Consider the following 115,343-nt stretch of genomic DNA (forward strand, 5'->3'; position numbering starts at 1 on the left):
GACCTCTAGCAGCTCCGCTTCCTTGTGCTTGAGGAGCTCGTCCACCTGGGCGACGTACTTCGCGGTGGCGTCGTCGAGTTCCTTCTCAGCACGGCGGACCTCGTCCTCGCCGGACTCCTTGTCCTTGACGAGCTTGTCGAGGGCGTCCTTGGCCTTGCGGCGCACGGCGCGGATCGAGATCTTCGAGTCCTCGGCCTTGGTCCGGGCGACCTTGATGTACTCGCGGCGGCGTTCCTCGGTCAGTTCCGGGAAGTGGACGCGGATGATGCTGCCGTCGTTGCCGGGGTTGACGCCGAGGTCGGAGTCGCGGATGGCCTGCTCGATGTTGCGCAGGGCCGTCTTGTCGAACGGCGTCACGACCGCCATGCGGGGCTCGGGCACGGAGAACGAGGCCAGCTGGTTGATCGGCGTCAGCGCGCCGTAGTAGTCGGCCACGATCTTGTTGAACATCGCCGGGTGCGCACGCCCGGTGCGGATCGCGGCGAAGTCCTCCTTGGCGACCACGACGGCCTTCTCCATCTTCTCCTCGGCTTCGAGGAGGGTCTCTTCGATCACCACTTGCTCCTGCGTGTCTTGAGTAAGGCCCGGCTGCGGTTCCTGGTCGGGGCGGCGGCCGGCTGCGTCGCGTCTTCTTGCACGGTTCCCGACCGGCGGGACATTGTCCATCCCCCGGTCAGGGGCCGTAGGTGTTGCCTGTCAGTCGCGGCCGTCCTGGTCACCCACAAGGGTGCCGATCTTCTCACCCTTGACGGCGCGCGCGATATTGCCCTCCGCCAGAAGCTCGAAGACGAGGATCGGAAGCTTGTTGTCGCGGCACAGAGTGACGGCGGTGGCGTCGGCGACCTTGAGGTCGCGGGTGATGACGTCGCCGTAGCCGAGCGCGTCGAACTTGACCGCGTCCGGGTTGGTCTTGGGGTCGGAGTCGTAGACGCCGTCCACGCCGTTCTTGCCCATGAGCAGGGCCTCGGCGTCGATCTCCAGGGCGCGCTGGGCGGCGGTGGTGTCGGTGGAGAAGTAGGGCATGCCCATACCGGCGCCGAAGATGACGACGCGGCCCTTCTCCAGGTGCCGCACGGCGCGCAGCGGGATGTACGGCTCGGCGACCTGGCCCATGGTGATGGCGGTCTGCACGCGGCTGTCGATGCCCTCCTTCTCCAGGAAGTCCTGGAGGGCGAGGCAGTTCATGACGGTGCCGAGCATGCCCATGTAGTCGGAGCGGGCCCGGTCCATGCCGCGCTGCTGGAGTTCGGCGCCGCGGAAGAAGTTGCCGCCGCCGATGACGACGGCGACCTCGGCGCCGTCGCGTACGACGGCCGCGATCTCACGGGCGATCTTGTGGACCACGTCGGGGTCGACGCCCAGGCCGCCACCGCCGGAGAAGGCTTCTCCTGACAGCTTCAGCAGAAACCGGCCGCGTACCTTGCCGTCGTCGCTCTTCTGGGGCTTGGTGGTCATCGAGATCCCGCCTCTTTCACGTGGTGCACATACCAAGAAGGCCATTGCCGCCGGGGTGTCGTTCGCATCCCATGCTCGGCAATGGCCTCCTTGTCAGTTCTGCTGTCGTCCGTCACGCGCGTGTGGGTGACGGCGTGCCCGGACGACCTGCCCTCGACCCTATCGGGAGTGGGCGTCCGTCGCGGTACGGACTCAGATGCCGACCTTGATGCGCGAGAAGCGCTGAAGGGTGACACCGGCCTCGTCCAGGACCTTCTGGACCGACTTCTTGTTGTCGAGCGCGTACGGCTGACCGAGCAGCGTCGCGTCCTTGAAGAAGCCGTTCACACGACCGTCGACGATCTTGGCGATCGCGGCCTCGGGCTTGCCCTCGGCGCGGGTGGTCTCCTCGGCGATGCGACGCTCGGACTCGACGACCTCGGCCGGCACGTCCTCCTTGGCCAGGTACTTCGGCGCGAAGGCGGCGATGTGCTGGGCGATGCCCTTGGCGACCTCGGCGTTCTCCTTGTCCAGCTCGACGAGGACACCGATCTGCGGGGGCAGGTCGGGCATCGTGCGGTGCATGTACGCGAGAACGAAGCCGTCGGCGAACTGCGCGAAGCGGTCGAGGACGATCTTCTCGCCGAGGTTGGCGTTGGCCTCGTCGACGAACGCCTGGACGGTCTTGCCGGCCTCGATCTCGGAGGCGAGCAGCGCGGCGAGGTCGGCCGGGGCGGTCGCGGCGACGTGCGTGGCGATCTGGTTGGCGACGGCCTGGAACTTCTCGCTCTTGGCGACGAAGTCCGTCTCGCACTTCAGCTCGACCAGGACACCGGAGGTGTGGTCGTCGGCGATGAGGGAGACCACGGCGCCGTTCTCGGCGGAGCGGCCCTCGCGCTTGGCGACGCCCTTCTGGCCCTTGATCCGGAGCTCTTCGACGGCCTTCTCGACGTTGCCGTCGGCGTCGTCCAGCGCCTTCTTGCAGTCCATCATGCCGGCGCCCGTGAGCTCGCGGAGCTTCTTGACGTCGGCGGCGGTGTAGTTCGCCATGATCCTGGAATCTCTCTCGAAGTCTGAAGATCTACGGGCCGAACGGCGGGGGCTTCGCGGCCCCCGCCGTTCAGAACCCGGAGGGGTGAGGGGTCAGGCCTGCTCGGCGTCCGCGGCGGGGGCCTCGGCAGCAGCCTCGGCGGGCGCCTCGGTGACGGTCTCGGCGGCGGCCTCGACGGGCGCCTCGGCCTGCTCGGCGTCAGCGACCTTCTCGGTCTCGGCGGAGGTCTGGACCTCGGCGTCGTCGGCCTTCTTCTCGCCCTCAAGCAGGTCGCGCTCCCACTCGGCGAGGGGCTCGCTGGCGGCCTTCTCACCCTTGTCGCCGGTGTTGACGCCGGAACGGGAGATGAGGCCCTCGGCGACGGCGTCGGCGATGACGCGGGTGAGCAGGGTGACGGAGCGGATCGCGTCGTCGTTGCCCGGGATCTTGTAGTCGACCTCGTCGGGGTCGCAGTTGGTGTCGAGGATCGCGACGACCGGGATGTTCAGCTTCCGGGCCTCACCGACGGCGATGTGCTCCTTCTTGGTGTCCACGATCCAGACGGCGCTGGGCACCTTCTGCATCTCGCGGATACCACCGAGGGTCTTCTCCAGCTTGGCCTTCTCGCGCGAGAGCACGAGAAGCTCCTTCTTGGTGAGACCCGACGCGGCGACGTCGTCGAAGTCGATCTGCTCAAGCTCCTTGAGGCGCTGGAGCCGCTTGTAGACGGTCGAGAAGTTGGTGAGCATGCCGCCCAGCCAGCGCTGGTTGACGTAGGGCATGCCGACGCGGGTGGCCTGCTCGGCGATGGCCTCCTGCGCCTGCTTCTTCGTGCCGACGAACATGACCGTGCCGCCGTGGGCGACGGTCTCCTTGACGAACTCGTAGGCGCGGTCGATGTACGACAGCGACTGGAGCAGGTCGATGATGTAGATGCCGTTGCGCTCGGTGAAGATGAAGCGCTTCATCTTCGGGTTCCAGCGACGGGTCTGGTGACCGAAGTGGACGCCGCTTTCCAGCAGCTCCCGCATCGTGACGACGGCCATGGCCGCACTCCTAGGATTTCTCGGTTGTGCCGCGGATGCCGGACGGCTTCCGCGCCTGACGCCCGCGCGCGCCCTGCCGCAAAGGACCGAGGGGCGCTGACGGAGGCCGATGAGGGCCTCGTGTCGGGGCGTGCGAAGTCGACCCGGTGACCCGGATCGCCAGAAGAAGTGTACGGGACCCGCGAGGTGCCGGGTGACCTCGTTGTCCACAACCGGGGAGTACTCCACAGGTCCCGGCCCGACCTGGGGATCTGCGGGACCGTGAGCCCATGCGACGAACGATCCGCCCACTCCTCCACCACGCCGCCCGGTGGCTGTGCCTGCTCCCGGCGGCCCTGCTCCTGCCCTGGCCGTCTCCGGCCCCGCCCGTCCCGGTGTCGACCTCCACCGAGCAGGTCCCCGCGATCGCCGGCGCCTGGCCGGTGGGGAACCGTCCCCCGGTCTCCCGGGGCTGGGACCCTCCGGCGACGCCCTACGGCCGGGGCCACCGAGGCGTGGACCTGACAGCCCCGGCAGGCACCCCGGTCCGAGCGGTGGCACCAGGCCGAGTGACCTTCGCAGGCCAGGTAGCAGGCCGAGGCGTGGTCACGATCTCCCTCACGGGAACCCCGTTACGCACAACCTACGAGCCAGTGACACCCACGGTCCCCAACGGCACCGAGGTAACCCCGGGCACCCAGGTGGCCACCCTCTCCCCCACCCCGCTCCACTGTCCAACCCCCTGCCTCCACTGGGGCCTCCGCACCCCCAAGACCTACCTGAACCCCCTGCTCCTCCTACCCCCCTGGCTCCTAAACCCAGCCCACCCCCGACTACTCCCGGTCCTGAACATCCCGGTACCAAGGCAGCCCGCCCACTATGAAGCCACCGGACAAACCCCGGGCACCTCACCCACCCAGGACAACCACTGAACCCCGCTACCGCTAGAACGAACGCCCCCATCAACCCACCCAGGGCCGCGAGGAACGGCGCGACCAGCCCCCACCACCCCGCACCCGAAACACCACAAGACAACGAGCACTAAAGCCGACCAGCACCAATCCAACGCCCGACACCCCCACCCCCAGGGGCGCGACCAGCCCCCACCGACCCGCACCCGAAACACCACAAGACAACGAGCACTGAAGCCGACCAGCACCAATCCAATGCCCGACACCCCCACCCCCAGGGGCGCGGGGAACTGCGCGACCAGCCCCCACACCGCCGCACCCGAAACACCACGCGACGACGAGCACTGGAGGCCAGCCACTAGCACCAGACGGAACGCCGACACCCACCCCCCAGGGGCGCGGGGAACTGCGCAAACCCCCCACCGACCCGCACCCACCCACCCACGGCCCGCCCCCACCACCCCCACCCCACGCAAGGGCAAGAGGGCAAGAGGTCAAGAGGGCAAGCACCACCCACCGCCCCCTCCCCCGTGGGGGGGAAAGAACCGTCAGCCCGAAAAACCGCCCCGCACACCCCGCAGTGCCATAGAAACCGCCGCCGCAGTGATCGCCCCCGGCTCCTCCGCCGCCCCCAACTCGATCCGCCGCACAGCCGCGTCCACCACCCCTTGCAGCAGCATCGCCGCGAGCCGAGGCTCGGCATGCCCCAACTCCGCGAGCGCCTCACCGATCATCGCGACCAGCCCCCCGTGCGCCGCACGGATCTTCTCCCGCGCCCCGGCATCCAGCTCGACCGCGGAGATCGCCACGACGGCCCGGTGCCGCCGGTCCCCGACCAGCGCGAGCTGCTGACGCACATACGCCTCGACCTTGCCCTCGGCACTGTCCGCCCGCTCCATCGCCGCCGAGACCTCCGCGGCCCAGACAGGGAAGTCGACCTCGCACAGCTCTTCGACGACGGCCGCGCGGGACCGGAAGTACTCGTACACGGATGACCGCGCGAGCCCGGTCCGCTCGGCCAGGGCGGGGAAGGTCAGCGCCTCCGTACCGCCCTCGGACAGGAGGGACCGCGCCGCGTCCAGCAGGGCGGCTCGCTGCATCGACCGGTGCTCGGCCACGGAGGCCGCTCGAATCCTTGGCACGTCCACCACTTTACGGACGGACCGCCCCGGACGGGAGTCGCTCCACCGGGACACCTCCCCCGCCAGCCACTCAGCGGCCGAAACTCGCCAGCTTCGCCCGCAACTGAAGCACCGATTTGGTGTGGATCTGGCTGACCCGGCTCTCGGTGACCCCGAGCACGTTGCCGATCTCGGCGAGCGTGAGGCCCTCGTAGTAGTAGAGCGTGACGACGGTCTTCTCCCGGTCCGGGAGCGTGTTGATCGCCCGCGCCAGGAACCGCCGCAGCTCACGGTCCTCGACGACCTCCACCGGGTTGTCCGCGGCGGTGTCCTCCAGGGTGTCCATGAGGCTGAGCCGGTCGCCGCTCTCGCCGCCCACATGCAGCAGCTCCTCCAGCGCCACGACGTTGGCCAGCGACAACTGGCTGAACACGGCGTGCAGTTCATCCACCGCGATGCCCAGCTCGGCGGCCACCTCGCCCTCCGAGGGGGTCCGCCGAAGCCGCGCTTCCAGGGTCGCGTAGGCCCGCTCGACGTTGCGTGCCTTCTGCCGCACGGATCTGGGAATCCAGTCGAGCGCCCGCAACTCGTCGATCATCGCGCCCCGAATCCGGGTGATCGCGTACGTCTCGAACTTGATCTCCCGGTCGATGTCGAACTTCTCGATCGCGTCGATCAGCCCGAACACCCCGGAGGACACGAAGTCGGCCTGCTCGACGTTGGGCGGCAGGCCGACGCTCACCCGGCCCGCGACGTATTTCACCAGCGGCGAGTAGTGCAGGATCAACTGCTCCCGCAGCCGTTCGTCGGCCGTCGCCTTGTACGACCGCCACAGTTCGTCGAGCGTCGAGGGAGCCGGCGGCCGGACACTGCCACCGTCGCGGGCGGCTGGGGGGATGGCCGCCCGGTCGGACCCGGAGGTGTGCTGGGGCATTCGTCGCCTTGTGCCGTTCTTGCAGTGAAGTGGGGGTACCTGGGTGAGGTGTCGCGCTGGTGTCGAGTTGCCTGTCTCCGCGGCAATCCTTGTGAGCGTAGCGTGACTGGACGGTCGCAGTGCGCGAAGAAGTCGGCGGGAGGCGTGCGCAGATACGTTCCTCTAGGACCCCTCCGAGTCACGCTCGTCGCGCTGCGTGACTCGGCCGAGTCGTCAACTGCGGGAATTTGCACCGGTGTCCGGCTTACCCCGGACGGCCGAACACGCTCGGTCAACATCGACGTCGTTTCGCCCGGACCGAGATCACCGCCTGGCGTGTCAACTTCCAGCCGTCGCCGTGTCGTTCGACGTAGCCAAGTGAGCGGAGTTCGTACAGTCTCGCGACCGTGTCGTCCTGCGTGGTCTGTGCCCCGCGGGCGATCTCGGGGACCTGCGCGGCGCCCCGTCCCGGGAGTGCGGCGAGGACCTGCCGGGCGCCCGGGTCGAGCAGGTCACGGGGGAGCACGGGGCCTTCCCTGACCGGGGCGAGGTCGCCCATCTCCCCGACCACCTCGACGACTTCCGCCGCGTCGGTGACGAGGACGGCGTCCGCGCGCAGCAGCTCGTGCACCCCGCCGGAGAGGCCGCTGGTGGCGGGCCCCGGCACCCCCATCGTGTGCCGCCCAAGCCCTCGCGCGGCCCGTGCCGTGACCAGTGAGCCGCTGCGGTGGGCGGCCTCCACGACGACGGTGCCCCGGGTGAGGGCGGCGATGACCCGGTTGCGGACGAGGAATCTGCTGGCCGTCGGATGCTCGCCCGGCGGCAACTCACCGATCACCAGTCCCTGTTCCGCGATCCTGGTGAACAACTCCGTGTGTCCGCGCGGGTAGGGCCGGTCGACCCCGCAGGCCAGCACGGCGACGGTGGCCCCGCCGGCCCCGAGGGCGCCCCGGTGAGCGGCCCCGTCGACCCCGAAGGCACCGCCGGACACCACCACCCACCCCCGCTCCGCGAGGCCCGCCGAGAGGGTGGCGGCCATGTGGGAGCCGTACTCGGTGCACGCGCGGGCGCCGACGACGGCGACGGATCTCAGCGCCCACATCCGCAGACTGGGCCGCCCCCGCACCCACAGCCCCAGGGGCCGCCCGTCCCCGAGGTCGTCGAGCTGCCGAGGCCACTCGGTGTCCCCCGGGCACACGAACCGCACCCCGGCAGCCCGGGCGATGTCGAGGTCCCGTCGCTCCTCGGCGTCCCGCGCCCGGGCCACGAGCCCGGCCCACCGCCTGTCGGTCACCCCGGCCAGCTGCGGCCGCCCGTCCCGCACCCGCCGGGCCACCTCTGCGGCCCCCAACTCCCGCAACCACCGCCCGCCCACCTCGTCACCGGGCTCAAGCACCCGAGTGAGGAAGGCCCGAGCGACATACTCCTCACCGGCCCCACCGACGTCGGCCCTACCGACCTCGTCGCCCCGCGCACCCCCGTTGGCCCCGTCGGCCTCGCCACCCCCGTTCATATCGCTCACCCCGGTGCCCCGATGGTCATCGGTACCCCGCGGGGGACGCCCGTGCGGAGTTGCAGGGCGAGGGCGACGTCCGTGGCGTCGGGGCGGGCGTGGCCTGCGAGGTCGGCGACGCTCCAGGCGACGCGCAGGACCCGGTCGAGGCCGCGGGCGGTGAGGGCACCGCGTTCCAGGCAGCGTTCGGCCTCGTCCATGGCGCCCCGTTCCGCGTGCCAGCGGCTGCGCAGTTCGCGTCCGGGGACCTCGCTGTTGGTACCCCACGGGGTGTCCGCGAGCCGTGCGGCGGCGCGTTCCCTGGCCGCCCGGACGCGGCCGGCGACGGTCGCCGTGGACTCGCCCCGGGCGGCGAGCCCGGTGAGTTGGGACCGGGTGACCCGGTCCACCTGGACCCGTAGGTCGACCCGGTCGAGGAGGGGCCCGGACAGGCGGGCCTGGTAGCGGCGGATCGCGGAGGGCGCGCACTCGCAGAAGTCGTCCGTCTGCGTGAAGCGGCCGCACGGGCACGGGTTGGCCGCGAGCACCATCAGGAACTTCGCGGGGAACCGCACGACCCCCGCACTCCGCGCGATGACGACATGCCCCGCCTCCAGGGGCTGGCGCAGCGCGTCGAGGGCCCGGCTGCTGAACTCCGGGGTCTCATCAAGAAAAAGCACCCCGCGATGAGACAGCGAGACCGCTCCCGGCCGGGCGACCCCGGGTCCGCCGCCCACCAGCGCCTGCATGGTGGCCGAGTGGTGCGGGGCGCAGTACGGGGCGACGTCGATCATGGGCTTGCCCGGCGGCAGCAGACCCGCCACCGAGTGCACCGCGGTGACTTCGAGGGACTCCTGCCGGGTGAGGTCGGGCAGCAGCGCGGGCAACCGCTCGGCCAGCATCGTCTTGCCGGCTCCGGGCGCGCCCTCCAAAAAAAGGTGATGCCCGCCGGCCGCGGCGACCTCCACCGCCGTCCGCGCCGAGAACTGGCCGACGACATCGGCGAGGTCGTTCCCCTGGTCGAGCTGGGCCGTGTGCATCCCGGTGGCCGTGCCCGCGCCGGGGACGCGCAGTCCGGCCAGCAGCGGGTCGGGGCGGCCCTGCTCGTCCGGCGCCTCCTCGGGCACCGGTTCGTCGGTGAGGACGGCGATGAGCTGGCGCAGGCTGCGGACGCCGAGCACCGCCACCCCGGGCACCAGTGCCGCTTCCGCCGCGGCGCACTCCGGCACGACCACCTGCTCGTAGCCCGCGTCGGCCGCGGCGATCACCGCGGGCAGGATGCCCCGCACCGGCCTGACCCGCCCGTCGAGGCCCAGCTCCCCGATCATCACGAGGTCCACCAGCACCCGGGAATCGATCCGCTCGGTGGCCCCGAGGATCGCGCAGGCCACGGCGAGGTCGAACCCCGAGCCGCCCTTGGGCACCGAGGCCGGGCTCAGTCCCACCGTGAGTTTCTTCGACGGCCAGGCCGTACCGGAGTTGACCACCGCCGCCCGTACCCGGTCCCGGCTCTCGCTCAGGCTCTTGTCCGGCAGCCCCACCAGCGTGAACGCCGCCACGCCCGGCTCCAGGTCCGCCTGGACCTCGACGACGACTCCCTCGACGCCCACCAGCGCCACCGCACACGTCCGCGCGAAGCCCATCTCAGGCCACCCCCCGCGCGTGCTCGACCACGGGTGCGCCGCGCTCGGGGAGCAGGACGCCGACCAGGTCGATGCGGACGCCACCGGGCGGGGCCCCGCCGTGGGTCTGCGTCCAGCGCCCGGCGAGGTCGCGCAGCCGCCGCGCCTTCTCCGGGGTGACCGCGGCCATCGGGTGCTGGTACGAGCCGCCGGCGCGGGTCTTGACCTCGCAGACGACGAGGACGTCCCCGTCGTCCGCGACGATGTCGATCTCGCCGGTCCTGCCACAGCGCCAGTTGCGCGCCAGGACCGTCATTCCGGCCTCGGACAGCCGCCGCGCGGCCAGGTCCTCGCCGTACTTGCCCATCGCACTGCGTCGTGCGTTGCGTGTGTTCATGTGGGCACCACCTCCGGTGCTCACCGTCACGCATCCGCCACCAAGAAGTGGATCTTGGTGGACGGCTCAGCGATTGTGGACAACTCCGTCACTCACACGTGTGACACCGGCCCACGGATCGCGCCCCTCGTCAGCCCCCCGGCAGTTCGAGGTCGCTCTTGTTCAGCTCCTCGATGTTCACGTCCTTGAATGTGAGGACCCGGACCTGTTTCACGAAGCGGGCCGGCCGGTACATGTCCCACACCCAGGCGTCCGCCATGGACACCTCGAAGAACACCTCGCCCTGGACCGAGTGCACCTGCATCTCGTAGTCGTTGGTGAGGTAGAAGCGCCGCTCGGTCTCGATCACGTATTTGAACAGACCGACGACATCGCGGTACTCCCGGTAGAGCTTCAGCTCCATCTCGGTCTCGTACTTTTCGAGGTCCTCGGCGCTCATGGCATGTTCCCCTTCAGCCGTGCGATCCCACCATTGTGCGTCAGTACCGTGAGCCTCTAGACGATTTCCGTGTCAAGGATCTCGGGACTGTCCGGGGGACCTTCGTCGAGCAGTCTGGTCAGCAGCTCGGCGAGTCTGGTCGGATACACCGTCTCATGGGCCTGGCTCAGTTCCTCACACGTCCACCAGCGCGCTCCGGCGACACTGCGCCGTTCCAGCTCGGTGAGCCCGGCCGCCTCGGTCGCCGTCTGGGCCGTGCGGGCCAGCAGGAACCACTCGTCCTGATCCCAGCGCCGGCCCGCGAAGGGGAACGAGCACCTGCGCCGCCACAGCACCGGGCCGAGGTCGACCTCGGTGATCCCGGTCTCCTCGAAGAGTTCCCGCCGGGCCGCCTCCTCCAGCGTCTCGTCGCCCTCGACGCCGCCACCCGGCGTGAACCACCAGTCGTCCGAGGGGTCGTCCGGCTCATGGCCGTGCAGGAGCAGGACGCGGTCGTCGGGGTCGAACACCACCACCCGGGCGACCTTGCGCAGGCCCTCGGCGCCGGTACCGGCGGGGTCAGCGGGCACCCAGGGCCTCCGTCCCGCTGCGGGCGGCGCCACGGCGGCCGAACAGCTTCGCGAGGGGCCCGTAGGCACCGCCCCCGAGCACCAGCACCGCGCCCACCACGATGAGGGCGACGATCACCCGCAGCGGACCCGGCGTGGAGAGGCTGCCGAGGCTCGCGAACCCGGTGGGCCGCTGGAGCATCCCCTCCAGCGGCCACACCACGGCGTCCACGCGGGCCTTGACGGCGTCACGCGCGACCGTGCCGCTGGCCGCGTCGGTGAGGTGGGCGGTGGAGTCCAGCGAGCCCTGGCGTTCGTCGCCGAGCAGGAACAGTCGCCCCGCCGGCACCTTCACGGTCGCGAAGCCGGTGACCTCGGCGGCGCTGCCGGCCGGCAGATAGGGCTCGTCGATCGGCTTGCCGTCGACGGTCAGCTTGCCGTCGGTGCAGCAGGCGACCGTGTCGCCGCCCACCGCCACGACCCGCTTGACGAGGGACGCGTTGGTCACCCAACTCGTGTCGTCGAAGACGACGACGTCACCCCGGCGGACCTCGGCGCCGTCGACCCGCTGGGCCAGCACCCGGTCGCCCGCGGCGATCGTCGGTGCCATGGAACTGGTGGGCACGGTGTACGGGCGGTAGGCCACCGCTCCCCAGGCGAAGCCGCCGAGGAACAGCACGATGCCGAGTCCCACCGCGATACCGGACAACCGCTCCCCGAGCTTGCCCGCGCCCCGCGTGAGGCCGGTGCCGGCGCCGCGCGGGGCCGTACGTGTCGTGCTCTCGCCACCCATGGGTCCGCACCCTACCCGGCGGTACGGGAGCCGGTCAGCCCTTCCCCCGAGGCCGGGAGGCAAAGGCTCCTCAAACGCTTTCGCCCCCGGAGAGGAGGTCTCCGGGGGCGAATCACGCACCGTGCCGCGCTAGCGCGTCTCGGCCGGGGCGATCCGGCGACGGCGCCACAGGGCGATCGGCGCGACGCCGACCAGCGCGACGGCGTTCGGCGCGATGGTCAGGGCGGCGGCGGACGCCTTCTGGTCGTTCAGACCGGCCTGGTCGAAGGTGTCCGGGATCGGCAGGGTGCTCCAGCGGTTGATCGGCCAGGCGATCACGATGGCGCGGCCGACGACGTCCTTCACCGGGACCATGCCGTGGTTCGCGTCGCTCTGGTTGTAGCGGGAGTCCCGGGAGTTCTGGCGGTGGTCGCCCATCACCCAGAGGTAGCCCTTGGGGATCTTCACCGTGAACTGGCCGCCCTGGTCGTCCACGCTGCACGGGGTGTTGCCCGGGTAGACGAACGACGCGTCGTTCAGCGCCTTGCCGTTGACCTTCAGCGGGCCGGTGCCCTTGCAGGAGACGGTGTCGCCGCCGACGCCGATGACCCGCTTGATGAGGTCCTTCTCCTCGGCCGACGGCATCAGGCCAATGAAGCTGAGGACCTTCTGCAAGGCGTTCGGGTTGGCCGTGGGCTCGCCCGCCAGCCAGTTGTCCGGGTCGTGGAAGACGACGACCTCGCCGCGCTCGGGCTCGGAGCCGAACCACGGGGTGAGCTTGTCCACCAGCACCCGGTCGCCCTGCTGGAGGGTGTTCTGCATCGAGTCCGACGGGATCGAGAACGCCTGCACCAGGAACGTCTTGATGAGCAGGGCGAGGACCAGCGCGATGCCGATCAGGATCGGCAGCTCCTTCCAGAAGGAGCGCTGCTGCTTCGGCCGCTTCCCGCCGCCCTGCCCGTCGTTCCTGGTCCGCTCGTCGGCCGCTGCGCCGTCACTCCCGGGGGTCACAGCGCCGTCCGCCGTCGGGTCGGCCTCGTCCACGGGGTGTCCGCGGTGCTCCTCGCCGTCGTGTCCGGATCGTGCGCCAACCGCCACATCCCCCACGCCAACTCCTAACTCTGTGCCGCTGCCTGCCCCAGGTCCGGCGCAGGCCCACCACTCCCATAACGAGCGGGAGTTCCGCAGGGGTCGGGAGGAGGGTCGTTCCGTTCGGATCGTCGGAGGCAACCCTATGCGACGGCTGGGCGGCCCCGGTCGCCCCCGAGGCCGAGTTGGTCACCGAGGAGAAAGTTTTAGGTTCCTTGAGGGTGTTCCAGTGACCGAACGGCCAGGCGATGACCATGGCCCGTCCCACCACGGAGTCCAGGGAGACGGTGCCGCCGTAGTCGGTGTCCTGGTGGACGCGTGAGTCCGCGGAGTCGGCCCGGTGGTCCCCCATCATCCACAGCCGCCCCTTGGGGACGGTGATGTCGAACTCCTGTATGGAGGGCGCGTTCCCGGGATACAGGTAGGAACCTTCGCTCAGGGGAACGCCGTTGACGGTCACCCGCCCCTGGGAGTCACAGCACTTGACCCGGTCGCCGCCGACCCCGACGACCCTCTTGATGAGGTCCTTCTCGTCGGCGGACGGCAGCAGGCCGATGAAGGTGAGGCCTTCCTTGACCTGTTTGACGACGATGGGGTCGTCCTGCTTGGTGGTGGTCTGCTCGTCCGCGAGCCAGCCGCCGGGGTCCTTGAAGACGACGACGTCACCGCGCTGGGGCTCGGAGCCGAACCAGGGCGTGAACTTGTCGACGAGGACCCGGTCGCCGACCTGGATCGTCTGTTCCATGGAGCCGGACGGGATCACGAAGGCCTGGAGGAGGAACGTCTTCAGCACCAGGGCGATCAGGACGGCGACGCCGATCAGCAGCGGGACCTCCTTGACCGCGCTGCGCTGGCGTCGTCGTTTCACCTTGCGCTGGAGCTTGCGGCGCTCGGCGCGGCTGCGGCCACCGCTCGGGGCGGCGGCGGGCGCGGTGGCGCGCCGGGAGCCGGTGGGCAGCAGGTTGGCCGCCGCGCTGTCGGAGGCTCCGCGCGGGCGGCCCCGGTTACCCATGGACACCGCCGGCGGCGGGTACGCGCGCGTAGGCGACGGGGCGGTGCAGGCGGGTCCAGTGGGCGGTGGGCCAGACGATCCAGTCGGCCCGTCCGACGACCCGGCCGACCGGGATCATGCCGCCGCCCGGGGAGCCCAGATGGTCGCGGGAGTCGCTGGAGTCGCCGCGGTGGTCACCGAGGACGAACAGGGTCCCGGCGGGCACGGCCACGTCGAAGGGGACCGTGGACGGGCTGTCGCCCGGGTACAGGAACGTCGACTCGTCGACCGACCGGCCGTTCACGCTGATCCTCCCCGCCTTGTCGCAGCAGACCACGTGGTCTCCCCCCACCCCCACAACGCGCTTGATGTAGTCGCCGTTCCCGAAGTATCCGGTGCCGTCGAAGACCACGACATCACCGCGGCGCGGCGCGGCTCCGAAACGGTACGCCACCTTGTTTACGAGAACGCGGTCCCCGATCCTCAATCCCTGTTCCATGGAACCGCTGGGAATCTGGAAGGGCTGGACCACGAAGGCGTTCAGCAGCAGCGAGAACACCAGGCAGCTCAGGAGGGTGGCGCTGATGAGGCCGCCGGGCAGCCAGCGGGCGACGCGGTCGTGCAACGAGAAGCGCGACCGTCCCTCCGGTCCTTCCGGGTCCGAGGTGGCCTCGGGTGCGGAAGGGTGGGAGGAGCGGTCGCGCTCCGTCGACTGTGCTTCGGTGTCCATCGGGGCCAGATGTTATCCGGCCCCGCTGTGACGGCCCGAGGTCGTTCAGTTGTCGCGCTTCTCCTTGATCTTCGCGGCCTTGCCGCGCAGCTCACGGAGGTAGTACAGCTTCGCGCGACGGACGTCACCGCGGGTGACCAGCTCGATCTTCTCGACGATCGGCGTGTGCACCGGGAAGGTGCGCTCGACGCCGACGGAGAAGGAGACCTTGCGGACCGTGAAGGTCTCGCGCACGCCGGCGCCCTGGCGGCGGATGACGACGCCCTTGAACTGCTGCACACGGGAGCGGTTGCCCTCGATGACGCGCACGTGGACGTTGACGGTGTCGCCGGGGCGGAACGCCGGGATGTCGCTGCGCAGCGATGCGGAGTCGACGGTGTCGAGCAGGTGGGACATGTCGTCTGCTTTCTTCGTTGATGCCACAGGTCATCAACGGAAGGTTGAGTTCCAAGAAGGGGGTCGTGCGGTCGGGCGGACGTCGTGTCCCCCTGTGGCAGGGGCGCACGCCGGACGGACGCACAACAGCGACCTATTGTTCCACGGCCTCGTGCCTGCGCCAAAATCGGCCGTAGGGTTCCCCGGCCGGATCGGGGGCCCAGCCCAGGATGGAGAGCATCTCGCGGTCCTTCTTGTCGAAGGCCTTGGGGTCGCAGCGCTCGATCAGGTCGGGCCGGTGGGCGGACGTGCGCGCGAGGGCCTCGTCCCGCCGCCAGCGCGCGATCTTGCCGTGGTGGCCGCTGAGCAGCACGTCCGGGACGTCCCGGCCGCGCCAGAGCGGCGGCTTGGTGTAGATGGGGCCTTCCAGGAGGTTGGCCATGGCGCCGGGCGCGAAGGAGTCGTCCCGGTGCGACTCGGCGTTGCCGAGGACGCCGGGCAGCAGCCGGGCCACGGCCTCGGTGATGACCAGCACCGCGGCCTCGCCGCCGGCCAGCACATAGTCGCCGATGGACACCTCATGGACCGGCATCCGGGTCGCGTACTCGTCGATGACCCGCCGGTCGATGCCCTCGTAGCGGGCCGGCGTGAACAGCAGCCAGGGCCGCTCGGACAGCTCGACGGCGAGTTCCTGGGTGAACGGCCGTCCGCTGGGCGTCGGCACGATCAGCGCGGGTGCGCCGAAGCCGGCCTCGTAGCCGTCGGCGAGGGCGGCGTCGAGGGCGTCGCCCCAGGGCTCGGTCTTCATGACCATGCCGGGTCCGCCGCCGTAGGGGGTGTCGTCGACGGTGTTGTGGCGGTCGTAGGTCCACTCCCGCAGATCGTGCACGTGGACGTCGAGCCGGCCCCGCGCGCGTGCCTTGCCGACCAGGGAGACGTTCAGCGGGTCGAGGTACTCGGGGAAGATCGTGACGACGTCGAGGCGCATCAGGACTCGTCCCGGGTCGACGCGATCTCGGCGGCGTCGTCGATCAGCCCGGGGGGCGGGTCGATGACGGCACGCTGTTCCTCCAGGTCGATCTCGGTGACGATCTCTCCGACGAACGGGATCATCACCTCGCTGCCGTCCGGGCGCTCCACGATGAACAGGTCCTGGGAGGGCAGGTGGGAGATCTCGGTGATCCGGCCGACCTCCGTGCCGTCCACGGTGACCACGTCCAGGTCCATCAGCTGGTGGTCGTAGTACTCGTCCTCGCCGTCCGGCAGTTCCTCCGGGTCGATCTCGGCGATGAGCAGGGTGTTGCGCAGCGCCTCGGCGCCGGTGCGGTCGGTGACCCCCGCGAAACGCAGGAGCAGCCGACCGCTGTGCACGCGCCCGGTCTCGATGGTGAGCGGGCCCGTGGAGGCGGGGTCGGTGGTGAGGACGGCGCCGGGGCCGAGCCGCAGCTCCGGCTCGTCGGTGCGGACCTCGACGGTGACCTCGCCCCGGATGCCGTGGGCACGGCCGATCCGTGCGACTACCAGCTGCACTTGTGACGTTCTCCTGTTCTGACGACAACGGGCCGGGGACGGCCCACTGGCCCTCCCCGGCCCGAGCCGGTGCTGCGATGCGACGTCAGCGGACGTTGTCCACGTCGACGAGGTCGACCCGGACTCCGCGACCGCCGATGGCACCCACGACGGTACGCAGGGCGCGCGCGGTGCGGCCGTTGCGGCCGATCACCTTGCCGAGGTCGTCGGGGTGGACCCGGACCTCCAGCACGCGCCCACGGCGCAGGGTGCGCGAGGCGACCTGCACTTCGTCGGGGTTGTCGACGATGCCCTTCACGAGGTGCTCAAGAGCCTCCTCAAGCATGCTCTCAGGCCTCGGTCGACTCGGAAGCGGACTCGGCGGCGGCCTCGTCCTTCTTCTCAGCCTTCTTCTTCTGGGTGATGGCCTCACCCTTGTTGTCGTTGTCGCCACCGAGGGCCTCGAACGACGGACGCGCGGGCTTCGGAGCCGGCTGGAGCAGCGGAGCCGGGGCGGGCTCGCCCTTGTACTTCTGCCAGTCGCCGGTCTTCTTCAGGATGGCGAGGACGGGCTCGGTCGGCTGCGCGCCGACGGAGAGCCAGTACGCCACGCGGTCCGCGTCGACCTCGATGCGCGAGGGGTTCTGCACCGGGTGGTACAGACCGATCTCCTCGATGGCCCGGCCGTCACGGCGGGTACGGGAGTCGGCGACGACGATGCGGTAGTGGGGCGAACGGATCTTGCCCAGACGCTTCAGCTTGATCTTGACTGCCACGGGAGTGGATTCTCCTGATTTTGACGTGATGGGGCACGGCAGATGGCCGCGTGGGGTTGCGGTACCCGAATGCCCCGATGGACGCGTCAGCCGGAGGAGAGAGGGGTCCTGTGCGACTGTCGAGTACAGCTAGCCATTGTGCCACAGCCCGGGGACACCCCCGCCCGGGGTGTCCCCAGGGCATGCCTGACGGGCACCCGACGTCTCGGATGCCCGTCAGACCACGCACGTCACCGGGGCGGAACGCCGCTTCGGCGGCCGGTGGGGACGACTGCCACGAACAGCCGTCTCCACTCAGGCCGCGCCCACGACCTCCGGAATCCGGAACGGTTTCCCGCAGCCCCCGCACACGATCGGGGCCTGGGCCAGCACGGACGGGACGACCCGTACGTTGCGACCGCAGTCGCAGACGGCCTTGACCCGGACGCCGCCCCCGGAGGAGCCGTGCCGGGCCGCCGGGCCTCGGAAGGAGCGGGCGGTGTCGGAGGAGGTGGCCGCGGTGTGGGCCTTCAGCGCGCGCTGGAGGCGTTCCATCGTCGGCCGGTAGCGGCGTTTGGCTTCCGGATTGAGGGTGACGAGGGAGAAACCGCTGCTCGGATGCGGTTCCTCGGGGTGGTCCAGGCCCAGTTCCTCGGCGATCGCGAGGAATCTGCGGTTGTGGTACCGGCCGGCCCGGGAGGTGTCGCGTACGCCGCGGGCGGCGGCGACGCCGTGGACTGCCTCATGGAGCAGTCGCTCGAAGGAGAGCTCGTGACCGCAGGCGGACGAGGACTCCCCGATCAGGGACTCTGGCGCGGCGAGGTCTGGCAGCTCGGGGTGGTACCGCTGAATATCGGCCCACGCCTGTGCCAGCTCCGCGGCGAGAACAGGTGGTGTCTGTGTCGTGCTCACGTAATGACAACGAGCGGAGGTGCCCCTGTGTTCCTATTCCGGGCCATCCCAAATATTTTGCACGTACCCGTCAGTTGCCCCTGATGTGTCCTGACGAGGGCGGGTGCGCTGATCTGCGGAGAAGCCTCACAGCTCATCCCAAGCCGGTGCGTAGGCTGACGTACGCACCGGCGCGTAGGCGATGTCCACGCGCCGGTGCGACCATGATCCGTCGCCGCGCAAGAGCCTTTTTCGGCCGCGTCCGCCCCGCCCAACTCCCCACGTGGGGACCGGAACCGGAGCGGTGACCGGCGGACCGGTGTCAGTACGCGCGGGCCACCACAGCGACGTTACCGGGCGCGTCGTCCGCTGTCGGCACCGCCCCGTCCGCGCCGACCAGACAGCGCACCGTCACCGCGTGCTCGGCCAGCCTCTCCTCGCCCTCCGGGCCCAGCGCCGCCCACGGGATGCGCGCCCAGCCCCCGGCGGTGGCCGCCTCCACGGCCTCCTCGAACGTCGACACCTCCGAGGTCCGGGACACCCGGCGCTCCCGGGACTGCGTCAGCAGCAGCGCCTGGTCCGCTTCGAGAATCCCCGGCAGCAGCGCGGCGACCGACTCCAGCGCGACCGGCTCCTTGCCGCCCGGAATCCGCCGCACCAGCATCGCGGTGCCGTGCTCCAGGTCGCGCGGGCCGATCTCGACGCGCACCGGCACGCCCTTCAGCTCCCAGTCGACGGCACGGCGGCCGAACGGCGTGTCCGTGCGGTCGTCCACCTGGACCCGAATCCCGGCGGCCTTCAGCCGGGCGCCCAGCTCGCGGACCCGGGCGAGGACCGCCTCGTCGTCCTTGATGGCGACGACGACCACCTGGACCGCCGCCAGCCGGGGCGGGACGCGCAGGCCGTGGTCGTCGCCGTGGGTCATCACCAGGGCGCCGACCATCCGGGTCGTCGAGCCCCAGGAGGTCTGCCAGACGTACTCCTCCCGGCCGTCCCTCGACAGGTACCGGGTGTGGAAGGCCTGGGCGAAGTTCTGGCCCAACTCGTGGCTGGTGGCGAGCTGGAGGGCCTTGCCGTCGCCCATCATGCCTTCCAGGGTGAGGGTGTTGATGGCTCCGGCGAAGCGTTCCCTGGCCGTCTTGCGGCCCGGCACGACGTCCATGGCGAGGACGTTCTCCATGAAGTCGCCGTACACGTCACGGTGGATGTGCGCGGCGTACGCGCGGGCGTCCTCGTAGGTGGCGTGCGCGGTGTGGCCCTCCTGCCACAGGAACTCCGTGGTGCGCAGGAAGACCCGCGGGCGCAGCTCCCAACGGACCACGTTCGCCCACTGGTTGATCAGCAGCGGCAGATCGCGGTAGCTCTGCACCCACTTCGAGAAGTAGTCGTTGACGATCGTCTCGGAGGTGGGCCGGACCACGACCGGCTCGTCGAGTTCCTTGCCGCCGGCGTGTGTGACGACCGCGAGTTCGGGTGCGAACCCCTCGACGTGCTCGGCCTCCCGGGTCAGGTAGGACTGCGGGATGAACAGCGGGAAGTAGGCGTTCTGGGCGCCCGATTCCTTGATCCGCGCGTCCATCTCCTGCTGCATCCGCTCCCACAGGCCGTACCCGTACGGTCGGATGACCATGGTGCCGCGCACCGGGCCGTTGTCGGCCAACTCCGCCTTGTTGATGAGGTCTTGGTACCAGCGCGGGAAGTCTTCGGCCCGCGGTGTGAGAACGGGGGGCTTTGCCATGGCGCGATGGTACGGGTCCACGTTGCCGGAATGTGAATTCTCGCCACTCGCGCGTACGAGCGCCAACCGGACGCCACAACCCCTGGACGCGGCTCGTCGCACGGAGTTACCTGGCATACGGGGGGCGTCACGGGGGGCCACGGAAACGAGCACTGCACCGACTCTCGGCGGATTGGGGCGCTTCATATGACACCGACGCTCGTGCGGCAACACCCACCGCACGCGGGGGAGATACCCCGCGTGGACCCGTACGCACGCGCGCGTGACTGGTCGGAGATCCAGGAGCGGATGCTCGTCCCGCTCTTCGAGGCCGTCCACGCACGACTGGAAGTGGCCGCGGGCACCCGCCTGTTGGGCCTCGGCTGCGGCTCGGGGCTCGCCCTGCTGATGGCGAGCGCCCGGGGCGCGCACGTCACCGGCGTGGAACCCGGCTGCCCCGAGCGGCTCGCTCTCGCGCGGGAACGGCTGCTTCCTCGCGCACGCGCGCGTGCCGCCGTCCGGCTGGTCCACGGTTCGCCCCGGGACGCGGCCGACCCGCAGGCGCCGGCGTTCAGCGTCGTCACCGCCTTCGAACCGGTGGGCTGCCGGGACGGCGACGCGGAGCGGCTCGGCGGGCTTCTGCGGGCGGCGGTGCCGCTCGCCGCTCCGGGGGCGCCCGTCGTGCTCACCGGCTGGGGCCCGCCGGAGCGCTGCGCGACGACCTCCGTGCTGCGGGTGGCCGGGCATCTCGCGGACTCGCCCGGCGCCCAGGACAGGTGGCGTTCGGCCCGCCGCGACGACCTGGAGGACATCGCCGAGCGGGCCGGGCTGCGGGTCGACGGATCGGGCCGGGTCTCCTGCCCGTTCGGCTACGCCGACCTCGACAGCGCCGTGCGCGGCCTGCTCTCCACCGGCCTCTTCGACGCGGCGATCACCGCGACCGACCAGGCGCAGGTGGACAAGGAGATGGCCGAGGCGCTGCATCCGTATGTGCGCCCGGACGGCACGGTGTGGATGCCGAACGTCTTCCGTTACCTCATCGCGCGCGTGCCCTGACCCGGCCACAGGTCCGTCTCCCCCGGGGTCCCGTTCTCCAGGCGGGGCCTGGGCGAGGGCGTCCAACCGGCCCCGGCGCTGGCCGGGTTCGCGGCGCGAACGATGCCGGGGGCGCCCCTGGACGAGGGGCGCCCCCGGCGTCGTTCGGCCGGTGAAACCACCGGCCGGTGAAGCGTCAGCCCATGAACTTCTTGAACTCGTCGGGCAGTTCGAAGTCCTGGCCGCCCGGCAGGCCGAGGGCGTCGCCGCCCTGGGGCCCGGCGGCGCGGCGGGCGGCGGCCTCGTCCTCCTGCTGCTTGCGCTTCATCGGGTTGCCGGAGCGCTGCTTGCCCTTGGCCTGCTTCTGCTGCTTCTTCTGCCGGCCGGGGCCACCGCCCATGCCGGGCATCCCGGGCATTCCCGGCATGCCGCCGCCCTGGGCCATCCGGGACATCATCTTGCGGGCCTCGAAGAACCGCTCGACCAGGCCCTTCACCGCGCTGACCTCGACGCCGGAGCCCTTGGCGATACGGGCGCGGCGGGAGCCGTTGATGATGTGCGGGTCCTGGCGCTCGCCCGGGGTCATCGACTTGATGATCGCGGCGGTGCGGTCGACATCCCGCTCGTCGAGGTTGTTGATCTGGTCCTTGATCTGGCCCATGCCGGGGAGCATGCCGAGCAGCTTGCTGATGCTGCCCATCTTCCTGACCTGCTCCATCTGGGCCAGGAAGTCGTCCAGGGTGAAGTCCTGGCCCTTCTTGGACGCCAGCTTGGAGGCCATCTTCTCGGCCTCTTCCTGGCTGAACGTCTTCTCCGCCTGCTCGATCAGGGTGAGCAGGTCACCCATGTCGAGGATGCGGGAGGCCATCCGGTCAGGGTGGAAGGCGTCGAAGTCGTCGAGCTTCTCGCCGTTCGACGCGAACATGATCGGCTTGCCGGTCACCGAGGCGATCGACAGGGCCGCGCCGCCGCGGGCGTCGCCGTCGAGCTTCGACAGGACAACGCCGTCGAAGCCGACGCCGTCGCGGAAGGACTCGGCGGTGTTGACGGCGTCCTGGCCGATCATGGCGTCGACGACGAAGAGGATCTCGTCGGGCGAGACCGCGTCGCGGATGTCGGCGGCCTGCCGCATCAGCTCCTCGTCGATGCCGAGGCGCCCCGCGGTGTCCACGATCACGATGTCGTGGACCTTGGTCTTCGCGAACTCGATGGAGTCCTGGGCGACCTTCACCGGGTCACCGACGCCGTTGCCCGGCTCGGGGGCGTAGACGGCGACGCCGGCCCGCTCGGCGACGACGCTCAGCTGGTTGACGGCGTTGGGGCGCTGGAGGTCGCAGGCGACGAGCAGCGGCGAGTGGCCCTGCCCCTTCAGCCAGTGGCCGAGCTTGCCCGCGAGGGTGGTCTTACCGGCGCCCTGGAGACCGGCGAGCATGATGACGGTCGGCGCGGTCTTGGCGAAGCGCAGCCGCCGGGTCTCGCCGCCGAGGATCGTGACGAGTTCCTCGTTGACGATCTTGATGAGCTGCTGGGCCGGGTTCAGGGCCTTGGAGACCTCGGCCCCGACCGCCCGCTCCTTGACCTTCTTGATGAAGGTGCGTACGACGGGGAGCGCCACGTCCGCTTCGAGGAGCGCGATGCGGATCTCACGGGCCGTGGCGTCGATGTCCGCCTCGGACAGCCTGCCCTTGCCCCGCAGGGACTTGAAGGTGGCTGACAGGCGGTCGGAAAGAGTATCGAACACGGCGGCGTCGGTCCTTGGGGTCGGCGACAGTCTGGGCTGCCCTCCAGGGTATCCGGCCCCGCAAGCGATTCGTCCCCGCCTGCCGGTTACGGAGAACTGCGGCAGACGGGGACGCGAGCGGGGCGGAGGGCGGGACGGGCGAGGTCAGGCCCGCAGCAGTTCCTCCAGTTTGCGGGCGGCGGTGGTCGCCTCGTCGGGCGGGAGGGGCTGGCCGTCGGTGCCGGTGACGTAGAAGGCGTCGACGGCGTTGGCGCCGAGGGTGGAGACGTGCATGCTGCGCACCCGCAGGCCCTCGTCCTCCAGGGCGCGGCCGAGCCGGAACAGCAGGCCGGGGGCGTCCTGGGCGCGGACCTCGATGACCGTGGCGTGCCGGGAGGCGGCCGGGTGGACGGAGACGGTGGTGGGCGGCGCGATCCAGCCCCGGCGGCGCGGATAGGCGGCGTCGCGTTCGGCGAGGCGGCCCGCGATGTCGAGGGTGCCGTCGAGGGTGCGGACCAGGTCGGCACGGAGCCGGGTGGCCTGCGGGAGCGAGCCGTACTCGGCGGAGACCCGCCAGTCCAGCAGGAGAACGGCGCCCTCGACGCCGTCGGGGAGGTCGAGGGTGCGCAGCTCGGCGGTGCGCACGGTGAGCCGGTGCAGGGCGAGCACCCCGGCCACGGCGGGCAGCACGCCGGGCTGGTCGGGGACGGCGATGAGGAGTTCGACGCCGAGCGGCTCGGGGTCGCCGGACGGCTGGTCCTCGGGCGCCGGCTCGGTCTGCGCGCGCAGCGACAGGACGGGGCTGCCGGTGGCGAGGGCCTCGATGGCGAGCCGTTCCTGTTCGGCGGTGACGGCGGTCTCGGGTGCGTCGAGGTCGTCCCCTGCGAGGACGGCGGCGACGCGTTTGACGAGGTCGGTGACGAGGGAGGCGCGCCAGCTGGACCAGGCGGCGGGGCCGGTGGCGAGGGCGTCGGCCTCGGTGAGGGCGTGCAGCAGGTGCAGGGTGCCCTGGGTGCCGACGGCTTCGGCGACGGCGCGGACGGTGGCCGGGTCGTCGAGGTCGCGCCGGGTGGCGGTGTCGACGAGCAGGAGGTGGTGGCGGACCAGCGTGGACAGCACGGTGACGTCGGCGCGGTCGAAGCCGATCCGGGCGGCGACGTCCTTGACGATGATCTCGCCGGCCACCGAGTGGTCGCCGGGCCAGCCCTTGCCGATGTCGTGCAGCAGGGCGGCGACCAGGAGGAGGTCGGGGCGGCTGACGCGGCGGGTGAACTCGGAGGCGCGGACGGCCGTTTCGATGAGGTGGCGGTCGACGGTCCAGACGTGGACGGCGTTGCGCTGCGGGCGACAGCGCACCCGCTCCCAGTCGGGCAGCAGCCGGGTGATCAGCCCCTCGGCCTCCAGCGCCTCCCACACCTCGACGGTGGGGCGCCCGGAGCCGAGCAGGGTGACGAGCTGGTCGCGGGCCTCGGCGGGCCAGGGGGTGGGCAGCGGGCGGACCGAGGCGGCGAGGCGGCGGACGGCGTGCAGCGAGAGGGGCAGTCCGGCCTGGGCGGCGGCGGCCGCGGCGCGCAGCGGCAGGACGGGGTCGCGTTCGGGGCGGGCGGCGCGGGCGAGGACGACCTCGCCATCCTGTTCGACGACGCCTTCGGCGAGCGGGGAGCGGTCGGTGGCGGGTTTGCCGCCGCCGAGCATGGCGCGCAGCCGGGGCCGCACCGAGCGGGAGCGCAGGACGCGGCCGACCTCGCGCCAGGTGACGTCGCTGGCGTAGGAGATGACGCGGGCGGCCTCGTAGACCTGGCGCAGCAGGGTGTCGGCGTCGAGGAGGCCGAGTTCGGCGGCGACCTGGTCCTGTTCCTGGAGGGCGAGCCGGTCGCCCGCGCGGCCGGTGGCCAGGTGCAGGGCGTCGCGGACGTCGAGGAGGCGGCGGCGGGCGTCGTCGAGGCCCTCGCGGGGGGCGTCGGCGAGCCAGGAGGCGGCAACGGCTCTGAGGGCGGTGGCGTCCCGGAGGCCGCCGCGGGCTTCCTTGAGGTCGGGTTCGAGGAGGTACTGCAACTCGCCCTGGCGTTCGGCGCGTTCGGCGCAGAGTTCCTGGAGTTCGGGGAGGCGTTTGGGGGCTTGGTTGCGCCAGTCGGCGAGGACGGCGGTGCGCAGTCCCGCGGTGACGCCGAGGTCTCCGGCGAGGTGGCGGGCGTCGAGGAGGCCGAGCTGGACCTTGAGGTCCTCGGCGGCGGTCCTGCGGGCCTCGGCGGGGGTGCGCACGGAGTGGTCGAGGGCGAGGCCGAGGTCCCAGACGGGGTACCAGATGCGGTCGGCGAGCGCGGCGATCCCGGCGGTGTCGGTGCCGTCGTGCAGGAGAACGAGGTCGAGGTCGCTGCGGGGGGAGAGTTCGCCGCGTCCGTAGCCGCCGACGGCGACCAGGGAGACCCCGCGCAGGCCCTCGGCGCCGGCGGTGAAGAGGCCGGTGAGCCACTCGTCCGTCAGTTCGGCGAGGGCACTACGGCGCGGCGGCCCGGACCGCGCCCCCTCCTGGAGGAGGCGCAGCCGGGCCGCCGCGTAGCCGCTGGGTCCCGAATCCTCTGCTTCGTTGCGCACGTCCGTGCTCGTCACCCAGCGACTCCTGTTCGTTTCTGTACTAGAGCGCGTGCGCTGTCTACTACAGCGCGTCCGGGCCGCGCTCGCCGGTCCTGACCCGTACGGCCGTCTCGACGGGCAGGGACCAGACCTTGCCGTCACCGATCTTGCCGGTGCGGGCGGCCTTGACGATGACGTCGATCACCTGTTCGGCGTCGTCGTCCTCGGCGAGGACCTCGACGCGGATCTTGGGGACCAGGTCGACCGTGTACTCGGCACCGCGGTAGACCTCGGTGTGGCCGCGCTGGCGACCGTAGCCGCTGGCCTCGGTGACCGTCAGTCCGTGGACGCCGAAGGCCTGGAGGGCTTCCTTGATCTCGTCGAGCCGGTGGGGCTTGACGACTGCGGTGATGAGCTTCATGCGTCCACCTTCTTGCCGGCGGCGGGCGCGGCCGGGACGGCGCCGGAGCGGCCGCCGCCCGCGCCGCCGAAGTCGTATGCGGTCTCGGCGTGCGAGGTCTGGTCGAGGCCGGTGATCTCGTCGTCCTCGGTGGCCCGGAAGCCGATGGTCTTCTGGATGACGAAGGCCAGGATGAACGTCACCACGAAGGTGTAGCCCATGACCGAGAACGCGCCGATCGCCTGGGAGACGAACTGCTTGAAGCCGCCGGCGCCGTTGATCGCGAGGAAGCCGACCATGAGGGTGCCGAGGACACCGCCGACGAGGTGGACACCGACGACGTCGAGAGAGTCGTCGAAGCCCAGCTTGAACTTGAGGGAGACGGCCCAGGAGCAGACTGCGCCCGCGACGACGCCGATGAGGAGGGCGCCGAAGACGTTGACGTTGCCGCCGGAGGGGGTGATGGCGACGAGGCCGGCGACCGCGCCGGAGCAGGCGCCGAGGGTGGTGAAGGCACCGTGCCGGATGCGCTCGTAGGCCAGCCAGCCGAGCATCGCGGCGCCGGTGGCGACCTGGGTGTTGAGGGCCATGTTGGCGGCGACGCCGTCGGCGGCCAGCTCCGAGCCGGCGTTGAAGCCGAACCAGCCGAACCACAGCAGGGCGGTGCCGATGAGGACCATCGTCAGGTTGTGCGGGCGCATGGGGTCCTTCTTGAAGCCCACGCGCTTGCCGACGACCAGAACTGCGGCCAGGGCGCCGATACCGGCGTTGATGTGCACGGCCGTGCCGCCGGCGAAGTCGATGATCGCCGGGTCGAGCTTGGCGAGCCAGCCGCCGCCCCAGACCCAGTGGGCGACCGGGAAGTACACCAGGGTGACCCAGAAGGCGACGAAGACCATCCAGGAGCCGAACTTCACCCGGTCGGCGAGGGCGCCGCTCATCAGGGCCGGGGTGATGACCGCGAACAGCATCTGGAACAGGGAGAAGGCGAACACCGGGATCTTGCGACCGGCGAAGTTCTCCATGAGGGTGTCACCGGTGACGCCCTTCAGGCCGACGAGGTCGAGGTTGCCTACAAAACCTCCGACGTCACCGCTGAAGGCGAGTGAGTGACCATAGAGCACCCAGAGCACGCTCACGATGCCCAGGGACACAAAGGACATCATGAGCATGTTCAGGGTGCTTTTGGTGCGGACCATGCCTCCGTAGAAGAGGGCAAGGCCCGGCGTCATGACCATGACCAGAGCAGCGCTGATCAGTACGAATCCGGTATCTCCAACATTCAAGGCCTTGAGACTCCTTCTGCGGATTCTGCGGAACGGCCCTGTGCGGATGCCTGTGACAACGGGCCGACTGTGTTGAGGAGACTGGCTCAAACCGATTTCACGGAGCGCGTGGATGTGTTTCCCGGACGTGACGAAGTGGTCCGGCGCGTTACGGGCAGGTGACAGCCATGACAGCACGGAACAGCCAGGTTTCGGTGTCCTTGCCGTCGGCGTGCCTCGACGTCGGGCTGGCCGAAAACCGCCGGACGGGGGTGCGCGGAACGTGCCGGTGACGAGGACCGGCCGCGGGCGGCCTTCCGATTGACCTGGCGTAGGGGAGCCGAGTCGGGCAGTTCGGGAGGGCCGGCCGCGGCCGGGGTTCCGGGGGTCCGCGAGGCGTCAGACGGCCTCGGCGGACTCGGGCAGCTCGATGGCGAGCTTGTCGGTGAGGTCGACGACCTCGGCGAGTTCACCGAAGTCCCGCACGGCCGTGTCGACCGTCTTTCGGATACGGGTGTTCACGCGCTCGGAGCGGACCTTCTTGGCAACCGCCATGGCCTGCCCGGCGAGCACGGCGCTGTGCTCGGGCTCGCGCTGGAGCAGATGGACCGTGGCCATGCCGATGAGGTTGAGCGCATACGAACGCTGATGCTCGCCGTCCTGGGAGAACAGCTCCACGGCCCGCCGCATGAGGGGCTCGGCGAGCGAGGCGTAGGTGGGGCTGCGGCCCGCCACGTAGGCGAGGTCGCGGAAGGAGTGGCTGTTCTCGCCGTGCAGCTCGGCCTCGGAGAAGAAGCGAATCCAGTCGGGGTCGGGCTCGTCCCAGTCGGCGGCATCGGCGAAGACGTCCTCGGCCATCCGCACGGCACGCTTGCAGCGGCTGGGCTGGCCCATGTTGGCGTAGGCGCGGGCCTCCATCGCGTGCAGCATCGCCTGGGTGCGGGGCCCGGCGCAGTCCCGGCTGCCGTACTGGGCGAGGTGGATCAGCTCCAGGGCGTCCTCGGGGCGGCCCAGGTGGATCATCTGGCGGCTCATGCTGGAGAGGATGTAGGAGCCGAGCGGCTTGTCGCCGGCCTCCTTGGCCGCGTGCAGGGCGAGGACGAAGTACTTCTGCGCGGTGGGCTGGAGGCCGACGTCGTAGGACATCCAGCCCGCCAGCTCGGCGAGTTCGGCGGCGACCTTGAAGAGGCGGCGGGTGGTGGCGGCCGGCTGGGGTTCCTGGAGGAGGTCGGTGACCTCGTGGAGCTGGCCGACGACGGCTTTGCGGCGCAGGCCGCCGCCGCACTGGGCGTCCCACTGGCGGAACATCACCGTGGTGGACTCCAGCAGGTCCAGTTCGGGCGGGGAGAGCCGGCCGCCCCTGCGGTGGGCGCCGGCCGGTTCGGGCTCGGCGCGCGGGGCCTGCGGTGCGGGGACCAGCCAGCGCTGCATCGGCTCGATGAGAGTGGGTCCGGCGGACAGGGCGAGGGCACTGCCGAGGAAGCCGCGCCGGGCCAGCATCAGGTCGCTGCGCGAGAACTCGCTGAGCAGGGCGATCGTCTGCGGGGCGGTCCAGGGGAGGTCGACACCGCTGGCGGAGGGCGACTGGCGGGCGGCGCGCAGTCCGACGTCCTCGACGGAGACGACGCAGCCGAAGCGCTCGGAGAACAGCTCGGAGAGGATGCGCGGGATCGGCTCGCGGGGGTTCTCACCGTCGAGCCAACGGCGGACCCGGGAGGTGTCCGTCGAGATGTGGTTGGCGCCTAACTGCCGTGCCCTGCGGTTGACTTGGCGGGCCAGCTCACCCTTGGACCACCCGCTTCGCACGAACCATGAGGTGAGCAGCTCATTCGGGCGTTTCTCCGCGCCGGTCGCGGTGCTACCGCCTGCGCCGTTGCCACTCAACTGGAACGCCCCCACTCCCTGAGACCACTTGCCGCTGTCTGCGTCAAGCCCTATCAGAATGCCGGTAAACAGGGCCGCCCGTCCCGGAGTTGTCACCCCTCGAACGGAGAACCGAGTTGCCTCCGGCATACCCACGAGTGCACATGCCCCAGGCCTCGTGTACTCAAAGTAGTCCTACGATCACCCCCCGGGCCACGGCGATCCAGGAAACGCCACCATTCGCCACCCCTTCGAATGAACTCACGGTCGCCCGTTCAGGATTCACTTGACACATGACGAACGGAAGTGGGCGCAACGAAGCGTTCGGGGGCGCATTTCGTCGCGCCCACGACCCCGGGACCTCTTGAGCGCCGCCTGAACGGCCCAGAACCGGGCAAGGGGAAGCAGAGAGTCACGTCGTGCATCCGTGCCGTAACTGACGGCGCGCCGGACCCGTTGGAGGGGGTATGGGTTTCACGATCGGCGGTATCCGGGAGATCCGCTCCGGCACTCGTCGCCGCGGTCGCTCCGAGGAGTGCGTCGCTGTCGCCGAGTTCACCGGACTCTGGGGCTGGGAGGTGGTGCGGGGGGCGCGGGCCGCGGGCGGTGCCTGTTCGTGCGGCCGCAAGGACTGCCCGGCGCCGGGCGCGCATCCACTGGAGTTCGCCCCCCGGCTGCCGGCCGGCGCGACGCTCGACGAGGTGACCGAGGCATGGGCACGGTTCCCGGGGGCGTCCGCGATGCTGGCGGTGGGGGGCACGTTCGACGTCATCGAGGTGGCGGAACCCGCCGGCCGCCGCGCCCTCGTCCGCCTGGAACGCATGGGCCTCCCCCTCGGCCCGGTCGCCGCGACCCCTGACGGCCGCGCCCACTTCTTCGTCGCCCCGGGTGCCGCCGCCGAACTGCCGGGCCTGCTCTACCGGTTGGGCTGGGACGACCCGGCCTCCCTGGATCTGCGCGGCCTCGGTCCCGGGACGTTCATCACCGCCCCGCCCTCGGACCACGGCGGCCTCGGCCCGGCCCGCTGGCTGCGCGCCCCCGCCCTGGACACGGCCACCCACCCGCCGAAGGGCCGCCTGCTGCTCGGCACCCTGGCCTACGTCGCCCACCGCTCACGCGCCTGACCGCACCGCCGTTCCCGCCGCCGCTCGGCGGCCTCCCGCAACGGCGAAGCGCCCGTCCCCGGCCATGTCTCGGGGGCGGGCGCTTCTTCGCGAAGGCCAGTGCTGGACTCACTCTCCGATGAGGGCATCCACGAACGCCTCGGGCTCGAACGGCGCCAGGTCGTCCGCGCCCTCACCGAGGCCGATCAGCTTGACGGGCACGCCCAGTTCGCGCTGGACGGCGACCACGATGCCGCCCTTGGCCGTGCCGTCCAGCTTGGTGAGGACGATGCCGGTGATGTCGACGACCTCGGCGAACACCCGTGCCTGCACAAGGCCGTTCTGCCCGGTGGTGGCGTCGAGGACGAGGAGCACCTCATCCAGCGGGGCGTGCTTCTCGACGACGCGCTTGACCTTGCCCAGCTCGTCCATGAGGCCGGTCTTGGTGTGCAGACGGCCCGCGGTGTCGATGAGGACGACGTCGACGCCCATCTCCTTGCCCTCCTTGACCGCGTCGAACGCGACGGAGGCGGGGTCACCGGCCTCGGGGCCGCGCACGGTGTGGGCGCCGACCCGCTCGCCCCAGGTCTGGAGCTGGTCGGCGGCGGCGGCGCGGAAGGTGTCGGCGGCGCCGAGGACGACGGTGCGGCCGTCGGCGACGAGCACCCGCGCGAGCTTGCCGGTGGTGGTGGTCTTGCCGGTGCCGTTGACGCCGACGACCATCACGATGCCGGGCTTGCGGCCCTCGGGCTCGGTGCGCACGGCACGGTCGACGTCGGTGCCGACCAGCTTGAGGAGTTCCTCGCGCAGCAGGGCGCGCAGTTCGTCGGGGGTGCGGGTGCCGAGCACCTTCACCCGGGCGCGCAGGTTCTCGACCAGCTCCTGGGTGGGCTGCACGCCGACGTCGGCGGTGAGCAGGATGTCCTCGACCTCCTCCCAGGTGTCCTCGTCGAGGTGCTCGCGCGACAGCAGCGTGAGCAGCCCCTTGCCGAGGGCGTTCTGGGAGCGGGAGAGGCGGGCGCGCAGCCGGACCAGGCGCCCGGCGCTGGGCTCCGGCACCTCGATCCCGGGCGCCTCGGCGGACGGCTCCTCGACGGCGACGGGGGTCGAGCCGGCGGGGAGGTCGACCTCCTCTATCGTCCGGCGGGACTCGTCGCGCGGGGTCTCGGCCTCGTCGCCGACCTGCGGTTCGGCGGGAGGGGCGGTGAGGTCGGGGGCGCTGGGCGGGGGCGGGGGCAGCGGCTTCTTGCGCCGGCTGCCGACGACGAGCCCGCCGATCGCGCCGAGCACGACCACGGCGATGACTACAGCAAGGATGACGGTTTCCATATCCCGACCAGTATCGGCCATGCCCCTCGACGGGGCCCAGCGATACCGCCCCGCGAGGAACAGAGCGGACCCGAGCAGAACCACAGCGGAACACAGCGGACCAGGGCGGAGGGGTGGCGCGGTCCGCGGCTGTTCCGTGACGCCGTACTGCCCCGGCTCGGTGGGTGAGCCGGGGCAGTACGTCCTATGGGGGTCGGGGAGAGGGCAGCGGGGACTTGGCCTTCTCCCCGGGTTCGGGGGGGGCGGTCAGCCCATCTCCTCCAGCGCCTTGCCCTTCGTCTCCTTGACGAACTTGAGCACGAACGGGATGGAGAGGGTGGCGAAGACCGCGTAGATCACGTAGGTGCCGGACAGGCTCCAGTCGGCCAGCGACGGGAAGCTCGCCGTGATGGCCCAGTTGGCGATCCACTGCGCGGAGGCGGCGACACCGAGGGCGGCGGCGCGGATGTGGTTGGGGAACATCTCGCCGAGGAAGACCCAGACGACCACACCCCACGACAGGGCGAAGAAGAGCACGAAGACGTGGGCGGCGATCAGGGCGACCCAGCCCTGGGTGGCGGGCAGCTTGCCGTCGACCAGGTGGGAGGAGAACGCCCAGGCCTCCAGGGCGAGCCCGACGGCCATGCCGACCGAGCCGATGAGGGCGAGGGGCTTGCGGCCGACCCGGTCCACGAAGATCATCGCGATCACGGTGCCGACGATGTTGATGATCGACGTCGTGAACGAGTAGAAGAACGAGTCCGTCGGGTCGACGCCGACCGACTGCCACAGCGTCGACGAGTAGTAGAACGCGATGTTGATGCCGACGAACTGCTGGAAGACCGAGAGGCCGATACCGACCCAGACGATCGGCTTGAAGAGGAACGAACCGGAGCCGCCGAGCAGGTCCTTGAACGTCGACTTGTGCTCGCTGCGCATCACGTGCTCGATCTCGTCGACGCGGGCGTCGAGATCGGCGTGCTCGCCCTCCACCTCGGCGAGGATCTGCCGGGCGCGGTCGCGCTTGCCGACGGAGATCAGGAAGCGCGGGGACTCGGGGATCGCGAAGGACAGCATGCCGTACAGGACGGCCGGGACGACCATCACGCCGAGCATGACCTGCCAGGCCTCCAGGCCCATCAGCTGGCCGCGCTGGTTGCCGCCTGCGGCGTTCAGCAGGCCCCAGTTGACGAGCTGGGAGATGGCGATGCCGATGACGATCGCGGCCTGCTGGAAGGAGCCGAGCCGGCCCCGGTAGGCGGGCGGGGCGACCTCGGCGATGTAGGCGGGGCCGATGACGGAGGCCATGCCGATGGCGAACCCGCCGACGATCCGCCAGAAGGCGAGGTCCCACAGCGCGAACGGCAGGGCCGAGCCGATGGCGCTGACGGTGAACAGCACGGCGGCGATCTGCATACAACGGATGCGGCCGATGCGGTCCGCTATCCGGCCCGCGGTCGCGGCACCGACGGCGCAGCCGATCAGGGCGATCGCGATGACCTGGGCCAGCAGCGCGGACCCGATGTCGTAGCGGCTGCGGATGGCCTCGACGGCACCGTTGATCACGGAACTGTCGTAGCCGAAGAGGAAGCCGCCCATCGCGGCGGCGGCCGCGATGAAGATGACATGCCCGAGATGATCGGGGTGAGCCGTTCGGGCTCCTGGCTGGGGGGCCTGCGTACTGCTGGTCACGATCAACTCCTCGGGCCACCGGCAACGCTGCCGGGTGGGGTGAGCCCTGCAAGTGGTGGTACCCAGTGGCGCATAAGTTCGCGCCACACACCACCTGAAGGTAAAAGCAACGTTGCAGAGACTATGCCTTCAAGTTTCGAAATCAATAGTCCCGTTGCTGTGAGGAAGTAGACAGATCTGACCGAAGAATCGTCGGTCTTGAGTTCATCTCTTGAAGGCAGAGTGAAGAGTTAACGCAGGCGCTGCGAGATGACCTTGGAGACGCCGTCGCCCTGCATCGAGACCCCGTACAGCGCGTCGGCGACCTCCATGGTCCGCTTCTGGTGCGTGATCACGATGAGCTGCGAGGCCTCCTGCAACTCCTGCATGATGCGGATCAGCCGCTGGAGGTTGGTGTCGTCGAGGGCGGCCTCGACCTCGTCCATCACATAGAACGGGCTCGGCCGGGCCTTGAAGATCGACACCAGCAGCGCGACGGCCGTCAGCGACCGTTCGCCGCCCGACAGCAGCGACAGCCGCTTCACCTTCTTGCCGGGCGGGCGGGCCTCGACGTCCACGCCCGTGGTGAGCATGTGGTCGGGATCGGTCAGGATCAGCCGGCCCTCACCGCCGGGAAAGAGCCGCCCGAAGACGCCCTCGAACTCCCGTGCCGTGTCCCGGAAGGCCTCCGTGAAGACCTGCTCGACCCGCTCGTCGACCTCCTTCACGACCTGGAGGAGATCGGTCCGGGTCTTCTTCAGGTCTTCGAGCTGTTCGCTCAGGAACTGGTGACGTTCCTCCAGCGCCGCGAACTCCTCCAGGGCCAGCGGATTCACCTTGCCGAGTTGCTGATACGCCCGTTCGGCGGACTTCAGCCGCTTCTCCTGCTCGCCGCGGTGGAACGGCCGGGGCTGGTTGCGCGGGTGCCCGGGGTCGGCCGGCAGCTCCTCGCCGTCGGCCGGCGGGGAGGGCGGCACGGGCTGGTGGGGGCCGTACTCGGTGACGAGGCCCTCCGGTTCGACGCCCAGCTCCTCCAGCGCCCTGGTCTCCAGCTGCTCGATCCGCATCCGCTTCTCGGCGCCGAGCACCTCGCCCCGGTGCACGGAGTCGGTCAGCTTGTCCAGCTCGGCCTTGAGGTCACGCCCCGCGCCCCGGGCGACGGTCAGCTCCTGCTCACGCCGGGCCTTCGCGCCCTCGGCGGCGGACCGCTCCCGGTCGGCGCGGGCGAGCGACACCTCGACGTGCGCGAGCAACTGGCGTGCCCCCGAGGCGACGGCCGAGGCGACGGCCGCCTCGTGACGCAGCCGGGCCCGGCGCTGTTCGGCACGCGCGCGTGCGTCGCGTTCGGCGCGGGCGGCGCGGTCGAGGGAGTCGGCCCGGCCCGCGAGCCCCTTGACGCGCTCCTCGTGCGTACGGACCTGGAGGCGGGCCTCCATCTCGGTCTGCCGGGCATTGGCGCCGTCGGCGGCGAGCCGGTCGCGGACGGTGGTGTCGGGCTCCTCCTCGACGGGCATCTCCTCGGCGACGGCCAGCCGTTCGGCGAGTTCCTCGACGTCCCCGAGCGCCCGGTCGAGGGCCTCCTGCGCCCGCGCGGCGGCGGCCACGGACCGCTCGGCCTCACCGGCGGCCCCCCGCGCCTGCCCGGCGAGCCGCCCCAGCTGCTGGGCGAACGACGACTTCTCCCGGTCGGCGGCCCGGCGCCGCTCCCCCAGCTCCTCGACCGCCCCGGCACACTCCCGCCGCCGTTCCCCGGCCGCCTGCTGCGCCCGCGCCGCCTCCTCACACCGCACGGCCAACTCCGCCAGCTCCCCGGCGGCCTCGTCGACAGACGCCTGCACCTCCAGCAGACTCGGCGCCCCGGCCGACCCACCCTGCGCGAAATACGCCCCGAGCAGATCCCCTTCACCGGTGACGGCGGTCAACTCGGGCCGCGCATAAACGAGTTCCTCAGCCTCCTCCAACGTCCCCACGACCACGACCCCCCGCAACAGCCGCCGCACAGCGACCATGAGATCACCGGGCGCCCGAACCAACTCGGCAGCATAAGGAGGACCGACGGCCAGCCGGTTCGGAACGACGCCGGGGCCGGACGGGGTGCCCTCGACGAGCGGAACGGAGTCACCCGACCCGGTGCCCGGCAAGGGCAACCGGCTGTCGTTGGCGGCCGTCGGGTGTGGGTCCTCCGGGGGGCCTGTCAGGAGGAGGGACGCTCGGCCCGCGTCCTGTTTGCGGAGGAGGCGGATGGCTTCGGCCGCTGATGCCGGGGTGGTCATCGCGATCGCGTCGGCCGCCGCGCCGAACGCCGCCGCGAGGGGGATCTCGTAGCCCGGGGTGACGGTGAGGAGTTCGGCCGCGGGGCCGAGCAGACCGGTGAGGCGGTCCCGCGCGTCGAGGAGGGCGCCGGTGCCGTCCTTGCGGCGCAGGCCGAGGGCGAGGGTCTCGTGGCGGGCCTGCGTCGCGGCCCGGCGGCGTTCGACGGCGGTGACCGTCTCGCGGGCCGCGGTGAGGGCGGCCTCCGCCTCGGCCAGCTGCCCCTTGGCGGCCTCGTGCCGCTCGGCGAGTTCGACGTCCCCGGCGTCGAGGCCCTCGACCTCGGCCCGCAGCGCCTCGTACTCCTCCTGCGCGGCGACGGCCCGCTCCTGGGCCTCGTCACGGGAGGAGGCCAGCCGGTCGATCTCGGCCTCGGCGGCGGCGGCACGCGAACGCGCCGCTCCGACCTGCCCCCCGAGCCGGGCGAGCCCCTCGCGCCGGTCGGCGATCGCCCGGGCGACGTCCTTGAGGCGCCGTTCCTCGACGGTCAACTCCCGCTCCAGTTCGGCGCGGTGCTCGACCGTGTCCTCCAACGCCCGCTCGGCCGCCTCCAACGCCGCCTCCAGCTCGGCCTCCTGCTCCCGCACCCGGGCCGCCTCGCGCTCCAGGTCCTCGGGGTCACGGCCGCGCCGTTCCTCGGGCGGTGCCGAGGTGGCGCTCTGCACGCGCGCGTCGGCCAGCGACACCGTGCCGCGCACCCGTTCGGCGAGCTGGGAGAGGTCGTACCAGGTCTGCTGGGCGCGCTGGAGACGCGGGGTGAGCTGCCGCACCTCGTCCTCAAGGAGCCCCTCGCGCTGGAGGGCCTGCTTCAACTCCCGCTCGGCTGCCTCCTTGCGGCCCTTGAGGGCGGCCTCGTCGGCGACCTCCGTGCGCAGGGCGTCGCGGAGCCGGACCAGGTCGTCGGCGAGCAGCCGCAGGCGGGCGTCGCGCAGGTCGGCCTGGATGACGGCGGCCCTGCGGGCGACGGCGGCCTGGCGCCCCAACGGCTTGAGCTGGCGGCGGAGTTCGTCGGTGAGGTCCTGCACGCGCGCGAGGTTGGCCTGCATCGCGTCCAGTTTCCTGAGCGCCTTCTCCTTGCGCTTGCGGTGCTTGAGGACACCGGCCGCCTCCTCGATGAAGGCGCGGCGCCCCATGGGATCGGCGTGCAGGACGGAGTCGAGCTGGCCCTGTCCGACGATGACGTGCATCTCGCGGCCGATGCCGGAGTCGGACAGCAGTTCCTGGAAGTCGAGGAGACGGCAGGTGTCGCCGTTGATCTGGTACTCGCTGCCGCCGTTGCGGAACATGATCCGGGTGAGGGTGACCTCGGCGTACTCGATGGGCAGCGCCCCGTCGGAGTTGTCGATGGTGAGGGACACCTCGGCGCGGCCCAGCGGGGGGCGGCCGGTGGTGCCGGCGAAGATGACGTCCTCCATCTTGCCGCCGCGCAGCGACTTGGCGCCCTGCTCGCCCATGACCCAGCTGAGCGCGTCGACGACGTTGGACTTGCCCGAGCCGTTCGGGCCGACGACGCAGGTGATGCCCGGTTCGAACCGGAGTGTGGTCGCCGACGCGAACGACTTGAATCCGCGGAGGGTCAGGGCCTTGAGGTGCACGCCGCCGGACTCTACCTTTCCGGGGCAGTCCCCTCCATGAACGTACTGTTTCCCGCGGTTTCACCCATGAACGTGCAGGGCACACCAGACGTTAAAGAGTGGGAGGGGCGACGGGGGCAAGAAAGAAGGGACGCCGAAGCGTCCCTTGCAACTCTGAGTGACCTCAGTGGTACCGAGTGATCTGAGCGGTTCTGACGACGGTGTGATGGGCACAGGCGGCCCCACCACTGCTGTCGTCGGTTCGGTGGATCGAGGGTTCGAAGCAGTGATCAGGTGAGCGCAGGCTCTGCCTGGCGTGCGTCGATGCTCTCCAGAAGCGAGTCGTGAGAAGCGGCAGCCGTCAGCTCGTCGTTTTCGGCCTGAATCCGAACCAGCTCGGATTCGAGGTCCTGGACGCGCTGCTGGAGCCGTCGCATCTCGGCGAGGAGTCGCGGGTCGGAGCCGCCGACGTAACCGAGAAGCGCCTTTGCCATGATGGATGGTCCTCCACAATGAGTGACCGACCGAAGCGGTGTGGGTCGTGTAGGAATCGCACCCGCGATGCTTGGCATTCTTGATTTTTTGGTGCCGTTCAACCATGCCAAACAGCTGAGGTGCGCGGGGCTTTCAGCGTCTCACCAAAAAGTTTGACGGTCAACACGATCACACCCCGTATTGGCGGGCGGCCCGGTGCGCGCGGCCTGGAATCGGCGGCGCCGCTTTACCTTCGGGGCCCTGGGGGCGCAGTGGTCAGCTGTACCTCGGGAGCCTGCCACGACAACCTGTTCTTGGCAACCACCAGGCTCTTTCCGCTCCGGGCAGGTGCCAGGGGCATGCCCACGCGCCGCGCACCGGGCCTCCTCACCGTCCGGAGTCAGCGGATCGCGAAGCCGTCGTAGCCGCCGCGCGGTGTGTCCCAGATCTCCGTGACGCCGTCCACGCGCCCGGGCGTGTCCTCGCCCTGGAGCCAGTCGAGGAGCCCCTCGCAGCCGCCCCGGGCGCCCTCCGCGACCACCTGGACCCGGCCGTCCGCCAAATTGAGAGCAAAGCCACTCAGCCCGCCGATCTCCAGGGCTTTCGCCCGGGTGAACCAGCGGAAACCGACACCCTGAACATGTCCGCGCACCCACGCGACCAGCCGTACTTCCTCGTTCATGGCTGCAACCTAACGGTCCAATGTCGCTCGGGACACATCCTTGTCTCCGCCCATGCGGTACCGTCCCGACCCAATGAATCTCATATGAAACCCACTCCATCGAGTGAGTTTTTGGTTGACCGGGGGGACGTGTCGACCGCCAGGACGAGGAAGGCAAGGACATGGGACGCCACCGACGCTCCGCCGCCGGCCGCGCCGCCACGGGCCGCGCCACGGGGGGCACCACGCCGCACGGCTCTTACACGGGCGGGCACACTCCGCTGGACTCGAACGACTTCGCACACGACGCGTCGGGCGGCGCGGGCGTCCAGGGCTCGCGGGGGGCGCGCCCGCTGACCGAGGACGGCCAGGCCGACGCGTCCGCGCGCAGCGCCGCGTACCTCTTCGCCACCGAGGACGACTTCCGCACCGTCTTCCCCGCCGACGGCTTCACGCCCGACGGCGGCGGCCCGGACGGCGGCAGTTCGCGCCGCCGCCGCAAGAAGCGAATAGCCACGCCGGTGCGCACCGGACTGCTCGGTGTCTCCGCCGCCGTCGCCCTCGGCACGGTCGCGGTGGCCTCGGGCGCGGTGCCCGGCCTGCACGACTACAGGCTCGGCGGGGGCGGGAGCGGCGACACCGCCCAGGCCGCCGCCGGTTCGCCGTCCAACTCGGCGAGCGAGCAGGGCGGCACCTCCGGCAGCGCCGCGAGCCGGGGTGCCGGTACCTCGACGAGCCGCGACGCCGAGCGCGCCGAGTCGCCCTCGCCGACCCCGTCGACGGCGTCGCCCGCGCCCAGCACGAAGGCGCCGGAGAAGAAGAAGCCGACGGCGACGCCCAGCAGGAAGCCGGTGCCGACGCCCTCGCAGCGGGAGACCGAGCAGCAGCCGACGGCGACGCCCACCGAGGCGGCGGTGTCCACGGAGGCGGCCGCCGAGGCGGAGGTGCTGCACCTGGTCAACGAGGAGCGGGCCAAGGTCGGCTGCTCGGCGCTGGCCGCCAACAGTGCGCTCGGGGGGTTGGCGCGGGACTTCAGCACGGCCATGGCCGAGCAGGGGTTCTTCGACCACACCGACCCCAGTGGCGCATCCCCGTGGGACCGGGCGGCGAAGGCCGGGATCACCAACCTCGGCGGCGAGAACATCGCCCGGGGGCAGTCTGATCCGGCGGCGGTGATGGACGCGTGGATGAACAGCCCCGGGCACCGGGCGAACATCCTGAACTGTGACTTCAAGACACTGGGCGTCGGAGTCCACTTCGGGTCCGGCGGGCCCTGGTGGACACAGGACTTCGGCTACTAGGTCACCGGTCGGCTTCAGCGCCGTGGGGCACCCCACTGGCCAGCACCAGCAGCTTGCGCTTACTGGAAGTTAGCGCAAGCTGCTGGTTTGCGCTGTGCTCCCGTACTCTGGGGGGATGAGTGGTGTCGAGGAGTATGACGTGTTCGCCAAGGGGTGTCCGTCCCGGGGGACCCTGGAGCACATCACCGGGCGGTGGGGCGGGCTGACGCTCGGGGCGTTGTACGAGGGGTCGCTGCGCTTCAACGAGCTGCGGCGACGGGTGGACGGCGTCAGCGAGAAGATGCTGTCCCAGACCCTCCAGGCGCTGGAGCGCGACGGCCTGGTGCACCGCGAGGCCCAGCCCACCAATCCGCCCCGCGTCGACTACGAGCTGACCCCGCTCGGCCGCGAGGTCGCCGACCGGCTGCTGAGCCTCATGCGGCTGCTGGAGGCCCGCATGGACGAGGTGCTCGCGGCACGCCTGAGCTACGACAGCCGCGGCGGCCGCTGACAGCGCGGGCAGAAGTAGCTGGAACGGTTCATCCACGGACGTCGGCGCATCGGCGTCCCGCACCGGTTGCACGGCAGCCCTTCGCGCCCGTAGGCGTCCAGTGACCGGTCGAAGTAACCCGACTCCCCATTGACGTTGACGTAGAGGCTGTCGAAGCTGGTGCCGCCGACGGCGAGCGCCTCGTTCATCACATCCCGTACGTGGCCCAGGAGTTCGGCGGTGCGCGGGCGGGTGAAGCCGGTCGTGGGGCGCTCGTAGTGCAGGCGGGCCCGCCAAAGGGCCTCGTCCGCATAGATGTTGCCGACGCCGCTGATCAACGACTGGTCGAGCAGGGCCCGTTTGACGGTGCTGCGCTTGCGGCGCAGGGCCTGGTGGAAGGCCTCGTCGTCGAAGAGCGGGTCGAGGGGGTCGCGGGCGATGTGCGCGATGACGTCGGGCAGCCCGTCCGGCGTGGTGTCGTGCAACGACAGCCCGCCGAAGGTGCGTTGGTCGACGAAGCGCAGCTCGGTGGCGAGGTCGTCGGCGAACCGGACGCGAATCCGGAGGTGTTTCTCGGCGGGCGCGGTCTCCGGCTGGACCAGGAGCTGGCCGCTCATCCCGAGGTGGGCGAGGACCGCCTGCCCGGTGTCCTCCAGCGGCAGCCACAGGTACTTGCCGCGACGGCTCGGCACGCCGATCCGGTGTCCCGCGAGCCGGTGCGCGAAGTCGTCGCCCCCGGCGAGGTGCCGGCGCACGGCACGCGGGTGCAGGACCTCGGCGTCGGCGACGACCCGGTGGGCGACCCAGCGCTCAAGTCCTCGCCGGACGACCTCGACCTCGGGCAACTCGGGCATGCGATCCCCCGTGACGTACCGGTGCACGGTCCGAGCGCCCGCCCCGGGAGGGGGACGGGCGCTCGGAGTGCGTTGTTTCGTTTCCGCTCAGGCGGAGACGGACGACGGCTCTTCGCCGTCCGCCGCGGGCTGTTCGGCCTCCGCCGCCTTGGTGCGTTCGTCCGCTGCCTCGCGGATGGAACGCCAGGCGGACTCGGCGGCCTGCTGCTCCGCCTCTTTCTTGCTGCGGCCGGTGCCGGTGCCGTACGAGACGCCTCCGACGCGGGCGGCAGCAGTGAAGGTCTTCTCGTGATCGGGGCCGGTCTCCGTGACCAGGTACTCGGGGACACCGAGCCCTTCGGTCGCGGTCAGCTCCTGGAGACTGGTCTTCCAGTCCAGGCCGGCTCCGAGGTTCGAGGACTTCTCGATGAGCGGGTCGAACAGGCGGTGCACCAGTTCGGAGGCCGCTTCGAGGCCCTGGTCGAGATAGACCGCGCCGATCACCGCTTCGAGGGTGTCGGCGAGGATGGACGCCTTGTCCCGGCCACCCGTGCCCTCTTCACCCCGGCCGAGCCGGATGAAGGAGCCGAGTTCAAGGCCGCGACCGACCTCCGCCAGCGCACGTGAGTTGACCACCGCGGCCCGCAGCTTGGCCAGTTGGCCTTCGGGCAGGTCGGGGTGGGTGGTGTACAGCGTGTCGGTGACGACGAGGCCGAGCACGGAGTCCCCGAGGAACTCCAGCCGCTCGTTCGTCGGCAGACCGCCGTTCTCGTACGCGTAGGAACGGTGGGTCAGCGCACGCACCAGAAGGGCGGACTCCAGCTGGTAGCCGAGCCGCCCTTCCAGAAGCGTGTGGGACGAGGCCGTGTTGTCCGACGGGGCACTCCCGTTGGTGCGGGGAGCGTTCTTCTTCGGCGTGGACACGGTGCCTCTCACCAGCCGCTCAGACCTCGAGGACCTGGCGCTTGTTATAGGTGCCGCAAGACGGGCACGCGATGTGCTGCAACTTGGGCTCGTGGCAGCGCTCGCACGCAACCAGGGTGGGGACCGCAGCCTTCCACTGCGACCGGCGGTGGCGCGTGTTGCTGCGCGACATCTTCCGCTTCGGAACAGCCACGGCTACTTCTCCTGCTTCTCGGCGGCGCGTGCTGACTCAGACGCCTTGCCGCTCAACTCGTCCTTCTCGCCGTCTTCGAGTGAACCGGCGAGTCCCTGCAATGCCGCCCAACGGATGTCGACGGCGTCATGGTGGTGGTCCGGGTCGTCCGTGAGCCGTGCCCCGCACTCGGAGCACAGGCCCAGGCAGTCGTCCTGGCACACCGGCTGCATCGGCAGTGCGAGCACCACCGCGTCGCGCAGCACGGGTTCGAGGTCGAACAGTCCGTCCTCGATGTAGAGACGGTCCTCGTCTTCCTCGGCGTCGTCGACCGGCTCCGCCTTGGGGCGGCCCCGGTCATCGGCGTCAGGGTACGAGAACATCTCCTGGAAGTCCGCATCGAGCTGCTGCTCGACCGGCTCCAGACACCTTACGCACTCCCCCTTGGCCGACGCACGGGCGGTGCCGGTGACGAGCACACCTTCCATGACCGACTCAAGCCGGAGGCTCAGCTCCACCGGGGCACCTTCCGGCACTCCGATGACTCCCTGGATACCGAGGTCCCGGGGGGCGTCGATCGTGCGGGTCAGGCGCTGCATGGCGCCAGGACGCCGCCCCAGCTCGTGTGTGTCGAACACGAGAGGGTTGCGGTGGTCGAGGCGGGCGTTCAGAGCCATTCCTGCTTTCGATCTTCGAGCTGAAGGGGGCGCTGTCCGATGTGATCCCCGGGCAGCGTTGATCGCGGACGTACACGCGACCGAAGAAACAGGATACTGGACCTTTCGCTGACGGCCCAATCCGGTCCCGACCGCTGTCCCGGGCACTGGCCGGACCGTCGGCCCCGACTACTGCCCTCGGCCCTGCTCGTACGCCCTCAGCTGCTCGGCGCTGATCATGCCGGTGTCGAAGAGGCTGGTCTCGTCCAGCGCGTACCCCTGCTGCGGCTGCTGCTGCTGTTGCTGCTGTTGCTGCTGAGCGGCCTGCTGGGGGTCGTAGGGCGCCTGCTGGGCGTCGTAGCCCTGGTAGGCGGCGGCGTAGGGGTCGGCCTGCTGCGGGTAGCCGTACGCGTCCTGCTGGCCGTAGCCGGGCTGCTGCGGGTAGCCGGCCGCGTACGGGTCGGGCTGCTGCTGGTAGCCGTAGGCCGGCTGCGGCTGCCCGTAGTCCTGCGGCTGCGGGGCAACGGCGGGCTGCTCGGCGGCCGTCGGGGTGTCCCGTTCGGCGAGCGCGGCGAGATCGGCGAGGTAGTCGGCGTCGCTGGAGTGCTGGAAGGAGCTGAGGTCGTCGGCGAGGCCGCCGAGGTCGTCGCTGGCGATCCGGCCGTGCAGCTTCTGCCGACCGCGGCCGACCGCCTCCAGGGTCTTGGCCAGCACCGCTTCGAAGGCGCCGAGCTTGACGTCGACGTAGGAGTCGGCGTCGCGGCGCAGGGTCTCCGGGTCGTGGCTGCGCTCGGGGGCGTCCTCGTCCTCGTAGCCCTGCTCGTCGGTGCCTGGCCCGGTGCCGAGGAGCTTCTCGCGGCCCCGGCCGACGGAGCCGAGGGTCTTGGTGAGGACGACCTCGAAGTTGGCGAGCTTGGAGTCGACGTAGTCGTCGGCCTCGGCGCGGACCTCCTCGGCCTCCTTGCGGGCCTCGTCGAGAATCCGGTCGGCCTCGCTCTGGGAGCGGCGGGCGACCTCGGTGCCGGAGACCAGTGAACCCCGTTCGGCGTGTGCGTGCTCGATGATCCGGTCGGCTTCCTGGCGGGCCTGCTCGACCATCTGCTCGCGGTCGCCGATCAGTTCCTCGGCCTGGGCGAGCGAGCCGGGCAGCGCCTGGCGCACTTCTTCGAGCAGGGCGAGCAGGTCGGCGCGGTTGACCACGCACGAGGCCGACATGGGCATGGACCGGGCGCCTGCGACCGTCGAGACGATCTCGTCGAGCTTCTTCTGCACGTCCACCGTGTGCTCGCCACTCTCTACAGGGGTGTTGGAGACGGACGGGACCGACTGTAGCCCCATCAGTCCTTGTGCAGACGCGCGTTGAGAGCGGCCAGCACGGCCGGGGGCACCAGGTGCGCGATGTCGCCGCCCCAGGTCGCGACCTCCTTGACGAGGGAGGACGACAGGAAGCTGTAGGTGGGGTTGGTGGGCACGAAGAGCGTCTCGACGCCGGAGAGGCCGTTGTTCATCTGCGCCATCTGCAACTCGTAGTCGAAGTCGCTGACCGCGCGCAGGCCCTTGACGATGGCGGGGATGTCGCGCTGCTTGCAGAAGTCGACGAGCAGGCCGTGGAACGACTCGACGACGACGTTGCCGTACTCGGCGGTGACCTCGCGGATCAGGTCGATCCGCTCGTCGATCTCGAAGAGGCCCTTCTTCGACTGGTTGATCATCACCGCGACGTAGACCTCGTCGTACAGCCTGGAGGCGCGGGCGATGATGTCGAGATGTCCGTTGGTGATCGGGTCGAACGACCCGGGACAGACGGCTCGGCGCACTTGTGGTCCCTCGCTCTCCGGTCCGGTCATCGTGCGTCTGCGCACGTAGCGGCGGCGTGACCGTACCAAAACGTTCCCTCGCCGTAACGGCGGGACCGGATCGGCTCGAAACCGTCCGGCCAGCCGAATGCGCCGCCTCTGGTGCTGCGCTCCACGGTGACGAGGGCGTCGGCCGCGAGCCAGCCCTCGGAGCGGAGTGTGAGGAGGATCTCGCGAAGATCGTCGTCGGTGACGGCGTAGGGGGGGTCGAGGAAGACGATGTCGTACGGCTGGGCGGGGGGTGCGGTGCGGATGATCTGTTCGGCCTTGCCGGTGCGGACCTCGGCGCCGGGGAGGGCGACGCTGCGGACGTTGTCCTTGATGGTGCGGACGGCTCGGGCGTCGGTCTCCACGAGGAGGGTGTGGCTCGCTCCTCGGGACAGGGCCTCCAGGCCGACGGCGCCGGAGCCGGCGTACAGGTCGAGCACGCGTTCGCCCGCGAGGGGGGCGCCGAGGAGGGACTCCCAGGTGGAGAAGAGGCCCTCTCGGGCGCGGTCGGAGGTGGGGCGGGTGCCGGTCCCTGGCGGGACGGTGAGGCGGCGTCCGCCGGCTGTGCCGGCGATCACGCGGGTCATTTCGGGGTCCTTGTCTCCGGGCGGGGTACTGGCCGTCAGTCTGGCAGGCGGGGTGGGGTGGCGCGCGGCGCTGTGCGGGTGCCCCGGCGTTCGGCACCGGGCCCCTCTTGAACGGCGGTGCCGTCGGCGTCTGTTTCCGGGCGCCGTCCGCTGCTCGCCTTGCAGCTGGCCTGCGCTGGTCCGTGGGCGCCCGTTGCCTTTTCGCGCAGTTCCCCGCGCCCCTGAATAGCGGCGTTGGCCCCCGGGCCCGTTTTTCAGGCGCCGCCCGCTGCTCGCCTTGCAGCTGGCCTGCGCTGGTCCGTGGGCGCCCGCTGTCTTTTCGCGCAGTTCCCCGCGCCCCCGAATAGCGGCGTTGGCCCCCGGGCCCGTTGAATAACGGCGTTGCCCCCGGGCCCGTTTTCAAGCGCCGTCCGCTGGTCGCCCTGTAGCTGGCCTGTGCTGGTCCGTGGGCGCCCGCTGTCTTTTCGCGCAGTTCCCCGCGCCCCTGAATAGCGGCGTTGGCCCCCGGGCCCGTTGAATAGCGGCGTTGCCCCCCGGGCCCGTTTTCAGGTGCCGGCCGCTGGTCGCCTTTTGGCCGCCCCAGGGTGAAACCTGGGCGCCCGTTGGTCCTTTGCCTGCCCCGTGCACCTTGACGGCGTTGGCTCAGCCCTTTTCCAGGAACTGTTCTCTTTGTTCGGTCAGGAGGGCTTGTAGGGCTGTTTGCAGGCCGGGGTGGGTGTGGAGGTCGGGGTCGGTGGTGACCAGGGTGGTGGCCTCTTCTCTGGCCTCGGTGATGATGTCCTCGTCGTCGATGACGGTGAGCATGCGCAGGGAGGTGCGGGCGCCGGACTGGGCCTGGCCGAGGACGTCACCCTCACGGCGTTGTTCCAGGTCGATGCGGGACAGCTCGAAGCCGTCGAGGGTCGCGGCGACCGAGCCGAGGCGGGCGCGGGCCGGGCTCGCCTCGGGCATCTCGGTGACCAGGAGGCACAGGCCGGGCGCCGCACCCCGGCCGACGCGGCCGCGGAGCTGGTGGAGCTGGGAGACGCCGAAGCGGTCGGCGTCCATGATCACCATGGCTGTGGCGTTCGGGACGTTCACGCCGACCTCGATGACGGTCGTGGCGACCAGGACGTCCGTGTCGCCCGCGGCGAAGCGGCGCATGACAGCGTCCTTGTCGTCGGGCTGCATACGGCCGTGCAGGACCTCGACGCGGAGGCCGTTCAGGGGGCCCTTGGCCAGGTGGTCGGCCACCTCCAGGACGGCGAGCGGGGGGCGCTTGTCGGCGTCGTCCTCCGGGGACTGTTTCTTCTTCGCCTTGGGGTCGTCCGTCTCGTCGCCGATTCTGGGGCAGACCACATAGGCCTGGTGGCCGTTGGTCACCTCCTCGCGCACGCGCTCCCACGCGCGCGTCAGGAAGTGGGGCTTGTCGGCGGCCGGGACGACATGGCTGGCGATCGGGGAGCGGCCGGCCGGGAGCTGGTCGAGGACGGAGGTCTCCAGGTCGCCGAAGACGGTCATGGCGACCGTGCGCGGGATGGGCGTGGCCGTCATGACGAGGAGGTGCGGGGGCTGGGTGCCCTTGCCGCGCAGGGCGTCGCGCTGCTCGACGCCGAACCGGTGCTGTTCGTCGACGACGACCAGGCCGAGGTCGTGGAACTGGACCTTGTCCTCGATCAACGCGTGCGTGCCGATCACGATCCCCGCCTCGCCGGTGACGAGGTCGAGCAGCGCCTGCCTGCGGGCCGCCGTGCCCATGGAGCCGGTGAGGAGCGTGACCTTGGTGGCCCGGTCGGCGCCGCCGAGCATGCCGCCCTCGGCCAGCTCGCCCATCATCTCGGTGATCGACCGGTGGTGCTGCTGGGCGAGCACCTCGGTGGGGGCCAGCATCGCGGCCTGGCCGCCCGCGTCGACGACGGCGAGCATGGCGCGCAGGGCGACCATGGTCTTGCCGGAGCCGACCTCGCCCTGGAGGAGCCGGTGCATCGGGTGTTCCGTCGCGAGGTCGGTGAAGATCTCGGCGGAGACCTTCCGCTGGCCGTCGGTGAGGGTGAAGGGGAGGCGGTCGTCGAAGGCGCTGAGGAGGCCGTCGGGGGACGGGACGCGGGCCACCGCCGGGAGTTGGGCATCGGCGTGCCGGCGGCGGGCCAGGGCGACCTGGAGGACGAACGCCTCGTCCCACTTGAGGCGGGCGCGGGCATCGGCGATGTCGGCCTTGGTGCGCGGGCGGTGGACCTTGAGCAGGGCCTCGGGCAACGGCAGCAGGCCGCGTCCCGCGCGCAGGGCCTCGGGCAACGGGTCGATGGCGTCCTGGGCTGCGGGCAGCACCGTTTGCAGGGCCTTGCCGATCTTCCAGGACTCCAGCTTGGCGGTGGCCGGGTAGATCGGGATGAGGGCGCCGGCCCAGGTCTCGACGGTCTCACCGGCGCCGCCCGGCTCGTCGGGATCGCCGCTGAGCAACTCGTAGGCCGGATGCGCCAGTTGCAGCCGGCGGTTGAAGACGGAGACCTTGCCGGCGAACATCGCGCGGGTGCCGGGCAGGAGTTCCTTGTGGGGTTTGTGGACGCCGTTGCCGAAGAAGACCAGTTGGATGCGGCCGCTGCCGTCCGTGATGGTGACTTCGAGGCGCTGGCCCTTGCCGCGCGGGGCCTTGGCGGAGGCGAAGGTGTGCAGACGGGCGTCGGCGACCATGGCGACCACCGTGGCGTGCTCGTCCATGGGGAGGTCGGCCAGGTGGGTGAGCTGGCCGCGCTCCTCGTATCTGCGCGGATAGTGGTGCAGCAGATCGCCGACGGAGTGCAGGCCGAGGTGCTCGGCCATCACCTTCGCGGTGGCGGGGCCGAGCACCGACTTCAGGGGCTGGTGCAGTGGTTCTTCCAGAGCGGGCACGAGATCCATTGCACACCACACCACTGACATCGCCGTATACGTCTGCCGAAACCCCTGGTCAGACGGCTCGTTCGGGCCCTAGGATGGCGCGCCTCCGGCCATCCCCCGCGGTACCGCCTCACACGGCACCGCCCGACCCCGCGCCGACGATCGTCCCCCCACCGGCGCTGCGACGATGGACTCCCAGACCTCACAGTCATCCCAGGCACCCCCGTCACCTCACACCTTCCAGGTCGACCTGCGCGGTCTCGTGGACCTGCTCTCCCATCACCTGTACTCCAGCCCCAAGGTCTACCTGCGCGAGCTGTTGCAGAACGCCGTGGACGCCATCACCGCCCGCCGCGCCGAACAGCCGGACGCCCCGGCCCGGGTGCGGCTGTACGCCGAGGGCGGTGCCCTGCGTGTCGAGGACACCGGGATCGGGCTCACCGAGGCGGACGTGCACGCGCTGCTGGCGACCATCGGACGCAGCTCCAAGCGCTCCGACGGCATCCAGGAGGCGCGCGCCGACTTCCTCGGGCAGTTCGGCATCGGCCTGCTGGCCTGTTTCGTGGTCGCCGAGCGCATCCGGGTCGTCAGCCGCAGCGCGCGCACCCCGGACGCGGCGCCCGTCGAGTGGACGGCGAGCGACGACGGCTCGTACACCGTGCGGACGTTGCCCCAGGAGGCGCGGCCCGAGCCCGGCACCACCGTGCACCTGGTGGCGCGGGCCGGCGCCGGGGAGTGGCTGTCGGCCGACAGGGTCCTCGCGCTGGCCCGGGACTTCGGGGCGCTGCTCCCCTACGACGTGCGGGTCGGCGAGGAGGCGGTCACCGACTTGCCGGCGCCCTGGGACCGGGCGTACGCCTCCCCCGCGGACCGTCGGGTGGCGCTGGCCAGGCACTGTCACGAACGGTTCGGATTCACGCCGTTGGACTCGATCGAGCTGGACGTGCCGCTGGCCGGGATTCGCGGGGTGGCGTATGTGCTGCCGTCGGCGGTCAGTCCGGCGCGGCGGGCCACGCACCGGGTGCACCTCAAGGGCATGCTGCTGACCGAGCGGGCCGAACAGCTGCTGCCGGACTGGGCGTTCTTCGTGCGCTGCGTGCTGGACACGGACAGTCTGCGGCCCACGGCGTCGCGCGAGGCGCTGTACGAGGACGAGACCCTCGCGGCCGTCCGGGAGGCGCTGGGAGAAAGGATTCGGTCCTGGTTGACGGCGTTGGCGGCGGGCGATCCGCAGCGGCTCTCGGCGTTCCTCGCGGTGCACCACCTCGGGGTGAAGTCGCTGGCCCGGCACGACCCGGAGATGCTGCGCACGATGCTGCCGTGGCTGCCGTTCGAGACGACCGACGGGCAGCTGTCCCTGGAGGAGTTCGCGCGACGGCACCCGGTGGTGCACTTCACGCGGAGCGTGGAGGAGTTCCGGCAGGTCGCGCCGATCGCGTCGGCGCAGGGCGTCGGTGTGGTCAACGGCGGCTACACGTACGACAGCGAGCTGGTCGAGGCGTTGCCGTCGGTGCGGCCGGGGACGGTGGTCGCGGAGCTGGACGCGGACACCGTGACGGCCCACCTGGACGGCGTCGACGGGGCTGAGGAGCTGGCGCTCGCGGGGTTCCTGGCGGCCGCGCGGGCCCGGCTCGACCCGCTGGGCTGCGATGTGGTGCTGCGGGCGTTCCATCCGCTGTCGGTGCCCGCGCTGCACCTGGACGACCGGGCGGCCCGGCACGAGCAGGCGCGGGCGGCGGCCGAGGAGCAGGCCGACGACCTGTGGGCGGGCATCCTGGGCTCGCTGCGCGGCAGTACGCCCCGCGCGCGTCTGGTGCTCAACCATCTCAATCCGCTCATCCGAAGAATCAGTTCCCTGAGCGATCCGGAACTGATCGGCACCGCGACCGAGTCGCTCTACGGACAGGCGCTCCTGATGGCCCAGCGTCCGCTGCGGCCGGCGGACACGGCGCTGTTGAACCGGGCGTTCATCGGGCTGCTGGAATGGGCGACGCACGGCGAGGACGGGCACTGATGAGCACGACTGACGACACCACCGACGGCATCACCGACTTCGACGGTCTGCGCCGGGCGATGGCGGCGAACTCCGAACGGCCGGAGGGGCCCGCCCGCAACGCGCGCGCGGAGGAGCTGCTCGGGGCGGCGGAGCGGCTGGAGATCCCGCTCGCCGTGATCGAGGCGCTCGGGCACCAGCTGAAGGTCTACAACTACAGCTCCGAGAAGGACAAGATGTTCGTCCCCTTCGCGCGCCTGCTGCGCCTGTGGGACGAGCGGCCCGGGGACTTCGACGAGTACGAGACGCACTCACTGCACTGGGTCTTCAAGTGGGTCTCGGCCGGCATGCTCGACCAGCCGCATGTGCCGCTGGCGTCCATAGAGAAGTGGCTCGGCGAGATGGCACACCGCTACCGTCTCGCCGGCCACTCCGAACGGGCCGTGCACAGCGCGGAGTTCAGTGTCGCCGCGCATCTCGGTGACGTCCCGCGCGCGGAACGGGCGTACGCCGCGTGGCTGGCGGCGGACCGGGACGCGATGGCCGACTGTCACGCGTGCGAGCTGCACGGGCAGGGCTGGTGGCAGGCGCGACGGCGCCGGGACGACGAGGCGCTGGAGCTGTGGCGGCCGGTCCTGGAGGGCGAGTTCTCGTGCGCGCACGAGCCGCACACGGTGCTCGCGGCGTCCTTGGTGCCGCTGCTGCGGCTGGGCCGCGTCGACGAGGCGCGCGCCAACCATCTGCGGGGCTTTCGGCTGGTGCGCTCCATGGAGAGCATGCGGTCGGCGTACGCGGACCACGTCGAGTTCTGCGCGCTGACCGGCAACGAGGCACGGGGACTCGAACTGCTCGCGGAGCGTCCGGCGTACTTCACGGACAGCGGCCAGCCGCGCAGCGCCCTGGACTTCCTGAGCGTGGTGGCGCTGCTGATGGACCGGCTGGTCGAACGGGGCCTGGGCGAGCGGGTGGTGCCGGGTCCTGCCGGGCGGGAGTGGACCGCGCGGGAACTCGCCGACCACGCGCGCGGGCAGGCGCTGGCGCTGGCCGCGCGGTTCGACGCCCGCAACGGCACGCCGGCCCTGAGCGCGGAGATACGCGCGCGGATGGCACAGGTTCCGCTGGCGGAGCGGCTGCCGCTGGGGGTGCGGGCGGCCCGTCCGGCGCCGCCCGTGCCCGTCGCACCGGCGCCGGTGGCGGCGCGGGCCGAGCCGGACCTGGCGGCGCTGATCACGCGGGCGCGGCGGCTGTCGGAGTCTCTGAAGCCGAACGCCGTGGAGGCGTGGGCGGCGGTCGGGGTGGCCGCCGAGGGCGTCGAACTGGCCGCCCGTGACCGTGCGGAGGTCGTCGACCACGAGGCGATGGGCCTGGGCCCGGCCGGCGTCGACCTGTTCGAGCGGGCCGCGGAGCTGTACGCGGCGGCGGGCGACCCGGGTGAGGCGCTGGCGGCACGCGCGCGGGGGGCGTACGTGCGGGCCCTGGGCGGCGAGATCGACGAGGCGCTGGCCACCGTGGACGGCCTCTACGACGAGATCCTCGCCCTGTACGCCGACGACGGCACCGGGCTGCGCCAGACGGCCTCGGTGCTGATGGCCAGGTCCCGAACCCTCATGCGGCGCGTCCAGGCCGCCCAGGAGGCCGTGAACGGCCCGCACGGCCGTGTCCTGGCCGCCGCCGAGGCCGCCGTACGGGAACTGCTCGCGCTGGTCGACGGGCGCGCCGAGGGTGATGTGCGGCTGCTCGCGCGGGCTGCGGAGGCGCGGGCGATGCTGGCGGACCTGGCGGCGCACGCCGGGGAGCCGGAGGCGGCGGCGGAGCTGTTCGCGCGGGCGTCGGCGCAGTTCGTGGCGGCCGGGCTGCCCTGGTTCGCGGTGGAGTACGAGGCCCGGGTGGCCGGTCTCGCCCACCATCTGGGCGACGTCGCCGAGGCGGAACGGGCGCTGCGGGCGGCCCTGGAGCACGGCGGGGCGCACCTGGAGCCGGTCGGCCGCTCGCAGCTGCATCTCCAGCTGGCGGAGGTGCTCGGCGGCCGGGCGGCGTTCGCGGAGGCCGCCGAACACGCCCTGGAGGCCGCGCACTGGGCCGACGAGGCGGGCGAGAGCCGCACCCTGGGCGCCTGGGCCCGGCACCAGCTGGGCGGGTTCCTGCTGCACCTGGAGCGGTGGGCGGAGGCGGCGGAGGTGCTGGAGTCGGCGCTGCCCGATCTGACCGCCGAGACGCACGGGGACGGCGCTGTCGTCCAGACCCAGTGGTGGCTCGGGGACTGTCTGAGCGAGCTGGGCGAGCACCACGCGGCGGCCGAACGGCGGTTGCAGGCGGCCGAGTTGGCCCGGCACTGGCCCGAGCAGCACGACCACGCGACGCTCGCGCACCTCGCGGCCGAGTCGCTGGGGCAGGCGGGCCTCGCCGAGGAGGCGGACCGCGCCTACGCGCGCGCGGGTGAGCTGTGGCGGGAGTTGGGCAACGTCCACGGCCTGGTCCGCGCCCTGCGCGCCCGCGCGTGGCTGGCGTTGCGCGCGGAGCCCGACGATCGCGAGAGCCCCGACGACCTCGCGGACGCCGACCAAGGCGTCGAAGGGGCAAGGACGTTGATGTCCCGCGCGGTGGACGAGTGCGCGACGGCCCTGGACGACGCCGAGGACGAGTCGGCCCGGCTGCGTCTGGTCGCCGAACTCGGCCACACCCACCGCCAGTTCGGCGACCTGCTGGCCCGCTCGGCAGCCGAGGACGCCGACGACGACTCCATCCGCGCGGCGCTCGAAGAGGCCCTCGGCCAAGTCACCGAGGCCATCGCGGTGTTCGCCTCCCTGGGCGCCGACGCCCTGCACAGCCGTACTGGCGCGGAACTCGCCGCGGGCTGGCTGGCGGCCGACCTCAGCCGCCCGGCGGAGGCGACGGCACGCGCGCGTGCGGTGCTGAGGGCCTACGCGAACCCCCTGGACGACGACGAGACGGCCAAGTCCCGCAAGGCGGAGGCGGAACAACTGGAACAGGCGGTGGCAGAGACGAACGGCGAGTGAGGGGAGGGACGGAGTGGATGGGAGTGATGGGAGGGGCAGAGACGGACCGGAGTGACGAACGGGACGGAGGCGGGCGGGAGTGACAGGCGAGGCGGAAACAGGCGGGAGTGGCGAGCGGGACGGAGGCGGCCGGTGAGAACCGGTGAGCGCCCCCGCGCCTCACTCCACGCCGATGAGCAGCAGGGCGCCCTGTCTGCCGCCCCGGTACACCACCGTGTCGACGGCCAAGTAGGCCTCACGCACGCGTGCTTCGAGGTGTTCGGCGATCCGCTCGGGGGCGTCGTCGCCGAGGACGAGGGTGACGAGTTCGCCGCCGGCCGAGAGCATGCGGTCCAGGACGGCGGCGGCGGTGACGGTGACGTCGGCGCCGATCACGGCCACATCGCCGTCGACGAGGCCCAGGACGTCACCGGCCTGGCAGATGCCGGCCATGGTCCAGGACTGCCGTTCGGCGACCACCACCTCGGCGTACCGGGTCGCGCCCGCCGCCGAGGTCATCGAGACGACGTCCTCGTCGAAGCGCCGTTCCGGTTCGTGGACGGCGAGGGCGGCGATGCCCTGCACGGCGGAGCGGGTCGGGATGAGGGCCACCCGGATGCCCTCGGTGCGGGCCTGCTCGGCCGCAGCGGCGGCGGTGTGGCGCAGGTCGGCGTCGTTGGGCAGCAGCACGACCTCGCGCGCGTGGGCCCGCCGTACCGCCTCGACCAGCTCGCCGCTGACCGGTGGTTCCCCGGGGCGGGCCAGCACGGTGGTGGCACCGGCCTCTGTGTACAGCCCGGCCAGGCCCTCGCCGGGCACCACGGCGACGACGGCCCGCTGGACCCGTTCGGGCAGCGGGCGTGCCCGGTGGGTGTGGGCGTCGTCGGCCCCGAAGTGCGTGATCCGGATGCGGTAGGGGCGCCCGGCCTCGACCCCGGCCTCCACGGCGGCGCCGGCGTCGTCGACGTGCACATGGACGTTCCAGAGCCCGTCGCCGCCGACGACGACCAGGGAGTCCCCGAGGGCGTCCAGGCGCGTCCGCAGCCGTGCCACGGCGCTGTCCTCGGCCTCCAGCAGGTAGATCACCTCGAACGCGGGCCCGTCCTCGACGACGACGTCACCGCACCCCCCGATGCCGGGGCCGTCCGGCACGGCGACGGCGGCCACGCGCGCGTGCCCGGCGTCGCCCGGTCCCCCCGCTCCGGGCGCCTGCCCCGTGAACGTCTCCACCAGCGCCCCCAGCACCGCCACCAGGCCCCGGCCCCCGGCGTCGACCACCCCGGCCCGCTCCAGGACCGCCAGCTGTCCCGGGGTCGCGGCGAGGGCCGCCCACGCTCCCCGGTGGGCGGCCTCGGCGACGGTCCCGCAGTCGCCGTCGACCAGAGAGGCGGCGTCGGCGGCGGCCGCGGCGACCGACAGGACGGTGCCCTCGACGGGGTGGGCGACGGCCTCGCGGGCCCGCTCGGCGGCCTGGCGCAGGGCGCGGACGAGACCGGGTCCGTCGGTGGCCGCCCCGTCCTCGGTCAGCACCTGGGCCATGCCGCGCAGCAGCTGGGCGAGGATGGTGCCGGAGTTGCCGCGCGCGCCTATCAGGGCGCCGTGCGCCATCGCGCGCGTGACGTCGGCGAGGGTGGGCCGCTCGGGCGGGCCCGGGACCGTCTCGTGGGCGGCGAACACCGCTTCGACGGCGGTGACCGCGGACTCCATGGTCAGGTACAGGTTGGTGCCGGTGTCACCGTCGGCGACGGGATAGACGTTGATCGCGTCGATCTCCTCGCGCGCCCGTCCCAGCGCGTCCAGGGCGAGACCGCACCAGGTGCGCACCGCGAGAGCATCGAAGAATGTCTGCGGCACCTGCGCCACCTGCGCCTCCTTGAGCTGGACTGGACGCAGCGTAGACCCCGGGGGTGGGGTCCGCAGGGGGAGGGCCGGGGCAAAGGGACGGCCCGAACATGGTAGTTTCGTGGTGCTGGTGCAGTCGTTGTATGCTGCTCCGGTTGCCCGAACCTCGGGCCGTCCCTGGCAGCGCCACTTCAGATCCTACGATCTCGATCCCGGCATGCCGGGATTATCCGTAATGCATCTGAAGTCTTTGGAGTGACCCGTGGCTGCCAACTGCGACGTCTGCGGCAAGGGGCCGGGCTTCGGCAACAACATCTCGCACTCGCACCGCCGTACGCCCCGTCGCTGGAACCCGAACATCCAGCGCGTGCGTACCGTGGTCGGCGGGACGCCGAAGCGCGTGAACGCTTGCACCTCTTGCATCAAGGCCGGCAAGGTCTCGCGCTGACGCTCAGCTGAGCGCGCGGCCACTGCCGGTTCGCTGTAAGAAGCCGGTCCACCTCGTGTGGACCGGCTTTTTGCTCTGTGCCGACTTTCTGCGCCGACTTTCTGCGCCGACTTTCTGCTCTGCGTATCGGCTCCTCGACGCCGTTGACGCGACCCCGCCTCAGCGGTCCCGGAACGTCCAGCCGTGATCGACCGGGCCGATCCCCTCGCCGAGCGCGAACCCGGCCGCGAGGGCCCCGGTGACGTACTCCTTCGCGGCCCGTACCGCCTGCGGCACCGTCCGTCCCCGGGCGAGGTGCGCGGCGATCGCGGAGGCCAGCGTGCAGCCGGTGCCGTGGGTGTGCCGGTTGTCGCGGCGAGGTGAACGCAGCCAGTGCTCCTCGTCGCCGTCGGTGAGCAGATCCACCGCGTCGCCCGCGAGATGCCCGCCCTTGACGACGACCCAGCGCGGCCCGTACGCCAGCACCGCCGCCGCGGCCTCCCGCAGCTGCCCCTCCGACTCGACCCGGACGCCGGTGAGTTGGGCGACCTCGTCGAGGTTCGGGGTGGCGACGGTGGCCAACGGCAGCAGCGTGGCGCGGACCGAGGTGAGGGCGGACGCGGCCAGCAGCGAGTCGCCGTGCTTGGAGACGCCCACCGGGTCGACGACGACCGGGGCAGCCGTCCCGGCGATCAACTCCGCGACCGTCTCGACCAGTTCGGCCGAGGCCAGCATCCCGGTCTTCACGGCGTCCACGCCGATGTCGTCGACGACGCTGCGGTACTGCGCCCGCACCACCTCGACCGGCAGCGGCCAAGCCCCTTGTACGCCCAGGGAGTTCTGTGCGGTGACGGCGGTGACGACGCTCATGCCGTGCGTGCCGAGCGCCAGCATCGTCTTCAGGTCGGCCTGAATCCCCGCGCCGCCCCCCGAGTCGGAGCCGGCCACGGTGAGCACCCTGGGCGGCCTCACGACTCGATGTCCCCGAAGTGGTCCCAGCCGCCCTTGCTGGTCCAGGGCGCCCCGTCGACCGTCACCTGGGGCAGCGCCGAGGGGTTGAGGACCTCGCCGATCACCTTCCAGCGGGCGGGCAGCTTCACGTCCTGCGGGAACGTCGCCACGATCGCGTGGTCCTCTCCCCCGGTCAGCACCCACTGCATCGGATCGACGCCGACGGCCTGCCCGATGTCGTGCATCTGGGTCGGGATGTCGATCGCGCCGGACCGGACGTCGATGCGCACCTTGCTGGACTCCGCGATGTGTCCGAGGTCGGCGATCAGGCCGTCGCTGACGTCGCACATCGCGGTCGCGCCGAGCCCGGCGGCGGCCGGACCCGCGTGGTAGGGCGGCTCGGGACGCCGGTGCGCCTCCACGAAGGCCCGCGGCGAGCGGAACCCCCGTGCCAGCACCGCGTACCCGGCCGCCGACCAGCCCAGCCAGCCCGTCACGGCGACGAGGTCACCGGGCTGGGCACCGGCCCGGGTCACCGGCTCATGGCCGCGCAGATCGCCGAGTGCGGTGATCGACACCATGATGGTGTCGCCGCGCACCACATCGCCGCCGACCACGGAGGCGCCCGCGACCTGGCACTCGTCGCGCAGCCCGTCCATCAGCTCGCTCGCCCAGGTCACCGGCAGTTCGGCCGGCACCACCAGACCGAGCAGCAGCGCGGTCGGCACCGCGCCCATGGCGGCGATGTCCGCGAGGTTCTGCGCGGCGGCCTTGCGGCCGACGTCGTACGCCGTGGACCAGTCGCGGCGGAAGTGCCGCCCCTCCAGCAGGATGTCGGTGCTGGCCACGACCCTGCGGTCGGGTGCGGCGACCACGGCGGCGTCGTCGCCGGGGCCGACCCGGACCGCCGGGGTGGTGGTGAGACGGGAGGTGAGCTCCCTGATGAGCCCGAACTCGCCCAGCTCACCAACAGTGCCCTTCATCGCCCTGGCTCCCCTTCTCTCCCATGATCAGTGCCGAGCCGTGCCCGGTCGCGCTCCACCAGTGTCCTCGATACGGTCGAGGGGCCTTCGTGCGCGGTGCCTCAAGCTGTCCGAGGTTCCCGGGGTTCCCGTGTCCCGGCACGCGGGGACCACTCCCTCGGGTCTCCCCGTGGTGAGCGGGGACGCGATACCGTGGCGTTCCTTCCCCCCACATGATCCTCGTGGCCGCCCTGGAGGTTCCGTGGTACAGGCGTACATCCTGATCCAGACCGAGGTCGGCAAGGCATCGTCCGTCGCCGAGACGATCGGCACGATTCCCGGCGTCATCCAGGCCGAGGACGTGACCGGTCCCTACGACGTGATCGTGCGGGCCCAGTCCGACACGGTGGACGAGCTGGGCCGCATGGTGGTCGCCAAAGTCCAGCAGGTGGACGGCATCACCCGCACCCTGACCTGTCCGGTCGTCCATCTGTAGCCCCCGTCTACCCTTGAGCCGGTGAACTTCCTCCGTCACCGGCTCATCGGTCTGCCCGCGCTCGCCCTGCTGCTCACCACCGCGGGCTGCTCCTCGGCAGACGACGGCGCCCGGGCGACGGTTCCCTCCCCGGGAGCCGCGGCCGTGAAGCTGTGCCGGAATCTCGACAGGACGTTGCCGTCCGAGGTCGACGGCCTCGGCCGCCGCGATCCCTCGCCCGCGTCCGCGCTGACCGCGGGCTGGGGGAACCCGGCGATCATACTGCGCTGCGGCATCGCACGACCCGCGAAGATGAACGATCCCGAGGCCGACGGAGTCGAGGTCGACGGCGTCGGCTGGCTCCTGGAGAAACAGCCCGACGGCTCGTTCCGCTTCACCACAACCCTGCGCAAGACCTACGTGGAGGTAACCCTCCCCAACTCCCGCACCCCCCAAGGCCTCTCCCCCCTGACAGACCTGGCCCCAGCAATAAAGAAGTCCATCCCCCAAGGAATAGCCAACTGAACCTCACGGCCAACGGCCCGGCAACGCCGCCAAGGGGCGCGGGACTGTATCGAATGCGGCTCCGCCGCGCGGGCGCGACCAGCCACGACGGCGCCGCACCCGGCCACGAACCGGCCCCGTAGCGACCAGCTACCGCAACCCCGTGGACCGCCGCAGAGCAGCCCGCACCAGCAGATCGACCAACTCGGGATACTCCACCCCCGTGGCCTGCCACATCTGCGGATACATCGAGATCGGCGTGAACCCGGGCATCGTATTGATCTCGTTGATCACGAACTCCCCCTCCTCCGTGAGGAAGAAGTCCGCCCGCACCAACCCCTCGCACGACGCCGCCTCGAACGCGTCCACGGCAAGCCGCCGCACCTCAGCGGTCTCCGCGTCGGTCAACGGCGCGGGCACCATCCCCGGCGTGGAATCGATGTACTTGGCCTCGAAGTCGTAGTACGCGTGCGCGTCCGGCGGCGGAATCTCGGCCGGCAGGGACGCCCGGGGCCCGTCCTCGAACTCCAGCACCCCGCACTCGATCTCCCGCCCCCTGAGCGCCGCCTCGACCAGGATCTTCGGGTCGTGCCGCTGCGCCTCGGCGATCGCCTCGTCGAGCCCGGACAGATCGTCGACCTTGGTGATGCCGATCGACGACCCCGCGCGCGCGGGCTTCACGAAGAGCGGCCAGCCGTGCTCACCGGCGAAGTCGACGATCTTCGCGCGGGCGGCGGACTCGTCGCGCTCCCACTCGCGCGGCCGGATCACCACGTACGGGCCGACCTTGAGCCCGAAGGAGGTGAACACCCGCTTCATGTACTCCTTGTCCTGGCCGACGGCCGAGGCGAGCACGCCGGAGCCCACGTAGGGGACGCCGGACAACTCCAGGAGGCCCTGAAGGGTGCCGTCCTCGCCGTAGGGGCCGTGCAGGACGGGGAAGACGACGTCGACCTCGCCGAGCGCCTTGGGCACCGAGCCCGGCTCGCTGTAGACGACCTCGCGGTTGGCGGGGTCGACGGACAGCACCACGCCGCCGTCGCTGGACTCGGCGAGTTCCTCGACGGCGGGCGTGCGCCGGTCGGTGATCCTCATCCGGTCGGGCTCGTCGGCGGTGAGCGCCCACCGGCCGTCGCGCGTGATGCCGATCGGCAGGACCTCGTACTTGGTCCGGTCGATGGCGCGCAGGACGGCGCCGGCGGTGACCACGGAGATCCCGTGTTCGGAGCTGCGCCCGCCGAACACGACGGCCACACGCGGCTTACGAGCAGGCTGCTCAGGGCTCTGGGGGAGGTTCTCGGTGCTCATATCGCGTTGAGGGTACCCGTTGGTCGCGGGCTGAGTCAGCGTCCGTTGACGGGCGGCGGTTCGCACGGCGCCCGGAAGGGTCACGACCGGCCACCGCGACGCGCCACGGCACCCTCGGCGGCACCCGGCGGCACCCGGCGGCGGCACGCTCAGCGGCGTTCGGGCTTCGCGCTGCGCGACATCAGTTCCTTGAGCGCGACCACCGGCGGCTTGCCCTCGTGGACGATGTCGACGACCGTCTCGGTGATGGGCATCTCCACGCCGTGCCGACGGGCCAAGTCGGCAACGGACTCACAGGACTTGACGCCCTCGGCGGTCTGCCGGGTGACCGCGATGGTCTCCTGGAGGGTCATGCCCTTGCCGAGGTTGGTGCCGAAGGTGTGGTTGCGCGACAGCGGCGAGGAGCAGGTCGCCACCAGGTCGCCGAGCCCGGCGAGTCCGGCGAACGTCAGCGGGTCGGCGCCCATCGCGAGGCCCAGCCGGGTGGTCTCGGCGAGGCCGCGCGTGATGAGCGAGCCCTTGGCGTTGTCGCCGAGCCCCATGCCGTCCGCGATGCCGACGGCGAGCCCGATGACGTTCTTCACGGCGCCGCCCAACTCGCAGCCGACCACGTCGGTGTTGGTGTAGGGGCGGAAGTACGGCGTGTGGCAGGCGGTCTGGAGCCGCTGGGCGACCGCTTCGTCGGTGCAGGCGACCACCGCGGCGGCCGGCATCCGGGAGGCGATCTCGCGGGCCAGGTTGGGTCCGGTGACGACGGCGATGCGGTCGAGGTCGACCTTGGTGACATCGGCGACGACCTCGCTCATCCGCATGGTCGTGCCGAGTTCGACGCCCTTCATCAGGGAGACCAGCACGGTGCCGGGGGCGAGCAGCGGTGTCCAGTCCGCGAGGTTGGCGCGCAGTGTCTGGGACGGCACCGACAGCACGGTGAAGTCGGCGTCCGCGGCGGCCTCGGCGGGATCGCCGGTCGCCCTGACGTTCTGCGGGAGTTCGACGCCGGGGAGGTAATCCGGGTTGGTCCGCGTGGAGTTGATGGCGTCGACGACCTCGGGGCGCCGGGCCCACAGGGTGACGTCGCAGCCGGCGTCCGCGAGCACCGTCGCGAAGGCCGTTCCCCATGAACCCGCGCTGAGGACCGCCGCCTTGACCGGTTTGCTCACGTGCCGCTCTCCTCTTTATGGCCGTTGCGGCCGCGTGTGCGCCTGCGTTGCTCGATGCGTTCGCGGCGTGGATCGTAGGGCCTGTCGGGGGCCTTCTCCCCCCGGATCTCCTCCAGTTGGCGGGTGACGGCCGCCATGATGACCTCGGTGGCTTCCTTGAGGAGGTCGGCGGTCATCTCCCGGTCGTAGAACCGGGAGAGGTCGACCGGCGGCCCCGCCAGCACATGGTGGGTCTTGCGCGGCAGGACGTGCGGGGTGCTGCTGTAGGGCGGCAGCAGTTCGTTGGCGCCCCACTGGGCGACGGGAATCACCGGGCACTTGGTCTGGAGGGCGACGCGCGCGGCACCGGTCTTGCCCGTCATGGGCCAGCCGTCCGGGTCACGGGTGATGGTGCCCTCGGGATAGAAGGCGACGCATTCACCGCGCTCGACGGCGGCGATCGCGGCCCGGAAGGCGCTGAGTGCGTCGGTGCTCTCGCGGTAGACGGGGATCTGTCCGGTCCCCCGCATCGCGGCGCCGACGAATCCCTTGCTGAAAAGCCCGCTCTTCGCGAGGAATCTCGGAACCCGCCCGGTGTTGTACTGATAGTGCGCGTACGCGAAGGGGTCCACGTAGGAATTGTGGTTCACCGCGGTGATAAAACCGCCCTCGGCCGGAATGTGCTCCATTCCGCGCCAGTCCCGCTTGATCAGAACCACCAACGGCGGTTTGCACAGGACCGCTGCGAAGCGGTACCAGAAGCCGATTCTGCGGCGGGGCACGCGGGACACCTTCCTCTTGGGCCTGGGGGGCCGGACAAGTCTCACCCCGGGCCGCCGGTCTGTCGAGAACACCGTACGCCTCACGCCCGCGACCGCCAGATGGGTCGGGCGCCGGCTGCGCGACAATGGCCGCCACGAGAGAGGGACGGAACGCTGGTGCAGTGGACCTTGGTCATACCCCTGAAGCCCCTGGCCCGGGCCAAGAGCAGGCTGTCGGGCACCGCGGCCGACGCGCTGCGCCCCGGCCTCGCCCTCGCGTTCGCCCTGGACACCGTGGCGGCGGCGCTGGCGAGCCCCGCGGTGGGTGATGTGGCCGTCGTCACGGGCGACGCGCTGGCCGGTCGGGAACTGGCCGCACTGGGCGCCGACATCATCGCCGACGAGCCCGGCGGAGGCCTCAACGCGGCGCTCGTCCACGCGGTCGCCGTGGTCCGCGCGAGCCGCCCCGACCGTGCCGTCGCCGCCCTCAACGCCGACCTCCCCGCATTGCGCCCGGCGGAATTGAACCGGGTGCTGAACTCGGCGGCGGAATTCCCCCGCGCTTTTCTCGCCGACGCCGCCGGAATCGGCACGACCCTGCTGGCGGCACGGCCCCCGCACGCGCTGCTCCCGGAGTTCGGTGCGGATTCCCGGGCCCGGCACCGCACCTCGGGCGCCCATGAACTGGGTCTGGCCGGCGTCGACTCGGTGCGCCAGGACGTGGACACCGGCGAGGATCTGCGGGTGGCCCTGTCCCTCGGGGTGGGCCCCCGCACGGCGGCGGCGACGGCACGGCTGCTGATCCCCGGGCAGTAGGCTCGACGCCATGCAGGCGACCGCATACACGTACGACCCCGTAAGCCGCAGCGGACAGGTGCTGCTCGACGACGGGACACCGGTGCCGTTCGACGGCCCGGCGTTCGACGCCGGGGGCCTGCGGCTGCTGCGGCCCGGGCAGCGGGTGCGGATCGAGACCGAGGGCACCGGTGAGGCCCGCCGGATCACCCTGGTGACGCTCCAGACGTTCTGAGCCGCCCCCGGCCCGCCAGGCGGCGCCCGGACACGCCGCGGGCCGGACTCCGATGGGGAGTCCGGCCCGGCGCGTGAGTGCCCGTGCAGCCCTTACCGCTTGCGAGCGGTGGTCTTCTTGACCGTGGCCTTGCGCGTGGTGGTCTTCTTGGCGGGCGCCTTGGTGGCGGCGGTCGCCTTCTTGGCGGCCGGGGCCTTCTTCGCCGCCGCCTTCTTCGCGGTGGTCTTGGCGGCGCCCGTGGCCTTCTTGGCGGTCGTCTTCTTGGCCGCGCCGGTGGCCTTCTTGGCCGCGGTCTTCTTCGCCGCGGTGGTCTTCTTGGCGGCGGCGGCCTTGGTGGTGGCCTTCTTCGCGACGGCCTTCTTGACCGTGGCCGAAGCCCCGCCGGTGAGGCTGCCCTTGGGCGCCTTCTTGACCGCGACGTCGTTCTTCGGGAGCTTCTTGGAGCCGCTCACCAGGTCCTTGAAACCCTGGCCCGCGCGGAAGCGCGGCACGGACGTCTTCTTGACCCGAACCCGCTCGCCCGTCTGGGGGTTGCGGGCGTAACGGGCCGGGCGGTCGACCTTCTCGAACGAACCGAAGCCGGTGACCGAGACCCGGTCGCCGCTGACGACCGCGCGGACGACCGCGTCCAGAACGGCGTCGACGGCCTCGGCGGCCTGCTGACGGCCACCCATCTTGTCGGCAATCGCTTCTACGAGCTGCGCCTTGTTCACGTCTTCCCCTTCGGAGACATTGCCAGAACGAATCCGTCCAGGCTTTTTCGCACGTTAGGCAGATATATACCGCAAATCAAACACGAAACGGGCTTATCACCCTTGTGCCGCAACGGTTTCGGCGCCTGTGTCGCGTTCAGCGTTCCTCTTCGTCGGGGAATCGGCCCTCGTCGAGGTCCTCGCTGAACTGCTCCAGCCGCCTTGCCGTGTCGGCGAGATCGTGCTTGGCCGCGGCCGTAATGACCAGCAGCTTCCGGGTCAGCGCCATCCGTACGCCCTCCGGGACTTGCAGTGCGCGCACTCTTGGGTGCGCTTCCTTGAGTTGGTCCGCGACCGCCGCCCACAGAGCTTGAGTTGGCCGTCGCGTCCCATGCACAGATTGTGCCATCTGGGGCGAGTTGTCGCCTGCGGGGGTCGCAACTGGTACCTCAAACGGCCTTCCGGGCGGGGGCGGAAGTCTCGGACACATGCGTCGGCTACCCCGACAACAGCCCTTATAACGTGGGAAGTTGGGGACAAGCCCAGGTCCCGGCAGGGCCGTTCGGGTACAGACACGCCTGTACCCCCGATCGGGCTGATCGGGGGTACAGGAGGGGGTCGTGGTGGCCGAATCGCGCAGTGCGTCGGCCGGGTGGATCAGAGCTGGACCGTCTGCGGCTTGTGCGCGGGGCGCTTGGCCTCGTAGGCCGCGATGTCGGCTTCGTTGCTCAGCGTGATGGAGATGTCGTCGAGCCCGTTGAGGAGGCGCCAGCGGGCGTTCTCGTCGAGTTCGAAGGCCGCGGTGATGCCTTCGGCACGCACCTCACGGGCCTGGAGGTCGACGGTGATCTCGGCGGTGGGGTCCTGCTCGGTCAGCTCCTGGAGCGCGTTCACGGTCTGCTGGTCGAGAACGACGGTGAGCAGGCCGTTCTTCAGCGAGTTGCCGCGGAAGATGTCGGCGAAGCGGGACGAGATGACCGTTTTGAAGCCGAAGTTCTGGAGGGCCCAGACGGCGTGTTCACGGGAGGAGCCGGTGCCGAAGTCGGGGCCCGCGACCAGGACCGTCGCACCCTGCCGCTCGGGGCGGTTGAGGACGAACTCGGGGTCTTTGCGCCAGGCCTCGAACAGACCGTCCTCGAACCCGTCCCTGGTGACCTTCTTGAGCCAGTGAGCAGGGATGATCTGGTCGGTGTCGACGTTGGAGCGGCGCAGCGGGACGGCCCGGCCGGTGTGCGTGGTGAATGCTTCCATGGCTCTCAGACTCCAGCGGGCACGGGGGCGTCGGACAGATCGGCGGGTGAGGCGAGGTGGCCGAGGACGGCGGTGGCGGCGGCGACCTGCGGCGACACCAGGTGGGTGCGGCCGCCCTTGCCCTGCCTGCCCTCGAAGTTGCGGTTGGAGGTGGACGCGGAGCGCTCACCGGGGGCCAGCTGGTCGGGGTTCATGCCCAGACACATCGAGCAGCCGGCGTGGCGCCATTCGGCACCGGCGTCCTTGAAGACCTTGTCCAGGCCCTCGGAGACGGCCTGGAGACCGACCCGGACGGAGCCGGGGACGACCAGCATCCGTACGCCGTCGGCGACTTTGCGGCCCTCGACGATCGCGGCGGCGGCGCGCAGGTCCTCGATGCGGCCGTTGGTGCAGGAACCTACGAAGACGGTGTCGACGTTGATGGCGCGCAGCGGCTGGCCGGCCTCCAACCCCATGTATTCCAGGGCCTTTTCGGCGGCGAGGCGCTCCGATGCGTCTTCGTAGGAGGCCGGGTCGGGGACGACGGCCGAAAGCGGCGCACCCTGGCCGGGGTTGGTGCCCCAGGTGACGAACGGCGACAGCGCGGCGGCGTCGATGACGACCTCGGCGTCGAACTCGGCGTCGTCGTCGGTGCGCAGCGTCTTCCAGTAGGCGACGGCCTCGTCCCAGTCGGCGCCCTGGGGGGCGTGGACGCGGCCCTTGAGGTAGGCGAAGGTGGTCTCGTCGGGGGCGATCATGCCCGCGCGGGCACCGGCCTCGATGGACATGTTGCAGATGGTCATGCGGGCTTCCATCGAGAGTTTCTCGATGGCGGAACCCCGGTATTCGAGGATGTAGCCCTGGCCGCCGCCGGTGCCGATCTTCGTGATGATGGCGAGGATGAGGTCCTTGGCGGTGACGCCGTCGGGCAGTTCACCGTCGACCGTGATGGCCATGGTCTTCGGGCGGGCCAGCGGCAGCGTCTGGGTGGCGAGGACGTGCTCGACCTGGGAGGTGCCGATGCCGAACGCCAGCGCGCCGAACGCGCCGTGCGTGGAGGTGTGGGAGTCGCCGCAGACGACGGTGGTGCCGGGCTGGGTCAGCCCGAGCTGCGGGCCCACCACGTGCACGACGCCCTGCTCGACGTCGCCCAGCGGGTGCAGGCGCACCCCGAACTCCGCGCAGTTCTTGCGCAGCGTCTCCAGCTGGGCCCGGGAGACCGGGTCCGCGATGGGCTTGTCGATGTCGAGGGTCGGGGTGTTGTGGTCCTCGGTCGCGATGGTGAGGTCGAGGCGGCGGACCGTGCGGCCGTTCTGCCGCAGACCGTCGAAGGCCTGCGGGCTGGTCACCTCGTGCAGGAGGTGCAGATCGATGAAGAGAAGGTCGGGCTCGCCCTCGGCGCGCCGGACCACATGGTCCTCCCAGACCTTCTCCGCGAGTGTCCTACCCATCGCTTTCCCTCCGGCCGACCACCGTGCGTCGGCACAACTAGAGACCTTGGAGACGGCGCCCGCGCCCCCGTGTCCGGGCACCCGCCGCCAGGCCCGTTGCTCCACGGGCCGCTGTGCTACCAGGGTTGCGCGTCTCACGGAAAAATGAACGCGCGTTTCACAGAGTGAGACGCACATATCGTTTCATGGACAACGGTCGCGGCGTGGGCGTCCCGGAGAAGGAGGCCTGTTCCGGGCGGCTCGGGGCCCGGAGACGCGACCCTCGCCGGGTGGCGGGCGAGGGTGGTGGGCCTCACGGAAAAATGAACTTGCGTTTCACAGAGTGAGACGCGAGTATCGTTTCATGGACAACAGTAGCGGCGTGGGCGTTCTGGACAAGGCGGCCCTTGTCCTGAGCGCCCTGGAGTCCGGACCCGCCACCCTCGCCGGGTTGGTCGCGGCCACCGGACTGGCACGACCCACGGCCCATCGACTGGCCGTGGCCCTGGAGCACCACCGCATGGTGGCACGTGACATGCAGGGACGTTTCATCCTCGGCCCCCGCCTGGCGGAGCTGGCGGCGGCGGCCGGTGAGGACCGTCTGCTGGCGACGGCGGGCCCGGTGCTGACGCATCTGCGGGACGTGACGGGCGAGAGCGCGCAGCTCTACCGCCGCCAGGGCGAGATGCGGATCTGCGTGGCTGCGGCGGAGCGCCTGTCGGGCCTGCGGGACACGGTCCCGGTCGGCTCCACGCTCACCATGAAGGCCGGTTCCTCCGCACAGATCCTGATGGCCTGGGAGGAGCCCGAGCGGCTGCACCGGGGCCTCCAGGGGGCCCGCTTCACGGCGACGGCCCTGTCGGGCGTACGGCGCCGTGGCTGGGCCCAGTCCATCGGTGAGCGGGAGCCGGGCGTCGCCTCGGTCTCCGCGCCGGTGCGCGGCCCCTCCAACCGCGTGGTGGCCGCCGTTTCCGTGTCGGGTCCGATCGAGCGGCTGACCCGGCATCCCGGCCGGATGCACGCCCAGGCTGTCATCGACGCGGCCGGCCGGCTCTCCGAGGCCCTGCGCCGCACGGGCTGACCCGCACCCCGCGAGGAGGAGCCGGCCTCAACGCCGCGGCAGGCTCTCTCCGCACCGCCCGACCGACGTGTCGAACTCCCGGCGCTCCACGGCCGGTTGACCGATGAGACGGTCGAACGGCTCCGAGTGGGCCGGAGCATGAAGAAGGCCCCCCACCGAAGTGGAGGGCCTTTCCCTCGTGTACCCCCGACCGGATTCGAACCGGCGCTACCGCCTTGAGAGGGCGGCGTGCTAGGCCGCTACACAACGGGGGCCTGCATCGTGCGTTTCCGCAGATCAGAGCTGGTCTACCAGGACTCGAACCTAGAATGACGGTACCAGAAACCGTAGTGTTGCCAATTACACCATAGACCAAGGTGGTTCAACTCAAACCGTACCCCCGACCGGATTCGAACCGGCGCTACCGCCTTGAGAGGGCGGCGTGCTAGGCCGCTACACAACGGGGGCCCTAGCGATCCTGCATGAGAGGCAGCGGGTGCGACCCGGACTGCCTTCCTGGGAAGGATCTGTACCCCCGACCGGATTCGAACCGGCGCTACTGCCTTGAGAGGGCAGCGTGCTAGGCCGCTACACAACGGGGGCTTCGCGGATGTGATCCGCTGGTGCAGATGAGCTCTGCGAGCTGGCCTACCTGGACTCGAACCAAGACTAACTGAACCAGAATCAGTCGTGCTGCCAATTACACCATAGGCCACTGGAACGCAAGCCCCTGGGGGGATTTTGTTCTAGTTTCACTCCTCCGGTTCCCGGCCTTTCGGCCCGCTCCCCGGCGACGCAGGAAGAACATTACCCGAAGGTGGACGGGGCTCCAAAACGGGTATCGGCGCCGAGGAGCACGGGGAGTTCGGCGAGCGTGGCGATGCGGTGGGGCCCCTCCGGTGCCGCGCCGGCGCCGTACACACCGCCCCGGTCGATCCACACGGACAGCAGTCCGGCGTCGGCGGCCCCGCGTCCGTCGATCTCGGGGTGGTCACCGACGTAGGCCACCTCGTGCGGGGCGAGGCCCAGGGCGTCGCAGGCCGTGCGGAAGGCCGCCGCCTGTGGTTTGGAGACGCCGAGTTCGGCGGCGCAGAGAATGACCTCGAAGCGGTCGTGGACGCCGAGGCGACGGAGTTTGCGGTCCTGCACGGTGAGGCTGGAGTTGGACAGGACCGCGTGCCGGTGACTGCCGGCGAGGGCGTCCAGGGCGGGCAGCACGTCGGGGAAGAGGGCCCAGCCCGCCTCGTAGTGGGCCAGATAGCGCCCGAACCAGTCGTCGGCCTCCGCGTCGGTCAGCTCCCGTTCGGTGAACTCCCGGACCCGGTCCCGCCGTTGGGCCTCGAAGGTGACCTCTCCCGCGGCGAACCTGGCCCACTGGCGGTCGGTGATCGCGCGCCAGTGGGTGAGGGCCCGCTCGGGGGTGCCGAAGCGGGTCAGGAGGCCCTCCGCGGCGAGGTGCGCCCGCATGCCCTCACGGTCGGCTGTCGTGTAGTCGAAGAGAGTGTCGTCGACGTCCCAGACCACGGCTTGGATCACCATGGGACCGACGGTACCCGGCGGGGTACGGCGAAGGGGCGGCATCCGGTCGCCCGGGTGCCGCCCCTTCGGGTGCGCGGGTGCTACGCGGCGAGCTTCGCCAGGGCCGCGTCGATGCGGGCCAGCGTCTTCTCCTTGCCCAGGATCTCCAGGGACTCGAAGAGCGGCAGGCCGATCGTGCGGCCGGTGACGGCGACGCGGACCGGGGCCTGCGCCTTGCCGAGCTTGAGGCCGTGGGCCTCACCGGCGGTCAGGACGGCCTCCTTGAGGGACTCGGCGGAGGTCCAGTCGGCCGCCTCCAGCTTCTCGCGGGCCGTGCGGAGCAGGGCGTCGGAGCCCTCCTTCATGGCCTTCGTCCAGGACGCCTCGTCCTCGACCGGCTCGGCGCGGAACAGGAAGTCGACGTTGTCCGTGATCTCGGAGAGGACCTTGACGCGGGTCTGCGCGTGCGGGGCGACGGCCTGCCACTTGGCCTCGTCGAAGTCCTCCGGCGCCCAGTTCGCGAACGGCGCCTGGAGCCAGGGGCGGCAGCGCTCGGTGAAGTCCTTCACGTCGAGCAGCCGGATGTGGTCGGCGTTGATCGCCTCGCACTTCTTCAGGTCGAAGCGGGCCGGGTTGGGGTTCACGTCGGCGATGTCGAAGGCCGCGACCATCTCGTCGAGCGTGAAGATGTCCTGGTCGGCGGAGAGCGACCAGCCCAGCAGGGAGAGGTAGTTGAGCAGGCCCTCGGGCAGGAAGCCGCGCTCGCGGTAGAGGTTGAGCGAGGCCTGCGGGTCGCGCTTGGAGAGCTTCTTGTTGCCCTCGCCCATCACGTACGGCAGGTGCCCGAAGGCCGGGATCTGCTGGGCGATGCCCAGGTCGATCAGCGCCTTGTACAGGGCGATCTGGCGCGGGGTGGAGGAGAGCAGATCCTCGCCGCGCAGGACGTGGGTGATCTCCATCAGGGCGTCGTCGACCGGGTTGACCAGCGTGTACAGCGGGGCGCCGTTGGCGCGGACGATGCCGTAGTCCGGGACGTTCTCCGGCGTGAAGGTCAGCTCGCCGCGGACCAGGTCGGTGAAGACGATCGGCTCGTCGGGCATCCGGAAGCGGACGATCGGCGTGCGGCCCTCGGCGCGGTAGGCCTCGGTCTGCTCGGCGCTCAGGTCGCGGCAGTGGCCGTCGTAGCCGGAGGGCTTGCCTGCGGCGCGGGCGGCGTCGCGGCGGGCGTCCAACTCCTCGGTGGAGCAGTAGCAGTGGTAGGCGTGCCCGGCGGCCAGGAGCTTGGCGGCGACGTCCTGGTAGAGGTCCATCCGCTGCGACTGGCGGTAGGGGGCGTGCGGGCCGCCGACCTCGGGGCCCTCGTCCCAGTCGAAGCCGAGCCAGCGCAGCGCGTCGAGGAGCTGGGTGTAGGACTCCTCCGAGTCGCGGGCCGCGTCGGTGTCCTCGATCCGGAAGACCAAGGTGCCCTGGTGGTGCTTGGCGAACGCCCAGTTGAACAGGGCGGTGCGGACCAGGCCCACGTGCGGGTTACCGGTGGGGGACGGGCAGAAACGGACACGGACTGCTGGGGCGGATGCGCTAGCCACGCTTGACAACCTTGTTGGTGAGAGTGCCGATGCCTTCGATGGTGACGGCGACCTCGTCGCCGACGTTCAGGGGTCCGACCCCGGCCGGGGTGCCGGTGAGGATCACGTCGCCGGGGAGCAGCGTCATGGCCTCGGAGACGTTGACGATCAGGTCCTCGATGGAGTGGATCATCTCGCTCGTGCGGCCGAGCTGGCGTTGTTCGCCGTTGACGGTGAGCTGGACGGTGAGGTCGCTCGCGGTCGCGAGGTCGAGGTCCGTCTCGACCCAGGGGCCGAGCGGGCAGGAGGTGTCGAAGCCCTTGGCGCGGGCCCACTGCTTCTCGCGGCGCTGGACGTCACGGGCGGTGACGTCGTTGGCGCAGGTGAAGCCGAGGATGACGTCCTGGACCCGGTCGCGGGGGACCTCGCGGCACATCCGGCCGATGACGACGGCGAGTTCGGCCTCGTGGTGCAGTTCCTCGGAGAACGGCGGGTACTGGATGGCGTCGCCGGGGCCGATCACCGAGGTGGACGGCTTGAAGAAGGCGAACGGCGCGTCCGGCACGTCGTTGCCCAGCTCCCGGGCGTGTTCGGCGTAGTTGCGGCCGAAGGCGACGACCTTGTTGGGGAGCACCGGCGGCAGCAGCCTGACCTTGCTCAGCGGGACCTTCGTGCCGGAGAGCTCGAAGTCCGCGAACGGGATGCCCTTGATGATGTCGAGGACGAGTTCGTCCGGCTTGTCGCCCTGGACCGCGCCGAAGGCGACGTTCCCGTCGATGGAGAACCTGGCGATGCGCACGGGATGCTTGCGCCCCTCACTGAGCTGGCTGGAGTCTGACGCTCCAGGCTAGCGCGGCGGGGGCCGGCGGCGCCGGTGCCGGATGGCCGGACGATCAGCCTCCCGGCCCGTACGGGTGCGGCGTCTTATTCGGCGACGGCCTGCTGGGGCGGGAGTTCCATGAGGATGGTGCGGCGCGGGTTGGCGGTCTGGGTCGGCAGGTCGACGGAGTGCTCCGGGGCCTCGGGGGCCTGCGGGACGGCGGCGCCGTCGAGGTGAACGAGCGTCGTGCGCCGGGGGTTGGCGGTGGGGCGGAACATCGTCGTCGTCTTCACGGTTGTACTGCCTGTCCTGTGCGCGGGCGTCCGGCGGGGGCCCAAGGGCCTCGCGCGCGGGCGCGGTTGTCAATGTGTCACGTCTTGTAAACCGTCAGGTTAAACATGCGATTCCCCGACCGACTCGTGAAGAGTCCGTGATCAGCGTGTGAGTTTGCTCACCACTAGGGGAATGAATCGGTCAATCCCGACCTACAACCCACCCCAACGAAACGGACATTGGCCACCTGAAGCCCTCATTCCGCTCCTGATCATCGCGACTGGGACACCCCTGGAGCCCTGCCCGTTCGCGGAGTTGATCCCGTTTTGGGCGAGATCACTTTCTACGTCAGGTGACCCGACCCTCACAAGGTGTCACCTCCGTCACGCTCTGGCCCACGGGCCTTGTTGGAGATCCTGCACTGTGCTGGAATTCCACGGACCGCCGCGGGTATCGAGCCGTCGCACAGGGGGGCCACGGAGGACGCCGGCAGCGGCGAGATGAGGGGAGCCAGCGCCGGTCACTCACGACCGACGAGGGGGCGTGTTCAGGACGCTCCCTACAACGCCGACACCGTGTCCTTCCGCAGTGCGGAGGGGCGCCTGGTCCAGAGGTTGCGACGCTAGTGCAGGGACGTTTCAAGAGGGATGGCAGCGCTTCGGCGGAGCCGGAGCTGCGCGACGGGACTGGTCCCATGGCCGGCAGCTCCTCGCCCCAGCACGCCCAGAACCAGGGCCGGACCCCGTCGGGCGACGGCGGTGACCGCCCTGGACGCCCCGGCGCGAAAGCATCTTCCGGCTCCCCGGCCCCCGCTGCCAAGCAGGCCAAACCAGCCAAGGGCGCGAACACCTCGGGCTCGGCCCTCGCGCTGCGCAACTGGCGCATCTCCACGCGTCTGGTGGCGCTGCTCGCGCTCCCCGTGGTCGCCGCCACCTCGCTGGGCGCCCTGCGCATCAGCGACAACATGGACGACATCCAGCAGCTCGACAACATGAAGCTGCTGACGGACATGACCAAGCAGGCCACCGAGCTGGCCGCCGCGCTCCAGGAGGAGCGCGACCAGTCAGCCGGCCCGCTGGCGCACGGTTCCAAGGCGAACGACTACACGGTCAAGGGCTACCGCGAGAAGTCGGACCGGGCCACCCAGAACTTCATCGACGCCGCCGAGGAGATCGACACCTCCAGCAAGGACGGCAACCTCCAGGGCGTCCGGGAGAGCCTGGTCGGCGTGGTCAGCGACCTCGACCAGCTGGCGAAGATACGCAACACGGCCTACGAGGCCAAGGGGAACTCGACCCAGACTGTCGAGGCCTACCACCGCCTCATCACCCACCTCCTGGACCTCTCCCAGGACATGGCCGAGGCGACCAGCAACCCGGAGATGATCCAGCGCACCCGCGCCCTGGCCTCCTTCTCCTCCGCCAAGGAGTACGCGTCGATGCAGCGCGCGGTCCTCGCCGCCGCGCTCCCCGCGAACAACACCAGCTTCGGCGACCTCTCGGACAACGACCGCCTGTACGCCCAGTCGGCGTTGCAGAGCCAGTCCTCCGAGCTGCGCAGCTTCAAGAGCATCTACGGCTCCGAACAGGCCGCGGCCCTCCTCAAGCCCATCGAGGAGAACAACGCGACCATCAAGGCCACGGACACCTACGCGTCCCGCGCCCTGGCCAGCAAGGACGGCCTGAACGACCTCCAGAAGCGGTCGTACCAGGACTGGGTGGACGACAGCTCCACCAAGATCGACCAGATGAAGAAGATCGAGCACTCGCTCCTGGAGGACATGGAGCAGAAGGCGCGCGAGCTGCGCAGCGCCACCGAGCAGGACGCCATCATCTCCGGTGCGCTGATCCTGCTCGTGCTCGGCGTCTCCCTGGTCGGCGCCTTCGTCATCGCCCGGTCCATGATCCGCTCGCTGCGCCGGCTCCAGGAGACCGCCAACAAGGTCGCCCAGGAACGCCTGCCCGAGCTGGTCAAGCAGCTCTCCGAGTCCGACCCGCAGGACGTCGACACCTCCGTCGAGTCGGTCGGTGTGCACTCCCGGGACGAGATCGGCCAGGTGGCCGCGGCCTTCGACGACGTGCACCGCGAGGCGGTCCGGCTCGCCGCCGAACAGGCCCTGCTGCGGGGCAACGTCAACGCGATGTTCACCAACCTCTCGCGCCGCTCCCAGGGCCTCATCCAGCGTCAGCTGTCGCTCATCTCCGAACTGGAGTCCCGCGAGGCCGACCCGGACCAGCTCTCCTCGCTCTTCAAGCTCGACCACCTCGCCACCCGTATGCGCCGCAACGGCGAGAACCTCCTCGTCCTCGCCGGTGAGGAGCCCGGCCGCCGCTGGACCCGCCCGGTCCCGCTGGTCGACGTGCTCCGTGCCGCCGCCTCCGAGGTGGAGCAGTACGAGCGCATCGAGCTGGCCTCGGTGCCCACCACCGAGGTCGCCGGACGCGTCGTCAACGACCTCGTGCACCTCCTCGCCGAGCTGCTGGAGAACGCCACGTCGTTCTCCTCCCCGCAGACCAAGGTCAAGGTCACCGGCCACGCGCTGCCCGACGGCCGGGTCCTGATCGAGATCCACGACACCGGCATCGGCCTCTCCCCCGAGGACCTCGCGGCGATCAACGAACGGCTCGCCGCGCCGCCCACCGTGGACGTCTCCGTCTCCCGCCGCATGGGTCTGTTCGTGGTCGGCCGCCTCTCGCAGCGCCACGGCATCCGCATCCAGCTGCGCCCCTCCGACTCCGGCGGCACGACCGCGCTGGTCATGCTGCCCGTCGATGTCGCCCAGGGCGGCCGCAAGCCGCAGCCCAAGCAGGGCGGGCAGAGCGGTCCCACGGGGGGTGGTCCGGCCGCCGCGCAGGCCGCCGCCGGTGCCGCGGCCGCCCGTCGCCAGGCCCAGCAGCAGGCCGGTGCCCTCGGCTCCGGTGCCCCCGCCGGGGGGCTGCTCGGGGCCGGTCAGGGTCCGCGAGCCGCACTGCCCGGCGCGGGCGGCGGCAACGGCCGTCCCGGCGGCCCGGGTGCGCCCGGTGGCCCGCGTGGTCCGCAAGGCCCTCAGTCGCCCCAGGCCCCCCAGGCACCTCACTCTTCGCAGTCCCCCGCCCTTCCGCCCCGTGGTGGTCGGCCCGCTCCGGCCGGTGCCGGGTTCGGCGCGCAGGCCCCGGGTGCCCCGCAGGGCATGCGGGCGGCCGGTACCGGTGGCGTCCAGGACGCCTTCGGCAACCGGGGCCCGGTGCCCCCGCAGCAGAACGGCGCCCAGAACCAGGGCGGCTCCGCCGAGCAGCCGGGCGGCGGCCGTCGCCGGCGTCAGCCGCAGCTGCCGGGCCGCGGTGGTCCGCGCGCCGAGCTGCCGGGCGGCGCCCCGCAGCAGCCCCGGACGCCGAGCTGGAGCGACGAGAACGCCCAGCCGCCCGTGCCGCGTTCCGCGCTCGACACCCCGCGCGGCCATGACGAGCAGGACGCCGCGCAGACCTCCCGGCTGCCCCGGGTCGACGACCGGCAGGGACCGGCCGCGACCGCGGAGATACCGGCGATCACCGGCTTCGACGACCACCAGGGCCCGGCCGCCACCGCGCAGTTCCCGCGCCCCGACTTCGGTGCCCCGGCGCAGGGCGCCAACTCCCCGCAGGCGCCTGGCCAGTTCCAGCGCCCGGACTTCGGCGCCCCGCAGCAGGGCGGCGGCGACGGCCAGAACTCCGGCCAGGACTCAGGGCCGTTCGTCCGCTCGGACGTGTTCGGCGCCCCCACCGGCAACCGCACCGACCCGGCGAACCCGAACAACCCCGCCAACACCGGTCAATTCGCGCGTCCGCAGGGCTACGACAACGGCTCCACCGGCCAGTTCTCGGTGCCGAGTTACGACAACGGCACCGGCACGACCGGGCACTTCGCCCTGTCGGAGCGCCAACAGAGCCGCGACAACGGGCAGTTCGAGCGCCCGCAGGCCGACGACAGCCTCGGCGGCGCCGACTTCGGTGCCCCGTTGCCGCCGGTCCCGCAGCGCCCCCAGCGGCCCGTCCGCCAGGAGCCGGAGGCGCTGCCGCCGGCCCCCGGTCCGGGCGACGGCCGTACCCCGCTGTACGACACCCTGGAGACCAACTGGTTCCACGGCGCCGGACAGCAGGAGCAGCCGGAGCAGCAGCAGCCCCCGCAGCCGCCTCAGCCTCAGCCTCAGCCTCAGCAGAACGGCAACGGCAACGGCAACGGTCCGAGCGACCTCGGCCCGGCCCCCGTTCCGCCCGCTCCCCCGTCGCAGGCTCCGGCCTCGGCCCCTTCCACGTCCGCACCTCAGCGGGCCGCCGCTTCCTGGCGCACCTCCCCGAACGACGACCTCGTCCGGCAGGCGGAGCGTGTGCGGCAGCCCGCCGCGGGCGGTGTCACCACCTCCGGCCTGCCGCGCCGGGTGCCCCGGGCGAACCTCGTACCGGGCACGGCTCAGCAGCAACAGCACCAAGCTGGTCCGCAGGTCTCGCGTTCGCCTGATGAGGTTCGCGGCCGGCTGACCAATCTCCGTCGGGGCATCGCGCAGGGTCGACAGGCCGGCAACGGCCCGCAGACCGGCAGCTTCCCGAGCCCCACTCACCAGCAGGAGCGTTAGTTGAGCCAGATGAGCCAAGCGGCACAGAACCTCAACTGGTTGATCACCAACTTCGTGGACAACACCCCCGGGGTGTCCCACACCGTCGTCGTGTCCGCCGACGGACTTCTTCTGGCGATGTCGGAAGGCTTCCCGCGGGACCGCGCGGACCAGCTCGCGGCCGTCGCGTCCGGTCTCACCTCGTTGACGGCCGGGGCCTCCCGGATCTTCGAGGGAGGCAGCGTCGCGCAGACGGTCGTCGAGATGGAACGCGGCTTTCTCTTCCTGATGTCCGTCTCGGACGGCTCGTCCCTGGCCGTGCTCGCGCACCCCGAGTGCGACATCGGCCTGGTCGGCTACGAGATGGCGCTCCTGGTCGACCGCGCGGGGGCCGTCCTCACGCCCGACCTGCGCGCCGAACTCCAGGGAAGTCTGCTGCACTGACCGGCCCCGGCACCACCCGTCTCACCACATCACCGTCCGGCCGCCACAAACCCCCCACCGGCCACGTCAGACGGCTTGACCGACCGACTTGCTGTCCCGCCCGGAGGATTCATGACCCCGCCCACCGCCTCTCATGATCCGTACGCGGAGCCGTACGAGGATGAGGGCGACCAGCCGCTGGTACGTCCGTACGCGATGACCGGCGGCCGGACCCGGCCGCGCTATCAGCTCGCCATCGAGGCCCTGATCAGCACCACGGCCGACCCGGCAGCGCTCATGGGGCTGCTCCCTGAGCACCAGCGCATCTGCCACCTCTGCCGTGAGGTGAAGTCGGTCGCCGAGGTATCGGCGCTCCTGGCCATGCCGCTGGGTGTGGCCCGGATTCTCGTCGCGGACCTGGCCGAGGCCGGGCTCGTCGCCATCCACCAGCCGGGCGGCGACGAGACCACGGGCGCGCCGGACGTGACACTGCTCGAAAGGGTGCTCAGTGGACTTCGCAAGCTCTGACGGAGGCCGGGCCACCACCTCCGCGAAGATCGTGGTGGCGGGCGGCTTCGGCGTCGGCAAGACCACGTTCGTGGGCGCCGTGTCGGAGATCAACCCGCTGCGTACGGAGGCCGTGATGACGTCCGCCAGCGCGGGCATCGACGACCTCACCCACACCGGGGACAAGACCACCACCACGGTGGCCATGGACTTCGGCCGGATCACCCTGGACCAGGACCTGATCCTGTACCTCTTCGGTACGCCGGGGCAGGATCGTTTCTGGTTCATGTGGGACGACCTGGTGCGCGGTGCGATCGGCGCCGTGGTGCTGGTCGACACCCGGCGGCTCGCGGACTGTTTCCCCGCGGTCGACTACTTCGAGAACAGCGGGCTGCCGTTCGTCGTCGCCCTCAACGGCTTCGACGGGCATCAGCCGTACGCGCCCGAGGAGGTGCGGGAGGCCTTGCAGATCGGGCCCGACACCCCCATCATCACCACGGACGCCCGGCACCGGTCCGACGCCAAGAGCGCGCTGATCACGCTGGTCGAACACGCGCTGATGGCCCGCTTGCGGTAGGCAATACCCAAGTCAGCAGTGCTATACGGCAGTTGTCGTAGACGCCCCGGAAACCGGCTGTGGCCTTTGACACGGTCGGCCCCGGCGTTCATAACGTTTCGGCAGAGGAATCGGCACCCGTCCGCACGCGTCGCGTTCGGCTGGTGCCGCTGTGCGATGGCAGGCCCCGTCTTTTGGCGGGGCTCGCTCTTTATGACCGTTTTACGTGAGGCCTGCATCACAGCGTGTGATCGCCTCGCAGTGTTTGGAAGAGCGCAGGTCGTCGTGCTGGAATGCCTGAACTGCCCAATAGTCAATGACGTACTCACCAGTACATACGTCAGCGCACGCGTACGTGAAGGCAGACCGGGCTTGAGAGACTGCGGCACAACGTTGGTGCCGACCGCCGAGAGGTTGTTGGTCGAGTGAGGCGAAGCAAGAACGGTCCCGAGCCGTCGGCCCGGGGCAACTTCACCCCGCCGCCGCGCGCAGGGGCGCCCGCCCAGGTGTCCGGTGCCGAACCGACGGGCACGCCCGCGTCGGACGGCGGACGCTTCTCCCCCCGCAACTGGCGGGTGCCGACCCGGCTGAACGCCATTCTGCTCATACCCGTGCTGGTCGGCCTGGTCATGGGCGGCTTCCAGGTGAAGAGCTCCATCGACACCTGGCAGAACGCCGAGGACGCCCAGAAGACGGCCCGGCTGGTCCGCGCCTCCCTCACCTACGGCGACGCCCTCTACAACGAGCGCGACATCACCGCGGCCCCCCTGCTGAAGGGCTCGTCGCAGACGGCCGCCGACAAGAAGACCGTCACCGCCGCCCGCGCCCAGACCGACAAGGCCGCCGCCGCCTTCGACGAGGCCGCGCAGAACATGCCGGCCACCGCGGGCCTGGAACGGCGCCTCAAACTCTTCCGGGACGTGGAGCCCACCCTCACCGCACTGCGGCAGGGCGCGTACACCTCCAAGCTGCCCGGCGTACAGACCGAGGAGGGCTACCTCTCGGTCGCCCACCCGCTGATGGAGTTCGCCAACGAACTGGGCCTCGGCACCGGCAACATCACCAGCTACGGCCGGACCGTCTACGCGATCTCGCTGAGCGCGGCCGCGGTCTCCCTGGACCGCTCCATCGGCATGCACCTGCTGATCGGCCCGGGCCCCGACGCCAAGAACCTCGCCAAGCAGCGCGTCGCCCTCACCTCCTACGCCTACCTCGAAGGCATCGCCGTCGAGGAGTACATCGGCGGCGGCACCGAGGCCGACGCGCAGAAACTGACCCAGGCCCAGGCGCAGGTCAAGACGGACGGCGCCGCGCTGGCCAAGCAGGCCGCCGAGGAGGCCACGGCCAAGGGCGAGTCGTATGTGCCGCCGCCGTCCGACCCCACCGACATGGTCAGCGCCCTCGGCACGCTCCAGAGCACCGACACCGCCGAGCGCGCCACGCTGGCCCAGCAGGGCATCACCGCGCAGAACTGGTGGGCGGTCAACACGCTGAAGTACAACGCCTACCGCCAGATCGAGATGGACCTGGCCGACAAGGCGGTGACCGAGGCCTCCGACATCGCCTCCGACGCCCAGCGGGACGCCATCATCACCGGTGCCGCCGTGGTCGTCGCGCTGCTCCTGGCGTTCATCCTGGCCGGTGCGGTCGCCCGGCAGATGAGCCGCTCGATGCGCCAGTTGCGCAACGCGGCCTTCGGGATCGCCGAACAGCGGCTGCCGATGCTGGTCGACCAGCTCTCCCGCACCGACCCCGGCCGGGTCGACACCCGGGTCGCGCCCATCCCGATCCACACCAAGGACGAGATCGGCGAGGTCGCCCGCGCCTTCGACCAGGTGCACCGCGAGGCGGTCCGGCTCGCCTCCGAGCAGGCGCTGCTGCGGGGCAACATCAACGCGATCTTCACCAACCTCTCGCGCCGCAACCAGTCGTTGATCGAGGGCCAGTTGACCCTGATCACCGGTCTGGAGAACAACGAGGCCGACCCGGACCAGCTGGAGAACCTCTTCCGCCTGGACCACCTCGCGACCCGGATGCGCCGCAACGGCGAGAACCTCCTCGTCCTCGCGGGCGAGGAGCCCGGCCGCCGCTGGGACCAGCCGGTCCCGCTGGTCGACGTGTTGCGCGCCGCCTCCTCCGAGGTGGAGCAGTACGAGCGCATCGAGCTGTCCGGCGTCCCGGAGGCCGAGATCCACGGCCGGGCCGTGACCGACCTCGTGCACCTGCTGGCCGAGCTGCTGGAGAACGCCACCACGTTCTCCTCCCCGCAGACCAAGGTCCGGGTCACCGCGACCCGGCTGCCCGACGGCCGCGTGATGATCGAGATCCACGACAAGGGCATCGGCCTGACCGCCGAGGACTTCGCGGACATCAACCACAAGCTGGCCAACCCGCCGACCGTGGACGCCGCGATCTCCCAGCGCATGGGTCTGTTCGTGGTCGGCAGGCTCTCCGACCGGCACGGCATCCGGGTCCAGCTGCGCCCCTCGGGCGAGCAGGCCGGCACGACCTCGCTCGTCATGCTCCCGGACGCGATCACGCACGGCGGCAGCGGCGGCGAACAGAGCCTGAACGCCGACGAGTTCACCGTCTCGCAGATCATCCCGGAGCGGAACGCCCCGGCGCTGGGCGAGAGTTTCACCGGCCAGCCGCCGCTGCGCACGGCCGCCGAACTCGGCTTCGACGACAGCCAGTACACCGAGATCCCGGACGACATCCGGGAGTTGGACCCGGTGGGCCGTTCCCTGATGCGCGAGGAGCGACGGGCGACCCTGGAGAACCAGACGCACGGCGAGCAGGACGGTTCCGGGCAGCCGCAGGAGAACGGCTCGTTCGGCGCCGACGGCTTCGAGGCGCCCGGCACCTACGACGAGAGCCAGGGCGGCTACCGGACCGGCGGCTTCACGGCGCCGCAGGGCTACGACCAGGCCCCGGCGGCCTACGAGGAGCCCCAGCAGACCCCGCAGCCGTCCTACGAGGACCCGTACTACCCGCAGAACCCGCAGAGCCCGCACGGCGCCCCGCCGCCCAGCGACCCGTACGCCACCGGCGGCTACCCGCAGCCCGGCTATCCGGAACCGTCGCAGGACGACCACGGCCGGGCGCACCCGACAGCGCAGGACGCCTTCTCGCCGTTCGAGCAGAGCGCCTATCAGGACGACTGGCCCCAGCAGGACAGTTACAGCAACGGCTACGGCTCCGAGTACGCCCCGCAAGCGGAACCCACGCAGGGCGCTCACCCGGGTGAGCGGGCCACCGGCGGCTTCGACCGGCAGGGGCCCGCTCCCGCCGCGCCGCTGGACATGACCAACGCCGGGCTCCCGCGCCGCGGTCCGGGCGTGAACGGCACCAACGGCGCCCGGCACACCGGCCAGGACGCCCCGGCACAGCCCGTGCAGCCCGCCCAGCCGGCGCAGCCCGCGCCGAGCGGCAACGGCGGCCCGAACGGCGACGGCGGCCTCTGGCAGTCGGCGAACGACGAGCGCTGGCAGCAGGCCTCACAGCTCCGCAAGCCCAAGGCGGGCGGGGTCACCTCCTCCGGACTGCCGCGGCGGGTGCCCAAGGCCAATCTGGTCGAGGGGGCCGCCGAGACCACCACCCAGGGGGGCCCGCAGATCTCCCGCGCTCCGGAGGACATCCGGGGCAGGTTGAGCAACCTGCGCCAGGGCGTCCAGCGCGGACGCAGCGCAGGCACCGATAAGAACGGCCAGGCCACTGGGAATCAGCACAGTGGTCCTGACAGCACCTACGACCAGGAGCGTTAGTGTGAGCCCGATGAGCCAGGCGGCGCAGAACCTGAACTGGTTGATCACCAACTTCGTGGACAACACCCCGGGGGTGTCCCACACCGTGGTGGTCTCCGCCGACGGCCTCCTGCTGGCGATGTCCGAAGGGTTTCCGCGCGACCGTGCCGATCAGCTCGCGGCGGTCGCCTCCGGTCTGACGTCACTGACCGCTGGTGCTTCGCGCATCTTCGAAGGCGGTAGCGTGAACCAGACCGTTGTGGAGATGGAGCGGGGATTCCTGTTCATCATGTCCATCTCCGACGGTTCGTCGCTCGCCGTTCTCGCACACCCGGAGGCCGACATCGGTCTGATTGGGTACGAGATGGCCCTTCTCGTCGACCGCGCGGGCACGGTTCTGACCCCGGATCTCCGCCAGGAGCTCCAGGGGAGCCTTCTCAACTAACAGACAGACGGTGCGTTTTCACGTCCCGTGGCCGTAAGGTTTCGAAACGCGGCTCCACAGGTTTGGGTGCCCGGCACAGTCGGAGGAGGAGAAAGTGGCAACACCACCAGGCGGTTCGAATACGGGCAACTGGTCGTACGGCCCTGCCCAGGGGCAGGGCGACGGCTCCCAGAACCCGAACCGTTACAACTTCCCCTCCGCGCCGAGCCACCGGCGCGAGCAGCAGTACCCGCCGCAGGCCCCGCACACTCCCCAGGGTCCGGGTCCGCAGGGGCCAGGTCCGCAGGGGCCGGGGCCCTCCCCGTACGACCAGCCGCCGGCGCCGCGCATCCAGCCGGTGCAGCCGCAGCGACGCGCCCCCGAGCCCACGCCCGCGGGGTCGTCGATGAACAACAACCCCCTGGTGCGCCCGTACGCCATGACCGGCGGCCGGACGCGCCCCCGCTACCAGCTCGCCATCGAGGCGCTGGTGCACACCACCGCGCAACCGCACCAGATGCAGGGCCAGTTGCCCGAGCATCAGCGGATCTGCCATCTGTGCCGCGAGATCAAGTCGGTGGCCGAGATCTCGGCCCTGCTGACCATCCCTCTCGGCGTGGCCAGGATTCTCGTCGCCGACTTGGCGGAGGCGGGCCTGGTCGCCATCCATCAGCCCGGCGGCGACGAGACCGCCGGCGGCCAGCCAGACGTGACACTGCTCGAAAGGGTGCTCAGTGGACTTCGCAAGCTCTAGCGGCGGTCCTTCCCGCTCCACCACCTCCGCGAAAATCGTGGTGGCGGGCGGCTTCGGCGTGGGTAAGACCACGTTCGTCGGTGCTGTCTCGGAGATCAACCCGCTGCGCACAGAGGCCGTCATGACGTCCGCTTCGGCGGGCATCGACGACCTCACCCACACCGGAGACAAGACGACCACGACGGTCGCCATGGACTTCGGCCGCATCACCCTGGACCAGGACCTGATCCTGTACCTCTTCGGTACGCCGGGTCAGGACCGCTTCTGGTTCATGTGGGACGACCTGGTGCGCGGCGCGATCGGCGCGATCGTCCTCGTGGACACCCGGCGCCTCGCGGACTGCTTCCCCGCGGTCGACTACTTCGAGAACAGCGGCCTCCCCTTCGTCATCGCCCTCAACGGCTTCGACGGCAACCAGCCGTACAACCCCGACGAGGTCCGCGAGGCCCTCCAGATCGGCCCCGACACCCCGATCATCACGACGGACGCCCGCCACCGCGCGGACGCCAAGTCCGCGCTGATCACGCTCGTCGAGCACGCCCTGATGGCGCGCCTGCGATAACCGCCGTTCCCAGTTCTGCACAAGGGGCCTCTTCCCACGGAAGGGGCCCCTCAGTCATTCCCCGCCGGCAGACGACGCACGTCGCCCCCGCCCTCCCAACGGGAGAGCGGGGGCGATGAAAAGTCGCTGCGATGGGCCTCAGTGCCAGCTGTGGGGGGCCCTGAAGCCGCCCTCGCGGTCCAGGCGGCGCCAGCCTGCCTTCGCTCGGCCCCGGCCCCGGACCGGCTCCGTGACGGCCGGCTGGGACGCCGCGCGGGCCAGGAGGACCGCCGTGATCGCGGCGACTTCCTCGGGGTCGGCGAGGCCCTTCTCGACGCGGATGTCAGGAGTGTTCATGGGTGTCATTCTCCGTGAGAGAGGTTTCCGCAGGATTACTGCGGGGGGTTGCCGTGCTTACGGGACGGCAGGTCGGCGTGCTTGCTCTGGAGCATGGCGAGGGAGCGGATGAGGACTTCACGGGTCTCGGCGGGGTCGATGACGTCGTCGACCAGGCCGCGTTCGGCCGCGTAGTAGGGGTGCATCAGCTCGGACTTGTACTCCTTGACCATGCGGGAGCGCATGGCCTCGGGGTCGCCCGCCTCGGCGATCTGCCGGCGGAAGATGACGTTGGCGGCACCTTCGGCGCCCATGACGGCGATCTCGTTCGTCGGCCACGCGTAGGTGAGGTCGGCACCGATGGACTGGCTGTCCATGACGATGTAGGCCCCGCCGTACGCCTTCCTGAGAATCAGCGAGATCCTCGGCACGGTCGCGTTGCAGTAGGCGTAGAGCAGCTTCGCGCCGTGACGGATGATTCCGCCGTGCTCCTGGTCGACCCCGGGCAGGAACCCCGGGACGTCCAGGAAGGTGACGATCGGGATATTGAAAGCGTCACACATCTGGACGAAGCGCGCAGCTTTTTCGCTCGCCTCGATGTCCAGGACCCCGGCGAGGGTCTGCGGCTGGTTGGCAACGATGCCGACGACCTGGCCGTCCAGGCGGCCCAGCGCGCAGATGATGTTGCGGGCCCAGCGCTCGTGGACCTCCAGGTAGTCGCCGTCGTCGACGATCTCCTCGATGACCTTGGTCATGTCGTACGGGCGGTTGCCGTCGGCGGGGACCAGGTCGAGGAGGGCGTCGCCGCGCCGGTCGGCGGGGTCGGAGGCCTCGGCGGTGGGCGGGTTCTCGCGGTTGTTCTGCGGGAGCAGCGAGAGCAGGTAGCGGACCTCGGCGATGCAGGTCTCTTCGTCGTCGTAGGCGAAGTGGCAGACGCCGGAGGTCTCGGCGTGGACGTCGGCGCCGCCGAGGCCGTTCTGGGTGATCTCCTCGCCGGTGACGGCCTTGACGACGTCGGGTCCGGTGATGAACATCTGCGAGGTCTCGCGGACCATGAACACGAAGTCGGTCAGCGCGGGGCTGTAGGCCGCGCCGCCCGCGCACGGGCCCAGCATCACGGAGATCTGCGGGATGACCCCGGAGGCCTTGGTGTTGCGCTGGAAGATGCCGCCGTACCCGGCGAGGGCGGAGACGCCCTCCTGGATGCGGGCGCCGGCGCCGTCGTTGAGGGAGACCAGCGGGGCACCGGCCGCGATGGCCATGTCCATGATCTTGTGGATCTTCGTGGCGTGGGCCTCGCCCAGCGCGCCGCCGAAGATCCGGAAGTCGTGGGCGTAGACGAAGACCGTGCGGCCCTCCACCGTGCCCCAGCCGGTGATCACACCGTCGGTGTACGGCTTCTTCGACTCCAGGCCGAAGCCCTGCGCGCGGTGCCGGCGCAGCTGCTCGACCTCCTGGAAGGAGTCCGGGTCGAGGAGCAGCTCGATCCGCTCGCGTGCGGTCAGCTTGCCCTTGGCGTGCTGCGCCTCGGTCGCCTTCTCGCTCGGTCCGGCCAGCGCCCGGGCACGGATCTCGTGCAGCTCGGCCACTCGTCCGCGCGCGTCCGACGGCTCACCCGGTGCATCGTCCAAAACGGTCATGTAGCGACCTTACGAAGGACACCCGGGAAAGCGAGACGTCGACTCCGTACAGTCTCCGGCCCGTTTTCCTGGTACCCCTGAACAGAACCGTCACCGCATGCAGCCCTTCCGACTGCTCAGAGGGCGTCCCGGTTGTAGGGGTCCAACAAAGCCGTCATTCGAGAGCCACCTCACATCGGTGAGTCGAACAGGACACGCCTGGGGTAACCCGCAGGGTCAGCCGGGCTCCGGCCGACCGCACCTGAACGGTCGGGTCGGTGTGCAGGACGCGGCGCACGGGGTGGTCCCAGGTGATCTCCAGCTCGGTGCCCGTGCGGGGCGGCTCGCTCACGCAGAGGGTAGCGGTCCGGCCTGTGCGGCTGATCAGCACGCTGGCCGGGGCGGAGGCGGTGAGCGGGCCCGCCGTCGCCGGGGCCCAGAAGTTCGCGCCGGTCACCCCGAGGGCGGGGGCGTGGAGGGCCTGGGCGGTGGCGGTGTTGGTGAGCACGGTCAGCCAATGGTGGTCGGCGGCGCGGGCGGCGGTCTCGGCGCGGGTGGCGCCGGGGAGCAGGACGTAGTGGTAGCGGGCGTTCACGGGGTCGGTGCCGTGGTCGAGCCAGAGGGTCTGCCAACGGCGGGTGGCGCGCTCGTCGGTGCTGGTGGTGTTGATGTCGGACCAGGCGCCGGTGCGGTCCTCGCGCAGGGTGCGCAGCCGGTCGGCCTCCGGCACCAGCCAGCCGCCGTGTCCCTCCAGATGGGCCCAGCCCCGCCCCCGGACCAGCCGTCGGGCGGAGCCCTCCCCCAGGTTGCGGTTGTCGACGACGGTCTCGACCGGCACCCCGTCCGCGCAGCTGATCCCCGCGCCGAGGCACACGACGGCGTCGGCCAGGCAGAACCACGACTTGTGGGCCTGGAGGGTGGAGCCGAGGCCCTTGAGGTGCTGGCCGACGGCCGCGTAGGTGCCGTCGGTGGTGCCGCCGACCCAGCGGACGTCGGGCCGGGCGGCGCCCCACTCGCCCCCGGCCCGGTCGGGCAGGCGCCGGGTGGAGACGGTGGTCCCGGGCAGCCGGTACCAGTCGACGGTGGGCCAGTACCAGTCGGTGTACTGGTACCCGGTCCCCTCGGCCCACCAGGCCACCATCCCGGCGCCGGTGTGCCAGCCGCGCGGATTCTCGCCGTTGCCGCATTCGTAGAAGGCGATGCGTTCGCTGGCCATGGTGATGCTCACGGCGTGTCCGTGCCCGCGATGAACGGCTCGGTCCATCGCCGGGAAGAGCCGGTGGCCGACGGTTTCGGGGGCGCCCGGCACCGGTGAGTCGGCGACCGCGCGCAGCCGCGCCAGATCGGCCACCCCGAACTGAGGTGCCGTCAACAATGCTTCAACGGCGTCCCGTTGGGCCCATCCCTTGACCATCCCGTACCACCGCTCCCGTTCCGCGGCGCTCGCCCCGCCGGCCAGCAGCACGATCGCGGCGATGAGGGCCTGCCCGTGGAAGTGGTCGCTGCGCATCAGGTGCTGGTCGTCGCTTGTGAGGTAACCCCGGCTGATGGCACGGCCGTTGACCGAGTCCATCACCAACCCGTCGTGCAGGAAGGGCGCGTAGGCGTGCTCGACGCTGTCCAGGATCAACTGCCGGTTCGGGTCGGTCACTTCCCAGGCGGAACCGGCGAGCAGGGTGAAGAGCCTGCCGAGACCGTCGAGCATGACCTGCCCGTAGGTGCCCGAGTAGGCGACCCAACTGTGCTGCACGAACGACCCGTCGGCATACAGCCCGTCGCCCTCGGTGACGTACGGGAAGACCGGTGAGAGGGCGTCGCGGGCCAGCGCGATCTTCGCGTCGGCGCGGCCGAGGATGCCGCGCAGGGCGACGGAGCGGCACAGGTCGACGCGGTTGGCGCCGGTCGACGTCCCGGTGTAGGCGCCGAGCGCGGAGTCGGGGACGAAGTGGTCGACGGCGGCGCAGACGGCGGCGACGCGCGCGGCGCCGAGGTCGTCGTGGAGGGCGGCGGCGATGTCCAGGAGGAGCCGGGGGCTGCCGATCTGCCACTCCCACCAGTTGCCGTAGGGCGTGGTGGCGGGGTGGTAGACGGTGGCGGCGAGATGGTCGAGGCCGCGCAGGATGTCGGCGAGGAGCCCCGGGTCGCCGGTGGCCCCGGTGCCCGGCTGGACGTGGGCCTGCGTCATGGTCCACAGCCGGCTGTAGCTCTGGGTGATGCCGGACGGCGGGTCGAACGGGTAGCCCGGCCAGAGGGAGTCGGCGGTGGGCGCCATGGTGGCCCGCAGGGCGCGGGCCCGGCTCCCGGTCGCGGCGAGGCGTCCGGCGTAGGGCTCGGCGGCCGGGTCGTAGCCGGTGCCGAGGGCGAGTTCGAGCCACCGTGCGCGGAGGGTGGCGTAGGGGTCGGCGGGGGCGGCCGGGGAGTCCAGGGCGACGGCGGGTCCGGCACCGAGGGCGGCGGTGGCGAGGGCGGCCACGGACAGGAAGGTGCGGCGCGTGGGGGTCATGCCCATGGTGCGTACCACGCGGGCCGCCCCGGCGGAACCAGGCGCGGCGCCGGTTCCGCCGTCGCCCGGCGGGTGACGTGGGTCAGCAGCCGCCGCAGTTGTAGTAGAGGACGTCCCAGTGGTTGCCCTCGTCGGCGTAGACGTTGCCGGAGCCGGACTGGTACTGCGGGGCGCCGTCGCCGCGCAGGCCGATGTAGGTGAAGGTGCCCTTGATGTAGGTGGTGACGCAGGCGCTCTCGGCGTAGTCGAGCTTGTAGCCGTTGCTGTGCGAGTAGGTGCCGGCGGCGTGGCCGGTCTCGGTGCCGCCGGTGATGTTCAGGGCGCAGCCGGTGGCCCGCTTGAGGGTCTGGGCGCCCTGCGCGGTGGCCTGATTGAGCTGGTCGAACGAGGTACAGCTGGGGTTGGCGCGGTCGGCGCAGTTGCCCGAGGAGGACCAGGTGAGACCGGCCGAGCTGAACATCGAGGCCGCGGTGGCGTGGCTGATCTTGGTGACGGCGACGGCGTCGCCCGCGGCGCCGAGGACGGCGATGCCGGGGGCGACGACGAGGGCGAGCGCGGTCAGGGCGGACCGGAACTTCATGGGGGGCCTTCCTGCGGAGAACCGTGGGGCGGGCGGCCGGGCGGCCGTTCTTCCTGTGGGGCGGCTGTGCAGGCGGTGCCAGGCGATCGTGCCCGAGCCCACGGCAGCTACACCAGGGACCGACGGAGAGAAACGGCTGAACGTCGGGTGAGCGCGGGCGGAACACGGGGCGATCGACGCGGCATGCCCGCCTCGCCATCGGACGCGCCGAAAAAGGTCACCGAGCGTAGGCTTTCGAACACACCGCCGATAAGGTTGAACATTGAACGGAATGGGCCTACCGTCGACCTCGTCAGCATCGTTGAACGTTGAACTTCCTCGCCGCCGGGGTCTCCGCACGGAGCCACGGCCCGTCCCCCACAGGAGCACACCATGGGTATCTTCGGCCGCAAGAACGACACCGACAGCACCGCCACCGACAGCACCGCGCCGGCCCCCGTCACCCCCGAACTCGCCGCGCTCACCGGCGAGTACACGATCGACCCGGCCCACTCCGCGTTCGGTTTCACGGCCCGGCACGCGATGGTCACCAACGTCAAGGGCGCGTTCCTCGACTTCACCGGCACCCTGCACCTCGACGGCAGCGACCCGGCCGCCTCGACCGCCGCCATCGACATCCAGATGGCGAGCATCGACACCGGCTCCGCCGACCGGGACGGTCACCTCAAGAGCGCGGACTTCTTCAAGGTCGAGGAGTTCCCGACCATGACGTTCCGCTCCACCACAGCGGAGGCCCTGGGCGGCGACGACTACCGCGTCACCGGTGACCTGGAGATCCTCGGCACCTCCAAGCCGGTCACCATCGACCTGGAGTTCAACGGCGCCGCGAAGGACCCGTTCGGCAACGAGCGCGTCGGCTTCGAGGGCAAGGCCGAGATCCTGCGCTCCGACTGGGGCCTGACCTGGAACGCGGCCCTGGAGACCGGCGGCGTCCTGATCTCCGACAAGATCAAGCTGAGCTTCGACATCTCGGCCATCAAGAACGTCTGATGCCGGGCGTCAGGGGGCGGTGAGGGCACGGCCTCCCGACCGAGAGACCCAGGCGGCCGAACGACGGTGAAGGACCGGATTCCGGTTCAGAACCCGCCGCCGAAGTCCCCGCCGCCCCCTCCCCCGCCGTCCCCGAAACCGCCCCCGCCCCCGCCCCCGTCGCCGAAGCCCCCGCCGAAGTCGTCGGGGTCGAAATTCGCGCCGGAGACATCGCCGCCCTCGAAGCCGCCGTCGCCGTATCCCGCGCCGTAGTCGGCGCCGTAGGCCGGGCCGGACATCATGCCGCCGAGCATCGTGCCGACGAGCAGGCCGGGCAGCAGTCCGCCGCCGAAGTAGCCGCCCGCCCAGGGCCCGTACGCGGGGCCCGCCTCCCAGTAGGGGCGCCGCCCGTACTCGCTGTCCACCTCGCGGATCACCGGGTCCCGGCCGTCGGCGAGCCTCGCCCGGTCCGCCGCGCAGACCGGCACCTCGCGCGGGGCGCCCCCGGGCGGTGTCCAGGACGCGTCGGCCACCGACGGACCGTGCCGCGGGTCGAAGAAGCAGGGTGGGCGCCGCTCGGGCAGCGGCCGTCCCTCGCGCCGCGCGGCCAGCTGGGCCAGCGAGAACCGGCCGTCCTCCAACGCCTGCGTCACCCCGCGCACGTCCTCCGGCGCCTTCGCCGCCGCCATCGCCGTCTTCGCCTGTTCGTAGGCGTCCAGGGCGCGTTCGTAGTCGGCGCGCATCGCGTCGTCGGCGCCGGCCTCGGCCGGGTGGAAGTCGAGCCGGTCCAACTCCTCGCCGAACGCCGTGATGTCCTCGTCGACGACGACCCGCAGCCGTTCCAGTGCCGCCCGCCGCTGCTCCTCGCGGCGTCGCCGGTTCCGTCGGACCAGGGCGAACGCGCCCGCGCCGCCGACCACCACCACCGCCCCGAGCCCGATCAGCGCCGCCCCGGACACCCCGCCCGCAGACGAACCGCCCCAACTCGCGGGCGCCGCACCGCCCATGTTGGCCAGGGCCCGGTCGGTGAAGTCGTCGAGCTGGGTCGGGGCGGCGCTGTCGTCCTGGACGCTGGCGACGAGGTTGCCGACGGCCGTGCGCGGCAGGACCGAGGAGTCCGCGCGGGCGTCGAAACGGTCGCCCAGGCGGATCGCGTACAGGCCGGTGACGCCGGTGGCCGTGCGCAGGTCGGTGAAGAGGGACGCCGTCGGATAGTCGGCCGGCAGGACCGCCACGAACAGCGGCTTGCCGGCCTTCCTGATCCGCTGGGCCAGCGTGTCCGCGTCCCGCGCCGACAGCTGGGCGGAGGCCGCCGGGTCGACGTAGACGGGGCTCTTGCGCAGGGCGCGGGCGATGGTCGACACGTCGGTGGCCGCCGTTGCCGGGGGCGCGCCCCACGCCAGCACCGTCAGGGCGGCGAGCGCCAGGGCCAGCAGCAGCGCGGGCAGGCTTCGGGTCCGCAGGACGGCCTTCATGCTTCGAAAGTACCGGAAACCGCCAGACTGTCGACATATGGGCCATGCGCCGCCTTGGCATGGACCTTTCGCCTCCGCCTCTGGTTCACTCAGGCGTCCACGGGTTCGCTCACGTCTTAGCTCACACCACGAGTTAACGACCGTGAACGGACCGACGGCCCCCACACCTCCCCCGCACCGTCACGACATCTCGTTCAGGAAGGGCGACATGTCCATGAGGAAGTCCCCCCACGCGATCCGGCTGCTGCTCGCCGGTCTGCTCACGGCGGCCGGTGTCACCGCGTCGCTCCCGTCGGCTCAGGCGTCCGGCGAGCAGGTCACCGCCTGGCTCACCACCACCGACGACAGCGCCGGACGCCATGTCGTGCGCGGCCTCCAGGCGCAGGCGCCGTTCGCTTTCCAGAACGGCACGGGCAGCGACGGCACGACCATCACCGTCGACGAGGGCACCCGCTATCAGACCTTCACCGGCGGCGGAGCGTCGTTCACGGACACCGCGGCCTGGCTGCTGAACAGCAGCGGCGCGCTGTCGCAGACGACCCGGGACGCGACCCTGCGCAAGCTGTTCTCGCCGACGGACGGCATCGGGCTGTCGTTCCTGCGCAATCCGATGGGCGGCTCGGACCTGGCCCGGTTCGGCTACACCTACGACGACGTCCCGGCCGGGCAGAGCGATCCGAACCTCGCGAAGTTCACCCTGGCCCACGACCTCGCCGACGTCGTCCCGCTCACCAAGCAAGCGCTGAAGCTGAATCCGTCGCTCACGGTGATGGCCTCGCCGTGGACCGCGCCGGCCTGGATGAAGGACAGCGGCGCGCTCAACGGCGGCTGGCTGAAGGCGGAGGACTACGGCACCTACGCCGCGTACTTCGTGAAGTACCTCCAAGCGTACAAGAACCAGGGCGTGGACGTCGCCTACGTCACCCCGCAGAACGAGCCGACGTGCTGCTCCGGTTACCCCTCGATGAGCTGGAACGCCAGCGGGCTCGCCTACTTCATGAAGAGCGAGCTGCTGCCCAGGCTGAAGGCCGCCGGGCTGTCCACCAAAGTCCTTGCCCACGACTGGAATTGGGACACGTACGACGACTACGCGGCCCTGTCCGTCGACGACCCGGCGATCCGCGACCACCCCAACTTCGGCGGGATCGCCTGGCACGGCTACGGCGGCGACGTCACCAAGCAGTCGTCCGTGCACGCCAAGTACCCGTCCCTGGACGCGTTCGGCACCGAGCACTCGGGGGGTACCTGGGTCGGCAACCAGCAGCGCGAGGACATGCTGAACATCGTCGACTACACCCGCAACTGGGCGAAGTCGGTGACCAAGTGGTCGCTGGCCGTGGACCAGAACAGAGGCCCGCACAACGGCGGTTGCGGCACCTGCTCGGGCCTGGTCACCGTGCACGACGGCGACAGCGCGAACGGCACGGTCGACTACACCGTCGAGTACTACACGATGGGCCACCTGACGAAGTTCGTCCGCCCCGGCGCCCACCGGATCGCGTCGACGGCGTCCTCGGCCGTCCCCAACGTGGCCTGGCGCAACCCCGACGGCAGCAAGGCGCTGATCGCCTACAACGACAGCGCCGCGGCGAAGACGGTCACCATCAACTGGGGTGACCGGCACGCCACTTACTCGCTGCCGGGCAAGACGTCGGCGACGTTCACCTGGTCGGGGGCGCAGTCCGCCGGGTGACGGCCACGAGGTGAACGGCCCGTGCCACAGGGGCCGTTCACCTGCTCCGTCACTGCGCGGGCTGGACCCCGGCGCGCAGCAGGCCGAACGTGTACGCGTCCTCCAGGGCCTGCCAGGACGCGGCGATGACGTTCTCGGCGACGCCGACCGTGGACCACTCGCCGGTGCCGTCGGAGGTGGCGATGAGGACCCGGGTGGTGGACTGGGTGCCGTGCTTGCCCTCCAGGATGCGGACCTTGTAGTCGACCAGGTCCAGCTGGGCGAGTTGCGGGTAGATCTTCTCCAGGGCCACCCGCAGGGCGCGGTCGAGGGCGTTGACCGGGCCGTTGCCCTCGGCGGTGGCGACGATGCGCTCGCCGTCGGCCCAGAGCTTCACGGTGGCCTCGTTGGCGTGGCTGCCGTCGGGGCGGGTCTCGACGATCGCGCGCCACGACTCGACCTCGAAGTACTTCAGCTCCTTGCCCGACACCTCGGCGCGCAGCAGGAGTTCGAAGGACGCGTCGGCCGCTTCGTAGGTGTAGCCGCGCAGTTCGCGTTCCTTGACGCGCTCGACGACCCGGCCGACCAGGGCGCGGTCGTCGCCGAGGTCGATGCCGAGTTCCTTGCCCTTCAGCTCGATGGAGGCGCGGCCCGCCATGTCGGAGACCAGCATCCGCATGGTGTTGCCGACCCGCTCGGGGTCGATGTGCTGGTACAGGTCCGGGTCGACCTTGATCGCGGAGGCGTGCAGTCCCGCCTTGTGCGCGAACGCGGAGACGCCGACGTAGGGCTGGTGCGTGGAGGGCGTGAGGTTGACGACCTCGGCGATGGCGTGCGAGATCCGGGTGGTCTCGCGCAGCTTGCCGTCCGGCAGCACCTTCTTGCCGTACTTCAGCTCCAGGGCGGCGACGACGGGGAAGAGGTTGGCGTTGCCGACGCGCTCGCCGTAGCCGTTGGCCGTGCACTGGACGTGGGTGGCGCCCGCGTCGACGGCGGCGAGGGTGTTGGCGACCGCGCAGCCGGTGTCGTCCTGGGTGTGGATGCCGAGCCGGGCGCCGGTGTCGGCGAGGACCGTGGAGACCACGGCCTGGATCTGCGCGGGCAGCATGCCGCCGTTGGTGTCGCACAGGATGACGACGTCGGCGCCGGCCTCGGACGCGGCCCGCACGACGGCCTTGGCGTAGCCGGGGTTGGCGCGGTAGCCGTCGAAGAAGTGCTCGCAGTCGACGAAGACGCGGCGGCCCTGGCCGGTCAGGTAGGAGACGGTGTCGCGGACCATCTCCAGGTTCTCGTCGAGGGTGGTGCGCAGCGCGAGTTCGACGTGCCGGTCGTGGGACTTGGCGACCAGCGTGATCACCTCGGTGCCGGCGTCCAGGAGCGCCTTGACCTGGGGGTCCTCGGAGGCCTTGCCGCCGGCCCTGCGGGTCGCGCCGAACGCGACGAGCTGGGCGTGCCGGAAGTCGATCTCCTCCTTGGCGCGGGCGAAGAACTCGGTGTCCCGCGGGTTGGCGCCCGGCCAGCCGCCCTCGATGAAGCCCACGCCGAAGTCGTCCAGGTGCCGTGCGATCGCCAGCTTGTCCGCGACGGTGAGGTTGATGCCCTCGCGTTGGGCGCCGTCGCGCAGGGTGGTGTCGAAGACGTGGAACGAGTCGTCGAGCTCGCTGGTCTCGGTCATGGTGTCAAGGCTCCTGAAGATCGGATCTCGGTCGTACCGGAATGACCGGCTCCACCGTCCCCCAATGATCCCTCGCGCTGCGCCTCCGGCTGAGGTGGGCCAGAAAAGCGAAAAACCCCTCGCGGGTGCGAGAGGTCTGCGCGCGGGTCGAGACGACGGTTTCCGCCTGTACCTGGTCGTACGAGGCGGTCACTGCGGACCGGCGCGCCTGCTGCCAATAATCATGGCGAACGAGAGCACGGGGGCAGTTTGGCATATATGGGCCGACTGCCCAGGTCCCGTCTCAGGATTCGGTCCTGCCGACCGGCTTACGGGGTGCCCCGTGCTGGGGGTACGGGGTTCACCCCGTGGCCGGTTCGGTGGCGCTCGGCGTCCTGGAACGGTGGTGCGGTGGTGGGACGGGTGCGGCGCCGTCGTGGCTTGTCGCGCAGTTCCCCGCGCCCCTTGGTGGGTGACCCTGGCCTGCGTAGAGAGGCTCGGGACCTGTCGCGCCCGCGCGGCGGAGCCGCATATTCAACACAGCCCCGCGCCCCTTGGTGGGTGACCCCGGCCTGCGTCGAGAAGCTCGCGTGCCTTTGAGGATCTAGGCGAGGAGGTGCATCCAGTTGTGGGGGTCTTCTGTTGTGCCCCTTTGGATGTCGAGGAGGGTGTTGCGGAGGTGGAGGGTGACCTTGCCGGGGGTGTTGGCGGAGTGCAGCCACTCGGTGGTCGCTCGCTTGACCGTGCCGATGGGGGTGATGACCGCGGCCGTGCCGCAGGCGAAGACCTCGGTGAGGGTGCCGTTCTCCGCGTCGCGCTGCCACTGGTCGACGGAGACGCGGTCCTCCTCGGCCGTGTAACCGAGGTCACGGGCGACGGTGAGGAGGGAGTCGCGGGTGACGCCCTCCAGGATGGAGCCGGTGAGGGTCGGGGTGACGATGCGGTCGCCGTACACGAAGTAGAGGTTCATGCCGCCGAGTTCCTCGACCCACCGGTGTTCGACGGCGTCGAGGTAGCAGACCTGGTCGCAGCCCTTGGCGGCGGCCTCGGCCTGGGCCAGCAGGGAGGCCGCGTAGTTGCCGCCGGTCTTGGCGTCGCCCATGCCGCCGGGGACGGCGCGGACGCGGTCCTCGGAGAGCCAGATCGACACCGGCTTGACCCCGCCGGGGAAGTAGGCGCCGGCCGGGGAGGCGATGACCAGGAAGAGGTACTCGTTGGCGGGCTTGACGCCGAGGCCGACCTCGGCGGCGATCATGAACGGGCGCAGGTAGAGGGACTCCTCACCGCCGTGCGCCGGGACCCACGCGATGTCCTGGCGCACCAGCGCGTCGCAGGCCTCGATGAACGTCTCGACGGGCAGCTCGGGCATGCCGAGGCGGCGGGCGGAGGCCTGGAAACGCTTGGCGTTCTTCTCCGGGCGGAAGGTGGCCACGGAACCGTCGGGCCTGCGGTACGCCTTGAGGCCCTCGAAGATCTCCTGCGCGTAGTGCAGGGTCATGTTCGCCGGGTCGAGGGAGAGCGGGCCGTACGGGACGAGCTGGCCGTCGTGCCAGCCGCGGCCCTCGGTCCACCGGATCGTCACCATGTGGTCCGTGAAGTGGCGGCCGAACCCGGGGTTCGCCAGGATCGCGTCGCGCTCGGCGGCGGCCAGCGGGCTGGCGGAAGGCTTGAGCTCGATCGTGGGCGTCGTCATGAGTGGTTGTCCTTCACCGGTTGTGTGTGACGGGGCCGCGCTCACGCCGCGCACTGCCGTCGGCAGTGGTCGGACGTCCGGGCATTCCCTCATGCCGCGGCTCCGCGTTCGATTATCGCGCGGGCAGCGCCATGGACGAAACGGCGTGAAAGCGACCCGGAGGTCGATGGTGGCACCCGGCGGCGGGCAGACGGAAGCCGCCGGGCACCAGGAGCTGTCCTGGGTGACCCGGCGGCTTCGAGGTTCGAGGAGCTGGGGTCACCCCCAGCTCGTGAGCCTGGGAGGTCAGTCGGTTACGCGTACCGCGAGCGCGTCGCCGATCTCCGAGGTGGAGCGGGCGGGCTTGCCGGTGCGCTCGGCGAGGTCGACGGAGACCGCGTCCTCGATGCGGGCGGCCTCGGCCTCGTAGCCGAGGTGGCGCAGCAGCAGGGCGACGGACAGGACCGTGGCGGTGGGGTCGGCCTTGCCCTGGCCCGCGATGTCGGGCGCGGAGCCGTGCACCGGCTCGAACATCGAGGGGAACTCGCCGGACGGGTTGATGTTCCCGCTGGCGGCGACGCCGATGCCGCCGGAGACGGCCGCGGCGAGGTCGGTGATGATGTCGCCGAAGAGGTTGTCGGTGACGATGACGTCGAAGCGGGCGGGGTCGGTGACGAGGTAGATCGTCGCCGCGTCGACGTGGATGTAGTCGGTGGCGACCTCGGGGAACTCGGCCGCGACCTTGTTGAAGACGTTCGTCCACAGGTGTCCGGCGAAGGTCAGCACGTTGTTCTTGTGGACCAGCGTGAGCTTCTTGCGGGGCCGGGCCTGGGCGCGGGCGAAGGCGTCCCGGACGACCCGCTCGACGCCGAACGCCGTGTTGACGGAGACCTCGGTGGCGACCTCGTGCTCGGTGCCCTTGCGGATGGTACCGCCGTTGCCCGTGTAGGGGCCCTCGGTACCCTCGCGGACCACGACGAAGTCGATCTCCGGCGCACCGGCGAGCGGGGTGGCCACGCCCGGGAGGAGCTTACTGGGGCGGAGGTTGACGTGGTGGTCGAAGGCGAAGCGCAGCTTGAGCAGGAACCCGCGCTCCAGGACGCCGGACGGCACGGTCGGGTCGCCGATGGCGCCGAGCAGGATCGCGTCGTGCTGCTTCAGGGCGTCGAGGTCGGCGTCGGTGAGGGTCTCACCGGTGGCGTGGTAGCGCCGGGCGCCGAAATCGAACTCCGTGGTCTCCACCTTGACGTCCTGCGGAAGGACGGCCGAGAGGACCTTCAGACCTTCGGCCACGACTTCCTGGCCGATTCCGTCACCGGGGATCACTGCGAGAGCGAGGCTGCGAGTCATACGGGAACCCTACTCTCCGTCCCATGGAGTGACATGGCATGTCCAGCATGCGGACGGTCCGCGAGCACCCGGCGCCGAGCCGTCGTCACCCGTTCACCCGCAGGTCTGCGGGGTGTTGGCCCGCGCTGGGAAGTTCCCTTCCATGGACCTTCCCGACTTCGGTATTCCGGCCCGTCTCGCGCACCGGATGAGCATGGCCGAGCAGCACGAGTACCTGCGGACCAGGCTCGTGAGGCGGCGCACGCTGGTGACGGCGGGGGCGGTGGCGGGCGGCCTGCTGGCCGGCGGCTGCGCGACCCCGGGGACGAAGGGCCGGGCGGGTCCTTCGGCGCCCGCCTCGGTCTCGGGGGCGGTGCACGGTTCGGTGGTGGCGCCGTTCGGCCGTCATCTGGCGTTCGGCGCCGATCCGAAGACACAGCTGCGGGTCTCCTGGCAGGTGCCGCTGGCGGTGCGGAAGCCGTTCGTGCGGGTCGGCCTGAAGCCGGACGCGCTGGACCGCCGCGTCGACGCCGAGATCCGCGACCTGCACACCCCGGCGCTGACGGGCGTGCGACCGGCGTTCGAGCAGTACTACGTGCACGCGGCGCTGGACGGGCTGCGGCCCGGCACCACGTACTACTACGGCGTCGGCCACGACGGCTTCGACCCGGCGGCCGCCCCGCACCGCGCGACCGTCGCCACCTTCCGCACGGCGCCGGCCAGCCCGGAGTCGTTCACCTTCACGGCCTTCGGCGACCAGGGCGTCAGCCAGGCCGCGTCCGCCAACGACGATGTGATCCTGCGCCAGGACCCCGCCTTCCATCTGCACGCGGGGGACATCTGCTACGCCGACGTCAGCGGCCAGGGCAGGACGACCGACGGCTACGACCCCGGCTACTGGGACCTGTTCCTCAAGCAGAACGAGCCGGTCGCGCGGACCGTGCCGTGGATGGTGACGACCGGCAACCACGACATGGAGGCCTGGTACTCCCCCGACGGCTACGGCGGCCAGCTCGCCCGCTGGGCCCTGCCCGAGAACGGCTTCGACCCGAAGACCTCCCCGGGCGTCTACGCGTTCACCTACGGCAACGTCGGCTTCGTCGCCCTGGACGCCAACGACGTGTCCTACGAGATCCCCGCCAACCTGGGCTACTCGGACGGCCGCCAGACCACGTGGCTGGACGGCGAGCTGACCCGGCTGCGGGCGGACGCGAACGTCGATTTCGTCGTCGTCTTCTTCCACCACTGCGCCTACTCGACGTCCACGCACGCCTCCGACGGCGGGGTGCGTGAAACGTGGCTGTCGCTGTTCGCGAAGCACCAGGTGGACCTGGTCATCAACGGCCACAACCACGTCTACGAGCGCACCGACGCGATCCGGGACGGCGAGGTCGGGCGGACGGTGCCGGTCGGCGGGTCCACCGACCCGACCCGCGACGGGATCGTGTACGTGACGGCGGGCGGCGGCGGCAAGGACCTGTACGGCTTCCCGACGGGCGTGCAGGAGAGCTACGAGGGGCACGTCACCCGACGCGACTCCGTGGAGACCTTCGCGTGGACGAAGGCACGGGAGCAGAAGGCGGAGACGGTGGCCTGGTCCCGGGTGCGCTACCGGGGGTTCTCGCTGCTCACGGTGGAGGCCCGGGCGGGAGGCTCGCCCCGGCTCACGGTGTCGGCGCTGGCGCAGAACGGTGAGCGGATCGATCACTTCGAGGTGCGGCGCGGAGCGTGACCCCGCGCCGCACCCCGATCGGGTGCGGCTCCCGGTCTGGTGATTCTGCCCGGCTCAGTGCCCGGTGGAACCGCCGTTGTCCCGGCGATCGAGGGCGCGCTGGAGCGCGGCGGCGGCGTTCTGCCGGTCGGACTCGCTGGTGCGGGACACGTGGCGGACGCGGCGGCGGACGGTCGTCTCGGCCATGGGGGTTCGACTCCTTCGGCACAAAAGGGAGTGCGGAAATGGGGGGAGATACGAGACGCCGGATGAGGCAGGGAGCGAAGCCGCAGGGGTGACCTGCTCGGGGCCCGGCTCACGACCGCCATTCGCTTGGTCGAGCGAGACGTTCGGCTTCTACAAAGCTAGGTGAGGAGACTCGGTCTGTCTCCACAATTGCTCGGACTTCCTACTATCTGAGACGGCGGCCACCTCACGGGCACCCCCAGTGCACCCCCGGTACACGAAAAGGCCTCCGCCTCCGGTGGGGGACCGGAGGCGGAGGCAGCTTGCGTGCGGGGTTCGGGCCCCGCGTCGGGCGAGGTCAGCCCATGTGCGGGTAGCCGTAGTCGGTCGGGGCGACCAGAGTCTCCTTGATGGCGCGGGTCAGGGTCCAGCGCTGGAGGTTCTGCGGGGCGCCGGCCTTGTCGTTGGTGCCGGAGGCCCGGCCGCCGCCGAAGGGCTGCTGGCCGACGACGGCGCCGGTCGACTTGTCGTTGATGTAGAAGTTGCCGGCCGCGTAGCGCAGCTTCTCCATGGTGGCGGCGGCCGCGGCGCGGTCGTTGGAGACGACCGAGCCGGTCAGGGCGTAGTCGGAGACGGCTTCCATCTGCGTCAGCATCGCGTCGTAGTGCTCGTCCTCGTAGACGTGCACGGCGAGGAACGGGCCGAAGTACTCGGTGCGGAACACCTCGTTGTCCGGGTCGGAGCACTCGACGACGGTCGGGCGGACGAAGTAGCCGACCGAGTCGTCGTAGCTGCCGCCCGCGACGATCGTGCAGGTCGGGTCCTGCTTGGCGCGGTCGATGGCGGCCTTGTTCTTGGCGAACGAACGGTCGTCGATGACGGCGCCGACGAAGTTCGTCAGGTCGGTGACATCGCCCATGGTCAGCTGGTCGACCTCGGCCGCGAACTCCTCCTTGAACCCGGAGTTCCAGATCGACGCCGGAATGTAGGCGCGGGAGGTGGCGCTGCACTTCTGGCCCTGGTACTCGAAGGCACCCCGGGTCAGGGCGGTCTTCAGGACGGCGCGGTCGGCGCTCGGGTGGGCGACGAGGAAGTCCTTGCCGCCGGTCTCGCCGACCAGCCGCGGGTAGGTCCGGTACTTCTCGATGTTGTTGCCGACCGTCTTCCACAGGTGCTGGAAGGTCCTGGTCGACCCGGTGAAGTGGATACCGGCCAGGTCCCGGTGTTCGAGGGCGACCTCGGAGACGGCGATGCCGTCGCCGGTGACGAGGTTGATGACGCCCTTGGGCAGCCCGGCCTCTTCGAGCAGCTGCATGAGCAGCACGGCGGCGTGGGTCTGCGTCGGGGACGGCTTCCACACGACGACGTTGCCCATGAGCGCCGGGGCGGTCGGGAGGTTGCCCGCGATCGCCGTGAAGTTGAAGGGCGTGATCGCGTAGACGAAGCCTTCCAGGGGGCGGTGGTCGAGGCGGTTCCAGACGCCGGGCGCGTTGGCCGGGGGCTGCTCGGCGAGGAGGTCGCGGGCGTACTTTACGTTGAAGCGCCAGAAGTCGACGAGTTCGCAGGGACAGTCGATCTCGGCCTGCTGGGCGGTCTTGGACTGGCCGAGCATGGTCGAGGCGGCGAGGGTCTCGCGCCACGGCCCCGACAGCAGTTCGGCGGCGCGCAGGATGATCGCGGCACGGTCGTCGAACGACATAGCGCGCCAGGCGGGGGCGGCGGCGAGGGCCGCGTCGATCGCGTCCTGGGCGTCCTGCCGGGTGGCGTGGCGGCCGGTGCCGAGGACGGAGGCGTGCGCGTGCGGCTGGACGACCTGGAAGGTCTCGCCGCCGCCCGGCCGCCGCTCGCCGCCGATGGTCATCGGCAGCTCGATCGGGTTCTCGGCCAGCTCCTTCAGCTTGGCCTCAAGCCGGGCGCGCTCGGGCGAGCCGGGGGCGTAGCAGTGCACCGGCTCGTTGACGGGGGTGGGGACCTGGGTCACAGCGTCCATGAGTTCCGTAACTCCTATCTGAGCAGCGGGGATTCAGCCGGTGGTGAGCATGCTGCGCGCGAAGAACCGCAGGTTGGCGGGCTTCTCGGCAAGGCGCCGCATGAAGTAGCCGTACCAGTCGGTGCCGTAGGCGGTGTAGACGCGCATGCGGTGGCCCTCGGCGGCCAGCCGCAGATGCTCGTCGCTCCGGATGCCGTAGAGCATCTGGAACTCGTAGTCGCCGGGCTTGCGTCCGGCCGTGCGGGCCAGCTCCTGGCCGATGCTGATGAGACGCGGGTCGTGGGAGCCGATCATCGGGTACCCGTCGCCGGCCATCAGAATCCTCAAGGCCCGGACGTATGCCTTGTCGATCTCGTGTTTCTGCTGGTAGGCGACGTCGGCGGGCTCCTTGTAGGCGCCCTTGACGAGCCGGACCCGGCTGCCTGCGGCGGCGAGGCGGCGGGCGTCGGCCTCGGTGCGGAACAGGTAGGCCTGGATCACACAGCCGGTCTGCGGGAAGTCGGTGCGCAGTTCCTCGTGGATGGCGAACATCGAGTCGAGGGTGGTGTGGTCCTCGGCGTCGAGGGTGACGGTGGTGCCGATGGCGGCGGCGGCCTCGACGACCGGCCGGGCATGGGCGAGGGCCAGCTCATGGCCGTTCTCCAGGGCCTGCCCGAACATCGACAGCTTGACGGACATCTCGACGCGCTCGCCGAGCCGGAGCGCCTTGAGGTGCTCGACGAGGGCGAGGTAGGCGTCGCGGGCGGCGGCGGCCTGGGCCGGGGTGGTGATGTCCTCGCCGACGACGTCCATGGTGAGGTCGAGACCGGCGGCCGTGAGCCGTTCGATGACCGGGACGATGTCGTCGACGGTCTCGCCCGGGATGAAGCGGTCGACGACCTGTCTGGTCACCGGGGCGGCCGAGATCATGCGGCGCATCCGGTCGCTGCGCGACGCGGCGAGAATCACGGGACCCAGCACGGGCCACCTCCACTACCAACCCGAACGGGGCTGTTCCCGACGATCCGGCAACAGCACGGAGAACCACGTGAAACCTATGGACCGCTTTGATCGTCGACCATCGACAGCTGTCACGCATTCGTGCCCTGGATCTCAGACAGATGTATGAAGCGCGCCCGGTTCAGGGGAGAATGCCCGAGTGACCACGGACGCGACGCCCCCGCACCACACCGGCGACTACCAGGAGTTGGTGGACGAGATCTCCGCTCTGCTGGGGGCGCCCGCGACCCTGGAGAACCGTGACTTCGAGCTGATCGCGTTCGGCGCGTACGACAGTGAGGGCGACCTCGACGCGTCGTCGCTCGACCCGGTGCGCACCCGTTCGATCCTGACCCGGCGCTCCACGGCCGCCGTCCGCTCATGGTTCGAGGGTTTCGGCATCACCCGCGCGACGGGGCCCCTCCGCATCCCGCCCACCCCCGAGGCGGGCGTCCTGCGCGGACGAATCTGCCTCCCGGTACGCCATCGGGGTGTCGTCCTCGGCTATGTCTGGCTCCTGGACGACGATCCCGGCCCCACAGCGCCCCAGCTGGCGGCGGCGATGACGGTGACGGCCCGCATCGGCGCCCTCCTCGCCGACGAGGCCCAGCACGGCGCCGACCTCACCCGCGAACTCCGCGCGGTCCTCACGGCGGAACGGGGCTGGCAACGGGACATGGCGGTGGCCGACCTGCGCACCGCCCTCGGCCCACGCGCCGACGCCCCGCACACGCTGGTCTGCGTGGCCCCCTGGCCGTCCGCCGACCCGGCCGACGCCCCGTCGGTCCGCACGATCCCGGGCGCGACGGCCCTGTGCACGATCCCGTGGGGCGCCACGGACCAGTCCCTGGCCCTGCTGATGCGCCTCCGATCCCCGGACACCCTGACCCCGGCAACGGCAGCGGCGACCCGCCTCCTGGAACGCTCGGCACCGCACACGGCGGCCGGAATCGGCGCGGCCCGCACGGGCCTGGCCGACCTGGGCTCGGCCTGGTCGGAGGCGTCAGGCGCGGCCCGCGCGGCCCTCGCCGCCCCGCATCTGGGCCCGATCGCCGAGTGGACCCGCATCGGCCCCTACCGCCTCCTGACAGCCCTCCCCCCGGAAACCCCCCAGGACCCGGCGCTGGCCCCCCTCCTCTCCCCCGCGAACCACGAACTGGCCCGCACAGCAGAGACCTACCTGGACCGAGCAGGCCAAGCAGCCCGCACAGCAGCCGAGTTGGGCATCCACCGCCAAACCCTCTACTACCGCCTCTCCCGAGTGGAAAAGCTGACGTCCCTGAACCTCAACGAGGGCGAAGACCGCCTACTCCTCCACATGGCCCTGAAGACAGCCCGCCTACAAACAAATCACCGGGCCAGCTGAAGATCTCCAGCTGGCCCGGCGACTATTCAGCAATTCCGACGGTCACTCTTCACCCGACGGGGGCTATCTCAGCCCGTCCGGCGCTTGAGGACGAGGCCGTTCAGGCCGAAGGGGGGTCTGGGGGCGGAGCCCTCAGAGGCGTGGCGTGAACCGGCGTCAGACCAGGTTCACGGAACGAGCGAACGTCGCGCCGATCTCCTCGGCGACCTCCCCCACCACGCCGGAGGCCACCGTGTCGTCCACGGTAAGGACAGCCAGCGCCTCCCCACCCACGGTGGACCGTGACACCTGCATCCCGGCGATGTTGATTCCCGCCTCACCGAGCACCCGCCCGACCGTACCGACGACCCCGGGCCGGTCCTCGTACCGCAGCACCAGCATGTGATCGGCGAGCGCGAGATCGACGTCGTACTCACCGACGGCGACGATCTTCTGGATGTTCTTCGGACCGGCCAGCGTGCCGGAGACGGACACCTCGTCGCCGCCCGAGAGGGTGCCCCGCACGGTCACGACGTTGCGGTGCTCCGACGCCTCCGAGCTGGTCGTCAGCCGCACCTCGACGCCGCGCTCCTGCGCGAACAGCGGGGCGTTGACGTACGACACGGTCTCGGCGACGACGTCCTCGAAGACGCCCTTGAGCGCGGAGAGTTCGAGCACCTTGACGTCGTGCTGGGTGATCTCGCCGTAGACCTCGACGTCGAGGCGGACGGCGACCTCACCGGCGAGCGCGGTGAAGATGCGGCCGAGGCGCTCGGCGAGGGGCAGTCCGGGCTTAACGTCCTCGGCGATGACCCCGCCCTGGACGTTCACCGCGTCGGGGACCAGCTCGCCGGCGAGGGCGAGGCGGACCGACCTGGCGACGGCGATACCGGCCTTCTCCTGCGCCTCGTCGGTGGAGGCGCCGAGGTGCGGGGTGGCGACGACCTGGTCGAACTCGAAGAGCGGGGAGTCCGTGCAGGGCTCCTTCGCGTACACGTCGAGTCCGGCGCCGGCGACGCGGCCTTCCTTGAGCGCCGAGTACAGCGCCGTTTCGTCGACGATGCCACCGCGGGCGGCGTTGACGATCCGCACGCTCGGCTTGACCTTGCGCAGCGCCTCGTCGCCGATGAGACCGATGGTCTCGGGCGTCTTGGGCAGGTGCACGGTGATGAAGTCGGAGACTTCGAGCAGCTCGTCGAGGGAGAGGACCTTGACGCCCATCTGCGCGGCGCGCGCGGGCTGCACGTAGGGGTCGTAGGCGACGACCTTCATGCCGAACGCCGACATCCGCTGGGCGACCAGCGCGCCGATGCGGCCGAGGCCGACGACGCCGAGGGTCTTCTCGGCCAGCTCGACGCCGGTGTACTTGCTGCGCTTCCACTCGCCGGCCTTGAGGGCCTGGCTGCCCTGCGGGATGTTGCGCGCGGTGGCGATGAGCAGACCGCAGGCCAGCTCGGCGGCGGTGACGATGTTGGAGGTCGGAGCGTTGACGACCATCACGCCGGCCTTGGTGGCGGCGGAGACGTCGACGTTGTCCAGGCCCACGCCGGCGCGGGCGACGACCTTGAGCCTGCTCGCGGCGGCCACCGCCTCGGCGTCGACCTTGGTCGCTGAGCGGATCAGGATCGCGTCGACGTCGGCGATGGCGGGGAGCAGCTCGGCGCGGTCGGCGCCGTTGCAGTGCCGGATCTCGAAGTCCGGACCGAGCGCGTCCACGGTCGCGGGCGACAGTTCTTCAGCGATGAGTACGACAGGTTTCGAGCTCACGTGAGTCCTCACAAGTCCATTGCGTGCGGACGGCCGTCCCGACGGCCGCATGCGGTGGAGGGGAAAGCGACGCCAGGGGGTGCGCACCCGCAGTCCCTCGGTGTCGCCTAGCCGCGTGGAAGACGCACGACGCTGTGGGCCTGACGCGTGTTGGTGCAGCAAGTCTAGTGGCGTCGCGCGCGCCGGTTCACGCCGCTGCGGAAGGATCACCCGTCCGAGACCGGACAGGCGGGACAAAGGGGCCGGAGCGTGTGCTCCGGCCCCTGGCCCTGGAGGCTCAGGCCTCTTCGTTCACCCACGACATCAGCTTGCGGAGCTGCTTGCCGGTGGTCTCCAGCAGGTGCTCGGAGTCCTGCTGCTTGTACTCGTTGTACTTCTTCAGACCGCCGTGGTACTCGTCCATCCAGTTCTTGGCGAAGGTGCCGTCCTGGATCTCGGCGAGGATCTGCTTCATCTCGGCCTTGGTGGCGTCGGTGATGATCCGCGGGCCGGTGACGTAGTCGCCCCACTCGGCGGTCTCGGAGATCGACCAGCGCATCTTCTCCAGGCCGCCCTCGTACATGAGGTCGACGATCAGCTTCAGCTCGTGCAGGCACTCGAAGTAGGCGATCTCCGGCTGGTAGCCGGCCTCGGTCAGGGTCTCGAAGCCCGCCTTGACCAGGGCCGCGGTGCCACCGCAGAGGACGGCCTGCTCGCCGAAGAGGTCGGTCTCGGTCTCCTCGGTGAAGGTCGTCTTGATGACGCCGGCGCGGGTGCCGCCGATGCCCTTGGCGTAGGACAGGGCGAGCGCGAAGGCGTTGCCGGAGGCGTCCTGCTCGACGGCGGCGATACAGGGAACGCCGCGGCCCTCCTCGTACTGGCGGCGGACCAGGTGGCCCGGGCCCTTGGGGGCGACCATGCAGACGTCGACGCCGGCCGGCGGCTTGATGAAGCCGAAGCGGATGTTCAGGCCGTGGCCGAAGAACAGCGCGTCGCCGTCGTTGAGGTGGGGGGCGATGTCCTTCTCGTAGACCTGGGCCTGGATCGGGTCCGGGACGAGGATCATGATGACGTCGGCCTCGGTGGCGGCCTCGGCGACGGTGACCACGCGCAGGCCCTGCTCCTCGGCCTTGGCCTTGGACGTGGAGCCCTCGTGCAGGCCGACGCGCACGTCGACGCCCGAGTCGCGCAGCGACAGCGCGTGGGCGTGGCCCTGGCTGCCGTATCCGATGACCGCGACCTTGCGGCCCTGGATGATGGACAGGTCGGCGTCGGCGTCGTAGAACAGCTCGGCCACTTTGGGTTCTCTCCTTGTGTACAGGTGTCGCGTTCCACCGTATGCCGGTGGGCGGAAGGTGCGTTTCGGGGTCTCGGCATACGGGCGGCCGGGGCCGCCCGTGCGCCGGTTACGCGGTCCGGTCGAGCGCCCGCAGCGACCGGTCGGTGATGGAGCGGGCGCCGCGGCCGATGGCGATCGTGCCGGACTGGACCAGCTCCTTGATACCGAAGGGTTCCAGCATCTTGAGCATGGCGGTCAGCTTCTCGCCGGAGCCGGTGGCCTCGATGGTGACGGCCTCCGGGGAGACGTCGACCGTCTTGGCGCGGAACAGCTGGACGATCTCGACGATCTGGGAGCGCGTCTCGTTGTCGGCGCGCACCTTCACCAGAACGAGTTCGCGCTGAACGGCGTGGGCCGGTTCCAGTTCGACGATCTTCAGGACGTTGACGAGCTTGTTGAGCTGCTTGGTGACCTGTTCGAGCGGGAGTTCCTCGACGCCCACCACGATGGTGATGCGGGAGATGTCGGGGTGCTCGGTGACGCCGACGGCGAGGGAGTCGATGTTGAAGCCGCGGCGGGAGAAGAGGGCGGCGATCCGGGCGAGGATGCCGGGGGTGTTCTCGACCAGGACCGAGAGCGTGTGCTTGGACATGTCGTTCGTCTTCTCTCTCGGCTCAGTCGTCTGCGGAGTCGCCGAAGTCGGGGCGCAGGTCCCGGGCGGCCATGATCTCGTTGTTGGAGGTGCCGGCGGCGACCATCGGCCAGACCATCGCGTCCTCGTGGACGATGAAGTCGATGACGACGGGGCGGTCGTTGATCGAGTTCGCCTCCTCGATGACCTTGTCGAGGTCGTCGGGGGACTCGCAGCGGATCGCGTGGCAGCCCATGGCCTCGGACAGCTTGACGAAGTCGGGGACGCGGGTGCCGGCGTTCTGCGGGGTGCCCTCGGCGCCGGGGCCGCTGTGCAGCACGGTGTTGGAGTAGCGCTGGTTGTAGAAGAGGGTCTGCCACTGGCGGACCATGCCGAGGGCGCCGTTGTTGATGATGGCGACCTTGATCGGGATGTTGTTCAGGGCGCAGGTGGTCAGTTCCTGGTTGGTCATCTGGAAGCAGCCGTCGCCGTCGATCGCCCAGACGGTCCGGTCGGGGACGCCGGCCTTGGCGCCCATGGCGGCCGGGACGGCGTAGCCCATGGTGCCCGCGCCGCCGGAGTTGAGCCAGGTGGCGGGCTTCTCGTACTGGATGAAGTGCGCGGACCACATCTGGTGCTGGCCGACGCCGGCCGCGAAGACGGTGCCCTCGGGGGCGAGTTGGCCGATGCGCTCGATGACCTGCTGCGGGGAGAGGGAGCCGTCGGCGGGCTGGTCGTAGCCGAGCGGGTAGGTCTCGCGCCACCGGCTCAGGTCCTTCCACCAGGCGCTGTAGTCGCCCTGGTGGCCGTCGCCGTGCTCCTTCTGGACGGCCTGCACGAGGTCGGCGATGACCTCGCGGGCGTCCCCGACGATCGGCACGTCGGCCTCGCGGTTCTTGCCGATCTCCGCCGGGTCGATGTCGGCGTGGACGATCTTGGCGTACGGGGCGAAGCTGTCCAGCCTGCCGGTGACGCGGTCGTCGAAGCGGGCGCCGAGGGCGACGATCAGATCGGCCCGCTGGAGCGCGGTGACGGCGGTGACCGCACCGTGCATGCCGGGCATCCCCACGTGCAGCGGGTGGCTGTCGGGGAACGCGCCGAGCGCCATCAGGGTGGTGGTGACGGGCGCGCCGGTCAGCTCGGCGAGAACCTTCAGCTCGGCGGTGGCCTGCGCCTTGATGACGCCGCCGCCGACGTAGAGGACCGGGCGCTTGGCGGCGGTGATGAGCTTGGCGGCCTCGCGGATCTGCTTGGCGTGCGGCTTGGTCACCGGGCGGTAGCCGGGCAGGTCCATGACCGGCGGCCAGGAGAACGTGGTCTGCGCCTGGAGGGCGTCCTTGGCGATGTCGACGAGGACCGGGCCGGGGCGTCCGGTGGAGGCGATGTGGAACGCCTGGGCGATCACCCGGGGGATGTCCTCGGCCTTGGTGACCAGGAAGTTGTGCTTGGTGATCGGCATGGTGATGCCGACGATGTCCGCCTCCTGGAAGGCGTCCGTGCCGATGGCCTTGGAGGCGACCTGGCCGGTGATCGCGACCAGCGGCACGGAGTCCATGTGCGCGTCGGCGATCGGGGTGACCAGGTTGGTGGCGCCGGGACCGCTCGTCGCCATGCAGACGCCGACCTTGCCGGTGGCCTGGGCGTAGCCGGTGGCGGCGTGTCCCGCGCCCTGCTCGTGGCGGACGAGGACATGGCGGACCCGGGTGGAGTCCATCAGCGGGTCGTAGGCGGGAAGGATGGCGCCGCCGGGAATGCCGAATACCGTGCCGGCCCCGACCTCCTCAAGAGAGCGGATGAGGGACTGCGCACCCGTGACCCGCTCGGGGGCGGAGTGCTGTCCTCCGGATCGGGGCCGCGGCTGCGGATGCGGGGCCCCGGTGGCCTGCTCGGTCATCGGCATTCTCTTCTCGATGCTGAGGGTTTTATGCGAGTTTTGTACGATATTCGACTGCCACGCCACAGGTGCCTGTGCAACAAAAAACCCCTCGTGCCGTAGGGCAAGCGAGGGGAGCGCGCCGGGGTGTGGTCGCCAGGATTTCCGGGTCCGTCCGGAAGTCACCAGCTCAGCCGACGCGCTGTCCAAGTACGAGAATTCGGGTGCGCATGGAATCGACCTTCTCCCCCACGCGCACCCAGTGTCAAGCGGGTGGGACGGGAGTCTCATCATGTGAACGACGCATCCGTTCACTTCCGATGAGGCACCCGTCCGCTTCCTGTGACGTGCTCACCGCCGGGGCGCCGCCGTCGGCGTGGAGGCGACGACCGCGCTCAGCCCGTCGGACCTGCGCGCGACCACGCCCTCGACGCCGACGCGCCCTTCCAGCTCCCGCAGCCCGCCCGCGAACGCCGGTTCGACGGGACCGTGCGGCACCGGATAGTGCCCGGAGCCGAGCGCCCGGCGCAGCCGGTACTCGTCGAGCGGGCCGGAGAACGCCATCCCCTGCCCGTGCGTGCAGCCCATCGCGCGCAGCGCCACGACCTGCTCCGGCAGATCCACCCCGTCGGCCACGGACTGGAGCCCGAGATCGCCCGCGATGCGCAGCAGCCCGCTGGTGATCTTGTGCAGCCGCGCCGACTCGACGACGCCCTCGACCAGACCGCGGTCGAGCCTGAGCACGTCGACGGGGAGTCTGCGCAGCGCCGTGATGGCCGCGTAGCCGCTGCCGAAGCCGTCCAGGGCGATCCGTACGCCGAGCCGCCTGAGCGCCGCCAGACGCCGTTCCAGCTCGTCCAGGCTGACCCGGGGGTCGGTGTCGGACAGCTCGATCACCAGGGACCCCGACGGCAGCCCGTGCCGGGTCAGCAGCGCCTCGACGGAGCCCAGCGGCATCGACCGGTCCAGCAGCCGCCGCGCGCTCAGCCGCACGGCCACCGGCACGGTGATGCCGGTCGCCGCCCGCTCGGCCGCCCGTTCGACGGCCTCCTCCAGGACCCAGCGGCCCAGCTCCTGTGTCTTGTCGCTGTCCTCGGCGACCCGCAGGAACTCCGCCGGGGTGAAGAGCACCCCCTGTGAGGAGCGCCAGCGGGCCTGTGCGGTGAGCGAGTCGATACGGCCGTCGGCGAGCGAGACGACGGGCTGGTGCAGCAGCGTGAACTCGCCGTCGTGCAGGGCGGCCCGCAGCCGGGTGGCCAACTCCGCCTTGCGCACCACGTCCTGCTGCATCTGCGGCGCGTACAGCTCGACGCGCCCCTTGCCCGCCGCCTTGGCCCGGTACATCGCCAGGTCGGCGTTGCGCAGCAACTCGCCCGCGCCCAGGCCAGGTTCGGCGAAGGCGACGCCGATGGAGGCGGCCACCCGGACGTCGTTGCCGTCGATCAGGTACGGCTGGGACAGGGTGACCCGCAGCCGGTCGGCGAGGTCCATGATGTGCCGTTCCCGGGCGGCCGAGTCCCGGGTGCCGTCCCCGACGATGAGCGCGGCGAACTCGTCGCCGCCGAGCCGGGAGGCGGTGTCGCCGTGCCGGACCGCGTCCTGGAGCCGGTGCGCGGCCTGTACGAGGAGTTCGTCGCCGGCCTGGTGGCCGATGGTGTCGTTGACGGCCTTGAAGCCGTCGAGGTCGATGAAGAGCACGGCGGTGCCGCGCAGGTGGGCGCCGCGGTCGGAGGCGCGACGGCCGGACAGGGCCTGCTGGACGCGCCGGGTGAACAGCGCGCGGTTGGGCAGGTCGGTGAGCGGGTCGTGCTCCGCGTTGTGCTGCAACTGCGCCTGGAGGCGGACGCGTTCGGTGACGTCCCGGCTGTTGAAGATGAGGCCGCCGTGGTGCCGGTTGACGGTGGACTCGACGTTGAGCCAGCCGTCGTCGCCGGAGCGGAAGCGGCATTCGATGCGGGTGGTGGGTTCGGTGAGGGGGCTGGCGGCGAGGAAACGGCGCACCTCGTGCACCACGCAGCCCAGGTCCTCCGGGTGGATGAGGGTGGCCAGCTCGCTGCCGACGAGGTCCTCGGCCGGGCGGCCGTAGACGCCGGCGGCGGCCGGGGAGACGTAGCGCAGTATGCCGCTCGGGGCGGCGATCATGATGACGTCGCTGGAGCCCTGCACCAGGGAGCGGAAGTGGTTCTCCTTCTGCGCCAACTCCTGGGTGAGGGTGATGTTGTCGAGCAGCATGATGCCCTGGCGGACCACCAGCGCGAGGACCACCGTGCCGCCGGTGATCAGCACCACCCGGTCGACGCTGCGGCCGTTGAGGACGTTGTAGAGAATCCCCAACGTGCAGACGGCGGCGGCCAGATAGGGCGTCAGCGCGGCCAGCGAGCCGGCGATCGGCCGGGAGACCGGGTAGCGGCTGTGGTCACCGCCCTGCGGCGGGGCCGGGTGCGGGCGTCCCGGGACGTGTTCGCGCACCACGCGGGTGTGCGGTTCGCGTTCCGGTCCGTCGTCGTCCGGGAAGGCGTGCCGGGGCGCTGCCCAGGGCGCGTAGGCGAGCAGCAGGGAGCCCGCGAACCAGCCGGCGTCCAGGAGTTGGCCCGAGCGGTAGTCGTTGTGCAGCAGCGGTGAGGTGAACAGGGCGTCGCTCATCACGGTCAGCGCGAGGGCGCCGATCGCCATGTTGACCGCCGTGCGGTTCACCGCCGAGCGCCGGAAGTGCAGCGCGAGGACCATGCTGACCAGGGCGATGTCCAGCAGCGGATACGCCAGGGACAGTGCGGTGTGCGCGACGCTCGGGCCGTCGAACTTGGCGGCCTGGGCGAGCGCGAGGCTCCACGACAGCGTCAGCAGGGAGCCGCCGATCAGCCAGGCGTCCAGGCCGAGGCAGACCCAACCGGCCTTGGTCACCGGGCGTTTGGCGAGCACCAGGAGTCCCACGATGGCGGGCGGCGCGAAGCACAGGAAGAACAGATCGGCGAAGCTGGGAGTGGGCACCGGACGCTCCAGAACGACCTCGTACCACCCCCAGACCCCGTTGCCGAGGGATGCCATCGCCGAGGAGAGGGCGAACAGCAGCCAGGCGGGTCGAAAGCGGATACGGCGCGTGCGCGCGTAGAAGAAACAGGACACCGCGGCGGTGCCCGCGGCGGCGCTCAGCCCGAAGTCACCCATGACCATGGCGACTTGCTTGGAGCCCCAGCCGAGCGCCGAGCCTACGGCGTATCCGCCGCAGACCAGGGCCAGCAGGAGTTGGTGGACCAGGCTCGTCCAGCCGGCGGTGGCCGGTGGCGGGAGCGGGGTCCCGGGTGCGGGGTGGGCCCGCGGTGTCGGCTCGAATGTGGTGAGGGGGGTCGGTGTGGTCACCGGGTCCTCCCGGTACGCGCTGTTCCAGGGTTCCGATGTGCCGGATGTCCGTGCGTTCTGCCCGCGCTGTGCCTTCGGAGGTACCGGCCGCGATTGCGCGCGGCCGGGCACCCGGGTCGCCGTCGGCGGCTCCGCCGCGTCGGATCGTTCGTCCATAGGCCGTGCATCGCCCGTCGCCCCCCTCACAGTCTCCATGTCATCCCCGGCGCCGAGTCGTTGCACGGCGCAGCCCCTGCCCGGACGATACACCAGACTCGTCACTCAGGGACATAGTTCCTCTACGCTCCGTGACGACCAGCGGAGATGTGGGCACGGTACGCGCCGGAAGGGTTGCTGAGGGTGCCGGAAGCGGGCTACGAGCCCGTCGTCAGGATCACGTTCCGCAGTGGTTCACGGTTCACGAAACGGGTCAACTGGTCGGCCAGCAACCGTTCGGCGCGCGGTCGGAACGCGGAGGTGGGTCCGCCGACGTGCGGACTGATCAAGACGCCGGGCGCGGTCCACAGCGGGTGTTCGCGGGGCAGCGGTTCGGGGTCGGTGACGTCGAGGGCGGCGGTGATCCGGCCGTCGGCCAGTTCGGCGAGGAGCGCCTTGGTCTCGACGACGGGGCCGCGGGCGACGTTCACCAGGAGGGCGCCGTCCTTCATGCGGGCCAGGAAGCCGGCGTCGACGAGGTGACGGGTGGTGTCGGTGAGGGGCGTGGAGAGGATGACGACGTCGGCCTCGGGCAGCAGCGCGGGCAGGTCGGTGAACGGGTGCACCGGACCGCGCTCCGTGGTGCGCGCCGAGCGCGCGACGCGGATCACCCGGGTGACCTCGAACGGCAGGAGCCGGTCCTCGATCGCCGACCCGATCGAGCCGTACCCGACGATCATGACCGTGCGGTCCGCGAGCGACGGCCGGAAACCGCCGTTCCACTCGCCCCGGTCCTGGGCCCGCACGAAGCCGGGGACGCCGCGCAGGGAGGACAGGGTCAGGGTGAGCGCCAGCTCGGCGGTGCTCGCCTCGTGCACCCCGCGCGCGTTGCAGACCCGTACGCCGGTGGGGAGTTGACCGAGGGCGGGGAGGAGGAAGTCGACGCCGGCCGAGAGCGTCTGGACGACCTGGACGCCGGTCAGCTCGGGCAGCGGGCGCAGGGTGACCGGGTCGGGCGTCATGTAGGGGACGACGTAGAAGGCGCAGTCAGCCGGGTCGGCCGGGTACTCCTCGGCGCCGTTCCAGTAGTGGTAGCGGGGGCCTTCGGGGAGGCCGTCGATCTCGTCGGGGGGCAGCGGGAGCCATACGTCAGCAGTCATGCCAGGAGGCTATGTCAGGACGCCGGGAGGCCAGAGGTTAGGTTGGGGGCCGGGCAGAGGAGGGTCACGGGCAGGTGGAGCGCAGGACGATCGGCGCGGGGGCGCTCGCGGTGGGGGCCGTCGGACTCGGGTGCATGCCGATGAACTGGGGGTACAACGGGTCGCGGCAGCGCATGGACGAGTCGCTCAGGGCGGCGCACCGGGCGCTGGACCTGGGCGCGACGCTGCTGGACACCGCCGACATGTACGGGCCGTTCACCAACGAGCTTTTACTGGGGCGGGTGTTGCGGCAGCGGCGTGCCGACGCGTTCGTGTCGACGAAGGTCGGTCTGCTCGTCGGCGACCAGCACCTCGTGGCCAACGGCCGCCCCGGCTATGTGAAACGGGCCTGCGACGCGTCTCTTCGACGGCTCGGCACCGAGGTCATCGACCTCTACCAGCTGCACCGCGCCGACCCCGAGGTGCCCATAGAGGAGACCTGGGGCGCGATGGCGGAGCTGGTCGGGGCCGGGAAGGTGCGCGCGCTCGGGCTGTGCGCCGTGGGGGCGCGCGGCTCCCGGCGGGCGCGGGGCGGGCCGCACGACTCGACCTTGCGCCAACTGCGGCGCGTCCAGCAGGTGTTCCCGGTGAGCGCGGTGCAGGCCGAGTTGTCGGTGTGGTCGCCCGAGGCGCTCCGGGAGCTGCTGCCGTGGTGCACCGAGCGGGGCATCGGCTTCCTCGCCGCGATGCCGCTCGGCAACGGCTATCTGACCGGGACGCTCACCCCGGGCGAGGGGTTCGAACCGGACGACCTGCGGGCCCGGCACCCTCGGTTCACGGCCGAGATGATGGCCGCGAACCAGCCGATCGTGGTGGGCCTGCGCCGCATCGCCGCCCGCCACGGCAGGAACGTCACTCCGGCCCAGGTCGCCCTGGCCTGGGTCCTCGCCCAGGGCCACCACGTGATCCCGGTCCCCGGCACCAAACACGAACGCTGGGTGACGGAGAACAGCGCGTCCACCCAACTCCACCTAACCCCGCAAGACCTCACCGAACTGGCCCACCTACCACGAGCGTTGGGCTCCTGGGACTGAGGCGCGACGGGGCGAGGGGGGGCGGACGGGAGTCCACTGGGGCCGACGGGGCCGACGGGGCCGACGGGGCCGACGGGGCCGAGGCAACGGGGGCCGGGCGGCTGGGAGTTGGGCTGGCGGGAGCTGGAGCAACGGGGCCGGAGGACCGGGAGCGGGCTGGCGGGAGCCGGACTGGTGGACGCCTGAACACCGAGAGCTGGGCCAACGGGGGCCGGGCGGCTGGGAGTTGGGCTGGCGGGAGCCGGGCGGCTGGCGTGACCGGGGCCGGGCTGGCGGGAGCTGGAGCAACGGGGCCGGACGACCGGGAGCGGGCTGGCGGGAGCCGGACTGGCGGACGCCGGGCTGGCGGACGCCTGAACACCGAGAGCTGGGCCAACGAGGGCCGGGCGGCTGGGAGTTGGGCTGGTAGGAGCCGGGCTGGCGGGAGGGGTGGTGGTTCTGGTCAGGTGTGTTCGGCGTCGGATTTCGGCGATCGGGGCCCCGGGGGGGGCGCGGGCAGGGTATGACACTGAGAATCCGCCGTGTCGAAGGGACCGAGAACGTGCGACGACGACCCGTGCCGGCCGTGGTGGCCGCCGCCGCCCTCCTGCTGACGGCGGGCTGCTCCGCCGACGCGAACGACGGCTCCGCGTCCGGCGCCGGAACCTCGCCCCCGTGGGCGGACTCCCGCTCCTCCCCTCCCCCGTCCCGGGCGACCGAGTCGGCCGCGCCCGCCAAGGGTTCCGTGACCGTGCTGCGGACGGTCACCTCCGGCCTGAAATCGCCGTGGGGTCTGGTCCCGCTCCCCGAGGGCGGCCTGCTGGTCTCCTCCCGCGACGAGGGAACCCTCACCCGGGTCGACGAGAAGACCGGCGAGCAGACCGAGTTGGGCACGGTGTCCGGGGTCTCCCCTGCGGGCGAGGGAGGCCTTCTCGGCCTCGCGCTCTCCCCCGACTACGCGTCCGACCGCATGGTCTACGCCTACGTCACCTCCGTGTCCGACAACCGCATCGTCCGCATGCGCTACGACCCGCAGAAGCCGTCGGGTGAGCAACTCGGCGCCCCCAGCACCGTCTTCCGCGGCATCCCCAAGGGCATGATCCACAACGGTGGCCGGATCGCGTTCGGCCCCGACAGGATGCTGTACGCGGGTACCGGGGAGACCGGCGAACGGGGTCTTGCCCAGGACAGGACGTCGCTGGCCGGCAAGATCCTGCGGCTGACCCCGGACGGCGCACCGGCCCCGGGCAACCCCTTCCCCGGCTCCCCCGTCTACTCCTACGGCCACCGCAACGTCCAGGGTCTCGCCTGGGATGCCGAACGGCGGCTGTTCGCCTCGGAGTTCGGGCAGGACACGTGGGACGAGCTGAACGTCATCAAGCCGGGCGGCGACTATGGCTGGCCGGACACGGAGGGCAAGTCCTCGAACTCCGGCGAGTCCTCGAACTCCGGCGAGTCCTCGAACTCCGGCGATTCTGCCGACGCGGCCGATGCCGCTGACGCCGCTGACGCCGCCGACCAGGACCCGATCGCCCAGTGGCACACCGCTGACGCCTCCCCGAGCGGGATCGCCTACGCGCGGGGTTCCATCTGGCTGGCGGGCCTGCGCGGGGAACGTCTCTGGCGGGTTCCCCTCAAGGCGACGGCGGTGGCAGCGGACCCCCAGCCCTTCCTCAAGGGCACCTACGGCCGCCTCCGAACGGTGGTCCAGGCAGCGCCGGACAGGCTCTGGCTCCTCACCAGCGAAACGGACGGCCGGGGCACGCCGGGCAAGGGCGACGACAGGATTCTGGAGGTACGGGTGAGGTAGGGGGCTACGGGGAGGGGGGCTTGCCCGCTGACGCGGCTGGGTCGGGTTGGCCCTTCGGGCGAGGGTTCGTGGTCGGGTGCGGCGCGGTGGGGGGGACGGGGGTGAGGGCACGGCTCCGCCATGGCCTGGCCCTTCGGGCGAGGGTTCGTGGTCGGGTGCGGCGCCGTGGGGGCTTGGCGCGCAGTTCCCCGCGCCCCTGGAGGGGGTGGCCATCGCCGTGAGTCGTGGCCAACCCGGCGTCGGGGACAGCGGGCGGGTCCGTGGTCGGGTGCGGCGCCGTGGGGGCTGGTCGCGCAGTTCCCCGCGCCCCTGGAGGGGGTGACCATCACCGTGCCTCGCGACCAACCCCGCGTGAGGACAGCGGGCGGGATCGTGGTCAGGTGCAGCACCGTAGGGGCTTGGCGCGCAGTTCCCCGCGCCCCTGGAGGG

Annotated in this window: 96 protein-coding genes, 5 tRNA genes and 2 pseudogenes (1 of these 103 only partly in view); 27 read left to right on the plus strand and 76 right to left on the minus strand. The window is 71.0% G+C overall.

The window, feature by feature from the left end:
* From frr to rpsB, 4 genes are all read right to left on the minus strand, one after another.
* Positions 1 to 555 carry the 5' portion of a ribosome recycling factor gene (gene frr / locus ACIQOU_RS13935; RefSeq protein ID WP_401536877.1) on the minus strand. The gene continues 3 nt to the left of window position 1, outside the view, so 555 of the gene's 558 nt are visible here — the first part of the coding sequence; it begins with the start codon at positions 553 to 555; its stop codon lies off the left edge, out of view.
* Between the two features lie 141 nt (positions 556 to 696).
* On the minus strand, positions 697 to 1,455 hold the full coding sequence (pyrH, locus tag ACIQOU_RS13940; RefSeq protein WP_401536878.1) for a UMP kinase: 759 nt from the start codon (positions 1,453 to 1,455) through the stop codon (positions 697 to 699).
* Positions 1,456 to 1,647: 192 nt separating this feature from the next.
* The gene (gene tsf, locus ACIQOU_RS13945; protein ID WP_401536879.1) at positions 1,648 to 2,484 is read right to left on the minus strand and encodes a translation elongation factor Ts; all 837 of its coding nucleotides are present in this window, start codon (positions 2,482 to 2,484) and stop codon (positions 1,648 to 1,650) included.
* Between the two features lie 93 nt (positions 2,485 to 2,577).
* Positions 2,578 to 3,510, minus strand: coding sequence for a 30S ribosomal protein S2 (gene rpsB, locus ACIQOU_RS13950; RefSeq protein ID WP_401536880.1), 933 nt, complete (start codon positions 3,508 to 3,510; stop codon positions 2,578 to 2,580).
* Positions 3,511 to 3,779: 269 nt separating this feature from the next.
* On the opposite strand from rpsB, the gene ACIQOU_RS13955 reads away from it, so the two are divergent.
* Positions 3,780 to 4,421, plus strand: coding sequence for a M23 family metallopeptidase (locus ACIQOU_RS13955; protein WP_401536881.1), 642 nt, complete (start codon positions 3,780 to 3,782; stop codon positions 4,419 to 4,421).
* 527 nt (positions 4,422 to 4,948) lie between these two features.
* Here ACIQOU_RS13955 and ACIQOU_RS13960 read toward each other — a convergent pair.
* The 18 genes from ACIQOU_RS13960 to proS form a co-directional block, all read right to left on the minus strand.
* On the minus strand, positions 4,949 to 5,518 hold the full coding sequence (locus ACIQOU_RS13960) for a TetR/AcrR family transcriptional regulator (RefSeq protein WP_401537343.1): 570 nt from the start codon (positions 5,516 to 5,518) through the stop codon (positions 4,949 to 4,951).
* 94 nt (positions 5,519 to 5,612) lie between these two features.
* On the minus strand, positions 5,613 to 6,455 hold the full coding sequence (whiG, locus tag ACIQOU_RS13965) for an RNA polymerase sigma factor WhiG (protein WP_401536882.1): 843 nt from the start codon (positions 6,453 to 6,455) through the stop codon (positions 5,613 to 5,615).
* Positions 6,456 to 6,726: 271 nt separating this feature from the next.
* Entirely contained in the window at positions 6,727 to 7,947 is a 1,221-nt protein-coding gene (gene dprA, locus ACIQOU_RS13970; protein WP_401536883.1) for a DNA-processing protein DprA, read from the minus strand.
* Positions 7,948 to 7,952: 5 nt separating this feature from the next.
* The gene (locus tag ACIQOU_RS13975; protein WP_401536884.1) at positions 7,953 to 9,569 is read right to left on the minus strand and encodes a YifB family Mg chelatase-like AAA ATPase; all 1,617 of its coding nucleotides are present in this window, start codon (positions 9,567 to 9,569) and stop codon (positions 7,953 to 7,955) included.
* A gap of 1 nt (position 9,570) precedes the next feature.
* Positions 9,571 to 9,975 (minus strand): YraN family protein, encoded by a 405-nt coding sequence (locus ACIQOU_RS13980; protein ID WP_401536886.1) that lies wholly within the window; start codon positions 9,973 to 9,975, stop codon positions 9,571 to 9,573.
* Between the two features lie 100 nt (positions 9,976 to 10,075).
* On the minus strand, positions 10,076 to 10,384 hold the full coding sequence (locus ACIQOU_RS13985) for a DUF2469 domain-containing protein (protein WP_003965949.1): 309 nt from the start codon (positions 10,382 to 10,384) through the stop codon (positions 10,076 to 10,078).
* A gap of 56 nt (positions 10,385 to 10,440) precedes the next feature.
* Positions 10,441 to 10,953, minus strand: coding sequence for an NUDIX hydrolase (locus tag ACIQOU_RS13990; protein WP_401536887.1), 513 nt, complete (start codon positions 10,951 to 10,953; stop codon positions 10,441 to 10,443).
* A complete protein-coding gene (gene lepB, locus ACIQOU_RS13995) occupies positions 10,943 to 11,725 on the minus strand; it encodes a signal peptidase I (RefSeq protein ID WP_401536888.1) in 783 nt (260 codons plus the stop codon). Before lepB (ACIQOU_RS13995) ends, ACIQOU_RS13990 begins: the two co-directional genes overlap by 11 nt.
* 129 nt (positions 11,726 to 11,854) lie before the next feature.
* Positions 11,855 to 12,811 carry a signal peptidase I gene (lepB, locus tag ACIQOU_RS14000; RefSeq protein WP_401536890.1) on the minus strand — a complete coding sequence of 319 codons (957 nt, stop codon included), beginning with the start codon at positions 12,809 to 12,811 and terminating at the stop codon, positions 11,855 to 11,857.
* The gene (lepB, locus tag ACIQOU_RS14005) at positions 12,699 to 13,805 is read right to left on the minus strand and encodes a signal peptidase I (protein WP_401537344.1); all 1,107 of its coding nucleotides are present in this window, start codon (positions 13,803 to 13,805) and stop codon (positions 12,699 to 12,701) included. The genes lepB (ACIQOU_RS14000) and lepB (ACIQOU_RS14005) overlap by 113 nt, the downstream gene beginning before the upstream one ends.
* Positions 13,798 to 14,514: a signal peptidase I gene (lepB, locus tag ACIQOU_RS14010; RefSeq protein WP_401536892.1), complete on the minus strand. Its 717-nt coding sequence runs from the start codon at positions 14,512 to 14,514 to the stop codon at positions 13,798 to 13,800. Before lepB (ACIQOU_RS14010) ends, lepB (ACIQOU_RS14005) begins: the two co-directional genes overlap by 8 nt.
* Before the next feature lie 45 nt (positions 14,515 to 14,559).
* Positions 14,560 to 14,910: a 50S ribosomal protein L19 gene (rplS, locus tag ACIQOU_RS14015; RefSeq protein WP_030797849.1), complete on the minus strand. Its 351-nt coding sequence runs from the start codon at positions 14,908 to 14,910 to the stop codon at positions 14,560 to 14,562.
* Between the two features lie 133 nt (positions 14,911 to 15,043).
* Positions 15,044 to 15,877 carry a tRNA (guanosine(37)-N1)-methyltransferase TrmD gene (gene trmD, locus ACIQOU_RS14020; RefSeq protein ID WP_401536894.1) on the minus strand — a complete coding sequence of 278 codons (834 nt, stop codon included), beginning with the start codon at positions 15,875 to 15,877 and terminating at the stop codon, positions 15,044 to 15,046.
* Positions 15,877 to 16,419, minus strand: a complete 543-nt coding sequence (rimM, locus tag ACIQOU_RS14025; RefSeq protein WP_401536896.1) for a ribosome maturation factor RimM — start codon at positions 16,417 to 16,419, stop codon at positions 15,877 to 15,879. Before rimM ends, trmD begins: the two co-directional genes overlap by 1 nt.
* 85 nt (positions 16,420 to 16,504) lie before the next feature.
* On the minus strand, positions 16,505 to 16,744 hold the full coding sequence (locus ACIQOU_RS14030; protein ID WP_093827906.1) for an RNA-binding protein: 240 nt from the start codon (positions 16,742 to 16,744) through the stop codon (positions 16,505 to 16,507).
* A 4-nt stretch (positions 16,745 to 16,748) separates the two neighbouring features.
* The gene (gene rpsP, locus ACIQOU_RS14035) at positions 16,749 to 17,174 is read right to left on the minus strand and encodes a 30S ribosomal protein S16 (protein ID WP_401536898.1); all 426 of its coding nucleotides are present in this window, start codon (positions 17,172 to 17,174) and stop codon (positions 16,749 to 16,751) included.
* Between the two features lie 294 nt (positions 17,175 to 17,468).
* Complete coding sequence (locus ACIQOU_RS14040; protein ID WP_401536900.1) at positions 17,469 to 18,065, minus strand: hypothetical protein; 597 nt, start codon at positions 18,063 to 18,065, stop codon at positions 17,469 to 17,471.
* A gap of 301 nt (positions 18,066 to 18,366) precedes the next feature.
* Entirely contained in the window at positions 18,367 to 19,782 is a 1,416-nt protein-coding gene (proS, locus tag ACIQOU_RS14045) for a proline--tRNA ligase (protein ID WP_401536901.1), read from the minus strand.
* Positions 19,783 to 19,968: 186 nt separating this feature from the next.
* Here proS and ACIQOU_RS14050 point away from each other — a divergent pair, with 186 nt between their 5' ends.
* Positions 19,969 to 20,817 (plus strand): SAM-dependent methyltransferase, encoded by an 849-nt coding sequence (locus ACIQOU_RS14050; RefSeq protein ID WP_401536902.1) that lies wholly within the window; start codon positions 19,969 to 19,971, stop codon positions 20,815 to 20,817.
* A gap of 175 nt (positions 20,818 to 20,992) precedes the next feature.
* Here the strand turns inward: ACIQOU_RS14050 and ffh are convergent, their stop codons facing one another.
* The 5 genes from ffh to ACIQOU_RS14075 all read right to left on the minus strand — a co-directional run bounded on the left by ffh (position 20,993) and on the right by ACIQOU_RS14075 (position 28,639).
* Positions 20,993 to 22,537 (minus strand): signal recognition particle protein, encoded by a 1,545-nt coding sequence (gene ffh / locus ACIQOU_RS14055; protein ID WP_401536903.1) that lies wholly within the window; start codon positions 22,535 to 22,537, stop codon positions 20,993 to 20,995.
* Between the two features lie 144 nt (positions 22,538 to 22,681).
* Positions 22,682 to 25,126 carry a [protein-PII] uridylyltransferase gene (locus ACIQOU_RS14060; protein ID WP_401536904.1) on the minus strand — a complete coding sequence of 815 codons (2,445 nt, stop codon included), beginning with the start codon at positions 25,124 to 25,126 and terminating at the stop codon, positions 22,682 to 22,684.
* 46 nt (positions 25,127 to 25,172) lie between these two features.
* On the minus strand, positions 25,173 to 25,511 hold the full coding sequence (locus ACIQOU_RS14065; protein ID WP_401536905.1) for a P-II family nitrogen regulator: 339 nt from the start codon (positions 25,509 to 25,511) through the stop codon (positions 25,173 to 25,175).
* A complete protein-coding gene (locus ACIQOU_RS14070) occupies positions 25,508 to 26,776 on the minus strand; it encodes an ammonium transporter (RefSeq protein ID WP_401536906.1) in 1,269 nt (422 codons plus the stop codon). Before ACIQOU_RS14070 ends, ACIQOU_RS14065 begins: the two co-directional genes overlap by 4 nt.
* Positions 26,777 to 27,154: 378 nt before the next feature.
* On the minus strand, positions 27,155 to 28,639 hold the full coding sequence (locus ACIQOU_RS14075) for a hypothetical protein (RefSeq protein WP_401536907.1): 1,485 nt from the start codon (positions 28,637 to 28,639) through the stop codon (positions 27,155 to 27,157).
* Between the two features lie 446 nt (positions 28,640 to 29,085).
* Here ACIQOU_RS14075 and ACIQOU_RS14080 point away from each other — a divergent pair, with 446 nt between their 5' ends.
* Positions 29,086 to 29,742, plus strand: a complete 657-nt coding sequence (locus tag ACIQOU_RS14080; protein ID WP_401536909.1) for a bifunctional DNA primase/polymerase — start codon at positions 29,086 to 29,088, stop codon at positions 29,740 to 29,742.
* Between the two features lie 108 nt (positions 29,743 to 29,850).
* Here ACIQOU_RS14080 and ftsY read toward each other — a convergent pair whose 3' ends face one another.
* The 5 genes from ftsY to ACIQOU_RS14105 all read right to left on the minus strand — a co-directional run bounded on the left by ftsY (position 29,851) and on the right by ACIQOU_RS14105 (position 37,740).
* Positions 29,851 to 31,050 (minus strand): signal recognition particle-docking protein FtsY, encoded by a 1,200-nt coding sequence (gene ftsY / locus ACIQOU_RS14085; protein ID WP_401536911.1) that lies wholly within the window; start codon positions 31,048 to 31,050, stop codon positions 29,851 to 29,853.
* Between the two features lie 246 nt (positions 31,051 to 31,296).
* Positions 31,297 to 32,721: a sugar porter family MFS transporter gene (locus ACIQOU_RS14090; RefSeq protein ID WP_401536913.1), complete on the minus strand. Its 1,425-nt coding sequence runs from the start codon at positions 32,719 to 32,721 to the stop codon at positions 31,297 to 31,299.
* A 230-nt stretch (positions 32,722 to 32,951) separates the two neighbouring features.
* Complete coding sequence (locus ACIQOU_RS14095) at positions 32,952 to 36,605, minus strand: AAA family ATPase (protein WP_401536915.1); 3,654 nt, start codon at positions 36,603 to 36,605, stop codon at positions 32,952 to 32,954.
* 269 nt (positions 36,606 to 36,874) lie between these two features.
* Positions 36,875 to 37,078: a hypothetical protein gene (locus ACIQOU_RS14100; protein ID WP_401536917.1), complete on the minus strand. Its 204-nt coding sequence runs from the start codon at positions 37,076 to 37,078 to the stop codon at positions 36,875 to 36,877.
* A 380-nt stretch (positions 37,079 to 37,458) separates the two neighbouring features.
* On the minus strand, positions 37,459 to 37,740 hold the full coding sequence (locus ACIQOU_RS14105; protein WP_401536918.1) for an acylphosphatase: 282 nt from the start codon (positions 37,738 to 37,740) through the stop codon (positions 37,459 to 37,461).
* 161 nt (positions 37,741 to 37,901) lie between these two features.
* On the opposite strand from ACIQOU_RS14105, the gene ACIQOU_RS14110 reads away from it, so the two are divergent.
* Both ACIQOU_RS14110 and ACIQOU_RS14115 read left to right on the plus strand, forming a co-directional pair.
* Positions 37,902 to 39,020, plus strand: coding sequence for a CAP domain-containing protein (locus tag ACIQOU_RS14110; RefSeq protein WP_401536919.1), 1,119 nt, complete (start codon positions 37,902 to 37,904; stop codon positions 39,018 to 39,020).
* 115 nt (positions 39,021 to 39,135) lie between these two features.
* Positions 39,136 to 39,510, plus strand: coding sequence for a winged helix-turn-helix transcriptional regulator (locus ACIQOU_RS14115; protein ID WP_401536920.1), 375 nt, complete (start codon positions 39,136 to 39,138; stop codon positions 39,508 to 39,510).
* On the opposite strand, the gene mutM is transcribed toward ACIQOU_RS14115, so the two are convergent.
* The 8 genes from mutM to recG all read right to left on the minus strand — a co-directional run bounded on the left by mutM (position 39,486) and on the right by recG (position 47,382).
* Positions 39,486 to 40,343 carry a bifunctional DNA-formamidopyrimidine glycosylase/DNA-(apurinic or apyrimidinic site) lyase gene (mutM, locus tag ACIQOU_RS14120; protein WP_401536921.1) on the minus strand — a complete coding sequence of 286 codons (858 nt, stop codon included), beginning with the start codon at positions 40,341 to 40,343 and terminating at the stop codon, positions 39,486 to 39,488. The two genes, ACIQOU_RS14115 and mutM, sit on opposite strands and share 25 nt — an antisense overlap.
* An 87-nt stretch (positions 40,344 to 40,430) precedes the next feature.
* Positions 40,431 to 41,258: a ribonuclease III gene (gene rnc, locus ACIQOU_RS14125; protein ID WP_401536922.1), complete on the minus strand. Its 828-nt coding sequence runs from the start codon at positions 41,256 to 41,258 to the stop codon at positions 40,431 to 40,433.
* A 7-nt stretch (positions 41,259 to 41,265) separates the two neighbouring features.
* Positions 41,266 to 41,439: a 50S ribosomal protein L32 gene (gene rpmF, locus ACIQOU_RS14130; RefSeq protein ID WP_007493396.1), complete on the minus strand. Its 174-nt coding sequence runs from the start codon at positions 41,437 to 41,439 to the stop codon at positions 41,266 to 41,268.
* Between the two features lie 2 nt (positions 41,440 to 41,441).
* Positions 41,442 to 42,095: a YceD family protein gene (locus ACIQOU_RS14135; RefSeq protein ID WP_401536923.1), complete on the minus strand. Its 654-nt coding sequence runs from the start codon at positions 42,093 to 42,095 to the stop codon at positions 41,442 to 41,444.
* A 168-nt stretch (positions 42,096 to 42,263) separates the two neighbouring features.
* Entirely contained in the window at positions 42,264 to 43,352 is a 1,089-nt protein-coding gene (locus tag ACIQOU_RS14140) for a cell division initiation protein (RefSeq protein WP_401537345.1), read from the minus strand.
* Positions 43,353 to 43,411: 59 nt separating this feature from the next.
* Positions 43,412 to 43,891, minus strand: coding sequence for a pantetheine-phosphate adenylyltransferase (gene coaD, locus ACIQOU_RS14145; protein WP_401536925.1), 480 nt, complete (start codon positions 43,889 to 43,891; stop codon positions 43,412 to 43,414).
* 26 nt (positions 43,892 to 43,917) lie between these two features.
* Positions 43,918 to 44,505: a 16S rRNA (guanine(966)-N(2))-methyltransferase RsmD gene (gene rsmD, locus ACIQOU_RS14150; RefSeq protein ID WP_401536926.1), complete on the minus strand. Its 588-nt coding sequence runs from the start codon at positions 44,503 to 44,505 to the stop codon at positions 43,918 to 43,920.
* 642 nt (positions 44,506 to 45,147) lie between these two features.
* Positions 45,148 to 47,382: an ATP-dependent DNA helicase RecG gene (gene recG / locus ACIQOU_RS14155; RefSeq protein ID WP_401536928.1), complete on the minus strand. Its 2,235-nt coding sequence runs from the start codon at positions 47,380 to 47,382 to the stop codon at positions 45,148 to 45,150.
* Between the two features lie 166 nt (positions 47,383 to 47,548).
* Between recG and ACIQOU_RS14160 the strand changes: the two genes are divergently transcribed.
* Positions 47,549 to 49,375 carry an HSP90 family protein gene (locus tag ACIQOU_RS14160; protein ID WP_401536930.1) on the plus strand — a complete coding sequence of 609 codons (1,827 nt, stop codon included), beginning with the start codon at positions 47,549 to 47,551 and terminating at the stop codon, positions 49,373 to 49,375.
* A complete protein-coding gene (locus ACIQOU_RS14165; RefSeq protein WP_401536932.1) occupies positions 49,375 to 52,371 on the plus strand; it encodes a tetratricopeptide repeat protein in 2,997 nt (998 codons plus the stop codon). The genes ACIQOU_RS14160 and ACIQOU_RS14165 overlap by 1 nt, the downstream gene beginning before the upstream one ends.
* 159 nt (positions 52,372 to 52,530) lie before the next feature.
* Here the strand turns inward: ACIQOU_RS14165 and ACIQOU_RS14170 are convergent, their stop codons facing one another.
* Positions 52,531 to 54,213, minus strand: a complete 1,683-nt coding sequence (locus tag ACIQOU_RS14170; protein ID WP_401536933.1) for a DAK2 domain-containing protein — start codon at positions 54,211 to 54,213, stop codon at positions 52,531 to 52,533.
* A 241-nt stretch (positions 54,214 to 54,454) separates the two neighbouring features.
* Here ACIQOU_RS14170 and rpmB point away from each other — a divergent pair, with 241 nt between their 5' ends.
* The gene (rpmB, locus tag ACIQOU_RS14175) at positions 54,455 to 54,640 is read left to right on the plus strand and encodes a 50S ribosomal protein L28 (protein WP_004924906.1); all 186 of its coding nucleotides are present in this window, start codon (positions 54,455 to 54,457) and stop codon (positions 54,638 to 54,640) included.
* Positions 54,641 to 54,799: 159 nt separating this feature from the next.
* On the opposite strand, the gene thiD is transcribed toward rpmB, so the two are convergent.
* Together thiD and ACIQOU_RS14185 are read right to left on the minus strand one after the other, a co-directional pair.
* Positions 54,800 to 55,591, minus strand: a complete 792-nt coding sequence (gene thiD / locus ACIQOU_RS14180; RefSeq protein WP_401536934.1) for a bifunctional hydroxymethylpyrimidine kinase/phosphomethylpyrimidine kinase — start codon at positions 55,589 to 55,591, stop codon at positions 54,800 to 54,802.
* Positions 55,588 to 56,553, minus strand: a complete 966-nt coding sequence (locus ACIQOU_RS14185; protein WP_401536935.1) for a thiamine-phosphate kinase — start codon at positions 56,551 to 56,553, stop codon at positions 55,588 to 55,590. The genes thiD and ACIQOU_RS14185 overlap by 4 nt, the downstream gene beginning before the upstream one ends.
* Before the next feature lie 241 nt (positions 56,554 to 56,794).
* Here ACIQOU_RS14185 and ACIQOU_RS14190 point away from each other — a divergent pair, with 241 nt between their 5' ends.
* Together ACIQOU_RS14190 and ACIQOU_RS14195 are read left to right on the plus strand one after the other, a co-directional pair.
* A complete protein-coding gene (locus ACIQOU_RS14190; protein WP_401536936.1) occupies positions 56,795 to 57,028 on the plus strand; it encodes an Lrp/AsnC family transcriptional regulator in 234 nt (77 codons plus the stop codon).
* Positions 57,029 to 57,049: 21 nt separating this feature from the next.
* Complete coding sequence (locus tag ACIQOU_RS14195; protein WP_401536938.1) at positions 57,050 to 57,532, plus strand: DUF3515 domain-containing protein; 483 nt, start codon at positions 57,050 to 57,052, stop codon at positions 57,530 to 57,532.
* A gap of 129 nt (positions 57,533 to 57,661) precedes the next feature.
* Here ACIQOU_RS14195 and ACIQOU_RS14200 read toward each other — a convergent pair whose 3' ends face one another.
* The 3 genes from ACIQOU_RS14200 to ACIQOU_RS14210 all read right to left on the minus strand — a co-directional run bounded on the left by ACIQOU_RS14200 (position 57,662) and on the right by ACIQOU_RS14210 (position 60,740).
* Positions 57,662 to 58,819 (minus strand): D-alanine--D-alanine ligase family protein, encoded by a 1,158-nt coding sequence (locus ACIQOU_RS14200; RefSeq protein WP_401536940.1) that lies wholly within the window; start codon positions 58,817 to 58,819, stop codon positions 57,662 to 57,664.
* 149 nt (positions 58,820 to 58,968) lie between these two features.
* Positions 58,969 to 59,979 carry an NAD(P)H-dependent glycerol-3-phosphate dehydrogenase gene (locus ACIQOU_RS14205; protein WP_401536941.1) on the minus strand — a complete coding sequence of 337 codons (1,011 nt, stop codon included), beginning with the start codon at positions 59,977 to 59,979 and terminating at the stop codon, positions 58,969 to 58,971.
* Positions 59,976 to 60,740, minus strand: coding sequence for a lysophospholipid acyltransferase family protein (locus ACIQOU_RS14210; RefSeq protein WP_401536942.1), 765 nt, complete (start codon positions 60,738 to 60,740; stop codon positions 59,976 to 59,978). Before ACIQOU_RS14210 ends, ACIQOU_RS14205 begins: the two co-directional genes overlap by 4 nt.
* Before the next feature lie 156 nt (positions 60,741 to 60,896).
* On the opposite strand from ACIQOU_RS14210, the gene cofC reads away from it, so the two are divergent.
* On the plus strand, positions 60,897 to 61,535 hold the full coding sequence (gene cofC, locus ACIQOU_RS14215) for a 2-phospho-L-lactate guanylyltransferase (protein WP_401536943.1): 639 nt from the start codon (positions 60,897 to 60,899) through the stop codon (positions 61,533 to 61,535).
* A gap of 10 nt (positions 61,536 to 61,545) precedes the next feature.
* Entirely contained in the window at positions 61,546 to 61,749 is a 204-nt protein-coding gene (locus ACIQOU_RS14220; RefSeq protein ID WP_401536945.1) for a hypothetical protein, read from the plus strand.
* Between the two features lie 92 nt (positions 61,750 to 61,841).
* Here the strand turns inward: ACIQOU_RS14220 and ACIQOU_RS14225 are convergent, their stop codons facing one another.
* The 4 genes and pseudogenes from ACIQOU_RS14225 to leuC all read right to left on the minus strand — a co-directional run bounded on the left by ACIQOU_RS14225 (position 61,842) and on the right by leuC (position 65,122).
* A complete protein-coding gene (locus ACIQOU_RS14225) occupies positions 61,842 to 62,462 on the minus strand; it encodes an HU family DNA-binding protein (protein WP_401536946.1) in 621 nt (206 codons plus the stop codon).
* 136 nt (positions 62,463 to 62,598) lie between these two features.
* Positions 62,599 to 62,834: pseudogene (locus ACIQOU_RS14230) on the minus strand (hypothetical protein).
* A gap of 264 nt (positions 62,835 to 63,098) precedes the next feature.
* On the minus strand, positions 63,099 to 63,692 hold the full coding sequence (leuD, locus tag ACIQOU_RS14235) for a 3-isopropylmalate dehydratase small subunit (protein WP_401536947.1): 594 nt from the start codon (positions 63,690 to 63,692) through the stop codon (positions 63,099 to 63,101).
* A 5-nt stretch (positions 63,693 to 63,697) separates the two neighbouring features.
* The gene (gene leuC, locus ACIQOU_RS14240) at positions 63,698 to 65,122 is read right to left on the minus strand and encodes a 3-isopropylmalate dehydratase large subunit (RefSeq protein WP_401536948.1); all 1,425 of its coding nucleotides are present in this window, start codon (positions 65,120 to 65,122) and stop codon (positions 63,698 to 63,700) included.
* Between the two features lie 343 nt (positions 65,123 to 65,465).
* Here leuC and ndgR point away from each other — a divergent pair, with 343 nt between their 5' ends.
* A complete protein-coding gene (gene ndgR / locus ACIQOU_RS14245) occupies positions 65,466 to 66,182 on the plus strand; it encodes an IclR family transcriptional regulator NdgR (protein WP_390650102.1) in 717 nt (238 codons plus the stop codon).
* Positions 66,183 to 66,363: 181 nt separating this feature from the next.
* On the opposite strand, the gene ACIQOU_RS14250 is transcribed toward ndgR, so the two are convergent.
* The 9 genes from ACIQOU_RS14250 to ACIQOU_RS14290 all read right to left on the minus strand — a co-directional run bounded on the left by ACIQOU_RS14250 (position 66,364) and on the right by ACIQOU_RS14290 (position 70,357).
* Positions 66,364 to 66,436: transfer RNA gene (locus tag ACIQOU_RS14250), tRNA-Glu, on the minus strand.
* Between the two features lie 28 nt (positions 66,437 to 66,464).
* Positions 66,465 to 66,536, minus strand: a tRNA-Gln gene (locus ACIQOU_RS14255).
* A gap of 20 nt (positions 66,537 to 66,556) precedes the next feature.
* Positions 66,557 to 66,629: transfer RNA gene (locus ACIQOU_RS14260), tRNA-Glu, on the minus strand.
* Positions 66,630 to 66,691: 62 nt separating this feature from the next.
* A tRNA-Glu gene (locus ACIQOU_RS14265) sits at positions 66,692 to 66,764 on the minus strand.
* Positions 66,765 to 66,804: 40 nt separating this feature from the next.
* A tRNA-Gln gene (locus ACIQOU_RS14270) sits at positions 66,805 to 66,876 on the minus strand.
* Between the two features lie 92 nt (positions 66,877 to 66,968).
* Positions 66,969 to 67,700 carry an HAD family hydrolase gene (locus tag ACIQOU_RS14275; RefSeq protein WP_401536950.1) on the minus strand — a complete coding sequence of 244 codons (732 nt, stop codon included), beginning with the start codon at positions 67,698 to 67,700 and terminating at the stop codon, positions 66,969 to 66,971.
* A gap of 80 nt (positions 67,701 to 67,780) precedes the next feature.
* On the minus strand, positions 67,781 to 69,265 hold the full coding sequence (gene gltX / locus ACIQOU_RS14280; RefSeq protein ID WP_401536951.1) for a glutamate--tRNA ligase: 1,485 nt from the start codon (positions 69,263 to 69,265) through the stop codon (positions 67,781 to 67,783).
* Positions 69,258 to 70,043 (minus strand): fumarylacetoacetate hydrolase family protein, encoded by a 786-nt coding sequence (locus tag ACIQOU_RS14285; RefSeq protein WP_401536952.1) that lies wholly within the window; start codon positions 70,041 to 70,043, stop codon positions 69,258 to 69,260. Before ACIQOU_RS14285 ends, gltX begins: the two co-directional genes overlap by 8 nt.
* Before the next feature lie 125 nt (positions 70,044 to 70,168).
* Entirely contained in the window at positions 70,169 to 70,357 is a 189-nt protein-coding gene (locus tag ACIQOU_RS14290) for a hypothetical protein (protein ID WP_401536953.1), read from the minus strand.
* Between the two features lie 605 nt (positions 70,358 to 70,962).
* On the opposite strand from ACIQOU_RS14290, the gene ACIQOU_RS14295 reads away from it, so the two are divergent.
* The 8 genes from ACIQOU_RS14295 to ACIQOU_RS14330 all read left to right on the plus strand — a co-directional run bounded on the left by ACIQOU_RS14295 (position 70,963) and on the right by ACIQOU_RS14330 (position 81,873).
* Positions 70,963 to 74,925, plus strand: coding sequence for a nitrate- and nitrite sensing domain-containing protein (locus ACIQOU_RS14295; protein WP_401536955.1), 3,963 nt, complete (start codon positions 70,963 to 70,965; stop codon positions 74,923 to 74,925).
* A gap of 9 nt (positions 74,926 to 74,934) precedes the next feature.
* A complete protein-coding gene (locus ACIQOU_RS14300) occupies positions 74,935 to 75,348 on the plus strand; it encodes a roadblock/LC7 domain-containing protein (protein ID WP_003993189.1) in 414 nt (137 codons plus the stop codon).
* A gap of 111 nt (positions 75,349 to 75,459) precedes the next feature.
* On the plus strand, positions 75,460 to 75,855 hold the full coding sequence (locus ACIQOU_RS14305; RefSeq protein WP_016432454.1) for a DUF742 domain-containing protein: 396 nt from the start codon (positions 75,460 to 75,462) through the stop codon (positions 75,853 to 75,855).
* On the plus strand, positions 75,836 to 76,411 hold the full coding sequence (locus ACIQOU_RS14310) for an ATP/GTP-binding protein (protein ID WP_015657619.1): 576 nt from the start codon (positions 75,836 to 75,838) through the stop codon (positions 76,409 to 76,411). Before ACIQOU_RS14305 ends, ACIQOU_RS14310 begins: the two co-directional genes overlap by 20 nt.
* A gap of 404 nt (positions 76,412 to 76,815) precedes the next feature.
* Positions 76,816 to 80,154: a nitrate- and nitrite sensing domain-containing protein gene (locus ACIQOU_RS14315; protein WP_401536956.1), complete on the plus strand. Its 3,339-nt coding sequence runs from the start codon at positions 76,816 to 76,818 to the stop codon at positions 80,152 to 80,154.
* 10 nt (positions 80,155 to 80,164) lie between these two features.
* Positions 80,165 to 80,578 carry a roadblock/LC7 domain-containing protein gene (locus tag ACIQOU_RS14320; RefSeq protein ID WP_362724269.1) on the plus strand — a complete coding sequence of 138 codons (414 nt, stop codon included), beginning with the start codon at positions 80,165 to 80,167 and terminating at the stop codon, positions 80,576 to 80,578.
* A 94-nt stretch (positions 80,579 to 80,672) separates the two neighbouring features.
* On the plus strand, positions 80,673 to 81,311 hold the full coding sequence (locus ACIQOU_RS14325) for a DUF742 domain-containing protein (protein WP_401536957.1): 639 nt from the start codon (positions 80,673 to 80,675) through the stop codon (positions 81,309 to 81,311).
* Positions 81,292 to 81,873 carry an ATP/GTP-binding protein gene (locus tag ACIQOU_RS14330; protein WP_026248371.1) on the plus strand — a complete coding sequence of 194 codons (582 nt, stop codon included), beginning with the start codon at positions 81,292 to 81,294 and terminating at the stop codon, positions 81,871 to 81,873. The genes ACIQOU_RS14325 and ACIQOU_RS14330 overlap by 20 nt, the downstream gene beginning before the upstream one ends.
* Before the next feature lie 138 nt (positions 81,874 to 82,011).
* Here the strand turns inward: ACIQOU_RS14330 and ACIQOU_RS14335 are convergent, their stop codons facing one another.
* The 4 genes from ACIQOU_RS14335 to ACIQOU_RS14350 form a co-directional block, all read right to left on the minus strand.
* Positions 82,012 to 82,209: an acyl-CoA carboxylase subunit epsilon gene (locus tag ACIQOU_RS14335; protein ID WP_401536958.1), complete on the minus strand. Its 198-nt coding sequence runs from the start codon at positions 82,207 to 82,209 to the stop codon at positions 82,012 to 82,014.
* Between the two features lie 35 nt (positions 82,210 to 82,244).
* Positions 82,245 to 83,828, minus strand: a complete 1,584-nt coding sequence (locus tag ACIQOU_RS14340; RefSeq protein WP_401536959.1) for an acyl-CoA carboxylase subunit beta — start codon at positions 83,826 to 83,828, stop codon at positions 82,245 to 82,247.
* A gap of 154 nt (positions 83,829 to 83,982) precedes the next feature.
* The gene (locus ACIQOU_RS14345) at positions 83,983 to 86,316 is read right to left on the minus strand and encodes a polysaccharide lyase 8 family protein (protein ID WP_401536960.1); all 2,334 of its coding nucleotides are present in this window, start codon (positions 86,314 to 86,316) and stop codon (positions 83,983 to 83,985) included.
* A 76-nt stretch (positions 86,317 to 86,392) separates the two neighbouring features.
* The gene (locus ACIQOU_RS14350) at positions 86,393 to 86,890 is read right to left on the minus strand and encodes a hypothetical protein (RefSeq protein ID WP_401536961.1); all 498 of its coding nucleotides are present in this window, start codon (positions 86,888 to 86,890) and stop codon (positions 86,393 to 86,395) included.
* A gap of 372 nt (positions 86,891 to 87,262) precedes the next feature.
* On the opposite strand from ACIQOU_RS14350, the gene ACIQOU_RS14355 reads away from it, so the two are divergent.
* A complete protein-coding gene (locus ACIQOU_RS14355; protein ID WP_401536962.1) occupies positions 87,263 to 87,880 on the plus strand; it encodes a YceI family protein in 618 nt (205 codons plus the stop codon).
* Positions 87,881 to 87,966: 86 nt separating this feature from the next.
* On the opposite strand, the gene ACIQOU_RS14360 is transcribed toward ACIQOU_RS14355, so the two are convergent.
* Positions 87,967 to 89,334, minus strand: coding sequence for a hypothetical protein (locus tag ACIQOU_RS14360; protein WP_401536963.1), 1,368 nt, complete (start codon positions 89,332 to 89,334; stop codon positions 87,967 to 87,969).
* Between the two features lie 214 nt (positions 89,335 to 89,548).
* Here ACIQOU_RS14360 and ACIQOU_RS14365 point away from each other — a divergent pair.
* Positions 89,549 to 91,024: pseudogene (locus tag ACIQOU_RS14365) on the plus strand (glycoside hydrolase family 30 beta sandwich domain-containing protein); the annotation flags it as partial.
* Between the two features lie 52 nt (positions 91,025 to 91,076).
* Here ACIQOU_RS14365 and cimA read toward each other — a convergent pair.
* From cimA to ACIQOU_RS14380, 3 genes are all read right to left on the minus strand, one after another.
* Positions 91,077 to 92,681, minus strand: a complete 1,605-nt coding sequence (gene cimA / locus ACIQOU_RS14370) for a citramalate synthase (RefSeq protein ID WP_401536964.1) — start codon at positions 92,679 to 92,681, stop codon at positions 91,077 to 91,079.
* Between the two features lie 583 nt (positions 92,682 to 93,264).
* A complete protein-coding gene (locus ACIQOU_RS14375; protein ID WP_401536965.1) occupies positions 93,265 to 94,353 on the minus strand; it encodes a branched-chain amino acid aminotransferase in 1,089 nt (362 codons plus the stop codon).
* Positions 94,354 to 94,638: 285 nt separating this feature from the next.
* Positions 94,639 to 95,682 (minus strand): 3-isopropylmalate dehydrogenase, encoded by a 1,044-nt coding sequence (locus tag ACIQOU_RS14380; protein WP_401536966.1) that lies wholly within the window; start codon positions 95,680 to 95,682, stop codon positions 94,639 to 94,641.
* A 142-nt stretch (positions 95,683 to 95,824) separates the two neighbouring features.
* On the opposite strand from ACIQOU_RS14380, the gene ACIQOU_RS14385 reads away from it, so the two are divergent.
* On the plus strand, positions 95,825 to 97,393 hold the full coding sequence (locus ACIQOU_RS14385) for a purple acid phosphatase family protein (protein ID WP_401536967.1): 1,569 nt from the start codon (positions 95,825 to 95,827) through the stop codon (positions 97,391 to 97,393).
* 54 nt (positions 97,394 to 97,447) lie between these two features.
* On the opposite strand, the gene ACIQOU_RS14390 is transcribed toward ACIQOU_RS14385, so the two are convergent.
* The 3 genes from ACIQOU_RS14390 to ACIQOU_RS14400 all read right to left on the minus strand — a co-directional run bounded on the left by ACIQOU_RS14390 (position 97,448) and on the right by ACIQOU_RS14400 (position 100,508).
* Entirely contained in the window at positions 97,448 to 97,579 is a 132-nt protein-coding gene (locus ACIQOU_RS14390) for a hypothetical protein (protein ID WP_306963308.1), read from the minus strand.
* A gap of 337 nt (positions 97,580 to 97,916) precedes the next feature.
* On the minus strand, positions 97,917 to 99,548 hold the full coding sequence (gene pruA / locus ACIQOU_RS14395; RefSeq protein WP_401536968.1) for an L-glutamate gamma-semialdehyde dehydrogenase: 1,632 nt from the start codon (positions 99,546 to 99,548) through the stop codon (positions 97,917 to 97,919).
* A 33-nt stretch (positions 99,549 to 99,581) separates the two neighbouring features.
* The gene (locus ACIQOU_RS14400; RefSeq protein ID WP_401536969.1) at positions 99,582 to 100,508 is read right to left on the minus strand and encodes a proline dehydrogenase family protein; all 927 of its coding nucleotides are present in this window, start codon (positions 100,506 to 100,508) and stop codon (positions 99,582 to 99,584) included.
* Positions 100,509 to 100,686: 178 nt separating this feature from the next.
* Between ACIQOU_RS14400 and ACIQOU_RS14405 the strand changes: the two genes are divergently transcribed.
* The gene (locus ACIQOU_RS14405) at positions 100,687 to 101,892 is read left to right on the plus strand and encodes a PucR family transcriptional regulator (protein WP_401536971.1); all 1,206 of its coding nucleotides are present in this window, start codon (positions 100,687 to 100,689) and stop codon (positions 101,890 to 101,892) included.
* A gap of 156 nt (positions 101,893 to 102,048) precedes the next feature.
* Here ACIQOU_RS14405 and serA read toward each other — a convergent pair whose 3' ends face one another.
* From serA to ACIQOU_RS14435, 6 genes are all read right to left on the minus strand, one after another.
* Complete coding sequence (gene serA, locus ACIQOU_RS14410; protein ID WP_401536973.1) at positions 102,049 to 103,638, minus strand: phosphoglycerate dehydrogenase; 1,590 nt, start codon at positions 103,636 to 103,638, stop codon at positions 102,049 to 102,051.
* A gap of 277 nt (positions 103,639 to 103,915) precedes the next feature.
* A complete protein-coding gene (gene ilvC, locus ACIQOU_RS14415; protein ID WP_401536975.1) occupies positions 103,916 to 104,914 on the minus strand; it encodes a ketol-acid reductoisomerase in 999 nt (332 codons plus the stop codon).
* Positions 104,915 to 105,023: 109 nt separating this feature from the next.
* The gene (gene ilvN / locus ACIQOU_RS14420) at positions 105,024 to 105,548 is read right to left on the minus strand and encodes an acetolactate synthase small subunit (protein ID WP_401536977.1); all 525 of its coding nucleotides are present in this window, start codon (positions 105,546 to 105,548) and stop codon (positions 105,024 to 105,026) included.
* A 22-nt stretch (positions 105,549 to 105,570) separates the two neighbouring features.
* Complete coding sequence (locus ACIQOU_RS14425; protein WP_401536979.1) at positions 105,571 to 107,427, minus strand: acetolactate synthase large subunit; 1,857 nt, start codon at positions 107,425 to 107,427, stop codon at positions 105,571 to 105,573.
* A 324-nt stretch (positions 107,428 to 107,751) separates the two neighbouring features.
* Positions 107,752 to 110,913, minus strand: a complete 3,162-nt coding sequence (locus ACIQOU_RS14430; RefSeq protein ID WP_401536980.1) for a putative bifunctional diguanylate cyclase/phosphodiesterase — start codon at positions 110,911 to 110,913, stop codon at positions 107,752 to 107,754.
* A gap of 197 nt (positions 110,914 to 111,110) precedes the next feature.
* Positions 111,111 to 112,052, minus strand: a complete 942-nt coding sequence (locus ACIQOU_RS14435; protein ID WP_401536981.1) for a 2-hydroxyacid dehydrogenase — start codon at positions 112,050 to 112,052, stop codon at positions 111,111 to 111,113.
* Positions 112,053 to 112,126: 74 nt separating this feature from the next.
* Between ACIQOU_RS14435 and ACIQOU_RS14440 the strand changes: the two genes are divergently transcribed.
* Together ACIQOU_RS14440 and ACIQOU_RS14445 are read left to right on the plus strand one after the other, a co-directional pair.
* Entirely contained in the window at positions 112,127 to 113,125 is a 999-nt protein-coding gene (locus tag ACIQOU_RS14440; RefSeq protein ID WP_401536982.1) for an aldo/keto reductase, read from the plus strand.
* 502 nt (positions 113,126 to 113,627) lie between these two features.
* Positions 113,628 to 114,914, plus strand: a complete 1,287-nt coding sequence (locus ACIQOU_RS14445; RefSeq protein WP_401536983.1) for a PQQ-dependent sugar dehydrogenase — start codon at positions 113,628 to 113,630, stop codon at positions 114,912 to 114,914.
* Positions 114,915 to 115,343: the final 429 nt, after the last annotated feature.

The sequence above is a fragment of the Streptomyces sp. NPDC091279 genome, from assembly GCF_044757465.1.
Classification (GTDB): domain Bacteria; phylum Actinomycetota; class Actinomycetes; order Streptomycetales; family Streptomycetaceae; genus Streptomyces.

Coding starts and splice junctions, on each gene's coding strand:
- pyrH (WP_401536878.1), bottom strand. CDS start 1,455: ATGACCACCAAGCCCCAGAAGAGCGACGACGGCAAGGTACGCGGCCGG.
- tsf (WP_401536879.1), bottom strand. CDS start 2,484: ATGGCGAACTACACCGCCGCCGACGTCAAGAAGCTCCGCGAGCTCACG.
- rpsB (WP_401536880.1), bottom strand. CDS start 3,510: ATGGCCGTCGTCACGATGCGGGAGCTGCTGGAAAGCGGCGTCCACTTC.
- ACIQOU_RS13955 (WP_401536881.1), top strand. CDS start 3,780: ATGCGACGAACGATCCGCCCACTCCTCCACCACGCCGCCCGGTGGCTG.
- whiG (WP_401536882.1), bottom strand. CDS start 6,455: ATGCCCCAGCACACCTCCGGGTCCGACCGGGCGGCCATCCCCCCAGCC.
- dprA (WP_401536883.1), bottom strand. CDS start 7,947: ATGAACGGGGGTGGCGAGGCCGACGGGGCCAACGGGGGTGCGCGGGGC.
- ACIQOU_RS13975 (WP_401536884.1), bottom strand. CDS start 9,569: ATGGGCTTCGCGCGGACGTGTGCGGTGGCGCTGGTGGGCGTCGAGGGA.
- ACIQOU_RS13985 (WP_003965949.1), bottom strand. CDS start 10,384: ATGAGCGCCGAGGACCTCGAAAAGTACGAGACCGAGATGGAGCTGAAG.
- lepB (WP_401536888.1), bottom strand. CDS start 11,725: ATGGGTGGCGAGAGCACGACACGTACGGCCCCGCGCGGCGCCGGCACC.
- lepB (WP_401537344.1), bottom strand. CDS start 13,805: ATGGGTAACCGGGGCCGCCCGCGCGGAGCCTCCGACAGCGCGGCGGCC.
- lepB (WP_401536892.1), bottom strand. CDS start 14,514: ATGGACACCGAAGCACAGTCGACGGAGCGCGACCGCTCCTCCCACCCT.
- rplS (WP_030797849.1), bottom strand. CDS start 14,910: ATGTCCCACCTGCTCGACACCGTCGACTCCGCATCGCTGCGCAGCGAC.
- trmD (WP_401536894.1), bottom strand. CDS start 15,877: ATGCGCCTCGACGTCGTCACGATCTTCCCCGAGTACCTCGACCCGCTG.
- ACIQOU_RS14030 (WP_093827906.1), bottom strand. CDS start 16,744: ATGCTTGAGGAGGCTCTTGAGCACCTCGTGAAGGGCATCGTCGACAAC.
- proS (WP_401536901.1), bottom strand. CDS start 19,782: ATGGCAAAGCCCCCCGTTCTCACACCGCGGGCCGAAGACTTCCCGCGC.
- ACIQOU_RS14050 (WP_401536902.1), top strand. CDS start 19,969: ATGACACCGACGCTCGTGCGGCAACACCCACCGCACGCGGGGGAGATA.
- ACIQOU_RS14065 (WP_401536905.1), bottom strand. CDS start 25,511: ATGAAGCTCATCACCGCAGTCGTCAAGCCCCACCGGCTCGACGAGATC.
- ACIQOU_RS14080 (WP_401536909.1), top strand. CDS start 29,086: ATGGGTTTCACGATCGGCGGTATCCGGGAGATCCGCTCCGGCACTCGT.
- ftsY (WP_401536911.1), bottom strand. CDS start 31,050: ATGGAAACCGTCATCCTTGCTGTAGTCATCGCCGTGGTCGTGCTCGGC.
- ACIQOU_RS14100 (WP_401536917.1), bottom strand. CDS start 37,078: ATGGCAAAGGCGCTTCTCGGTTACGTCGGCGGCTCCGACCCGCGACTC.
- ACIQOU_RS14105 (WP_401536918.1), bottom strand. CDS start 37,740: ATGAACGAGGAAGTACGGCTGGTCGCGTGGGTGCGCGGACATGTTCAG.
- ACIQOU_RS14110 (WP_401536919.1), top strand. CDS start 37,902: ATGGGACGCCACCGACGCTCCGCCGCCGGCCGCGCCGCCACGGGCCGC.
- ACIQOU_RS14115 (WP_401536920.1), top strand. CDS start 39,136: ATGAGTGGTGTCGAGGAGTATGACGTGTTCGCCAAGGGGTGTCCGTCC.
- mutM (WP_401536921.1), bottom strand. CDS start 40,343: ATGCCCGAGTTGCCCGAGGTCGAGGTCGTCCGGCGAGGACTTGAGCGC.
- ACIQOU_RS14135 (WP_401536923.1), bottom strand. CDS start 42,095: ATGGCTCTGAACGCCCGCCTCGACCACCGCAACCCTCTCGTGTTCGAC.
- rsmD (WP_401536926.1), bottom strand. CDS start 44,505: ATGACCCGCGTGATCGCCGGCACAGCCGGCGGACGCCGCCTCACCGTC.
- recG (WP_401536928.1), bottom strand. CDS start 47,382: ATGGATCTCGTGCCCGCTCTGGAAGAACCACTGCACCAGCCCCTGAAG.
- ACIQOU_RS14160 (WP_401536930.1), top strand. CDS start 47,549: ATGGACTCCCAGACCTCACAGTCATCCCAGGCACCCCCGTCACCTCAC.
- ACIQOU_RS14165 (WP_401536932.1), top strand. CDS start 49,375: ATGAGCACGACTGACGACACCACCGACGGCATCACCGACTTCGACGGT.
- ACIQOU_RS14185 (WP_401536935.1), bottom strand. CDS start 56,553: ATGAAGGGCACTGTTGGTGAGCTGGGCGAGTTCGGGCTCATCAGGGAG.
- ACIQOU_RS14200 (WP_401536940.1), bottom strand. CDS start 58,819: ATGAGCACCGAGAACCTCCCCCAGAGCCCTGAGCAGCCTGCTCGTAAG.
- ACIQOU_RS14220 (WP_401536945.1), top strand. CDS start 61,546: ATGCAGGCGACCGCATACACGTACGACCCCGTAAGCCGCAGCGGACAG.
- leuD (WP_401536947.1), bottom strand. CDS start 63,692: ATGGAAGCATTCACCACGCACACCGGCCGGGCCGTCCCGCTGCGCCGC.
- leuC (WP_401536948.1), bottom strand. CDS start 65,122: ATGGGTAGGACACTCGCGGAGAAGGTCTGGGAGGACCATGTGGTCCGG.
- ndgR (WP_390650102.1), top strand. CDS start 65,466: ATGGACAACAGTAGCGGCGTGGGCGTTCTGGACAAGGCGGCCCTTGTC.
- ACIQOU_RS14275 (WP_401536950.1), bottom strand. CDS start 67,700: ATGGTGATCCAAGCCGTGGTCTGGGACGTCGACGACACTCTCTTCGAC.
- ACIQOU_RS14300 (WP_003993189.1), top strand. CDS start 74,935: ATGAGCCAAGCGGCACAGAACCTCAACTGGTTGATCACCAACTTCGTG.
- ACIQOU_RS14305 (WP_016432454.1), top strand. CDS start 75,460: ATGACCCCGCCCACCGCCTCTCATGATCCGTACGCGGAGCCGTACGAG.
- ACIQOU_RS14320 (WP_362724269.1), top strand. CDS start 80,165: ATGAGCCAGGCGGCGCAGAACCTGAACTGGTTGATCACCAACTTCGTG.
- ACIQOU_RS14335 (WP_401536958.1), bottom strand. CDS start 82,209: ATGAACACTCCTGACATCCGCGTCGAGAAGGGCCTCGCCGACCCCGAG.
- ACIQOU_RS14340 (WP_401536959.1), bottom strand. CDS start 83,828: ATGACCGTTTTGGACGATGCACCGGGTGAGCCGTCGGACGCGCGCGGA.
- ACIQOU_RS14345 (WP_401536960.1), bottom strand. CDS start 86,316: ATGGGCATGACCCCCACGCGCCGCACCTTCCTGTCCGTGGCCGCCCTC.
- ACIQOU_RS14350 (WP_401536961.1), bottom strand. CDS start 86,890: ATGAAGTTCCGGTCCGCCCTGACCGCGCTCGCCCTCGTCGTCGCCCCC.
- ACIQOU_RS14355 (WP_401536962.1), top strand. CDS start 87,263: ATGGGTATCTTCGGCCGCAAGAACGACACCGACAGCACCGCCACCGAC.
- ACIQOU_RS14360 (WP_401536963.1), bottom strand. CDS start 89,334: ATGAAGGCCGTCCTGCGGACCCGAAGCCTGCCCGCGCTGCTGCTGGCC.
- cimA (WP_401536964.1), bottom strand. CDS start 92,681: ATGACCGAGACCAGCGAGCTCGACGACTCGTTCCACGTCTTCGACACC.
- ACIQOU_RS14375 (WP_401536965.1), bottom strand. CDS start 94,353: ATGACGACGCCCACGATCGAGCTCAAGCCTTCCGCCAGCCCGCTGGCC.
- ACIQOU_RS14380 (WP_401536966.1), bottom strand. CDS start 95,682: ATGACTCGCAGCCTCGCTCTCGCAGTGATCCCCGGTGACGGAATCGGC.
- ACIQOU_RS14385 (WP_401536967.1), top strand. CDS start 95,825: ATGGACCTTCCCGACTTCGGTATTCCGGCCCGTCTCGCGCACCGGATG.
- ACIQOU_RS14390 (WP_306963308.1), bottom strand. CDS start 97,579: ATGGCCGAGACGACCGTCCGCCGCCGCGTCCGCCACGTGTCCCGCACC.
- pruA (WP_401536968.1), bottom strand. CDS start 99,548: ATGGACGCTGTGACCCAGGTCCCCACCCCCGTCAACGAGCCGGTGCAC.
- ilvN (WP_401536977.1), bottom strand. CDS start 105,548: ATGTCCAAGCACACGCTCTCGGTCCTGGTCGAGAACACCCCCGGCATC.
- ACIQOU_RS14425 (WP_401536979.1), bottom strand. CDS start 107,427: ATGCCGATGACCGAGCAGGCCACCGGGGCCCCGCATCCGCAGCCGCGG.
- ACIQOU_RS14430 (WP_401536980.1), bottom strand. CDS start 110,913: ATGGACGAACGATCCGACGCGGCGGAGCCGCCGACGGCGACCCGGGTG.
- ACIQOU_RS14435 (WP_401536981.1), bottom strand. CDS start 112,052: ATGACTGCTGACGTATGGCTCCCGCTGCCCCCCGACGAGATCGACGGC.
- ACIQOU_RS14445 (WP_401536983.1), top strand. CDS start 113,628: ATGACACTGAGAATCCGCCGTGTCGAAGGGACCGAGAACGTGCGACGA.